This is a genomic window from Paenibacillus sp. Paensp38, from assembly GCF_059491915.1.
Window position 1 is genome coordinate 3,077,057 of sequence record NZ_CP168516.1, and the last position, 115,343, is coordinate 3,192,399.

Here is a 115,343-nt window from a genome sequence, read left to right on the forward strand (position 1 = left end):
GTTGTAGGCAGGAAAGGCATCACAGCAACGGTAATCTTAACGGGTAAATTTAAAATTTGCTCAGTCCCTTTCATATTGTTTCCCAGATCGTCAATAATGACAGCAACCATCCTTTGCGACTCGCCCTGTTTGTCTATTGCTTCTGCAACACCAGTACTACAGACCATGAATAACATGCATACCGAAATAGAGAGAACTACGGTTCTTCGTATTTTGGAGCTTGAATGGAATACAGGTACATAAGCTGGCTCTTTCCGACCGCGAGATGCCTTTAAAGCCTTTTTTATTATATTTCTCATGTGCAGCTTCCGTCGTGTACTCATTGCGGGTCAGCCTCCTTCTCTGTCCCTTCATTGTGTGAGTAACCTCGTCTAAATATGTATAAGGCAGACCATGGAATACTCCCTAATCTGCCTTATCGTGCGTGGAAACGTATGTTAAAGCCGCTTACCAGTTCTTATCAATAAATTCATCACGGCCCGATTGAGCCCGATCTTCCTTATAGTGCTTCACGTTTTTCTTGTGGTAATCCTGATGATAATCCTCTGCTGGATAAAAAATCGAAGCCGGAAGGATCTCCGTTGCAATTGGCTTATCAAAGCGTCCACTTTGTGCCAACTGCTCCTTGGACTGTTGCGCAAGCTCACGTTGCTGCTCTGTATGATAAAAAATTGCGGGTTTATACTGTGTGCCCCGGTCCTGAAATTGACCTTCCCCGTCGGTAGGGTCTGTTTGTGGCCAATATAATTCGAGCAGCTTTTCATAAGGAAACAGCTCAGGCTCAAACGTAATCTGCACCACCTCGTAGTGACCTGTAGTTCCTGTTTTAACCTGCTCATAGGTGGGATTGGGAATCGTTCCTCCAGTGTATCCTGACACAATGCCATGAATGCCCGGCTGCTCTTCAAACGGAGTCACCATACACCAGAAGCACCCACCTGCAAAAGTTGCTTTCTCCATCTTACATCCAACCTTTCAATAACTTCATCATAAAATTTTCTATCATATCTGGAAATCCATAGTTTGCGTGAAGACAAGAAACGTGTTCAGCTTAAACTATGAGCAAATCCCCAGAAATATAAGAAAAAGGTCTCTAAAACTGCTACGAGAGCAATTCTATAGACCTTTTCTAATGGATGCGGTCGAGAGGACTCGAACCTCCACGGGGGGTTAGCCCACACGGACCTGAACCGTGCGCGTCTGCCAATTCCGCCACGACCGCATATAAATTATCGTTTATCCTCGAAAGATCAATCTTTCTTAGCGACAAGATAGATCATACCATGCATATATCAAGATGTCAAACCTTTTATGTTCGTTAATTTCCTCTTGATAAAAAAGGAATAATAAACTAAAATAAGAACATAGGTTCTCGGGAATGAATGTTCCTTTTCTTCAATCGTTTATGAATTATCATCACATTTTCCTAAGGCGGTGAATGGTAATGACCCCTTTAGATACTACTCAGCATGAATGGTCTCTTGTGAAAAGTTATCTGCTCCTTACCTTTATTCAAAAAGTATTTGAGCGGGACAGCCTAATTCTTGAAGAAAGCGGTATGCTGAAAACCCCTGATCTTTATGTCGAAATGGTTAACGCAGGTGTAGATCGTACCGGAATCCTACTGTCTGAAGTAAAACATGAATTTAATAAATATCACATTCATGTTCTGGACATACAACAAAACCACTCCGGCGTTCACGCCACCTATATAAGTAAAGGCAATAAAGAGCAGTTCAGTATGGCAATGCCAGCATTCCGCAAAGAAATGTATGAGCGGATGCGAGCATATCTGGGGCTCTCAACCTCTATGCCCCATACAGCTGCCCTTCCTTTACTAGAGAAACATCGCCCCGAATTACCAAACAATTCAACTTCCAACCCCCTACGCATCGTTGATCGAAGTTTGGTTACATCCTCTTTGGCTTATAAGCGTAAAACGTCTCGCCCTGCTGCTGTTGCCGCAAGCAGAAGAGCATAATCCCCGCACAATAAACACGCAAAAAAAAAGCTTCCGCAGACACCAACTGTGCTCGGAAGCTCCTTTCCATATCCATCATATCTCCAAATCGATCTATAACCGCTAAGATGAAGCATAAGCATATCTATTAATGATTCGCTTTATTGCAACGCCTTCTGTACACGCGTAACCCCTTGACTTAGAGCATGTCCTCCACCTACCGCTGCGGCTACAGCAATGGTCTCCATAATTTCCTGATCACTAGCTCCTTTGGACCGCGCCTCGTCTACGTGATAAAACGTGCATACTTCATTGTTGGCAAATAAGCCAATGCCTAGTGCAATCAGTTGCTTGGTTTTCTCATCTAAGCTGCCGGCTTGAAAGCACTCTCCGGTAAAGCGATGATATGCATGAACTACCTCGGGCAACTGATCTTCCAAATGGCTGATTTGATCCTTATATGCATGTACTTTTTCGTCCATAACCGTCATTGACACAGCACGTCCTCTCTGTTGGATTTCCCTTCATTACTGTGTCCGATTTAGAGTTTCTGTATGCCTAATGAATCACCCAGTTATTTTTATCCAACACCCATTTGGAACCCATTCCTAATTCAGATCTATCGGATTGTGACGTGGCTCGCTGAACGGCTGATATGTATAGCTGCGATCCAATTTGACCACACGTCGATTCTGGCGCCGAATAAGCACCTGTTCATCATCCCATGCCAGTACAATGCCAACAACATCGTTGGTCTCCAATCCATCGCGTACGACACGCACCTTTTCACCGGAGAGTCGATAAGCATCCAATTCTTCGTCCATAATCATCCTTGTCCCCTCCTTATACACTTTTTTTAATAACACAGCGACCATGATTCTATGCATGAAAAAGTTTAAAAAGAGACCTAAATGAATCATTTAGGTCTCTTCTCACTTACTACTTATATGGATTGCCAACAGAGCGACAAATTATCCCGACTGATTTACACTGTGATCATGTTCTTTTGTATCGTTCTTCTCGTACCAGAAGTCCAGCACTTGTGCAGACAACACTCGCTGATCTACATACTCCACTTGGTGAGCAGTAAATTCTTCTTTCCAAGAGAAGGACAATTCTTCGCATAGGTTAACCAACGTCAACAACTCAGACCAGGCCACATAGCGTTTATACCAAAAAAACTGAGGATGTTCAATCATATAGGGATACAAATCGTCAAATTCCGTATGCTTACAATCCAAGGCACGCTCAAAGTGTACTTTAGCCGCTGCCAGTTTTTCCAGAAAAAACTGTTCGGTCAATTGTTCTTTCCCCATGTTGCTGCCTCCTCTCCAAAACCTTAACTATATTATAAGCGAAATTGAAGCTCATGCAAAGGTTATTATTAGAAATCAGGAACAGGAGTTTTGAATTGTTACTATTCAGCAAACTCAATCTTACCGTCCGCTAACGACGAAATTTTGACCAATGACTCTACACGAATACCCTGCTCACGGATGGTTCTCGCTCCGGCCTGAAAGCTTTTTTCCACCGCGACACCGAATCCAACCAACTCAGCTCCGGAGCGTTGAATGATTTTAACCATGCCTCGCGCCGCATCACCATTAGCGATAATATCATCAATGAAAAGAACACGATCATCTTCGTGAATAAATTGACGAGACAGCATAATATCCGTAACAATACCTTTAGTAAACGAAGGTACGCGTTCACACAGCGCGTCTGGATCAGCTAGTAGGGTCTTTTTACGACGAGCGAATACCAACGGGACACCCAATTCCAAAGCTGTCGCAAACCCGATGGCAATACCTGAGGATTCCACGGTCACTACTCTGGTAATCTTCTCTTCCCGGAAACGTGCTGCGAACTCTCGTCCCATTGCCATTGTCAATTCTGGATCAACTTGGTGATTAAGCAAACCATCCAGCTTCAGTACCTGATCTGATGCAATCACGCCTTCATTTATAATTCGTTCCTTTAATACTTCCATTACATGACCTCCCACGGCATTCCTATGCGGTAAAAGTACCATACTTCACCCGCCGCTTTCAAGCTATAGCTACTTTCCTTCAGGTCATGTGACATTTTTTTTACGCTTATTCCAGAACCATACGGTGATTCCTCCCACAACGATTAAAAGAATAACGACCAGCCCTACCCGATGCGTCACCTTCTCCATTAGCTTCGCCACCTGCTCCCAATGCATGCCCACCGCATGTCCAATCCCCAAAAATGTACCGCACCACAGCAAAGCTCCTGCTGATGCATAACAGATATAGCGAAAAACGCCTAGACGGGTTGTGCCTGCCAGATATGAGGATACATGTCTCAAGCCGGGGACAAAATATCCGAACAGAATTCCCCAGGTACCATAGCGCCCAAACCAATTTTCAGAAGAGGCAATCCTGGAAGGCGTAAGCCTCACCCATTTTCCGTATCGATGCAATAGTGGTTTGCCCAGCAGACGCCCCAGTGTGTAGCTAAGCATCATACCCGTCATACTACCGAAAAATGTGACTGCCAGTGCAGCAATGAAGTTGTAGTGCCCTTGAGACACGAGTCCGCCGAAGGCGATCATTAGCACTTCGTCGGGTATCGGCATACCCGCTACTCCAAGTGCAAGTAAGCCGAACATTGCCAAATATCCGTATTCTAGTATCCATGCAAGGATTTGACCCATAAATTACGCTCCCGTCAAGCTATTCATTAAATTCACTTTAATTATTTTCAGTCTCATCCAGTCATGTCCTATTTCAGTTGAACATAGTTTGTATTATATGCTCGCTGCAGCGTTATTCAAGCAGGCAAGGAGGGACTGGGGATGAAACGTAATATTCATGTTTTTCAGATTGCTTTTACATACATCGGCACAATCGTCGGTGCCGGATTTGCTACCGGACAAGAAATTCTGCAATTTTTTACGCAGTACGGTCGTTGGGCTACTCTCACTATTATGCTGTCCACAATCATATTTGTATGGTTGGGTACGAAAATGATGCTGATCGCTCATGATATTTCAGCCAAATCTTACGAGGACCTGAACAAACATCTTTTTGGCGCCAATGCCGGGAAATGGATTAGCTGGTTCACGCTCATCGTGCTGATTGGCGTAAACAGCGTCATGTTGGCAGGAGCCGGCTCTGTTTTTGTAGAGCACCTTCACCTGCATTACCAAACCGGACTGCTTATTACACTGATTGGTACTTATTTGCTGCTAAGTAAAGGCATTAAAGCCATCTTACACATGAACACCGTGGTTGTCCCTCTGATGATCATCATGTCTCTTCTGCTCGTTCACAGCACGCTCTCCATGCCCAATCCTCAGAGTTTTATTACGAATACGACAGATCACAGTACATTTCGAACCTTGCTCTCTCCACTGCTGTACACGTCCTTCAACCTAACTATGGCCCAAGCCGTGCTTGTACCACTTGGCAGCCAAACCTTTTCCCGAAGAACCATCCGCTGGGGCGGAGTTTTGGGCGGAGTTGGTGTCGGGTTTATGCTGATGGCTGCACACTTTGCCATGTCAGCACATATGCCGGGTATTCAGCAATTTGAAATCCCTATGGGAAGCATTGCTTATCGTCTGGGTGCCTTCGTCGAAATCATATACATTCTACTCATTTTCATGGAAATCTTCAGTACCTTTGTGGCCGACATTTACGGAGTCAGTCTGCAAATTCGTCAACATGTCCAAATTTCGCCCAAGCTCATCACACTATTCATTATGCTCACCTGTTTTTTAATCAGTCAGTTCGGCTTTAGCTCACTGTTATCTGTTCTTTATCCTATTTTCGGGATGCTCAGTCTGATGTGGGTTAGTAAACTGATCATGGCAGGACGCGGGAGACCTTTCCGTTCCTCACGTCCTCACTCCAGCCTTCGGCATTCTGATCCCAAATCAGGTGATACTCGTCATGGTTAGTGTGGAAATTTCAAATACATTTTCTTCAACTCGTTAACCGCTCGACTCAAAGAATAGCTTGATTTAGCCTTATCGCAGGCAGATCTAGCCAACTCATAACGATAGGCAGGATCAGCGATGACCTTTTCTAATGCGTCTGCTAGTGCCTTCGGATGGTCGGGTGGCACGAGCAGACCATTGACCCCATCCTCAATCTGCTCCGGTATTCCTCCCACTTCTGTGCCTACCAATGCCAGACAACTCAACGCTGCTTCCGCAAATACCGAACCAAAGGCCTCCGCTCGAGAAGGCAAAACAAATACATCAAAGAAAGGCATAAACTCTTCTGGATGAAGGGTATATCCATAAAAAATCGTCTCATGGTATATATCAAGCTCTCGCGCCATCTCTTCCAGCTCAGGGCGAACCGGGCCATCTCCAATAATATGAAGCACAAATTCCATATTTCTTTTTTTAAGTTCAGCACAGGCCCGCAATAAAATATCCAATCCTTTCGCCGGAACAAGGCGGCAAACGGTTATGAGCTGTGTCACTTCATTTTCGTGTGGAATGGGCTTGAAGCGCTTCTCATCATATCCATTCGGAATGACTGCAATGTCTTGCGGATTCTGAACGTAAGGAGTTAAATAATGCTGAAAAGAATGAGATACCGCTATCAGGCGATCCGCCTTCTGCTCCATTTCCCCGTACAGTGATACCAAGAATTGGTGTTCAGGCCCGTTCTCCTCTATTTTCCCGTTTAGGATTAACTCCTTCTCATAGGAAGAGTGAATCGTCTGTACAAGCGGGATGTCAGGAAAAACAGTTTTCATAGCAATCCCGGCAATGGGGTGATGAGCATGAATGAGGTCATAGGGCTTCTGAATACGAAGCCGGGTCCACCACAAATAGTCACGGTACGTCTGAATATATTTTTGAACGATTGGATATTGTTCATATCTCGTCCAGTCAAAGGTATCAAAAATTACTTCGTCCCTACCCTTGTTACGAATCCGTTTAGGGATTGAAAATAGCTCCATTTCCCAACGGGGGGATGTAAATCGCTCTTGCAGATATGGAATCATGGATGAAACACCTCCCGGTTGCTCGGGTGGGAAAAAGAGAGCCTGTAGCAATTTCATGACGTGCTTCCCCTTTCAAGCATTAGACTGCCCGGATCACAGATGTATGTATAGGTTTCCGGATTTTCTGAAAGATGATATATTGAGAATAAATGTTAGTCACAAAAGAAAATTATAACATTTTAAATGGGATAAATCCTGTCTATTGTATCGGAACGATATCATCCGTTCAATAGATTGACTATTTTTGCAAATGGAGTCGGTGATGTTGACGTTGTTGTCCTTATCGGGAACCTTGGGTTTCCCATCTCTGGCCGAGGCAGTAAGTGCAGCCTGCGGTTTGTATATTATACTCATGATGGCACTGATGTGCGTGATCATATATAGCAGACAACGAAAAAAAGCCTATATCCTTTTTTCAGTTGCCGCTATTATTATTATGACATATGAAGCCATGAATCTCTATTCAGCAGGCGGAGGCAAGATGCAACTCCAAGGAATCGTGTGGAAAAATGTACTGGAGGCGTCTGCCTTCGTACTCATCAATGCCGCCGTATTTCAACTATACCGGAAGCTAAAACGTGTGCAGACATGGACCTTGCTACTGCTGGGTGCGTTATTGATATTGCCGGTTACTGCCTGGACAGCAGGTTTGTTGCCCGCTTGGATCAGCGCAGCGAAACTGGTTGGGTTCACTCTATTTTATCGAGTACTGGTACTTATACTAAGCCTTGTGTTTATCACCCCACGAATCGGACAGCCAAAGAAGTATGTAGCGGGCTTATTCATGTATTTGCTCTGGCTCGGCTATTTGTGGCTGGGAAATGACATCCCTGAAGAAGCTGGCAGGTCAAACACAGTCCTATATATGTCATTTTTACCATTGCTGTACTACACTACGTTATTCCTCATCCTGTTTGAACGGATTGTGGAGCTGCTCCAAAGGATTTACCGTTCTTCCATCACCGATGGTCTGACCGGGCTATATAACCGTAAATATTTTTCAGGACGACTACGGCGATATATGGATCAAGGAATCCGCGTGTCGGTCATTTTTTGCGATATTGACAATTTCAAAAAGTTGAATGATACGCAGGGCCATGCTCGTGCGGATGAAGTACTCAAACAGGTGGCACAGATTATGGAGGATGAACTGGATGAAATCGGACTGACCGGACGATACGGTGGCGAGGAACTGGTCGCAATGGTTGTGGATCGACGTGCCAAGGTTGGACATGTCGCAGAACGTATCCGCGAGCGGGTCGCGGAGGAAAGCATTGTCACAATCAGTGTCGGACACAGTACAGTGAAGAAGGAAATGAACCCGGATGAACTGGTCAAACAGGCCGATCAAGCGATGTACATATCCAAAACGACAGGTAAAAACAAGGTTACAGCTTATAAAGCAGCCGAAGTGAAAAAAAGTCGGGCAGCACGCGCACAATAAATTGTAAACTGCGATTCGTTGTTAAAAGTTGAGTTTGAATAATTCTCTGTCTGGTTGTCTATACCACAAAATGACGCACAGGAATCTCATAAGAGCCTGTGCGTCATTTATATTTAATCTGCTCATCAAACTTCTGACGTTGCAGATGCTATATCCCGGCCGATCCATGTCAGCTCTTCACTAGTCAGCTCTCGATAGCTGCCCAGTGGAAGCTGTTCATCCAGCTTCAATGGTCCCATGGCCGTTCTTTTCAAATAGGTCACCTTTTTACCAACCGCCTCGAACATACGCTTCACTTGATGAAATTTACCCTCATGGATGACAAGCGAAATATAGGAAATGACTTCTCCATCTGCCTGGTACGGATGTTCGTGGCGAAGAATAGTCAACTGTGCGGGAAGGGTAACATACCCATCATCCAGTTCCACTCCTGCTGTAAATTGAAGAATATCCTCCTCCGTGACATGACCCGACACGGTAGCTTCATACGTTTTAGGAACATGCCGCCGTGGAGAAAGTAGCTCATGCGCTAGTTTACCGTCGTTGGTCAATAGCAATAATCCTTCTGTATCTTTATCTAAACGTCCTACTGGAAAAGGCTCAAAATGTCGTTCCTCCGCACTCAGCAAATCCAGTACCGTCCGCTCCCTTGTATCTTCAGTTGCAGAGATGACACCTGGTGGCTTGTGCAGCATGATATAAATATACTCCCGAAAAACAACACGTTCCCCGTTCACTTCAATCTGATCCTGGTATGGATGAACCTGTAAGCCGCTATCCTTGGTGGTCTTCCCGTTTACCGTGATTATCCCTTGCTTCACCTGTCGCTTGATATCACTACGGGTGCCATATCCCATATGGGTTAAAACTTTATCCAAACGTTGCGTTTGTCTCCCTTTTCCACTCATACCGATGTCCACCTCCAGCCTGTAGGGTATTCATTTTTGAGCATGCCATCCTGCCATTTGCCCCACCCAGCCGAATAACCATCAATGCACACGAGAGTATGGCCTTTGGGCTGGACTTCGTTCCGCAGTGCCATTCTCTCAACGGGGATGGACAAGGTCTCCCCTTTTAAATACCGGATGGCCTCAGCATCTGAACTGGAGAGATTGATGCTTCTAACCGCCTCTGAAGAGCGTAATGCCACCGCCAGCGGGTGTGAAGGCACAAAGCGACCATTCTTGTCAGTACCCATAAACCAGCCTGGTCGCACCACCTTAAGGCCGTCCAAACGATGTGATGCCAGTGGCGACTGATAAATGCGATCTCCATAAACCACCGTATAGCCTGTAAAAGACACTTCCAGTTGCTCCTTCACAAATTGGTGATAGGATTCCAGCACATCCTGTGGGGAGCGTACAGCGGATTTTACATTTTCTTTGCCAGATCGGGACTTAATGCCACCCAAGCCGCGCGCGGACCTTCCTTTACCGGACTTCCCGTCCATTCCTTTTCCACTTCGTTTAGGCTCACCAGTTCCATGTCTTCCTTGACGGCTTGGTGTCTGCGCTTCCCTGACGGATAAAAACGGCTTCTTCCGTGGATACGCTGCATCTATATTCAATGCCCTATCATCCTTGTCCTCAAATGGAGTCAAATCCTCCGATTCAGTGTGATCTTCTATCGCAGCGGCATGCCCCCCCTGATGCTGCAATACAGCGATATAATGGCCTTCTCCCTCTACGAGATGCGGCCAAAGGCGTGCTGTTCCCCGCAGCTCGGGGTATGCTGACGCGACCTCTTCACTCATCCATTCCGGGTGGCCTGGTGCAAAGCCTGCTTCTGACGAAACAGGGACTACGTCAAAATCGGGGTGAGCCTCCAGAAATTCTGCGATCATTCCTTCATTTTCTTCTGGCGCAAAGGTGCAGGTCGAATAGACAATTCTCCCTCCTGCGCTCAGCATTGAGGCCGCTACACGCAAAATGTCCCGTTGCATGACTATACATTTATCTACCGAATGCGTTTCCCATTGTTTTACCATGTCCTCATCCTTGCGGAACATACCTTCTCCCGAGCAAGGTGCGTCAATTAGTATCTTGTCAAAAAAATGTGGAAAGGCATCGGCGATTCGATCCGGGCTTTCATTCAGTACCACGGCATTACGCACACCGTACAATTCCACATTTTTAGCCAACGCTTTGGTTCGGTCCGCGCTAATATCATTTGTCACCAATACGCCGCTTCCTTGTAGTTTGGCAGCTATTTGGGTCGATTTCCCGCCCGGTGCAGCGCATAAGTCCAATACAGCTTCGTCCTGAGCTACATTGAGCAGCTCAACCGGAGACATTGCACTCGGTTCCTGTACATAGTACAGCCCCGCATGGTAGTAAGGGTGTAATCCCGGCTTTGTACCGTGCGGAATATAAAAACCCGTGGCACACCACGGAATCGGCCGCAGTTCGAACGGAGAACATTTCTTAAAGTCCTCTACCGGAATTTTTAATGTATTGACGCGAATCCCGGCATGGGGCGTGTGGTCATAGGCAGTCATAAATGCTTCAAATTCTTCGCCGAGCAATTGCTCCATGCGCTTTACAAATGCTGTGGGGAGCTGTACACCCATAATCGTAATCATCCTGTCCTTTTAAAATAAATTTTATTGTACCATATTCAACCTGTTATCCCGCAATATCCGTGTGATTTACAAACTTTCACTACAAGATGTAATGTTGTATAATAATAAGATTCATAGCTGCATATTTTGAATTTTGATAGGAGAGATTGCATTGAACGCACAAAATTCCAACAAAAAAAAGCTTATACCCGTCATCGGCTTTTTTGTTGTGCTGGTCATTTTGATTGGTGTGCTGCTCGCTTTAAATTCAGGCACTAAAAACAAGCTGTATGGCGTTTCCACAGCCTCGTTAAATCCTGCTACTCAAGAGCTGCTGAATGACCCGAACTATCAGCAAATTATTAAGCCGGAAGATTTACAGAGCAAAATTGACAAAAAGGAAAACTTTTTCGTCTATCATTTCGCCTCCGACTGTGTGCATTGCCGCGCCACTACTCCCAAGCTCTTGCCTTTGAGCAAGCAGGAGAACATCACGATGCACGAATTTAACCTGCGTGAGTATGAGGATGGCTGGGACAAGTATAAGATTGAGTATACCCCTACGCTCATTTATTACGAAAAAGGCGTGGAAAAGGAACGTATGGTAGGCGGGTTGAAGGAAAATCCTTCGGACAATGGATACACACTCGACGATTTCAAAGCCTTCTTTGAGAAATATAAAAAGAACGTAACCTCCTAAGCAAACCTTCACAGACCTGAAAACGATAAAGCAGCCCGATCCTCATGAAACGGATCGGGCTGCTTGCTTATCATGCGCTTCAAACTCAAGGTGCATCCTTCGTTTCCGCTGAGACAGAACCTGAGCCGCCAGCGGCCTGTCTTCGCCTAATAGAAGCTTCCAGCGCCTGCTGACGCTGCTCATGCTTTTCCCCACGCCGAGGACCTCTTTGCTGCGGAATGTTGACCGGAATAGACGACGATGCCTTCTCCACGGCCCGGCGCAACCCGGGCTCGACGATTTCAATCGTCATATCCCGATAAACCGGCGGTTCTTGCTGAAGCTCTTCCGTGCCGGTCATAACAGCTTCAGCAAGCTGACGAGCGCAAATGCGCGCCTCTTCCACCAGCTTCACCATATTAATGCCCAGCGCCTGCGAAGGAGCATGCTCCAACCGGTGGACCGCACTATCCAGCATCATATGTCCACCACGATAGTTACCATTCCGAAAATGATACAGCCCTACAGCAACTTGCAGCAAACCTTTATATACAGGGTCACGGTCCAGCTTAAGCCACAGCTCTTCCAGTACCTCATGACATTCAAAGTAATCCCGATCACGATTGAAGTATACCAAATAAGTCACGTATAGCGGTTCGTAGGAATGGTGTGCCATTTAATACTCATCCCTGTCTTCTTCCTTGGTAGAGGCTTCTAGCATCTCCTTGACCTCATCGTGAAGCAGCTTGATTCCTTCCATGTCGTGCCGTTCCCACAGTTCATTGAATCTGCGCTGCGCATCAATCGTTTCACTGATCTTATGGTAGAAATACAGCCGATGCATGCCTGTTAGCACTTTGGAAACGATATTGGCTTCATCCTCGAATTTTTTCTGCGCTTCCAATATTTCAAGACGCATGGAAGACATCTCATTATCCAATACAAAGGCTGCCTCAGCTGCCTTTTTCAACCGTGTACGCATATTATCAGGCAAGCTTTCACGATACTTATAGCTAAGAGAATGCTCTATGGTTGCCCAAAAATTCATAGCCAAAGTACGGATTTGAATTTCTGCCAGCACGATTTTCAGCCCGACTGCTGTCTGAACCGGATACTCCACAATCATATGAAAGCTGCGATAGCCACTGTCTTTATAATTGGTGATATAGTCCTTTTCATACAGTACGGTCAAATCCTTACGTCTTCTGATATATTCGGCCACCCGCCGAATATCCTCTACAAATTGACACATAATGCGAATACCTGCAATATCCTCGATTCCCGTCTCCAGCTGATCAGAAGGAACCTGTAATCTCTTCGCCTTATCGAGGATGCTTGATATTTTTTTAACCCGTCCGGTTACGAATTCGATAGGAGCGTATTCCTCGCGCTTTTTCAGCTCCGCACGCATTGTTTTGAACTTGACCTTAAGCTCTTCCACCGCCTGATCGTATGGCAGTAAAAATGTTCCCCAGTCTCTTCCGTCCATCCCCGTACCTCCTGTCTCTTCCGACAACACTTTTTTATCTGTGATCTGCACCAACAGCCTCGGTAATGTGTCTAAAGCCGTCCTTTCGAAGCAGCTCACGCAGGCCAGCATGTATAGCTCTATTTACTTCCGGCCCTTCGTAGATCAATGCTGTATAAATTTCAATCAGACTTGCGCCTGCTTTAATTTTGTCATAGGCATCACGGCTCGTGAATATACCGCCTGATCCGATAATAGGAAGCTTACCTTCCGTCTGGCGATACACCCGTCCGATGACCTCTGTGGAACGGTCACGCAGCGGCTTACCACTCAGCCCTCCTGTTTCACTCGCATTTCGGTGCGTTAAACCAGCTCTGGATATCGTTGTATTGGTCGCAATAATGCCGTCTACTCCACTGGCAGCAATCGCATCTGTCATATATTCCAATTCCTCATCCGATACATCTGGCGCAATTTTAACCAGTACAGACTTGGCATTGCCATACTTTTTCGCCTGGACTCCCATCTCTGCCCGAACCGCTTCCAATAACGACTTCAGTTCATCACCATGCTGGAGCTTTCGTAAATCCGGCGTATTCGGCGAGCTAATATTCACTACAAAGAAGTCCGCATACGGATACAGTGCGGAAATACACTTTTCATAGTCCTTATGAGCATCCTCATTGGGCGTGATTTTATTTTTGCCGATATTAACTGCGACCGGAACAGGTCGATGTTTGAGTGCAGCCAGACGCTTGGCCATGCTCTCAGCACCCAGATTGTTAAAGCCCATCCGATTGACTAATGCCTCATCGGGAGGCAGTCGGAACAAACGTGGCCGATCGTTACCGGGCTGTCCCACAGGTGTCACCGTTCCCACTTCCATAAATCCAAACCCGATGGAAGAAAAACCAGTAACCGCTTCTGCATTTTTATCCAGTCCTGCAGCCAGTCCAATCGGGTTGGGAAAATGAATGCCAAACAGATCAACGGCAAGATCCTCCGTTTCCTTGACTCCGTACATTCCTCGCAGTGTCGCTGCTCCACCAGGAAGTGAGCCCGCATGTTTTAAACCGTCAATGACTACATGATGGGCCGTCTCTGGACTCATTTTAAAAAAAACAGGTTTCGCAATCCTTCGATACAACACGATTCATCCACTCCGTTCTATGCCCTTGCACAATCCTAAAAAAACATCTCTACAAAATAGTTTAGCTTTTTCCATACCAAAAAGAAAGTAATTTGCGAGGTGCAACATCAGAACAATTCAGTTGTCATGGAGATGTCATTGAAAATGTATAATCAAACCATTTACAATGGACATAGTAAGACAAGACCTTAGCTCGTTAGAAAAGAGGGATTGCTGATATGAAGACCAAGCGCAAGCCGCCCAGTCTGCAAAAGAAAAAGGATGAGGTGAACAAGAAAGCGATTGTATGGACCGCCGTCAGCTTTGTTCTCCTCATCATTGTAATTATTCTGGTCATTGTTTTAGCACAAGCAGGAAATCGTTAAACACCAAGTAGCAATAGCATCAAAATTTTAATTTAGCCAGTGATAGGTTTTGCGGGGATTCGTCTGGTCATGCTGCGGCTCACTTGTAAATCGAGAACCAGGCACAAGCACTTGATCAGGCAATCCCCCGTTACCAATGACTACCTCCGTACCCGAAGGTACGAGTGCAAACAATTCCTCCACATCCTCTTTACCCATTCGGACGCAACCCAAAGACTCATTTTTGCCAATGCTGTCCGGCTCGTTCGTGCCATGAATGGCATAATTCGTTGCAGACAGTTGCATTCCACGGCTGCCAAACTCACCGTTGGATTTTCCGTTCGGATTTACTACTTTATCGGTAACCACAAATTTCCCTTCTGGTGTTCTTTCTCCACCCAAACCGATAGGATAATTTCGAATAAGTACATTGCCACTTACCAGGGCGAGCCTATGCTTAGATTTGTCCACCACAATTCGCAGCGGTTGCCCCAGAAAAGGCCTTCCGTGCAATGACGATGCCAGTAATGGACTGCTTCCGGCCAACGAGTCAGCGTCTAAATCTACTGCCTTCCCTGTTCCCTTTCCTGGTGAAGCAAGTAAATTACGCATAGGTGTAAAAGCCTTCTTCATCCCGTCTGTCGTACCATACATCGTGTTAGCGGGAAAGTCTCGAGTCAGTTCATCAAGACTCTGGGGAAGACGTTGATGCTGTGAGCGAAAAGCACGCATGGAGCTATTCAGCACAGCTAATTCCTCCTGTCCAGCAGCCCATTTTAGACCTGCTTTGCGAAGATTTTCACTGTCTGACGGCTTACAAGCACACGCAGCTGCGTCGTAAGACTGAACAGCTAATCCGCCGTTTCCTTTGTTCTGTACACTAAGTAATGGTTTCATGCCCTCTCTCCAGAGCAGCCACGAGCCCCCTTGCTCCATGCCCAACACCGTAGTCCTGGATGGCAGTCGGCTAGTCTTAGCCAACATATCAGTAAGCCCCGTTCCAGCTTCACTCCCTTTTCGAGCTTGAGCCGTAAACACACCACCAACCACACCGATCTGGGCCGTCTCCTTCGGATCAGCAGTGGCCACTTTCGTAACTTCAATATTATCAATTGCTGCCTGCTCAGTTCCAGATGGATCAAATGTATTCTCATTTGAAGGTCTCGGTGAATTAGCTGAAGGAACCCATATGAGCAGTAGTACCATTAACGCAGTTAACAGGTGACGTGTTCGAGCCGTTCTTCGCTCCTTCTCCTTGGACATCTGAACCAGTTTATCCTGATATTCCATCCATACGTCTGCCGGAATCTGTTTATGCTCGAAGGCTTCGAACACTTCTCCTGCGCGATTAAAGCAATAATTTGCTTTGCCCTCCTGACCGCTGCTCTCATACTCTTTGCCGAGTAAATACCAGGCCATTTTGTTATCAGGGTGTTTTTTCACATACGATTTAAGATGAGGCGAATGGTTCATCGGATCCTCCTGATCGTGTAATCTTGCATACTTCCTATTATGTATATCGGTAAAAATAGACTTGATGGACAGCACATAAGAAAAACGTCTATCGACGTACTTTCACAGAAGCCAGACCGCGCTTGGCAGAAGTTTTTCTTGCGGTTATAGAATGGTTCAGCCTCCGCTGAACCATTCTATAACCTAAAAAAACAGCACCAACAGCTTACTTTCACCGTTATACGGCGAAGGGAACTGTCGGTGCTGTGCCTATCAAAGAAGCCTACGCTTAACCTTCTTTATTGAACGGCTCGTCTGCTACTTTAATGGAATCCGTAGGGCAACCGTCACAAGCATCCTGCATATCATCAAACAGGTCTTCTGAGATCGCCTTGATGCCTTGGTTGGCATCCCCTTCAAAGATCACTTCAGCCAAACCTTCATCATCATAATCATAAATGTCTGGTGCTGTAGCGCCACAGGCTCCGCATGCAATGCATGTATCTTTTTCTACCCAAGTGTATTTAGCCATAACTTTTCTCTTCCTCCTATACAATCAAACAAACCAGCTTTTGCATTCTATTCACATATTAATACAAACCCAATATTATTACAAATTATTTTCCTTTATCCTTCATGCAAAAAATGCTTATAACGTAAGCTTCTGCTTGCACTAATCTATCCAAAAGTTCACTCCGGAGTTGGTAGATTGTCTTTTTGCAGCGAAGTTCCGCGCAACTTGGAGTTGCGAAGAAGTACCGAAGGATCATCTCCCAGCATCCCAGCGGTCAAAATTGCATTTTCACCAAACTTGTCGCGAAGTGCATCCATCGTCTTCAATAAGCTTTCTTTCTTGGGCTGATCCTGGTATTCAAATAGATCCATTTGAACGGCCGCTTCCTCCTTTGGAATAAGCTGCTGTAGCGTAATCCCCAGCAAGCGCACAGGCTTATCTTCTCCCCAATGGCGACGATATAACGCACAAGCTTCCTTATATATGTCCTCTGCACTTTCCGTAGGAGTGCTCCTGACTTGAGAACGCGTAAAGGTCTTCATATCCGGCGTCCGAATCGTCAATTGTATACCTCCTGCCAGCATACCGTGTCGTCGAAGCCGCCGGGCTACCTGATCACTAATGTTAAGAAGTACCCGTTGGGCTTCTTCCAGTTTGACCACATCCATAGGTAAGGTGGTCGTGTGGCCGATAGACTTGTTTGGCTCCCGCTCAGTGCTGACTGGAGAATGATTAATCCCGTTAGCAGCCAATTTTAACCACGAACCCGTCACACCAAATACCCCAACCAGCATATGTTCATCAGCCTTAGCCAGTTGCCCAATGGTGCGAATGTTCATTTGTAGAAGCTTATCTGCCGTTTTGCGGCCCACACCAAACAATTGACCACAAGGTAGGTTCCACAAAATGTTGGGTACATCACGCAAACGTAGAACAGAAATCCCGCGCGGTTTTTTCAGATCAGAGGCCATTTTGGCCAGCAACTTGTTGGGAGCAACTCCAATGGAACAGGGCAGGCCTAGTTCGTCTTCTACTCTGCGCTGGATTTCCTCAGCAATTTCCATAGGTGTTCCAAACTGTTTGGATCCAGAAATATCCAGATAACACTCATCAATTGAAGTTGCTTCCAGCATAGGCGTATACGAATATGCAATGCTCATAAACGCTTTGGAATAACGACGATACAAGTGAAAATCAGGCTGTATTACGATGAGCTGTGGACAGATCCGACGAGCCTGCTGAACGACCATTCCTGTTGAAATGCCCAATCGTCGGGCTTCATAAGAGCAGGTTACAATTACACCTTTGCGCAGCTCACTACTGCCTGCCACCGCGGTAGGTAGTCCCTCATATTTCTCCGGCTCCTCCGCGGCATGAACGGAACAATAAAATGCGTTCATATCCACATGCAGAATAACTCGCCCGCCAACCGGATAATAAGCACTGACATCTTTCATGCTCAACCCTTCTTTTAACTGTAAATTCACCCGTCATCGCGGGAATATGTGTTTTGATTTTACACTTGAGATACCCTTAAGTACCATTTCTATTTTACATAAAAAATAAAGGTTTTGCGGCTAAAAATGATAATTATATATTACAATTGAAGTCATAAGTTGATATAATCGACTAACATACGAACACGACAAACTAACGCTTTCCTGTTTTTAAGCGTTAAACAACTAAATTAATGTGCTTAAAAAAGCAGAATATCACCAATCTGAGCAATCCGCAAAGGAGGAGTCCCTCATGTCCACCGCTATTTCTATCTTTGACACAACGCTGCGAGACGGCACTCAAGGAGAAGGAATTAGCTTGTCTGCTGATGACAAATTGAAAATCGCCAAAAAACTCGATGATCTCGGTGTTCATTATATTGAAGGCGGGATTCCCGGAAGCAACAGCAAGGATATCGAATTTTTCAAACGGGTACAAGAACTGGGCCTTCAGGCAAAGATTGTCGCCTTCGGCAGCACGCGCCGCAAAGATAGCATCGCAGCACAGGATGTCAATCTGCAACGAATTCTGGAATCCGGCGCTCAGGCTGCTACACTTGTGGGTAAATCATGGGATTTTCATGTACACACTGCCTTACAGACGACACTGGAGGAAAATCTGTCTATGATTTATGACTCCATCGCCTTTTTAAAGCAAGGGGGCATGGAGGTTATTTTTGATGCCGAACATTTTTTTGACGGATATAAAAACAATCCCGAGTATGCAATGGCCGTTATGAAAAAAGCTGAAGAAGCAGGCGCGGATTGGCTCGTGATGTGCGATACAAACGGCGGTACCCTGCCGCATGAGATTCAGGAAATTGTCACTATGCTGCAAAGCCAGATAACGAGGTCACAGTTGGGTATTCATACACACAATGACTGCGAGTTGGCAGTAGCGAACTCTCTAAGTGCTGTACAAGCAGGCGCAAGGCAGGTTCAGGGTACTATTAACGGGTACGGTGAACGGTGTGGTAACGCTAACCTGTGCTCCGTCATTCCTAATTTGCAGCTCAAGCTGGGTTACGACTGTCTAGATACCGAGAAGTTAAGTCAACTCCACAATACAGCCCGCTTTGTGAGTGAAGTCGCCAACGTCAATATGCCTGTGAACCAGCCTTATGTTGGCAATGCAGCTTTTGCCCATAAGGGGGGCATTCATGTGTCAGCCATTCTGCGCGACTCGCGAACTTATGAGCACATCGCTCCTGAACTTGTGGGGAACAAGCAGCGGGTCTTGGTCTCCGAACTGGCCGGGCAAAGCAACGTGGTATCCAAAGCGCAAGAGCTGGGCATCACCCTTGACCCATCCAGTGATGAGGCACGTGGCGTAATTAGCCGCATCAAGGAACTGGAGCATCAGGGATACCAGTTTGAAGGCGCGGACGCTTCGCTGGAACTGCTCATTCGTGAAGCAGGTGGTGAAGTGAAGGAAATGTTCTCTTTTGAATCCTTCAAAGTGCTGGTAGAGAAAACAGCCGGCCGCCCGGTCGTATCCGAGGCATTCTTGAAACTGAATGTCGCAGGGACGAGTGTCTATACTGCAGCTGAAGGCAACGGTCCTGTCAACGCGCTCGATAACGCACTCCGCAAGGCTCTTTCTCAATATTTCCCTGCTTTGCGGGACATGCATTTGGCCGACTACAAGGTACGTGTGCTTGACGAAAAGGATGCCACCGCCGCCAAGGTACGTGTGCTCATTGAGTCTAAAAATTACGAGGACGTCTGGAGTAACGTAGGCGTATCCGAAAATGTAATTGAAGCCAGCTGGGAAGCTCTCTTGGACAGCTTCCGTTACGCATTGTTGGAAGCACCAACTCCAACAAACGATCAGTCAGAGCTTACTCATCATGGATTAGTTAATCATTAATCAGTTGCTCGCATGAGCTTATAAGGTGCCTTTGGCGGTCTACTCGGCTCCCAAAGACACCTTCTTTTTTTGAAGAGTTTCTATTTTGCGTTCCAACTCCTGCTCACTGAGCATGCCGATGATGATTTCGCTGACCTGTCCATGAGGATCAACCATTACATGAGTTGGAAAAGCCACCCCTCCAACTCGTTCAAACAATGCTCCTTGCTCATCAAGTAAAATGGGAAACTGGAGATCCAAAGAGCGGGAAAACTTCTGTACATCCTCCAATCGATCATAACGAGTTACATTGATACCATACACATCTACATCATCTTTGTACTTACTATACAACTCATTCAGCATAGGCGCTTCTAATCGGCACGGATCGCACCATGAAGCCCAAAAGCTAATAACCAAAGCCTTATTGCGCGGGGCCCCTACATCGTAGGTCTTGCCGTTTAACCCCTTTAAAATCATAGAAGGAAGCCGTTGACCAGGCTTTAGCTTTTTCAATACCTCTACCGCATGTGTTTCAGCCTCTACCTCTTTCTTAGCTTCAAGTTTTTCTCTACCATTCCCCTCTTTTAAGGGTGCATTTTTCATGGACAGGGTTGCTGCATAAGTTGTGTTTGCAATAACTCCCCATGAAGCCCCAACCACAACCAGTATAACCATCGCTCTGATGAAAAGAATTTTTTTCACAGTCTTATCACCTGTCTTTCGTCTAAATGACCCTTACCTTCTCCATAGGATGCCCATACTGTCCCCACCTCTAACCTTCTAAATCTGAATAGGACGCAAAAAAACAGCAAACCCACGAAATCGCGAACTTGCTGTTTTGATGTGTATATGAATGCTATGCCTTGTACTGAATCAGGCATGACTTAAATGCGCGTAGACATCTGCCAAATTGGTCACATTACGCTTCAACATTTCCTGAACATAAGCAACCCACAGCTTAGCCGTCATTTTCGCATCCTCTAACGCATGGTGCCGCCCTTCAATCGGAATGGATTGATAGGTCAACAATTCATCCAAACTGTAGGTTTGATGTTGCTGTGGCTCAAGCCATTTGGCAAGCATCATCGTATCCAGAACACGATGAGTCAATTGAACTTTAGATGTTTTCCATAACGCAGCATTCAAAAAGGCCTTATCATGAGCGCTAGCATGTGCTACAAGTACTCGCCCACCTACAAAGGACATAAAGTCGTGCAGTCCATTCATAAGTGGTGGAGCTTCATCCGTCATTTCCTGGGTAATCCCAGTTAGTTCGGTAATGTACTCAGGAATCACAGTCCGTGGATTAACAAGCGTATAAAACTGCTCTTTTTCCATAATCATGTCCCCGACAACCCGAATCGCCCCGAACGATAAAATCTCATCTCCATGCTGTGCTGAAAATCCCGTTGTCTCCAGATCAAAAACTACCGTCTCCAAACGATCCAGCGGGGTCCGCAATACTTCAGAACGCCGTTGCTCCCGGGTTAAGGAGCGAATAAACGCCATCTGTTGAGCCGTAGGAGCCCCCATTACAGATGCGATCGCAGACGGCACTCCTCCTCTGCGGAGAGCGCTCCAGAAGCCACTTCCCTGCGCTGGTTCCTTCATGACCTTCTCCCTTCCATAAATCGCAACTGCCTTTGCAACGCACGATGCAACCGTCGTACCGTCGAAAGCGCCTCGCGCAACTCATGCCAGCCTTTACCTTGTTTCAGCGGCTTTACAGCCAGGTAGCCATTGCTGACCAGCAATCCATCATTCTCCTTCACTGGTGTAGCCATTCGTAGCTGAAGCGCAATCCGAAAGGCACGCTCGCAAGCATCGAGTAAAGGCAACGGTGCCGCTTCCAGTGATGCGAGACGACTGAGCCTTTTGAAGGTGGAGGTTTCCTCTACACCATGTTGCAACGCCAAAAAACGGACTGCGTTCACCAGCGGAATGTACAACCCGTATTTCACATCAAAATCGCCCGCATGCTCACCGAAGCGCTCGGTAACAACCTGACCTAAAATGTTAAGTGTCGCTTTATGCCTCACCGTGTTCCTAAGTACCGCCGAGGGTAAATCAGGATGTATTCGGAACAACTCATAAAAACTTCGTTTCCAGTTTGCAGATAGTCGTTCATCTCCAGCGATATGCCTCATATCAGACGAGATAATCAGATAACGGATCGGCTCCCAAGCAAAATCGTCCGACCATTTTGTTAGCTGTTTTTGCCATTCAGATAATGTTTGACGCCACAACGGCTCCGAGCACATTACTTTCCCCTCACATTTGGGATATCCCAAATACTCTAACATCGCAGACACTTTGCGACCAAACTCTCTAAAATATAATTCTTTGTCGGCAGATATCGTGTCACTGATAATCATACCGTTATCCTGGTCACTCCACAGCGTTGATTCCGAGCGCCCCATGCTTCCGAAGGCTATAAATGCGTAAGGGACGGGAGGAGGGCCGAAGCCATCCTCAACCATCCCTTTTTCGCACATTTGTACAGCTCTGGCCGCGATGCGGTCATGCATTTCATTCGCCGTTTGTAACCAGTCTGATAACGGAGCGGAGGCTTGAGAAGCCAGCAACCATTTTTGAGAGTCGACCCTGGCCCGCCTTAGCGATTCAGGTGTATCTGCATGATCAATCGCTTCGGCGGAACTCACCCAAGGGGCCATATTTTGCAGTTCCATACTTCCATCTCCTCCGCTCATCCATACTGGTTCTTTATATTTTACATATTAGTTCACAATTCCAGAACGCTTTTCAGCCTCAGCAACCAACTTCATTTGCTCAGGATAGCCGTACGTACCGTGTTCACTGATATCCAATCCCATTGTTTCTTCCTCTTCTGTAACGCGAATACCCATAATCGCTTTCATCGCACCCAGAATAATGAAGGAAATGACAAACACGAAAGCCAAAGTGCCAATCAGTCCAAGCAGCTGTACTCCTAATTGGGTAAATCCACCACCATAGAACAGACCCGCTTGACCTACACCAGTTATTTTTACAAGCTCAGGAGTAGCGAAGAACCCTGTGGACACTGCGCCCCACATCCCTGCAACACCGTGCACGGAGAAAGCATATACCGGGTCGTCTACTCTTGCACGCTCGAACCATTGCGCTGTGAAGAAAGTAACGATCCCTGCAACTGCACCAATGACCAATGCCGCCCAAGGTGCTACAAAGGCACAAGAACCAGTAATAGCAACCAAAGCCGCCAGCACACCGTTTAGCATAGCAGGAATATCTGCTTTTCCATATACCATCCAGGATACGAGCAAAGCGAAAACCCCACCTGCCGCAGCAGCAATATTGGTAGTCAAGGCCACATATCCAAAGAATCCGTCGTTCATAGCTGATACAGCACTACCCGGGTTAAACCCAAACCAACCAAACCAGAGAATAATAACACCCAAGATAGAGTACACCTGGTTATGACCAGGGATAATGTTCGGCTTGCCATCTTTATTAAACTTGCCCAGACGCGGTTTGAGCAGCAGGGTAGCGACGAGTGCTGCCGTAGCGCCTGTCAAATGGACTACCGTCGAACCGGCATAATCCTGCATCCCCAACTTACCAAGCCATCCACCGCCCCACACCCAGTGAGCTACAACCGGATAAATCACGATGGAGAACAAAATACCGAAAATAATGTATACACTTAATTTTGCACGCTCTGCCATCCCCCCACATGCGATAGAAAGTGATACCGCAGCGAAAGCAAAGTGGAACAAAAACATAATTGTAATCGGAACATCCAGACCTGAGAGAGCATCAAACGATGCAGCCGCATCCGTACCACTCATGAAGAAACCCGTCAGTCCCATAAATCCGTTTCCGCCATCATTACCAAAGCCGAATCCAAATCCAAGTGCCCAGAAGGACAAAGCCGCAACACCCGTGGTGAGAATCGTTTTACCAGCGACATGACCCGCATTCTTCATTCGAGTCGAGCCTGCCTCCAGCAATGCAAATCCCGCTTGCATAAAAAATACAAGTATAAATGCCAAGAACGTAAAGGCCGTGTTTAGCCCGGCTTGAAGTTGAATATTTGTCGGACCGTCAGCAGCAAACGCACCTACCGGAAAAGCTAATACTGTCAGCATGGCCAATAATACAACTAACCACTTTTTTCTCATGAAGCCCACTCCCTCGAATGTTAAGTTTCTTTACATTTCGTGAAATTCTTATTGTCATTATAATCAGAATACATGAAAGTTGACAAGATTTTTTTTATTATGTTAAAAAAATATGGTTCCAAACACTACATGTCATATTTACTAACTATAAAAGTAGCTTGTTTCTGTTCAAAAAAAGCATAACGTTTGACTGTATGGTTGGGAATCATGTAAAATATTCTTTATAAACACTCCGTTTGCAAATGCTAATATTGAAGGTTGAACGAAGAGCGCGAGGTGAAGACAGATGGGGATATGAAGCTGTATCGAATTGGTGAGCTAGCCAAGACGGCTGGTGTCAGCGAACGAACTATTGATTATTACACAAAGCTTGGTTTGATCACACCTGAAGAACGATCATTGAAAAATTATCGGCTCTATAATGATGAAACCTTAAACAGGCTTGAACGTATTAACCAAATGAAACAAGAGAAGTATAGCCTAGAGGAAATCAGACAGACACTGATTAAATGGAACTCGGTTGCGGGGGAAGAGCACGTCACTGACAAACTAACGAGTCTGGAGATGCACATGCAGCGTCTAGAACGCGAAGTCAATGAACTACAGCCTCTCTTGGGGCAGCTCAAGCCCGTTCAAGCGCGCAAGTTGCTTACTGGTCTACTACCACAAAGCGCCGCTTGTATCGAAGCTCTGAAGTATCTGCTGGAGCATAGTTCTATGATGTAGATACCCTGGCTAGTATGATGAACAATATTGGAGGGTTGCTTTATGATGGGTATGTATATATTGATTATTCTTGCGTTCGGATTATCCTTATGGGCGCAATTCCGTGTAAAAGGTACTTTTAATAAATGGTCTGATGTCCCAAATGAAAATGGGTTGACCGGTTATGATGCAGCTCGGCATATGCTAGATCGCAATGGTTTGCATGATGTGCCTATTGAACCAGTACCTGGTGCGTTATCTGACCATTATGATCCAATGCAAAGAGTCGTACGGCTGTCCGAGCCCGTTTATTATGAAAAATCCATTTCAGCAGTTGCCGTAGCTTGTCACGAGGTTGGTCATGCCATTCAGCATAAAGAGCATTATCCCATGCTGGCACTCCGTCACCGGATCTTTCCGATCGTAAACTTCGCTTCCGGGATTGCACCGTTTCTGCTGATTGCCGGTTTCTTATTCAGCTACACGAACCTGATTGGCTTGGGTATTATCTTTTTCTCGGCTACTGTTGCTTTTCAATTAATTACATTACCGGTTGAATTTAATGCTTCCAACCGGGCCCGAGAAATTATGGTTTCCGAAGGGTTTATCCGTAGTGATGAAGAACGGGGTATAGCCAAAGTATTAAATGCTGCTGCATTAACTTATGTGGCTGCAGCTCTTGTCTCCTTGTTGGAACTAATCCGCTTAATCGGTATCTTCAACAGCCGGGATTAATTGCTTGTGTTGCAAAAAAGGTTGTTCCTCTACCAAGTTAACGGTAGAGAACAACCTTTTTCTTTATCTAAACTATACTCACTGTCCTAAATCCGCTTTTGCACTTCCGTTCGGAGTAGCAACACTACCTTTAAGACCAAAATATTGCAACAAAAAAGTTCGGAATGACTTTGCAACTAATGGCAGTTTATCATCTCTACGATGAATCAAGCCAATAGTTCGCGTGACTTCTGGATCAACAATTGACACTCTTGCAGGTTGAAGCGGGTTGGTCTGAAACAACGCCATTTCAGGCAAAAGGCTAACGCCCATACCAGCCGCAACTAATCCGCGTATCGTATCTGTCTCTTCACCTTCAAAAGCAATATCTGGGGTAAATCCTGCCTCCAGACAAGCCTGCCAGACAATCGGGCGTAACGAATATCCATCTCTGAACAGAATAAATTTTTCTCCCTTAAGCTGACTCAGCGTGATATGTTCGGCCGTGGCTAAAGGATGATTGGGCGGGAGAACAGCAAACAACTCCTCGGTCAGCACCACATCCCCCTCCACATGATCATGACGATCGGGAAAAGGAGATACAAAAGCCAAGTCCACCTCACCCGCTAACACATCACGAATTAAACTCGGATACATCCCCTGTTTAAATCTAAATTTAACATTGGGATACCGCTTTCGGAATTCAGCCACTACCGTAGGAATAAGATGAATCCCCAAACTGTGCGGAAAACCGATGCGGATTTCGCCCCCCTCAGGATCCAAAAACTCATGAACCTCCAAAACAGCTCGCTCTAGATCTTTTATTATCGTCTCAACCCGTTTGCAAAATAGCTGTCCCACTGGCGTAAGCTGCAAATTGCGACCCTTTTGCATAAAAAGATTAACTCCCAGCTCCTCTTCAAGCTGATGAATTTGCCGACTTACCGCAGATTGCGCCACATGTAGCTCCTCGGCTGCCTGAGTGACATGTTCTTTTTGCGCTACCTTCATGAAGTATTGTAACTGTCGTAATTCCACTCCGATATTCGCTCCAATCTGTTTTTCAACATCCGGAAGAAGACGTCAATCGAACATCATCCTCTTTCTTCCCTGCTAACTTACGGTAAAACTGTCTTTAGTGGCGTTTGCGCTGGCCAGTCAATCTAATCAATAATCCATACATGAAAAATCCACTGAGTAATCCCCCAAAGTGAGCGGTCCAATTAATGTTCGCTACAGCAAAAGAAAACAGAATGCCAAACCCAAGCAGCGTGTACAGCGTTTTGCGCGAAGCATCATCCATCAAGGAACGTTGGAACAAGGCAACGTACAGAAACGCCCCATAGATGCCATAAATCGCTCCTGAGGCCCCTACAGAGACTGTCGTTTCCGCCACCATGTTGTAATGGGCAATGGACAGTATGTTCCCTACAATACCCGTGACCAGATACAATAACACATAGCGGAAGGACCCCAGCAAACGCTCCAGCGGAGGAGCGAAGACGAGTATGGCAAAGGAATTGAACAGAAGATGATCAAACCCTGCATGTAAAAACATGGCTGATACATATCGCCACAGTTGATCGGTGAATGGCGCCTCATTAATCAAAGCTCCATATCGGATCAGCGTCAAACTATTTTCCGATCCACCCTGTACGGTGAGTACAATAAACATCACAATATTGATGAGCAAAATCAGACAGGTTACTGGGTAAAACCGCAAATAACTTTTCCAGTTCTCATAACGTAAAAAAATCAAGGCAATCCTTCCTTCATGGGTGTCTCCACCTTATTCAAATTGGACAATGTCTTTTATAAAAGATTATAATAGATTTCGGCAACGATAACCAATGCTAAAAACCAAGGAGGCTATTACATATGGCACAAGAACGTACAGGAGCTGCTACTTTTAAAGGCAATGCTTTGACACTCTTAGGTCCTGAACTGAAGGTTGGAGATCAGGCACCTGATTTCAAATTACAGAAAAACCTGTTAGAAGCAGCTACGCTCCAAGACTTTGCAGGCAAAGTCAAACTGATCAGTGTTGTTCCTTCTTTGGATACAGGTGTGTGTGACGCACAGACTCGACGTTTTAACCAGGAAGCTGATTCCCTTGGGGATCAAGTCGTGGTGCTAACTGTCAGCGTCGATCTGCCTTTCGCTCAAGCTCGTTGGTGCGGTGCTGCCGGTATTGACCGCGTATTGACACTGTCCGACTATAAGGATCATTCCTTTGGCGAAGCTTATGGTGTGTTCATCAAGGAATTCCATTTGGATCATAGAGCTATTTTTGTGATTGATCAAAATGACAAAATTGCTTACGTAGAATACTTGAGCGAAATGTCCGAACACCCTGACTATGACCAAGCGATTGCAGCAGTGAAAAAACTCGTCTAAATCAAGACTGCATATTAAAAAAGCGAGTGAAGGGTTGCCTTCCTCGCTTTTTTTGACGTTTGTCTGCCACATCACTGCTCACACATCTACAATCACTGCACAACCTTATGAGCAGACAGCTTCTTGTCAATCACAGCGAACAGTTGCAAAATGATGCGGTAATTCGCGCCCAAGTCCCCTAGCGATCCGCGTGAAGCAGAATAAATATCCACCGCACTCCGAACTGGTGAGACAGACAATATGGAAACGGTAATGTCGACGGTTCTACCGAACGCCGTTCGCTTCTCTAACGTAATTTCACCTACGGATGCTACCTCATGAAGAACCTTGTAGCCAGGAATTTTTTTTAGAATAGATGATACTTCTTCCCAAGCCTTGTCTCTCGATAAGTTATAATAGCGTGTCTTCATTTGGGGGTCCTTGACCCGGTCGCTTGTACCTTCTTGGCTGCGCACAATCCCTACCAGAGTCCTCTTCAACGACAAGACATTTCCTCCTTCACGATAATCGTTGCCATAATGCAGCACATCGGTTTTTTTGCTGCAAGCGCTTTATAAAACGTTAAACAACAAAAAGTTAACCGACCATACCTGTGGTATGCGACCTTAGTACCTCATGTCTTAGTTTAACATTGTTGCATACAAAAAACACCCTGTTTCTGCAAGAAGCATAAACAGAGTGTATTCATTATCTTTGGAGTACCCGCCGATGCCGTCCGACCATAGCGTCTTCTGAACCTGCTTTAGCAGGTGGGTGACCGCAGAATAAACTTTTGAAGTCCCCTTGTCAGGAATTGACAGGGCTTTTCAGCTATTCATCCGTATAGGTCTCCCTAGACATTGTCATTGGTTCAAAACAACAAATGACCGTAACGTGCATCGCAGGATATGACCTTATTATAGCGCTTCTCACTCAGAAAGTAAATGCTAGGAGAAATATGTTTTATTTTTAGAGGTTATCACTTTTCTTGTCTTCAATGCTTGCCGTATCTTCATCTTTCTGCTTCATCTTTTCCATTTGATCCTGCATTTTAAGGAATGTTCCATAAAAATTAAAGAAAGCGAACCAGGCAACTACACTACCGATGAAGAATAAGAAAAGCACAGGATATTTGACTCCGATAAATATAACAACGGCGCTACCGAGCATGGTAGAAAATACACGGAATGGTCGAATCAGCGTCAGTAAAACCGCATTTTTGATAATTTGTCCGGTAGACATATGATAATGAGCCACCATCGAAAAGAAGTTAAACATAGACACAAGCAAAATAATGATAAGAATGAGCATAATTACGCCCACGATTTGCAAGTTGCTGAGTTGTGTCATATATACGGTATAATCCACATACATGATGACAAACAGTAACGTGTAAAAGATACCCCCGATCAGACTCTGCTTATAGTTCTCTTTGTACCCTTTAAAAAAGGTACGAAACACGCCTGTATCGGTATCCCCCATTACCCATTTGCGAACCACTGTGAACATAGCCGATGTGGCTGGAAATAAAGTAAGCGGTGCCAAAACAGCCATCGCCCAATTCATTTGTAAAGATTCATTAGCCAAATTCTGATTCATTACAAGTAGTTTCAGTATGAGGCAGAACACAAAAGGCGACGAACATAACACCCATAACAAATTTGTAGCCGCCAGTCGGGTAATCCACTCGGTCAGGCGGTAAATACCACCCATAGCTCCTTTAAACTCCAATGTCAGTCTCTCCCTCCGCAAGCCTTGGCAGTTCCAAGACTCATGTTGCTATGCCTATAAATTCCGGCTCTTGGCTATATCATACCGTATTTCAGCCCTAATGCGCCAGTGAAATCAATAAGTGCCTCATTAAAGCAGATTGCTAAAAGGTTCATACATACTGATTCAATCATAACAAAAAAGCCGAAGCTTCATCTGCTTCGACTTTTCATTATTTCATCTCTTATTCGGAAGAGGAATCTTCACGTCTTGCAGGACGACGAGTTTCCCCATTGCTGCTCGGGCGTGGTTTGCGATCTCCACTGTAACGGCTTCCGGAATCACGGTTGTAGCCACCGCCTTCTTTGCCACGGTTGTAACCGCCATATCCACCTTTGCTGCCACTACCGCCGCTACCACCGGAACGGTTGGAATTGTAACCACCGTTGCTGCGACCGCTGTAGTTGGAAGGCTTGCGACCGCCAGAACGCACGTCAGGTTTACGACGTTTTGCACGGATCGGATCTTCTGGAGTCAGCTCAATCGATGCTTCTCTCTTCTCACCAGTCATTAGTTTCAGAGCTGCGGAGAGAAGTTGTACAGAATCATATTGCTCCAGCATTTGAATAGCCAAACCTTTGTACTCGTTCAGCTCACCGCTTTCTACAGCCTCTAGGAGACGTTCAGCAATGATACGTTGTTTGCCTTCCAGAGCTTCAGCCAACGTTGGAAGCGGCTTGCGTGGAATGCGATGACGAGTTACACGTTCGATAAAGTGCAAATGGTCAATTTCACGAGGCGTTACGAAAGACCAAGCTTCCCCTTCTTTACCTGCACGTCCAGTACGTCCAATACGGTGAACATAGCTTTCTGGATCTTGCGGAAGGTCAAAGTTCACAACGTGAGTTACACCGGAAACGTCCAAGCCACGGGCAGCTACATCAGTCGCTACGAGCACATCGATGCTTCCGTCACGGAATTTACGCATTACAGCATCACGTTGGTTTTGAGACAAGTCACCATGCAAACCGTCTGCAGAATATCCGCGTTTTTGCAGAGCTTCAGCCAACTCGTCTACCCGACGCTTGGTACGGCCAAATACGATAGCAAGTTCTGGGGATTCCATGTCGATCAAACGGCTCAATGCTTCGAATTTTTGACGCTCAGGAACTTCGATATAGGCCTGATCAATCAGTGGAGCACTAACTTGTTTAGGAATAACTGAAACATGCTCAGGATTTTTGAGGAATTGTTCAGCCAATCTTTTAATATTAGGAGGCATTGTAGCCGAGAAAAGCATCGTTTGACGCTCGTCTGGAACTTGCTTCAGAATGGATTGAATATCTTCCATAAAACCCATATCCAACATTTCATCTGCTTCATCCAAAACAACTGTGTTTACATCTTCCAGCTTGATGGTTTTACGATTAATATGGTCAAGCAAGCGTCCTGGCGTACCAATAATAATTTGAGGTTTCTTTTTCAAAGCGCGAATCTGGCGTACGATATCTTGTCCACCATAGATTGGCAAAGTACGAAGACCTTTGAAACGGGAGAGTTTTTCGATTTCTTCAGCTACCTGGATAGCAAGCTCACGTGTTGGTGCCATGATCAGAGCTCTGATTTTTTCGTCGCTTCTAGAAATTTTGTTGATCAGCGGAATACCAAACGCAGCAGTTTTACCAGTACCTGTTTGAGCTTGGCCAATCATGTCTCTGCCTTGTAGTGCAATCGGGATGGATTGCGATTGAATTGGTGTTGCTTCTTCAAAACCCAGTTCTGTAATCGCCTGAATTACTTTCGGTTCAAGATCAAATTCTGCAAATGTCGTCAAATTTATTCAAACTCCTTCTTAATGGTGGATGTGGTGGACAATCCACAATGTTGTCTGTATTCTTAAGTAGCGATATTATTGTATAAGTTTTCCCCAATACAGTGACAGTTTATTTAGACCTATAACTGCAACTTTCTGTAATGAATTTGGGGAACCTATCCGATACATCTTAAACGAATTTATCCTTTTTAAAACAGTTTAAATTTTAAGTGTTTCTCTGGACATAGGTCCCTACTCAAGAATATCCACATCGCATTATAGCACAGAACAATTCATGAATACCAGCAAGTTGCTTCCCGTATAATTTAAATGAGGTGAAAATAAGTTGTTAAAAATGGTGTTAAACTGCTTAACTGTCATTCTTGGAGCCGCTGCCATTGCATGCGGTTTTAATCTGTTTCTCGTGCCACACCACTTGCTGAGCGGAGGAGTAGCTGGGCTTTCCATGTTAATCGGCTACTTCACAAAATTTGATATCAGCGCGATGTATTTTATTATCAATATCCCGATGCTTATTACAGGCTGGTTTATTTTAGGCAAGCGTTTTATTAGCCTGAGCATTTTATCCGTTGTCGTTACAACATGGATTTTGGCCTTGGTGCCGGTGCGATCTGTCGTGTCGGACCCCCTGCTAGCCTCCGTTTTTGGAGGAGTGATGATCGGCGTTGGAGCAGGAATTTCCTTTCGGGTAGGGGGGTCTACGGGCGGTTTTGACATTATCGGTTCCATCGTCACTCGTTATCGTGACTTCCCCGTAGGAACTGTACTTGTTGGCATGAATGGACTGGTCATTCTTGCAGCAGGATATTTGAACGATGATTGGAATATTGCACTTGCGTCGATGCTATCTATTTTTGTGACTGGCAAAGTGTTAGATCAAATCTATGTCAGTCACACGAAGATTACCGTCTACATTATTACAGAACACACCGACAAGCTACTGGAGCGGATGTTAACCACACCACGCGGTGTTAGCAAAATAAAAATTGAAGGCGCATTTTCACATACTGAAAAAGACATGCTGATGACTGTCACGACACGCTACGAGCTAGTTGAATTAAAACGGATCATTAAAGAAGTGGACCCTTCTGCTTTTGTCAATATTGTGGAAACGGTTGGGGTGATGGGTTCATTTCGCCGAAGATAAGCACAAACCCAAGTGTCAAAATACAGTTTCTGTGGTACACTATATGTGCGCTGTTCCCATAGTATATAAAGACCAGCTTTACCTGCTATTTCACAGGCACTTTGCTTTTCCGAATCGTATTGAATGATTCTTTTGGAATGATTCCGAGCAGGAAAGGGTGATTTTTGTGGAAATGGAAACGGTAAAACTGTCCGACATTGTCTTAAGATGGTATCCGGAAATGCTCCCTTCTCTCAAAAAGGATGAGCTGAACTCGATGATTGTGCTTCGGGACGGGATGTCCATACTCAAGCCAACGGATGCGCTAGAAATTATTCAGTACAGTATTTGCGAGCATCAAGACAATAATTATCTTCAATAAATTTCTTTACCAAGTGCCGCTTCTTCCGGTTGCATCTACAACTGCGAAGAGAGCGGCATTATTTATGCATTTTTATGGATTCAATGAACATAAGTTGGGTTAATCATGTAAGACTGTGCCTGATGATTCCAGTATAGGTTACAAGCGTGTTGTTTTTCGATACATAACTTTACGTATAATCAGGTAAGCGACATCCATAAGGGAGAGAGTTAGGAAATGAATATGATTTGGGCAATTATGCTATTGGCGATGGGGATAGGCGGAAACGGGGACCAGTCAGCCAATGCTCCAAATGTAAAAGATACGGTGGCAACAACAATTAGCAGCGCCATGATTCAGGCTCAGCACAATAAGATGAAGGTGGATGCCTCCAATCCTCCGGCTAAAATTGACCCACAACCGACGACTCCTGCTATCAAGGGCATCTATGTCACAGCTTATAGCGCAGGCGGTTCGCGTATGACCCAGCTGCTTGAACTGCTTGATAAGACAGAGCTCAATTCCATGGTTATTGATATTAAAGACGATGCAGGTTATATCACTTATCCAACGACCAATCCCGAGCTGCTCAAATTGGGCAAGCCGCAAAAATTCATTCGGGATATTTCCGGTTTGATGGACCGATTGAAAAAGCATAATGTTTACCCGATTGCTCGTATTGTCGTATTTAAAGATACGGTACTGGCCAACAAAAATCCCGAGATGTCTTTCCGTAATCCTGACGGCTCTGTCTGGAAAAACGGCAAGGGAGACGGGTTCGTCAATCCCTATAATAAAGAAGTATGGGATTATAATATAGCCATCGCTAAGGAAGCAGCCAAACTTGGTTTTAGGGAAATTCAATTTGACTATGTACGTTTCCCCGAAGGCTTTGAGAAAAGAGCAGACAAGCTGAAATATACCAAATCAGATCAATCCCGCTCGGATGCAGTCGCTGAATTCGTACAATATGCCCGCAGAGAGCTTGCTCCATTAGGTGTACGAGTATCCGTAGATATTTTTGGATATGCCGCATCCGTTCCTGCTGCGGAGGGAATCGGACAGGATTTCACTAAAATTTCCGAAAATGTGGATGTCATTTCACCCATGGTTTATCCAAGTCACTACACCACAGGCTGGTTCGGTGTAAAAGACCCTGATAAGAATCCCTACCAGACGATTAAAGGCTCCATGGCCGATACACACAAAAAGCTAGATCCGACAGGCAAGCTAAAGCCAATTATTCGTCCTTGGATCCAGGATTTTACTGCAAGTTGGTTAGGAAACGGACATTATGCTAAGTATGGAAAAACTCAAGTAGAGGACCAAATTCGAGCGCTTAAGGATATGAAAGTGGATGAATATTTACTCTGGAATGCCACAAACCGCTATTCAAGCGGAGTAACTTACAAATAATTTATCCCTCCGGACTTCTCGTTATCTAATACGAAATTTAGAAATTATATAATTTTTTTCGAAGGCTGTCCCGTTGTTTGGCGAACGGGTGCAGTCTTTTTTATTACTGTTCAAATGTGGCGGTATCCCTTACAATAAATACTTACATGTTATGATACATACGAATATTCAATCCCTAGTAAATGAGGAAAACAAAAATGCAATTGACTTCAACAACGGGGCAGAAATGGAAGCAGCTTTTATACATTTTGCTCCCTATCCTGATTACCCAGCTTGCACTATCTGCCATGACTTTTTTCGATACGAATATGTCGGGACACTTTTCCCCTGCCGATCTGGCTGGAGTAGCCATCGGAGTAAGTCTGTGGATTCCTGTACAAACAGGCCTTAACGGAATACTTATGGCTATCACACCTATTGTATCTCAATTAGTGGGAGCACAGCGCAAAGATAAAGTCTCCTACTATGTCATTCAAGCACTTTGGCTCTCTCTTGCCCTATCCATGGTCGTTTTGATTGCTGGCATCATTTTGGTCAAGCCTATTCTAAATGGTATGAATCTGGAATTGAGAGTTCATAATGTGGCACTGTACTATCTTTGTGCGATGGCCTTCGGTATTGTTCCTCTATTTGCCTACACGGTGCTCCGAAGCTTTATGGATGCATTGGGACAAACCCGCTTTACGATGTTAATCACGCTCATGTCGTTACCCATCAATGTCTTGTTGAACTATCTACTTATTTATGGGAACTGGGGTTTTCCGCGTCTGGGAGGTGTAGGCTCCGGGGTGGCAACGGCAACCACCTACTGGATCATTATGCTGGTCGCTGGTATCACTGCGCATCGGGGAAAAATATTTGCCGAATACCGAATCTTCAGCAAAATATACGGGATTGCTGCTAGTGCTTTGAAAGAGCTCATCAAGATTGGAGTACCGATTGGATTTGCAATATTTTTTGAGACTGCCGTCTTTTCAGCTGTCACTCTCTTCATGAGTAGCTATAATACAGCTACCATAGCCGCACATCAGGCCGCGATGAACTTTGCATCTACGTTATATATGATTCCACTCAGCATTTGTATGGCACTTACGATTCTGGTTGGCTATGAAACAGGAGCTACTCGCCCGCAGGATGCCAAAGCTTATAGTGTAATGGGCATCAGCAGCGCAGTAGGTCTATCACTGATTACAGCTATTGTACTGCTTATCTGGAGTGAACAGGTCGCTCGACTTTACTCCACCGATCTGCAGGTCATTCAGTTGGCACAGCATTTTCTAATCTATGCGATTTTCTTTCAGATATCTGATGCTGTCGCTACACCTACACAAGGAGCGCTACGCGGGTATAAAGACGTCAATCCAGCCTTTTTGCTCACATTCCTCTCCTATTGGGTCATTGGGCTTCCTGTAGGATATATACTGGCACGCTGGACTTCATTGGGGCCCTACGGCTACTGGATCGGTTTGATTACAGGGTTGGCAGTAGGCGCTATTTTACTTCTCTGGCGTCTGGTGAAAGTACAACGTCGTTTCTCCGAAAAAAAACAACACGCAGAGGTTATTTAGCCTTTGCGTGTCTCGATTACATATGCTGCGCCTAAAGTTATTCGTTTTTTCTCCACAATAGCCACTTCGTTCAGCTTGGGAGGATATAGAAAGTGTCTCTCCACATGTTGTTCAATCTCTTCAAATGCCTGTTCTTCATTTTCAGCAGCGAGAATGACAGTCAGCGCTCCTTCCGAACTATCCACTTCGATTTTGAATAGGTACATGTATGACTACCTCCTGATAGGACTCAAAGCTAAAAAATAGCGGATGACTCGGGTCATCCGCATAATTTTGATCTTTTCCAATATCAGAACCGATCTACTGTACGTAGAAGGCTCTTATTATTGGGACAAACGCAAAGCAAGTTCATAAAGCTCCATGTTGAAATCTTTTTTAGTATTTACAACCTTGTCAATATCTGTGGCTACCAACTTACCGTCGATCGTTCCGCAAGCCTTATCAGATATGCCCTCGATCAATTGGCGAACAGCAAAGTCACCCAAACGGCTCGCCAGGTTGCGGTCAAACGCGGTTGGTGTGCCTCCACGTTGGATGTGTCCAAGCACTGTAACACGAGGCTCATAATCCGGACAGTTTTCTTGGATTACCTTTGCTACATCTTCACCTTTGCCTACGCCTTCCGCAACGATAATAATACTGTGGCGCTTGCCATGCTTGAAATTTTGTTTCATACGATCAGATACTTCGTTCAGGTCAAATTCTACCTCAGGCACCAAAATTGTTTCTGCGCCAGAAGCCAGACCCGCATGCAAAGCAATATCACCACAATGACGTCCCATAACTTCAACAATGGAAGAACGTTCATGAGATGACATTGTATCACGCAGCTTGTTGATTGCGTCCACTACGATACTAACCGCTGTATCAAAACCAATCGTGTAGTCCGTGAAGGAAATGTCATTGTCAATCGTACCCGGAAGACACATGGTTTTAATGCCTTGCTTGGTCAGTTTGTTAGCTCCTTGGTAGGAACCGTCTCCACCAATCACGACTACGCCGTCAATCCCACGGTCACGCAAAATTTGCGCGCCTTTTTTCTGCCCTTCTTCAGTCGTAAATTCCAGGCATCTTGCAGATTGAAGTACAGTACCCCCACGTTGGATAATATCTCCGACGCTTCTCAGATCCATTGGAAAAATATCGTCGTTCAAAAGGCCTTGATAACCACGTTGAATCCCGAATACTTCCAGTCCGAAATACAATCCGCTACGTACGACGGCGCGAACTGCCGCGTTCATCCCTTGTGAATCTCCACCACTTGTTAATACTGCAATTTTCTTAACTGCTGTCATGGTTTATGACCTCCTCAAAATAATCATATAAGCCTTCTTATCCATCGACTGTTTAATAAGAAAAACAAACGCATGAGCGGACTATTTTTCATTAAACGTCTCGAAACAGCGCGAACGTCTTGCTGCTCGCTAACTTTAGGGTCGGATAAATATAAAGCCAGCAATCCCTCGATAATCATCCGGTGAAAGGAGCTGGCAGGGACATCTGCAATATCAGCCCGCGCCCGATTCACAACGTAGGCGATCCGGTTTAGCATCATGTCGGTATCTTCATAATAATTGCAAAAGTTAAGATCTCCGCCCTTCCGGTCTTCGTCTTGATCGATTAGATAATCCAGCAAAATATGAAGACTGCACACATGTGGAAAATACGATGCATGTATTGAGGCAGCCCCCGCATCTGTCAGATGCTGGTCGCTGGCAGCAAGAAACAGCATAAAGACCCCCAGAGTTGAACCGGTAGCCGCAGCAAACTCATTCCAGCGCAACTCTGGTGTACGGTCTTTATGAAGCGACCACCAGTCCAAAAGCGCTTGTTCCCGCAGCTCGGGTTTAATATGCTTGTATACTTGCAAATCCGTGTATAATCGCGCCAAATCCTGAACGTAAGGCATTGCCGCCTCATAGCCCGGAAGCCTGCTTACACAAGACTGACAGGTTGTCACCAGCCCAGTCAAATAACCGCCATCCTCCTGCTCACGACGCAACTCATAATAATTCACTGGCCTAGCCGTCGGATTAATCGCATCCAGCATAGCCTGATGCAACAGCCTGAAATCATCCGGGTCCATGGACGTACTGCGATCACACAGGTTGTCCAGATAATCACTAATGGTCTGATACGCTACGATCAGCGGAATTAACGTCTGCCGGGCAGACATATTAGCTGCGGCATAAACCGCTCCACCCACGCAGTGAAATGTCTTATCCGCTATGCTCGCAAGCGCCTGGCTTCGCAGTTCAGGGTCCGGAATTTGTTCGGCCTTGCTCTTCCAGTTACTCAATTCTTGTTTCGTTTCAGGGAGAATGTGCTTGTACATTCGGCTCATTAGACCTATGGGGCCTCTCGGTACTTGATAACGTCCTTGCTCAACATAACTCAAATGACGGTGCCTCCACATTGTTGTCTACGTAATTATACCTATCCAAACCATATCCATTATAATATGATCGTCCTTTTAGCACAAATGAACAACCTCACTTTTTTCTTTAAAATTCAAGAAAAATGAGCTGTTCTCATTAAAAGACTTTATACCTGTAATGTTTTATTAGCCGAAAATAGTATAAAGGGCCTACCTATCCTTGTCCTCTGCTGGCTTCACGCCTTGGATTCCCTCTCCCATACTTGCCTGCTTCCATTTCCCGAAAGCATAATAGAAAATGACTGCTACGGCAGAGATAGCAAAACCAACAGGAAAGCTCCACCATACAGCATCTAGACCATACTCATCAACAAATGCATAGGCCAAAGGTATACGAATGCCCCATAATGAAATAATGGTAATTAAAAGCGGTATCATTACGGAACCCGTTGATCGAACAACCCCTGTAATGACATTGGTAACACCGAATATAACAAAAGACCACAAGGTGATCATATTAATCCGCATTCCCAATTCCAATGCACCCCCTGTAGAAGGAAGAAACATGAGCAAGGCCTGACGGTTAAACACGTAAATTAATACCACAGCTCCACCAGTCAATACAAAATTATACACAATCCCAATCCAGGTTGTCGTGCGCACTCGATCCCAACGTCCGGCTCCGATATTTTGAGCGGCAAAGGAAGATACAGCTGCACCTAACGCCATTGCCGGCATCTGTACATAGCTGGACAAATTATTAGCTGCTGTATAAGCTGCAGCTGCAACTGTCCCGTAGCCGTTAATCAGATTCATTAAAGCAATCGCGCTGGTAGAGACAGCAATCATTTGCAACCCCATCGGCACTCCCTTACGGACTAGGGTCCAAATAATCTTCCAATCAAATCTAAGTAAGTGAAGCTCTGAAGATGTAATGCGCAAAAAATATTTTACACGATATAGATAAATGAGAATCAACACAAAGCTGATCCCTTGAGCAATCAGGGTAGCAGTAGCGGAACCTCCAATGCCCATAGCAGGAATCGGTCCCCATCCGAATATGAACAGCGGGTTGAGTAGTACATCCAGTACGACGGAAACAATCAGAAAATAAAATGGTGTTTTGGAATCTCCAGCCCCTCTCATTACAGTCATGATGTAATTATAGCCGTACAAAAAGGGCATGCCTGCGAAAATAATACGCGTATACGTGATAGCCATATCTACCGATTCAGCAGGGGTATTGAGTACATGAAGTATCCAAGGCGCACTCAAAAATCCGATAATACCTATAGCAAAAGCGAGCACCAGAAAAAAGACTGCACTTGTACCTACTACACGCTTGGTTTCAGCTACGTCTCCTGCTCCGATATTTTGTCCAATCATAATAGTAGCAGCCATAGTGACACCAAAAATGGAACTGATAAGAAAAAACATTATAATATTTCCGTTGGAAGCGGCAGTCAAGGCGGCCTCTCCCAGAAATTTCCCAACCCAGATCGAATTAATCGTGCCATTTAGGGATTGCAGAATGTTGCCGAACAGCATCGGCAAAGAGAACATAAACAGCGTTTTAGCAATAGGACCTTCAATCAAGGAAGGCTTACGACTAGCCTCTGCTGCACTCATTTTCTCAACTCCTTCAATCTATAATGTCTTCTGCCTAGTTTTATTACGTATAATACCCTATTCCTGCTCAATCTTCTCATATCATAAACGTATTTACGCAAAAAAGCGCAGTCCCTTAAAATAAAGGAACTGCGCTCTCAATTCATAGTTTAACCGTAATATATAAGACATCCGTAGAAACGGAACCATTCTTACAATTCAGTTACACTTACAGTTTGATTACGTTAGCTGCTTGGGGTCCACGGTTACCTTCAGTAATTTCGAATTCAACCGCTTGACCTTCTTCCAAAGTTTTAAAGCCGTCGCCTTGGATTGCGGAGAAATGTACGAATACGTCCTCGCCACCATCCATTTGAATGAAGCCATAACCTTTTTCTGCGTTAAACCATTTAACTGTACCTTTCAAGTGAACAACCTCCTAAAAATACCGCCATCTATGGCGAATATCCATATTATACTTCATGCTTTTTCACAATGCAATTGATGTTTTTCCGGGTTTTTTGGGCTGGAATGATTTGCTTTTGCGGCGGAAACTGCGGTATCATGAACCAAAACATCTATAAAATCGGAGACATGCATATGATGAAAAAACACGAAATATACAAAAAAGACAATTGGAACATGATGACTGTCGAGGTGCAGGGCCGTTACATCGTTCTACGGGAAATATCCGATGATTGGGGCGAGGAAGCCCACACGTTTTTAAGCCGCCCGGCGCTGATGCATTGGGCTCAAAATCGGTTTCCCAAGCAGTCCTTTCAAGATAATGAGGAAGAATGGCAGCGGATCATGAACGCTTTCAAACAGGTCTAGCCTATTCATGGTGTCCAACAGCTATCTCATCTTCATTATTCTGGCCTTCACGCTGGGCGGAGTGCTGATCATGAAGCGTGATACGATACCGACTCCTCTCAAAAAGTGGATGGCCCTCACTGCTGTAATCATGGTTTGCTTTGCCTTTTATCTCATTGTATACAGCTTATTAAATATAGGTTCCAACCCACAGTAAGGAAAATTATACTTTCGGGCGTAAGAGGTCATACTATGGCATAACAAGCCATGGTATAAGGAGGATCTGCCGTTACATGCATCCTGTAAAACCTCTTGCCCTGCTGCTTACGGTAAGCGTGGCGGTTTCTTCGTTTTGGCATCCGTCCCTTACTGCCGCAGCCCTACCCCACATTACGTTCGATCAGAGGAGGCTCTCCATGAGTGAAATTGTAAAACGCGCTGATGCGCCAGTGGAAAATACATGGAAATTGGAAGATCTGTTTCCCAACCGCAAAGCATGGGATCAAGAATACGAAGAAGTCAAACAACTAGCCAAAAAGGCTGAACAATTCCAAGGCAAGCTCAATTCAGCAGAATCGATTGGCAACTGCTTTAAATTGGAAGATGAATTGTCGCTGAAAACCGAGCGTGTATATGTGTACGCACATCTGCATCATGATGAGGATACAGCTGAACCTACATACCAGGGTCTTTCGCAAAAAGCCAAAAAATTAGGCGTTGAGGTTAGCGAGTCTCTTTCTTTTGTGACACCTGAAATTTTGGCACTGCCAGATCATCAGCTCGATGCCTTCATTGAAGATCCGAAGCTTGCAGATTATCGGTTCACCCTTCAAGAAATGAAGCGGGAAAAAGCACATATTTTGGGCAAGACAGAAGAAGCGCTGCTCGCTCAGGTTGGCAATCTGGCTCAAGCCCCGCAAACGATTTTCGGCATGCTCAACAATGCTGATCTGAAGTTTCCAAAAATTAAGGATGAGAACGGCAAAGAGGTTGAGCTGACTCATGGCAGCTACATTCAATTCCTCGAAAGTCCACACCGCGAAGTACGCGAACGTGCTTTTAAAGCGGTGTATGACACGTATGCCAAAAATAAAAATACAATTGCTTCTACACTAAGTGCCAATGTGAACAAAAATATTTTTTATTCTCGTGTTCGCAAATACCCTTCTGTACTGGAAATGTCACTATACGGTGACAATATTCCGAAGGAAGTGTATACGAATCTCATTGACACCATTCATGAAAGCTTGCCCCTGCTCCATCGTTACATGAAGTTGCGTAAGAAGTTGTTAGGTGTGGATGAGCTCCATATGTATGATTTGTTCGCTCCACTTGTGGACGAATACAAGATGGACATTACGTATGAAGACGCCAAAAAGCAAACAAAGGAAGGCCTTAAGCCACTGGGCGCGGACTATCTGGCTTCGTTGCAAAAAGGCTATGATGAGCGCTGGATCGACGTATACGAGAATGAAAACAAACGTACGGGTGCATACAGTTGGGGAGCTTATGGTACCCACCCCTATGTGTTGCTGAATCATAAAAATAACCTGAACAGCATGTTCACACTTGCTCATGAAATGGGGCATGCGTTGCATTCGTACTATTCAGACAACGCATTGAAGTATAGAGATGCACAGTACACCATTTTCCTGGCTGAAGTGGCATCCACAACCAATGAAGCGTTGCTAATGGACTACCTGCTGAACAAATCAACCGATCCAAAAGAGAAAATGTACCTTCTCACCTATTATGCAGATCAATTCCGCACAACGGTATTCCGTCAAACCATGTTTGCGGAATTTGAGAAAATTGTACATGAACGCGCTGAACAGGGGGAATCCCTCACACCGCAGCTTTTATCAGAGATTTACTATGATCTGAATGTGAAATACCACGGACCAGGCATGAAGGTAGATAAAGACATTGAAATGGAATGGGCACGAATCCCCCATTTTTATAACAGTTTTTATGTCTACAAATATGCTACTGGCTTCTCGGCAGCAACCAGTTTCTCGAAACAGATTCTGGAAGAAGGCCAGCCAGCCGTTGACCGTTACTTGGGCTTCTTGAAGAGTGGCGGCAGTGATTATTCAATCAATATTTTGAAAAAAGCTGGCGTTGACATGTCCTCTCCGCAGCCGATTCGCGAAGCGATGAGCGTATTCGAAGAAGTCATTACAGAAATGGAAAAGCTAACTGAAGGAAAGTAAAACCGTGCGCACTTAAAATCCAGCATTGAAATGATGCACGGATAAATCCCTTGTCCATGGCGGGCAAGGGATTTTATAATGTAACGGGAGGAGGTGGCATTTTGAAAACACAATGGTCTTTGATCGCAGCTCTTGTTATTGCTTTGTTAACAGCTGTATTTGCTGTTATTAATGTGAATTCGGTTCAAGTGAACCTTCTATTCAGTATGGTCAGCATTCCTTTGATTCTGCTTATTCTCGGTTGCACTCTTCTAGGTGGACTTATTGTCGGTTCTTTCGGTATTTTCCGCCAATATAGGCTTCAGAGGGAGATTAAACGTCTGACGACTCAGCTTCATACACTACAAGAAGAGCACACATCCACGGTAGAAGCAAACGCGGATGTGACCTATGACACGACTGGTTCTTCCAGCACAGGGTCTACATCCGACCAAGATATAGAGCAACCGTCCTCTAACTCTGATCGGTTGTCCAAATGAGGAGGAGCAACAAATGACGATTCAATTAAATGAGAATTATATGATGAACTTTTTAAATCAGCTACTGAACACACCCAGTCCCAGTGGATATACACACCATGTGATGGAGCTGATTCGTCAAGAAGCGGAAAGCCTCGGGGTACAAATCGAATGGAATGCAAAAGGCGGTGCCATCTTGACTCTGGAAGGTCAGGAAACGGACCATACGGTGGCGCTGAGCGCACATGTGGATACATTGGGCGCAATGGTGCGTTCCATTACAGCACAAGGCACCCTACGTCTGACATCCGTCGGCGGCTTCATGATGAACAGTATTGAGAATGAATACTGCCTTATTCATACCAGAAGCGGACAAACGTATACAGGCACTATTCTGTCCAGCCATCCATCTGTGCACGTCTATGATGATGCACGGAGCTTTGAGCGCAAGGAGAGCCATATGGAGGTACGGATTGACGAGCTTGTCGAGTCAAAAGAAGACGTGCTTCAGCTCGGTATTGCAGTGGGCGATTTTATTTCGTTCGATGCGCGTCCAGTCGTAACACCAAGTGGATTTATCAAGTCACGGCATCTGGATGATAAAGCTAGTGTAGCTGCGCTGTTTGGTTTACTGGAATCTGCTGTACATGGAAACTGGAAGCCTCGACATACCGTTAAATTGCTCATTTCTAACTACGAGGAAGTGGGGCACGGAGCGGCTTACATACCTGAAGGAATCAGTGAGATGATAGCTGTCGATATGGGCTGCATGGGTGAAGATCTGAGCTGCAAGGAAACGGATGTTTCTATCTGTGCCAAAGATTCCTCCGGGCCTTACGACTATACTATGACAACCCGTCTAATTAAGCTGGCCAAAGAGCTGAATATTCCGCATGCGGTAGATATTTATCCACACTACGGTTCGGACGCTTCGGCTGCACTACGAGCAGGTAATAACATCCGTGCTGCGTTGATCGGCCCTGGCGTACACGCCTCCCATGCTATGGAGCGCACGCACAAGCAGGCCGTGGTGAACACTGCCCATCTGCTTGCAGCTTATGTGACAGTTTAATTCGAATAACGACAATCAGCCTGTTACATCGTCGAATAGATCAGTAAATAAAAAAGCAAGTCTTCCGGTTTTTCGGATACTTGCTTTTTTAGTCTGAGCAACATGAAGAAATAGCTCTGGCAGAATGCTATTAATGTGGCTTTATCATTGCTTAAGATTTACTTTGTTCAATCTGCTCGGCCAGCTCATTAAGGTAGGTCCAGCGTTCCATTTGGTGCTCCAAATGCTGTTCTGCCTTCGCTTGCTCAGCCATGAGCTCCTGTAGTCGTGCTGAATCACTAAAAGACTCTTCCATCTGCCGCTGAATGTCGGCCAACTTCTGTTCGGCTTGTTCAATCAGCTCATCAATTTGCTCATATTCCCGCTGTTCCTTAAAGGTGAATTTAAGCTTGGTTTTACTTGTCTCCTTGACTGACTCGGAAGGACCCGCAGACTTAGGCGTGGAAGAGCGATTCGAGGAATCCGTACTCGTCGAGACAGACGTATTCACAGAAGATTGAGCATTTTTACTAATCCATTCTGCATACTCGCTATAGTCGCCCACATGTACACGTACCTGTCCATCCCCTTCAAACGCCAGTATTTTGTCCACTGTTCGATCCAGGAAATAGCGATCATGAGAAACAATAAACACCACGCCCGGGAATTCATCCAGATAGTCTTCCAAAACGGAAAGGGTTTGAATATCCAGATCATTTGTTGGTTCATCCAGCAATAGCACATTCGGTGCCGACATCAGAACACGAAGCAGATACAAGCGCCGTTTTTCACCCCCGGACAGCCTGGAAATAACCGTCCATTGCGCGCTTGGTGCGAACAGGAAACGCTCCAGCATTTGTGCAGCTGTAATCGTCGAACCGTCTGCTGTACGAATCACTTCGGCTTCTTCCTTAATATATTCAATAACACGTAAAGATTCGTTCATTTCCTGATGTTCCTGAGTAAAATAGCCAAGCTTCACCGTCGGTCCCAGCACAACGTTGCCGGAGTCCGGTTCTATATGCTGGGCAATCATTTGGAGCAAAGTGGATTTCCCACTACCGTTAGGACCTAGGATACCAACACGATCACCAGGAACCGCAATGTAGCTCAAATCCTGTATTAGCTTACGAGAATCTACCGATTTGGAAAGATGCTCGATCTCCAATATTTTTTTACCCAGACGTGTGGAGGCGACGGACATATCTACAGATCCAGAACGAGCTTCCGGTTGCTGATCCCTAAGCTGCTCATATCGGTCAATACGCGCTTTCTGCTTGGTGGAACGAGCCTTTGCTCCACGGCGGATCCAAGCCAGCTCATTACGCAGCAGGTTCTTCCTTTTTTGTTCCGTAGACGCTTCCCGCTCCTCGCGTTCTGCCTTCAGCTCCAGAAAACGGGTATAGTTAGCCTCATAACGGAAAAGGCGACCATGATCGAGCTCCAGCATGACATTTGCAACTCTATCCAGAAAATAGCGATCATGCGTGATCATTAACAACGCACCACGTCTTTTTTGCAAATACTGCTCCAACCATTCAACGGACTCATTATCAATATGGTTTGTGGGCTCGTCCAGAATGAGCAGCTCGCAGGGTTGGATCAAAGCCGCCGCCAAAGCCACCCGCTTACGTTGCCCACCGGATAGAACGCCCATACGAGACTCAAACTGGGTGATCCCCAGTCGGGTAAGTATATTTTTGGCCTCACTCTCCAGCTGCCATGCCTGGAACGTATCCATTTGCTGACTTGCTCGCAATAGACGTTTTTGAAGCTCCTCGCTACCCGGGTTTAATTCCAACAACTCCATGGTTTCTGTGTATTCACGGACCGCTTTCATCTCAGGCTGACTGCCATGAAAAATATGCTGGAGTACCTTCATTTCAGGATCAAACTCCGGATTTTGTGCTAGATACTGAATTCGCACATCGTTGTTCACTGCAATATTGCCATCATCCGGCGGCTCTAAGCCGGAAATCACGCGTAAAAATGTTGATTTACCGGTGCCATTTACACCAACGACTCCTATTTTGTCACGTTCATCCATACCAAAGGAAGCATCCTCAAACAACATTTTCTCGCCATAGCTTTTCGTTATATGTTCAACGGTCATAATATTCATACGGATTCCCTACTCTTCCCCAATTTTGTGATGCATCCTGTTTATTTTAACACAGACACAGCCAATGATTAAAAAAACCGTTATCTGAATGAATTCAGTACGGTTTCTTAGCAATAAGATGTCAGGATTTTTGTATTCCGGCTTTACAGCCATGCATAAATAAGTTCGCTGCTAGTTCAGCCGTCTGATCCACGTCACATTCTCGGAAATCTTTATTTAATAAAATATCCATTTTTAGGCGCTCCAACATCCCAATGAATGCCTTCGCATGAAACTCGGACTGCTGTACACCCTCTGACGCCAGTTTATTTTTGACCAAATCAGTATAGTCCTGAATAAATCCCCGCATAAACTCCATTAGATCGGGGTCACTGTTGGGGGTCATAAAAAATAATTTCGTATGCTGCTTGCGCTTGAAATAGTAGTGCAGATGCAAATTTGCCATCCGCAGCAGACCTTCTCCCAAAGTACGATTGATTAATGCGCCTTGCATTTCGGCTAGGTATTGCTCGCAATCTCTACGTGTGACTGCTGTAAATAGCTGCTCTTTGCTTTTAAAGTACAAGTATACTGTGCCTTTGGCAACTCCCGCTTGTTCTGCAATCTCGGAAATTTTGCTTTCATAAAAGCCTTTGGTGCCAAAGACTGTGTAAGCGGCGTCCAAAATGGCTTCATATTTATCTCCGTGTATATCGCCCATCTTAGCACCTCCTTATACAAGGATCGAAACACCGTCAATTCTTATAATAATTATTCCCTTGTAACGATCCCCAGCTCCGTGTTCAGAGTATAAGAAAAATACCTGCAAGAGCGACCAATCCTCCGAAAATAGAACTAATGCTATTCACCCGATCATTACTCATCCAACGCCAGCCTCGTACATAGACCGTCGTTTGTCCACAATGTGAGTCTACTTCTACTTCCCGTCCACAAACCGTGCAGGAACGCATCATTTGCACCGTAGCACCAAGATAGGAATCAGCAAAGGCTCCAGCACTACCGGATATACCTCCAACCAGTGCCCACAGCCATAACGGCAAACTCTGCGTTCCTATGGCGTGTCCAAAGCCCCATGCACCTATGCCAATCAGTAGACCCCCAGCCAAGGCCGCAGCCGTTCCCAATACAGATACTCCTCCTGAGGTTCCAGGTGCCAGCACCTTCCCGTTAAGCACTGAACGGGGTGGCTTACGACTCAGACTGCCAAATTCCGTTGCCCACGTATCGGAAGTGACCGTAGCCATGACACCGACAAAAGCCAGCTGCCACGTAACATGGGGCCATATCGCATAACCCAGGCATAACAGCATACCTAATCCCCCATTAGCCCATACTTGGCCTGCATCCCGGTTGCCGGTTTTGGCATACGACTTTTCCAGCTCAGCCTTGCGCTCCTTTTTGAACCTCGACAGGAGGGTTGACGTGATAAAGAACAAGAGCAATGTGCCGAACCAGAACAGGTTACCCGCCCCATAATATACGGTTCCCATCAGTACAGCCGCAGCAAAGCCAGATAAGGTTAAGGATTTTTTATAAAATGCAGCTCCCGCCACCACAGCAGCACAAAGCAATCCGATGATCCAGTCCATGATATACCCCCGCTTTTGAAATGAATCTCCGTTTTTCTTTATTCGTTCTGTATATTATTGTACAACGCTCCACGCTTATATAAAAGCCGTGTCCCATGCTTTGGCACAGGACACGGCCTTCAAAACATTCCCTTTTTTAATCCTCTTCTGTGGATTCCGTTCACAAATTTATGCGATGGTGAAGCTTCCCTGACGCTCACTCCCCCAGAAAAGCTCAAAGCGATCCCCGCTTGCTGTAGGCCCTACTCCTGCTGGAGTACCTGTAAAAATAATATCTCCCTCGCCCAGTCCATAATGAGTAGCTATATATTCAACGATGTGCTGGATAGAAAAAATCATATTTTTGACATGTCCACGCTGCACTTCCTGTCCATTTTTGAGCAAGGAAAAATCCTGCAGCTCCAGCATGTCCAATTGTTCTAAAGGCAGGAATGGTGTCACGGGAGCAGACGATTTAAAGCCTTTGGCGGCGGTCCATGGATGGCCTTTTTTCTTGAGAACACTTTGTACATCACGCAGGGTAAAATCGATGCCGAATGCAAATGCGTTCAGACACGTATCTGCGGACATGCCCGGTTCGTATTTACGTCCTACAGCTACAACCAGCTCAGTCTCAAAATGAATATCTCCCTGCCCCTGCGGAAGCTCCAGCGTGGCGCCATCCAGCGGCACAACCGCATGAGACGGCTTCAAAAAAATCATTGGTTCTGCGGGAACCTCATTACCCAGCTCCTCCGCATGCAGTTTATAATTGCGCCCAACACAATAAACATTACGAATTTCCACGTTCATTACGACCCTTCACCCTTCCCGCGTATGTAGTCCAATTATTAACGTATAAGTTTACGTATATAGTGCCACATCCGATGCTTGGAAAGCAAAAAAACCCGTTCCCAGCGATCCGGCCAATTGGTGCAAATCATCAATTCAGGATGCAATGAGGCCAATTTCCGCATTATACGGCGGTCATCCACCGTCCACGCCATGACAGTAATACCGCGTCCAGTGAGATCTTTCATCAAGTTTCGATCCAAACGCGGATAGCCTATAGATAAAAAAGTGCATTGTAGCTGTTCCAGTTGCTTTGCCAAGTCATCTGGACGCGCGTCAATAATCAATCCGGTACGGATCTCAGGACACAGCTCCTTAGCCCGGCGTAATGCAGCACGCTCAAAAGAGGTTAATACCACCTCTCCCTCCATCCCTCTCATCGCAATTTCACGGAGTACGGCTTTCTCCAGTCCTGGATACATATCTCCCGCTGTTTTAAGCTCAATATTGAGCGATACGCGGCCACGACATAAATCCAGCACCTGTGCGAGGGAGGGGATTATTTCTCCACGGTATTCTGCACTTTTCCAGCTACCAGCATCAAGTTGTTGCAATGCTTTCCAGTCCGAATCCTTTACTCTCCCTGTACCATTCGTCGTTCGCTCCAGTGTAAAATCATGAATTACCACCGGAACACCGTCCTTTGACAGCTGTACATCCAGCTCAATCCAGTGTACAAATGGTTGCTCCAACGCAAGCTGAAAGGCTGCCATCGTGTTCTCAGGAGCAATCCCCGAAAAACCGCGGTGAGCCACACACAAATTATTCATCTTGTTATGACCTCCATCCACAAAGGAGTCCCTCATACGCTCATTCCGTCAATTCCTATATTAACAATTTCTTTCGAAATTCTATTGAGCACTTACTGTACCATCCGTCCCAATCGAGACATTTCCCGGTGACAGTGCCGCCACTCTCTGCAAAATTTTGCTGGCCTCCGTATCCTTCAATGGGATCGGCTGACCCAGCTCCGCCCGATAAGGAGTCAGCTTCATCTCGCAAGCCCCTTTACGGGTACATGTTGCCTGAAATATCGCTGTATCCCAAGTGGCTGGCACCGTTGATTTAGAAAAAATAAAATTGCCTGTGCTGTATGCAATCCATTTACCTTTATATTGCTCCATCCCTTGAAGCACATGTGGATGACCGCCAATGACAAGATCAGCTCCAGCATCAATAAAAGCGTGCGATAACTCGGTTTGATGGGGCTCAAGTGCAGTTGCGCGCTCCTTCCCCCAATGGGTAATGACAATCACCAGATCGGCCTGCATTCGTGCCTCACGGATAGACTTTACGATAGCGGTCGAATCATAGGCTCCTGCTACACCGGGCTGTTTGGCGCCCGCATTCCAGTTGGCTTCAGGCATAACACGTGTAGTCCCCAACAAGGCAATTTTGATCCCTTTACGTTCAAAATAATGCGGTGCATATGCTTCTTTTGCATTACGTCCGGCTCCAGCATGGGCTATACCCTTTTCATCCAGGTATTTCAGTGTATCCAGTAATCCGCCTGTGCCCTGATCCAAAATGTGATTGTTGGCCAAATTGACAGCGTCTATCCCTGCCGCAGCCAACGCAGTTAACGCTTTGGGCGAAGATTTATACACATACGTTTTATTTAACGCACCCACACCATTCGTTGTCACGGGCGTTTCCAGATTGGCAATCGTCAAATCGTCTTTATGAAACAAGTTTCCGAGATATTGATACGGAAAATCAAACCCATTCTGCTCCAAACGCTGCTCAACTTTACCGGAAAACTGCACATCCCCTACAAAGTGAAGCGTGACTGTCGGAGAGTCTGCACCGTCTGTTTTGGATTTCTTTATATCCTCCGTTCCTCCCTTATCGGTGGATGGATTACCGTCGTATATATCCTTATTGGACGTATCGTTCTGTGCTTGCCCGTCTTTCCCCGAGGACAATTTTGCTCCTGTGGAACTGCCTTCGGGAGCATTTGTGTCAGACGTTGTCGCGGGACGATTGCTTGTGTCTGAAGCAGCAGATTGCTTTGTTTCATCGTCGACAAATTTATTTTCTGCATGGGGGCCTTCATCCAGCTGTTTATTTGACAAGGCTGTAACATTTTCACTGACCGAGGAAGTAGACCGATCTGCACTAGCAGATCCTGTTTGGATTTTCTTCTCCGTTTGCGAATACCCGGCATTTTCCGCAAGAGAGCCACTGTTGTCGTGTTCAAATATGTAATAATAACCGAAAAGACCTACAATCATAAGCAGTAGGACCAGATTTGTAATGATCCAAGCCTTGCCTATTTTTGGTTTTCTTGCTTTTTTGCGACCTTCATTTCGCTGTGATCTGGGAGGGTACATTCTTCACTCCTTCTATGCTATTGCATTTGCATAACTTCTTTATTAGCTGGCGAACTTTACACCTTCTCCATTATATATCAAATTTCAATATAAATAGAACCCCTCGCCTGGATCGCGAAGGGTTCATTATCGAACATTTACACCTGTACCTTGACTGCTTCCTGTTGTGTCGTTTGGACGGCATTGGAGGCCCATTCCTTAGCCTGACGGATGCAATCCGGTAAGCCAATTGCATCATAGCCAGCGCCCAACACATACACTCCCGGCATCTCAGTGCGTAACTCTTCACGCAAATCAGCTATAGCCTGCGGGTGCCCTACCGGATATTGCGGCATGGAATTGCGAAGACGTGTAATTTCCGTGAACAACGGAGTCGCTGTAACTCCCATCATCTCTTTCAGATCCTTACGTACCAGTCCAATCAACTCATCATCCGGTAACTCTACAGTGTCTTCAGCTCCTGCTCGCCCTACATAACAGCGCAACAGCACCTTATCATCTGGGCTGGTATGAAGCCACTTGGCAGACGTCCATGTACAAGCGGTCACGCTGCGTCCTTCTTTACGAGGAACCAGAAAACCAGAACCGTCAAAGACGTTCTCAATATCTGTTTTATCGAAGGCTAGGACCACGTTTGCTACGGAGACGTAATTAACAGCTTCCAGTGCAGCCACATTGACATGATCTCGCAATAGCGGCGCAGCAGCAAAGTTGGGAGTCGTTACAAAAATATCATCCGCCTCCAGCATCTCTCCATTGTCCAGCATAACGCGATATGGGCTGCCTTCACTTGGCGGTGTCTTTGTGAATTTTGTAACAGCAATACCGGTGCGTAAATCACAGTCATACAAATCATTCAGTAACGCATGCACCAAACTTTGCAAGCCTTGACGGAAGGTCAAAAAGGCGCTTTTTTTCGTACCCGTATGTGTTTCAGCTGGTTTTCGACCTGTCATCATTCCGTGAATGAGACTTCCGTATTGCTTCTCTACCTCAGCAAATTGTGGGAAGGTCGCTTGCAAACTTAGTGTCTTCATGTTGGCAGCATAAATCCCTGCCAGTAGTGGTTCGGTTACATTTTCTAGCACTTCTTTGCCAAGTCGGCGTTCAATAAAATCACCCAACGCCTCATCTCCCGGTACACGGCGAGGCGGAATGACAAAATCCATCATAGCCCGCATTTTCCCGCCTAAAGAGATCAAGCCGCTGCGCAAAAAGGGTTTCAGCTCCGTTGGAATCCCCAGCACCAGTCCAGGGGGCATCGGATGAAGCTGTCCTTCATGCAAAATGTATGTCTTTTTAGCCTCAGGATTCGTGCTCACCAGTTCATGATCCAACTCCAGCTCTTTTGCCAGGTCTATCATGGCCGTTTTACGGGCCAGAAAGGAATCTGGCCCCTTTTCAATCACAAAACCATCTTTATGCAGTGTTTCAATTTTTCCGCCCAGCACGGATGCTTTCTCCACCAGCGTAATTCGAGGTGTGTAGCCAGCTTCTTTGTACATTTTTCGTGTATAAAAAGCAGTGCTAAGCCCGGTCAAGCCTCCGCCTACAATTACAATATTACGTAACCTTTGCTCCATTATGTCCTCATCCCTTTTTCCATTGGTCTATGATGACATCACTAAGCGTCTCCATATACAGTGGATCACTGTTGAGTGAATCAATACGCTGAAAACGCATATCCAATTCCTTCGCCAAAGCCTGTGCTTCAATATCCAGATCGTATAACACCTCTAAGTGATCAGAAACAAAGCCAACTGGTGCAGCCAGCACATACTCCACTTGCTCCTCTTTAAGACTGTGCATGGTATCCAAAATGTCTGGCCCCAGCCATGGTTCTGCTGTACGACCGGCGCTTTGCCACGTAAACTGCCAGTTGGTAATCCCCGCCTTGTCCGCAACAGCCTGCGAAGTAGCCATTAATTGCTCTACATAAGGATCACCCATAGCCAAAATCCGCTCAGGCAAGCTGTGCGCACTAAATAGAACACGAACCTCATCCCGCTTGGCTCCAGCTTCTTCAAAAAGCGCCAGCTTGGCGTTCACACGCTCAGTTAGCGTCTTAATCAACTTTGGATGAAGATAATAGCTCTCCACAAATGATATGGCCAGATCCAGTTCCTGTGCCTTAGCCTGTGCGCGCTTAATATAAGTGCCTACACTCATAACGGAATAATGCGGAGCCAGCACGACACCCACCGCAGCACGAATGCCATCTTGCACCATGGCTTCCACACCGTCCTCAATAAACGGTTTCGCATGTTTGAGTCCCTGATAACAGGCAAATTCAATGTCCGGGTTGCGATTTTCCCGATTTAGGGTTTCCTGCAGGTTTTGAACCTGCCGATCCGTATTCTGACGCAGCGGAAACACACCGCCCACAATAGCTTCATAACGATCCTTTAATTCCTTTAGCTGCTCCGGCGAGGGAGCATTACCGCGACGGATATGTGTATAGTAGGCTTCCACCTGATCCAGACTTTCTGGCGTCCCGTAGGACATAACCAGTACACCCACTTTGGTTTTCATTAGCAGATCACCTCTTAACATTTCTAATGGTTTAATTCTTTGACAAAATCGAGTGGGAATACTCATGTACATAATCAGTAAGCTCTCTTAGCTTATCTAGCGAGGCTTCAGGAAATAAACCGTGACCGAGATTGAAAATGTAACCCGGCTCCAAGATACCTTCATCTACAATGGTTTTCGCATACTGCTTGATAACATCGATTGGCGCAGTAAGCACATAAGGATCCAGATTTCCCTGTACACCAAAACCGTTGCCCAAGCGACGACGTCCTTCAGGTATACTTACCCGCCAGTCCAGTCCAATCACATCGGCTTTTAACCCATTCAAGTGTGGGAGCAATTCACCAGAGCTTACGCCCGGAAAATAAATTTTAGGTACATCCAGATCAGATAATTCATGAAAAATACGTGTGATAGTCGGCAGCACAAAAGTTTGAAAATCATAGGGCGAGAGCGCACCTACCCAACTATCAAACAATTGAAAAGCCTTACCGCCATTAGCGATATGAGCTCGCACGTATGTAATAACCATGTCCCCTAGCTTATCCATCAGGCGATGCCACAACTCAGGCTCTCCATACATCATCGCTTTGGTGCGAATATATCCTTTGGAGGGTCTTCCTTCTATTAAATAGCTTGCAATGGTAAAAGGCGCTCCAGCGAACGTAATCAATGGCACGTTCAGTTCACGGTCCAAAATGCGGATCGTTTCCAAAATATGACCCAAATCGCGTTCCACATCAATTGGACGCAACTTGTCTACGTCTGCAGCTGACCGGATCGGATTATCAATAACCGGTCCAATATTTTTGACAATATCAAAATCAACCCCTAGCGAGGCCACCGGATTCATAATATCAGAATATAAAATTGCAGCGTCCACCCCGAGCTTGCGCACGGGCATTAAAGTCACTTCTGCGGCCAACTCGGGCTGGCGGCATATCTCAAGCAACGTGTATTTTTCTTTAATTTTGCGATACTCAGGGTCATACCTTCCGGCCTGCCGCATGTACCATACGGGAATATGATCCACAGCTTGCTTGCGGCAAGCGCGGATAAAAGTATCATTGTAGGTCATGACTTCAGCCTCCAGTTCGAATCATAAATACTATATTTTAATTATGCCCTTTTTCAAGAGTCGTAACAACCGTAGCTCTCGAACAAACCATGACAAACCCATGACATTTGGATAAAGTTTCAATGAAGTGTGCTATACTAGAGAAATGGCTTTTTTTAAAGCTCCGGAGAAGTTATGCGTTGATACGTAGGATTTACAACAGGATGAGAATGGGCAGAAAGGAAGTGAAAGCACATTGAAAACGTGGGAGACGTGGAAAATCAATCTCATTGTGCTTTGGTTCGGTCAGTTTCTGGTCAATGCGGGTATTACGATGATTACTCCGTTCCTCGCTCTGTATCTGGCTCAGGACCTTCATGTGAAGGGAGAGCACGATATTGGTCTATGGGCTGGAGTTATTTTTGCCGCTAACTTTTTGACCTCATTTATGTTCCAGCCTTTGTGGGGCAAGCTGGCTGACCGATATGGACGTAAAGTCATGCTGCTTCGCTCAGGCTTTGGTATGGCTTTGGTCATCGGATGTATGGGTTTGGTCACCCATCCGTGGCAACTGCTGGCGCTTCGCCTGCTGAACGGTACGATTTCGGGTTTCAATCCGGCATCGATTTCCCTAGTATCGGGCACCACTCCCAAAGAGCGAACCGGATTCGCTATGGGGATTATGCAATCCGGTCAGATGGCCGGCACGATTCTCGGTCCTCTGCTAGGCGGATTTTTGGCTGATTGGGTCGGATTCAGACCGATTTTTTATATTACAGGCGCTCTGATTTTTATAGCCTCACTCATTGCAATGTTTCTGGTTAAAGAAAATTTCAGTAAAGCGGAAGCCGCACGCACACCGCAAATTTCGGTTCTTGCCGGATTAAAGGAGCTAAGCCATACGCCCCAGCTTCCGGCTTTGTTCACCGTAACGTTTCTGCTCCAATTTGCCATGATCAGTACGGTATCTCTGCTGCCGTTATATGTGCAAAAACTGTATGGGTCGGCAGAAGGAATTGCGCTGATTGCCGGGTTCGTTACAGCTATAACAGGCGTATCCAATATGATTGCTGCACCGCTCCTTGGAAGATTGAGTGACAAGATAGGAGCGCACAAGATCTTGACCATTGCACTGCTCGGAACGGCGGTTATGCTCATTCCGCAGGCTTTTGTCAATGAAGTGTGGCAACTTGTCATTATCCGTTTTTTCATGGGTGTATTTATGGGCGGTCTGCTACCAAGCGTAAATGCGCTGATTCGCACGTATACACCGGAAGGAATGGAAAGTCGTTCTTTCGGCTTCAATACCAGCTCGCTCGCGCTTGGGAATATGCTGGGTGCTGTCATTGGCGGGGTGCTATCCGGGTTTATCGGCATCGAAGGACTGTTTATCATGTCAGGTGTCCTGTTAATCGTCAACATATTCTGGGTACGCATGAAGCTTTTTGATCGTAAGGCTACGCCTGATTTCAGGTAAGAAACCTTCAGGTAAGACAAGCCCACCTTAACAGACAAGAACCTCCTTGCCCACGCTATAGTGGACAAGGAGGTTCTTTTTTGTATAGATAGCTATACATGGGGAATGAACGCTATTTAACTCGAGCTAGCGCCAATCCATCGTAAGCTGGCAAAAGCGTGCTGACCAGCCGCGGATCTGTTGCTATCGTTTCGTTAAAACGTCTCACGGCCTGAACGGCAGGGCCGTTCTTATCCGTATTCAGCGTCCGTCCGCGAAGGAAACAGTTGTCTCCCGCAATAATGGCACCTGGATTCGCCAGAGCAATCGCATATTCCAGATATACTGGGTAATTTTCCTTATCTGCATCAATGAAGAAAAAATCGAAAGTTCTTCCCTCTTCCTGAAGTTCTTTCAAGCTGTCCGCTGCGGGTCCAATACGATATTCGACACGGTCACCGTATCCATTGTTTTCCATATGTCGATGTGCCAGCGCTGCGTACGCTTCTTTCAGCTCCAGTGACACAATACGGCCCTTTTCTCCCAGCCCACGGGCCAGACATAATCCACTGTAGCCGCCTAATACGCCGATTTCCAGTACATGCTGTGCGCCAGATACTTCAATTAGAAAGGTCAACAGTTTTCCATAAGGATGGGCAACGGATACTTCCGGCATACCTTCTTTAACGATAGCCTCCCTAATACTGCGAAGTGCTTCATCCTCTTGTACCAGCTGGTCTACATATTGTTCAGGCGTCATATTGGGTGTAATTTCCACGGTTCATCTCTCCTTATTACTTAATCATAACGCAGGTAGGACGTGGTGTCCTTCGTAAATTTTTTACCTTAATGATTTGTCTCTTCGAGTACAATGACCTATACTATAGGGATTGAACCAAGCTTACATGATTATGGGGACGGAGTGAATACGTTTAATGACTCAACTGCAACTAATTGCGACTGCGCCAATGGGACTTGAGGCCGTCGTGGCCCGAGAACTCAGAGAACTCGGGTACGAAGATCTAACCGTCGAAAACGGCCGCGTCGTTTTTACCGGAGATTATATGGATATATGCCGGTGTAACCTGTGGCTTCGCACATCAGACCGCGTACTTATTAAAATGGGTGAATTTGCTGCAACAACCTTCGATGAGCTGTTCGAGGGTACCAAAGCATTACCCTGGCAGGATTGGATTCCTGTAGATGGTGAATTCCCCGTAGAGGGACGTTCGCACAAATCACAGCTTAGTAGCGTACCAGCCAGTCAAGGAATCGTCAAGAAGGCGATTGTAGAGAAGCTCAAGGAAACCTACCACACAGATTGGTTTGCTGAAGATGGCCCTCGTTACGTCATTGAGGTCATTCTATTGAATGATCGTGCGTTGCTGACGCTTGATACAACCGGTCCAGGACTGCACAAACGCGGCTACCGTAAGCTCGTTACAGAGGCGCCCCTCAAAGAAACGATGGCTTCTGCTCTTATTCAGCTTAGTCGCTGGAGCCCGGACCGCCCCTTCTATGACCCATGCTGCGGTTCCGGTACTTTATTGGTCGAAGCTGCCATGCAAGCCTGGAATATTGCGCCAGGACTGAGACGTACCTTTAACTCGGAAGACTGGCCTGTCATTGGCAGAGAATTATGGGATCAGGCTCGCGACGAGGCGATGGATTTGACCCGCGATGACATTCCTTTTGAAATTGCAGGTAGCGATATCGATCCAAATGCCATACAAGTTGCTGAGGCAGCTGTAAAAGCAGCAGGCTTTGCTAAAGACATCCCTCTTAAGGTGATGCCTGTAACTAAAGTCAGACTCGAAGGACAATATGGTGTGATGATTACAAACCCACCTTATGGCGAGAGACTGAGCGAACAATCCGAGGTGGAAAAGCTGATCCGTTCACTCGCACGCACGGCAGCCGAAATGAAGACCTGGTCCTTCTTTGCCATCAGCTCCACCAAGCAATTTGAGCATTATTGGGGCCGTAAAGCAGACAAGCGCCGGAAGTTGTTTAACGGCCGGATCGAATGCCAATACTATCAGTATCTAGGCCCTCTGCCTCCGCGCCGCAAAGATACTTCGCCGTTGCAGCCTTAAATAAGATGAAGCCTAGGCCAGGAAACGAACTCTCCGTTCGTTGTTCTGGCCTGATTTGTGCTGTATTTTCTTTACTTAATCATTGAAATGCGCGAGATGAGCGCTATAATAATTAAAGGCATTTCGGTTTTAACATTACGTTAATATGTAATTTATACTAGCCGAACATTTCTGCCAGAGGGGGTAAAGTGTTGGTTATTCGCACGTCCAGTGCAAGTCGCACTGGTAACACGTTCAGCAGAATGCTGCTGTCTCGATATTTTGGACTAGGTCTGTTTTTTGTGCTTATGATCGGCAAGCTCGTACTGATTCACTATAACTTGCATGCCCAAAATATTGACATGAATCCGCTGGATTATGTCATCGCTATTGGTTCGCTTTTACTTGTGAGCTTCTGGACCTTATGGCTGCCACGTCGCGGACGTTTGATTGCTCTTGTGGTGCTCGATATGTTGCTCACCGCGCTCATTTATTCCGACATGGTTTATTATCGGTATTTCCAGGATTTCATTACGATTCCCGTCTTACTTCAAGCTGGACAAGTTGATTCTCTAGGCGGAAGTATCGCATCCCTTATGTACTGGGGGGACATTCTCTTTTTTGCAGACTGGATTCTATTCATTCCGTATGTCATATTTGTGGCTTCCTTACGACGTCGATTTACCACGAATGATACTTATTTAAAAGCATCCCGAAGCTCCTACACAAAGAGGTTCCTGCTTCGCTTCTCTAAAGGAGCATTGGCCTTCCTGATTGGCTATGTATTAACATTTGGGCCGATCAAATATTATACCTCCACGTGGGCAACTGGCATATTTGTCGGCAACTGGTGGTCGATGGCCTTGTACAATGTAACAGGGTTGATCGGATTTCATGGATATGACATCTACCGCTATGGTCAGGATCACCTTGGTCCTCAGCCTACATTGGCTCAAGCGGAATCCGATAAGGATAAGGAATGGTTTAATCAGCACCAAAAGTTGCTTCAGGTAAAAAATGATCTATCTGGCAAGTATAAGGGCAAAAACGTGATGGTCATTCAAGCTGAAGCGTTCATGAACTTTTTTATCGGCAAACAGATCAACGGTCAAGCGATTACGCCTAACTTTGACAAACTGACGAAGGAAAGCATGTATTTCAACAATTATTTTCACCAGACTGCGCAGGGCCGTACTTCGGACGCGGACTTCTCTACACATGCTTCGCTGCATCCGCTCCCTACAGGCTCCGTATTTATCCGTTATGCGGACCATAAATTCGATACGCTACCTTCCATTTTGAAGGATACTGGATATAGTCCCAATGCGTTTCACGTGTATGACAGCAGCTTCTGGAACCGCTACACTATGTATAAGGCAATGAACTATGACAAGTTCTACAGTAAAAAAGATTTTAAAATTGATGAGCCATTGGGCTGGTCCCTGGGAGACAAATCCTTTTTCCGTCAAACGCTCAATGATCTCACTACCGAAGTTAAGCAGCCGTTCTATGCCTATATGGTCGGTATCTCGAGCCATCATCCGTACAACCTGTCACCTGACGCGGTAGATTTAGACGTTGGCGAGTTTGAAGGTACCATGTTCGGAGACTATCTAAAATCTGTCCATTATGTAGATGAAGCACTAGGCGAATTGGTAGATCAGATGAAGAAAGACGGACTGTGGGATGATACGATCCTGATGTTTTATGGGGATCATGATAATTCTATTAAAGACAAAGCACTGTATGAGAAATTTTTAGGCAAGCCACTTACGGATCTGGACATGCAGAAAATCATGAATCAGGTGCCATTGCTTGTGCATCTTCCTGACGGAAGTCAGGCGGGCACGTATACAGAACCGGCAGGTCAGTTGGATCTGACTCCTTCCGTAATGCACCTGCTTGGGATTTCTACAAAACCATATCATTTTATGGGAAACGATCTGTTTAGCGGGAAGCCTCGTATGGTTGTGCTACGTACTGGTGCTTTCACGGATGGACGAGTGTACTACATTCCATCTGAGGACGGTACATTCTCCAAAGGGACCTGTTACAACCTGAGTACAGGCCAGCCTACAGACGTAAACGCCTGCGGACCGGGATATACCGAAGCTCTCAATCGGTTGAACATATCCGATCAGGTTATCACATACGATCTTATTCGCGAATGGGAACCACAAACAAAGAAGTAACTCCTTCTGTATCTGTATCTAATAGACTTTATGTGGGAGGTTGCTGATATAGCATCTTCCCAAACCCCTTTAACGATGTCGCCGCATAACTACTCTGTATATAACAAAAAAGCACGATCCATCGGCTTGTAAGTGCTGTGGATCGTGCTTTTTTATGGATTGTCACTCGACTGCGCTCGTTGTTACCAGTCACAAATGCTTAGGAACGCAACGTTTTTTTGGCCTGTTCAAGCCGTTGTACCTCTTCACCAAGCATATCCTCCGCAACTTCTACTGAGTCGTCACCAAGGCTATCCTTCGCCTGCTGTATGGCATGTTCAGCATGAGTGCGAGACTGCTCCGCCTGTTCAATCAGTTGCTCAGCTGGATGTGACAATGCCTGAGAGACGGCATTGTGGAGCCTGTCCACCGAGTTTTGTGTTTGAGCCTCAACACTGTGATTGTCGAGATTGGAATCATATTGGGCCATGAGTCACTCCTCCTTCTGGGCAGTGGTCTACATCCATTAGCATGGATCAGAAGAAGGGGAACTATTCAAAAATTGCGAATGCTGCGTACTGGAACTATTTGATAAAGCGCGCAGCCTTCTCCAATACTTCATCCTCCGTAGCCGCACTCACATAACGTCCGTTCACATACACAAACGCCCGTTTCCCACAAGGACCGCAATACGATTTGCAGCCGATTTTGATCTCGGCATCTGGTGCCATCTTTTGCAACTTGGGCAAGATTGTTTTCAAGCGAATATGATTGCATTCATCACATACGCGAATATCGTTGGCCATCTGTCATCCCTCCGAGCTCCGGCTTAGTGGTCGCCGTGATTACCTTGGGAAGGGTTAGTAATGACAAATCCTTCTTCGGGGAAGTACAAGTAATCAATTTTCACACCATCCAGCAGCGGCTGGCCGCTTTCCAAAATTACGTCAATGCCTTTATCTGTAGATACGACAGTATCTGTTTCTTTAGGCGTGTCCAAATCCAGCCCGTAATGAGCATGATCTCCATGAGCATGAGTAATAACAACGCGCAGGCTCTTCCCTTGGTTCTCTTCCTTATCCAGTTCAAGTTTCAATACTTTAGCTGCGTTACGAGTAATTTTGCAGTTCATCAAACTTCATCTCCTTCATATTCATTAAATGAAATGTGGTTTATTGGATAAATCACAATTATGTTTAGCATAGCAAAAGGCAATATTCCCATTGTAAAGAAAATCGCGAAAAATCGCAATCACGAAATTCATAAGCTTATCTACCGAACACGTACATGTTGCTTTTCAAGCACATCTGGATATTTTCGTTCGGCACGGGTGACAAACCAATTCATAAGCAATAGCGTAACACCAATATCGTCGATGGGCATAAATGGCATGACATCAGGTAATACCCAATAGAGCAACACAGGCACCGCAAAGAGTAATTTTTCTCCCAGCGGAATCCTTGATGAAGTAATCAATCGGGGCATACGACGAAATACATGTGACCATTGACGGAGAGTTAGTAATCTTTTCCACTTCATAGGTTGTTCACTCCATTTCCAATGCTCCTAAGTATATATACCCCATTGAAGGGACATGTAAAGAGGAACACTTATAAAAAACGTGTTCCTCCTAATACGTGCAAATGATTCGATACGTTTCAGTAGGCCGAATTTTTTACCATGACAGCACTGTTGCCATTAACATGCCCACTTCTGCTGCAATATCATCGTAATCACGCATGGGCAGCGGATTTACGCCTAGACCGACTTCAACGGTAAACCCCGGTTTACCAAATCGCTGTATAAACCAATCCTTGTACCCTGCATCGCTCCCACCCAGCTTTACCGCCCGGTAACCTGTTGCGGCAGCTAGCCGTAAGGCCCAATCTCGGCTCTCCTTAGGCTCTAGATCCCGATAATTCCAATAGATCTCCTGTCCCTGACTGTGTATGGATAACACCATGTCGAACTGTTCGCGCTCCGTTAGATCGGCAAGCGCCTTAGACTCGGGTTCAGACAAAGGTGCAGGCCCTGCATAGTCTCGTCGAGACGGACCTGTTTTACCGCGTCTGCGCACCTCTTCTTCCCAATATGCCGGAAATTGATCGTTGAGGTCGACACCACGAATATTGGCCTTCCAACCGCGATAATCAGCACGTCCTTCATTCCACTTTTTGAGGTCATGATACAACGGATGAGTTGGGAGTATACCTTGTTGCACCAGCTCTACCCCATCCGGGTTGACCATCGGAACCACCCATAAGGATGTATGCTCCAGCAAATCCCGCGGAGAACCTCCATACACCCATTGAGTGGCCACTACATGTTCTTCAGTCCCACCGATCCCTTGTGCATATTGCTCTATAAAACGCAGCAAACAAGGCGTCGTCAGCCATTCATTAGCATGAACTGAAGCATTGGCGTGAATTTTACGCGTTCCCTGCCCAATACGTACATAAGGAATATCCTTCCCCATGACACTGGTTCCAATGCTGCCAACTTCAATAAACGGATATCTGCGGGCTAAGGCCGCTAGGTCTTCCTTTAAATCTTCATATCCATACTCTCCACGTAATCGTACAATCTGATCCTGATGGTCTTCAGGAATAACAATAGTTTTTCCTTCCATAAAATCATGCTCCGCAAGTCCGGGGTTGGCTAGCCGTAACTCATTAAGCTCCACACCAAACTGCTTGGCAATCTGTCTTGCATACTCACCAGGCTGAATAACGTATTTACGATCCGTAGACGGACGAATATATAACACTTGACCACTAATCAGATAGGGTTGCGTGGCGGCCCACGGATTATCTACGATCAAAGTATCCGCCGATAGTTTAAAAGCCGAGGCGACCCGGTGCAATGTATCTCCTTTTTGAACGATATATTCCCTCATCTTCTACGCCCCTTCCATCTGCCTTACTGCATGTTATGCAAACGCGGCGTGTCTTGATGTAGCGAAAAGCAAAACAGCCGACTTCTTTTGTCCAAGGACAAAAAGTCGGCTGTCTCGTTAATCCAAATTGGTGACTTGCCAGACGACAGGCGTTTGGCGAATTTGCTCCCCGAGCCACTGTGCGGCAATGCGCTGGAACAATTCAGGATCGCCGGAACAAAAAAGCTGATGTACCGGCGTTTCGTCCCCAGCTTCCAACTTGTCTTTGTTATACAAAATGGTACTCGTCTCACGCGCCGTTTCATCTGCCGAGCTAATGAGCTTAACTGCAGGCCCCATGACTTCTTGAATCGTTTCCTTCAAAAAAGGATAATGCGTACAACCAAGAATCAAACAATCAATCGGATACGTTTGAATAGGCCTCAATGTCTCCTCCACAACCTGCGATGTCGTCTTGGAGCGGAATAATCCTTGTTCCACCAATGGAACAAGCGCAGGACAAGCATGGCTCACCACGTCTACATAAGGAGACAATTGCTTGAGCGCAGCTGTATACGCTCCGCTTCGAATCGTACCGACAGTCCCAATCACCCCGACATGCCCGGTAGCAGTCGCGCTAATCGCAGCACGAGCCCCGGGGTGAATAACTCCGATCACCGGAATGGATACCTTTTGGCTTATATAGTCCAATGCCGCGGCAGTAGCCGTGTTACAAGCAATAATAATGACTTTCGGATCAAATTGAATCAGAAAGTCAACCATTTGCTCTGTAAATTTTTTAACCTCTTCCGATGGTCGGGGGCCATACGGAGTGCGCGCAGTGTCTCCAAAATAAATGATTTTTTCCCGTGGAAGCTGACGCATGACTTCTTTAACAACCGTCAAACCTCCTACACCGGAATCCAATATTGCAATCGCTTGCTGCACGTACACACCGCTTCCTTTTTTGTTCAAATATGAGTTATTTCATCTCGGAAAGCTATCCGTTGCTACATACCTTATGTCGTATCAGTGTAAAAGGTACCCCAAAAGATTACCCTAAAACGAGGAAGTGATCAATAAAAAGGCTCCATCCCAACGGGAGAAGCCACGAATTCAAACTGTATTCAGTGTTTCACCTATTTTTTACAGACCGTTACAGCGCATCTTTTTCCGTATCTTCTTGAGCAGTCGCTGATGAAATACTAACCTCAGGAATCATTTCACTCTTTTTACGCCATTGCCCAATTTCATGAATGACGGCTGAGGCTGTCTCCTTAATTTTGTCAGTATACTCAATTGAAGTGTCTGAAATTTTCCCCACTAGCTCCTGTCCCTTATCACTTACGTTGCGCGCCTGATCTGTAATATTCTGACGCAGCTCACGACCTGACTTAGGGGCAAATAATAAAGCAGCAACCGAACCAACAATGCTGCCTGCCAACGCGCCTCGGATAAAACTTTTGCAGTTCTCCTTCATCATCATCTCTCCCTTGTGCCCGGGCGAATGCCCATCTGTTAGTGCATTATAAGCATGGGGAGCTTGTCATGACACAGAAAACAAGCCTGAAAAGTTTCACTTTTTTTTAGAGCGGATACGATACAGGCAACAACGGCCCCCATCTGCCAAACAATCCTCACGAACAACCTCGGCATCAAGTAGCTCCTCAAACATTTGCTGCTCGCATTCACAAGCCTTGCGGTAACGGCCTGCAATTTGAGAGATAGGACAATTGTATTCCACAATAGAGTAGCTACCATCCTCTTCCTCGCGCCACTCTGCCATATATCCGGAAGCATTCTGGATGCCCGAAAGCTTTTCCACACGTGAAGCCAGTGTAGTCTCCCCCTCTATATGAGGGGCGTATCGCTTCATCATTTTACGTTTTCTACCATCAAACAGCGAGTAAACAGCTTCCATTCCCTGTTCTTCATCGAGTTCCTCTAACAGTTCCAGTAACAAATGATCATAATTACGTGGAAACTGCTCGCTTCCCTGCTCGCTCAGGCTGTACAAAAACGTCGGGCGTCCCATAGCCTGTCTCACGATTGTAGCCACGATCAGGCCATCCTGCTCCATCAATTTGAGATGCCTACGCACTCCCATTTCGGTAATGCCTAATTGAGCTGCCAAGCTTCCGACGCCCACAGGTCCCTGGGTTTTCAATAGTGTCATGATCATGCGCCTAGTGGGCATTTCGGGTACGATATACTTATCCGTCACTTTTGCCTTTACACTCCCTCGGGCTGGGGACCCAATTCCTTATTTAAATAATCATGCACGTTAGATGCAAAAAGCTCCAGCAACCCAGGCAGCTTTGTTGTAAGCGGGTGAAGGCTTGTCCGGTCCCAATGGAAATACTCCTGCACTAAGGGTTTACGTAAGCCTACCAGCTCTACTAGCGAATGAAATACGGTATCATCCAGTACACCTTCCTCATGAATGATACCGATAATATCCTCATAGCTACTGGCGTCACGCATAATAAATCCGTCGATGATATAGCTTCCTACGTCCGTTACCGTCTCAATGGCCAGATGAAGACAGCGCTCCTGCACTAGCCCCTGCAACAGATCGCCGTTCCAGGAAGCAGAAGTCTGGCGAAGTCCGGCGACAATGTCGGGAACAGCCCCTAGTCGAAGCTCAATTTGTTCCCGGTTGACATAATACAAGGTCCTGCACCTCCAGTACCGCTTTAGATTTCATAATCAACTGCGATAGATACATCCTTCACTTCATTCATGTGTACAATAATTTCCTGGTGCACAGGGTGTACCTGATACGTTTGCAAATCCTCCAGTGTTTCGACAACAGCGGTAAGGGAAATATCATAAGAACGTTCCGAACGAATCACATCCGTACCTACTTCGAGTGACAGCAGCTCTTTGATTTTGCCGTTCATGCTGCGCAAAATGGATGCTGTGTGCTCAATGCTTTCGGGGGAGCGGTCTTTCAATTTGAACAAAACAATATGTTTAATCATGCGTATAGGCTCCTTATCTTAAAATGTTCTCTTGAAAATTTTATCATAACGCCCCACATACGGAAAGAAACTTTGTAATTCTAGCGATCTTTTCCACCATTTTTACCATCAGACTCCTTGTCCTTTAATAGGGCAAAAAAATTCTTGAGCTTCGGTGGGAGCGGTAGACCCATTCGTGAACAGTTTTCCGTAATAGAGATCAATTCATTGGATAAATAAAAATACGTTGCCGCCCCTTTCATGATTTCGGTACCCATCAGGAGGTCCACATGATGCGCCAAAGAAATTACCATTAGCATTAAAGCCTTTCTCGCCAACCCCCAAAAGCCGGCTTTACTGCTTAAACCTTGCCCAGTCTTAATTGCTGCGGCGACTCCAGTCACATAATCGACAGCCATTGCAACCGTGAATAGCACCATTAGCTGATTCCAGCCGCCAAATGCAAACGTAATAAAGGCTCCTGCGGTAGCGCAAATCATACTAAACATACTCGGATTAATATTCATACCTGCTCCTCCTCTCGAGGCGGTTACTGTAATATATGCAGCGACGTGGTAACCCGTAAAGTCGTATGACCTGTGCATAGACATGAATTCATAGATTCATATAAACCATGCTGCAAACTTCACATTTTTGAGCAAATACAACAAAAAGACACCTTCCAAACCACTATATAAATGGTTGAAAAGGTGTCTTTTTTCTTTCATGCTATTCAATTAACGATGATCATTCCAAAAATTAAGCGGAGTCATGTTATCATTCAACGGCTCGAACGAATAGCCTTCTTTCTGCAAAGCAGCCATGATTTGTGGAAGCACCTTGATCGTAGATGGTTTATCATGCATAAGAACGACTGGTGTTCTGCCTTGCTTTTTCAATCTCTTTATATCACTTAGGACAGTCTGTACAAAATGCTGTGGATTTTTAGTATAACGCCAATCATTGGAATCGATGTTCCAGTCCCAAATATGATAGCCTGCACCCGTCAGTTGATCGCGGTATGCTTTCTTCAAATACGGTTTGCTGCCATAAGGTGTACGAATCAAAGAAGTGCGTTTCCCTGTGGCCTTAAATAAAATGTCGTTATCCTGATTCATCTCTGCCAATGCTGCTGCCGGAGATGCATAGATTTTCTTCACCTGATGCGTCATCCCATGCAAGCCCAAACCATGCCCTGCGTCTACCATTCTCTTCATCACTGTGCTATGTTGGCGAATTTCAGGTCCCAGCATGAAGAACGTAGCCTTGGCATTATATTTGTCCAAAATATCCAGCAGCTGCGACGTATGCGCTGTAGGACCATCATCGAAGCTCAAATAAATCGTACGGCTGGATGATGAGGCAGTTCCCTTGTTGCCTGTATTGCTAGCTTTGCCTAGCTTAACAGCCGCGTACTGTTTAATTTTTGCCGCGAATGTATTCAAGAACTGAGCATCAGACAAACTAGCATTTGCGTTCTGAATTCGATACAGATTACTTGTTGGAAGTGTAATAGTGAAGCCGAACGCATCTGTCAAAGTGCGAATTGGCACCATTGTACGTCCTTCATGCTCGAACACATCCCCCTTGTTCAAATCCAGCGTAAAGCTGCGATTATGTCCAGTCAGTACCAATGTATTTCCGTTGGCCGAAGTAGAAATCCCCATCTTTTGCCCTAACGTAACGATAGGAACATACAACTTATCATTTTCCATTACAGGTTTAATCGTATTCGAATCTAGTAACACATCATTGACCCCCAGCAAAGGAGCCTTCGCTTGTGCACTCGCCGTATTCGTATGTATACCCAGCAAACCCAAACAACAGATTGCCATCAAGCATACAGCCATCCATTTTACTTTTAAAAGCTTCATTCATTACACCATCCTGTGCTGTATTTTATAATGTGCGGGAGCTATCTCTAGCTTGTCTATGAAGTTATACAGACATGACGATATAGACATGGCAATATAGACATTCACTCAACATATAGAACATAAACGCATATAAACCGACTGAACCGGACGTCTTTTCGTTCCCCCTATATATACTAATAGATTACCAGACTATAGTAGGTAAATATAGTAAAACAATTTGAAAACAATCTCGCAATCCATCTTACCAAATAAGTTACAAAGTTGTGAATAAATTTTGATAGAACTAGAGACTACCTGAAGAAATATGAAGGTAAGGTACTTGGGGATAGAACTCTGGTATCTGACTAAATATTCTAGGTATCTAATAAACTATGGAATGTCATAGAGGAGTATCATTTAACCCGTTTACAAGGTACTAGGTATTGATAGATATAAAGAAAGACCCTGAGGATTGCCGCCCTCAAGGTCTCAAACTTATTGAATAACTACATAAAACAAGAAAGCTTTTTTGCTATCAGTTGAAGAGAGCAGGTAGTATACGAATGAATCTTTTTTATCTTCCCTCACATAGAATGTCGATTTATACTCTATAAATCGTACTAATGAGGCGAATATGGTTTTTGCCGCATTTAAGTTAAACTCTTTTAGTTTAATCACAATATTATACTGACCATCATCATATTTAACAGAAAAATCTGCGATATTATCCTGTCTTTCAAAGAAGTCCGTTGTCTCTGACCAAATCCCTATCTCATATTCAGTATTTAGATTCTTTGATAATTCTAATAATACATCCTTATTCATCTCTTCTTATCAACTCCAACTATAATTATTAAGGTTTAGGAATATAAACGCCCCCCGAAGCAGGAGAATGGACAGAAATAATTCCTCCACTTTCGTTGGTTACAACCTTATTGCCCCGAGCATCTGTATATTCCCATGTTTTCCGCCCTAGGTCATCAACCTTACTTTTCCTATTCTTTTTATTGTTGTTTATTATGTTGTCAATCGTTTGAGATGAAAACCCTCTCTCATTTGCACGTTCTGCACCATGTTCACTAAATGAATGACCTCCAGGTGTCTTGTCACCTGTTTTAATAATACAATCACCCGTATTAGTATTGTGTACCCAAATTCCTAAATCGGTTACATAATACGTATGGTAGTCAGCAACGGCAAAATTATAAACTGTAACAAGTTCATCTTGTTCGACAAACTCTACCTTGTCAATCGTTAGATTGCTTCCGTCAGCTTTTTGGAGTTTATCGCCCACTCGAAGTTCATCTGCAAGTACCCAACCTTTTCCTTCAACATAGAATGGATGATTATTGGTCGTCTCAATGACTTGCTCTCCAACATTCAATTTAATAATATCATCACGTTGGTTGCGGAATAAAGCTGTTACTTCCTTGTAAGCCAACTCCCCATCAGGATTATTCTCATCTTTGGCGAGAACCTTATCTCCGACCTCAATGTCTTCGATATTCTTCTCCCCTTCGTCTGTTTGAACCTTCGTACCCGCTGTAAAACAATTACATTTCCCTGATTTTATTTTACCGCTATACTTCCCTCTACCAACAGACTTTCCGCCAAAATCACCGATCATCCCCATCGCAGCTATGCCAAGGACTTCGGCATCTGTCCACTTTTGGTATGCACTTAACAACTGATCTTTAGCCCAATCAGACTTGCCAGAACTATTCTTATAATCACTGGTTCCCGTTAATAGATCGTATAAGTAATTGTACTGGTTTGCTCCTCCAAAAATGGACACAAAATCATATCTTTTTCGTATGAAATCCTTGTATACCTGATAATCCCGATTTTTGCTGGAACTCGATTTAAGCCTAGCTTCATTTAGTAATATTCTAAGCTCTTGATAATCAATGGTCTCAAAATAATGTCCGCTTGGGTCCACATAGATTAGTGGATTATTGGCTACATACGTATACCAGTTCAAGCTTTGAGGATTGCTGATCTCTCCCTGATACGTATCCTCGCCCATAAAACGGGCTGTGCCTGGATCATACCAGCGAGCCCGCAGGTACTGTAGCCCGGTCGTATCGTCCCAATACTCACCAGCATAACGCAACACGTTCGGAACGGTCTCTTTGACCTTCTCCGGTCCACCCCAAATATCGTAGCTGTAGCTATTCAGTTCCTTGCCCGAACTATCACTTAGACCTACCACATCACCGTGACCGTTGAGCTGATAATATTGCAACTGCCCGCTTGCCTTGTCCTGTCTGGCCCACAGTTGACCGGACAAGTCATACACGTAAGCGTAAGTGATCTTGGCTGTTTCACCTTGGACCTCGGCTTCTGCAATCAGCTTCGCTTCTTCGTCATAGTAATACCGAGTCGTTTTGCCGCCCTCTGTACGCTCGTACAGTAGACCGTCTCCGTTATAGCTGTACCCTACCTCTTTGCCTTCACCGGTCACCTTTGTCAGACGGCTGGCAGAATCATACGTATATTCAGCATTTTTCATGCCGAACACTTTGCCACTGCCTTCAGCACTTCGGTTTCCATTCGGATCGTAGACATAGGTCTTATTCTTTTCACCAGCGGCTTCGCTGGCAATACGGTTTGACGGGTCATATCCAAACTGGTCTGTTGTTCCGTTTTGTGTACGTCCGATGATGTTTTTATTCCCATCCCGTTCATACCCAAATTGATGTAGCGACGTACCACCGTGCTCCACCGTAACCCCGGATAAATCCAGTCCGTTGTAGCTGAATCGCGTACTCAGCCCTCTGCTCGAAGACTGGCTTTTCAGCAAACCATTAGGGGCATAATCAAACGTCATACGATCCAATGATCCGCCCGCAGCAGCACTCGCTTCTCCCAAACTCTGTACATTTGCCGCACCGGCCCCAGCACTAATGTCCATTTGGGTAACTCGGCCCACACTGTCCAGCTTGGATTGAACGTGCATAGACGTGCCAGCAGCATCTGTTAGCACATAGCCTGTACGAGACTGCTTGTTGTATTCATAGCTGATGTGCGTACCATCAGGGTACTTCAGCCCAGTCAAGGCTCCATCTGATGGATCATAGGCATAGGAGGTCGTTCCCTGACCGTCAGTCATGCTTTTTCTTCGTCCTGCGCTGTCATTAGGTATAATTTGTTTGTTTTTAAAACTGGTTCCGCTGCTTTGGTAACCAACCCGTCTACAATATGCTGAAAGAGTGATCGTTCTGATTTATTTCAAAATTATAGATGAGTTACAATAAAAGCCACAATACAAAACTATATCGCATTGTGGCTAAATGTTTAAATCTTGTATAGAGAAGGAAAGAACTTGCAGGCGACACTCTTAGGAATTTACCCTTTCCCTTTTTAGGCCTTTCACATTTAGGTTTGTATCAATTTATTAAGAGAGTGATACGTATCTTCAGTCATAAATACTCCAGTTATCCTTTCATTAACAAAGCGAACTATATCGAGTGGATCATAATCAACATTCGAATCTATATAAATTAATTCAACGTTTGATAACCCCTTACGAATCAAATCTTCCCCTAATTTTTTATCTCCCTTTCCTAGATAATGCATCCCCAAATTTGTAAAGTTAGTAACATGTTTCGGACACTCTTGTATAGACTCATTTAAAAATGAATCAAATTTACAAATGTCCATACTCTTATAATGCCAAGCAAGAATATAGGACAACATGGAGGAGACTTCACAATTCACTGTACTTTTTAGTTCAAGTGCTTTCCCTATCAGCTTTTCATCTAAGCCACCTAAATACCACTCGGAAAAGAACAATATTAAAACAAAAAACAACAAATTATCTTTGTGAAAGGATAAAGCATCGTTGAGATACCTAGTAGCTCGTTCATAATCTTCAATCGGAGAAAGTGTCTCCAAAATGACCAATCTAGCCCAGCCATCAACATCATCCGGATGTACTTTCAAATAATCTAGCATCAACCTTTCTGCTTCCTCAAGAAAATCACGATTAGCAACTAATTTAGATATAGTATCTTGCAATTTTATATCTTTCATTTTGTCACTCCAATTTATTTAATGAGGTTCCCGATTACCCTATCAGCAGTTCCCGTAAAGGTATTCACGTTAATTACTGTACCATTTTCATTAACGTAAAACCTTATCGTTACATCATATCCGTTAATTTTAGTATGCATTTGGTTCGAACCTTGTTTAAACTTAGAGGAATCTACTGAACCAATTTTTTCAGTTATACTGCTGAATATTGATTGTCTATCTTTCCCTAATTTCATTATCCCATCTTTAATATGATCGGCTGAGAATACATGGCTCTCATATCGCTTAAACAAATCTGTCTTAAAGCTGATTTTTGTAAAGCCTACCGTTCTTACTCGGCCAGCAGACTTTCCGCCAGAATTACCAATCATACCCATCGCGGCCATACCAAGGACTTCGGCATCTGTCCACTTTTGGTATGCACTTAACAACTGATCTTTAGCCCAATCAGATTTGCCAGAACTATTCTTATATGCACTGGTTCCCGTTAACAGATCGTATAAGTAATTGTACTGGTTTGCTCCTCCATAAATGGACACAAAATCGTAGCGTTTTCGTATGAAATCCTTGTATACCTGATAATTCTGATTCTTCTTGCTGGAACTCGATTTAAGTCTGGCTTCATTTAGTAATATTCTAAGCTCTTGATAATCTCTGGTTTCAAAAAAATGTCCACTCGGATCCACATAGAATAGCGGATTATTAGCTGCATACGCATACCAGTTCAAGCTTTGAGGATTGCTGATCTCTCCCTGATACGTATCCTCGCCCATAAAACGGGCTGTGCCTGGATCGTACCAGCGAGCCCGCAGGTACTGTAGCCCGGTCGTATCGTCCCAATACTCACCAGCATAACGCAACACGTTCGGAACGGTCTCTTTGACCTTCTCCGGTCCACCCCAAATATCGTAGCTGTAGCTATTCAGTTCCTTGCCCGAACTATCACTTAGACCTACCACATCACCGTGACCGTTGAGCTGATAATATTGCAACTGCCCGCTTGCCTTGTCCTGTCTGGCCCACAGTTGACCGGACAAGTCATACACGTAAGCGTAAGTGATCTTGGCTGTTTCACCTTGGACCTCGGCTTCTGCAATCAGCTTCGCTTCTTCGTCATAGTAATACCGAGTCGTTTTGCCGCCCTCTGTACGCTCGTACAGTAGACCGTCTCCGTTATAGCTGTACCCTACCTCTTTGCCTTCACCGGTCACCTTTGTCAGACGGCTGGCAGAATCATACGTATATTCAGCATTTTTCATGCCGAACACTTTGCCACTGCCTTCAGCACTTCGGTTTCCATTCGGATCGTAGACATAGGTCTTATTCTTTTCACCAGCGGCTTCGCTGGCAATACGGTTTGACGGGTCATATCCAAACTGGTCTGTTGTTCCGTTTTGTGTACGTCCGATGATGTTTTTATTCCCATCCCGTTCATACCCAAATTGATGTAGCGACGTACCACCGTGCTCCACCGTAACCCCGGATAAATCCAGTCCGTTGTAGCTGAATCGCGTACTCAGCCCTCTGCTCGAAGACTGGCTTTTCAGCAAACCATTAGGAGCATAATCGAACGTCATTCGATCCAATGATCCGCCCGCAGCAGCACTCGCTTCTCCCAAACTCTGTACATTTGCCGCACCGGCCCCAGCGCTAATGTCCATTTGAGTAACTCGGCCCACACTGTCCAGCTTGGATTGAACGTGCATAGACGTGCCAGCAGCATCTGTTAGCACATAGCCTGTACGAGACTGCTTGTTGTATTCATAGCTGATGTGCGTACCATCAGGGTACTTCAGCCCAGTCAAGGCTCCATCTGATGGATCATAGGCATAGGAGGTCGTTCCCTGACCATCAGTCATGCTTTTTCTTCGTCCTGCGCTGTCATAGGTGTAATTGGTTTTAAAATCGGGACCCGCCGCTTCGGTAACTAATCCGTCAGCGTTATATTGAAAGGTAATGGCCTCCGATTTTCCTGTCAACATACGGGTGATGTTTCCATCTGTATCGTAAATATTTAACGTAGTTCCTCCGCTTGATTTCTCAAGTAACGTACGTCTACCCAGCTCATCGTATGAATACACATTCTTTTGCCCATCAGGAAACTGAACGGTCTTCAAATTTCCGGCTAGATCATACACATAGCTGACCTGCTGTCCGGATGGATCAGTGACCGAGGTCATTTGTCCCAAAGCATCGTAATCATAGAGCGTGCGTTGACCATTACCGTCTGTACGGCTAGTGACCATACCCGCATAATTATAAGCTAACGATTCCAGCGGCTGAAATGATCCATTTTTAGCTTCTTGTGTGGAAGTCACACGACCTAAAGCATCTGATACTTCACGCACACGATAACCGGACGCATCCGTCTGAGTAACAGTACGATCCACTGCGTTATAAGTCACGGTATCTGTGGTTCCATCCGCATAGGTCGTCTTCACAGGTCGTCCAAAGGCATCATAGGCATAGCGAGTGGTTGCTTGTTCAGCATCCGTGCTTTCTACCATATCTCCATGATCATCATAACCATATCCGTAAATCGCATCACCCACCTGCTGCTGGAGCATCTGTCCGAATGGATTATACATTCTTTCAGCACTTACTCCATCTGGTCCGGTGACGGTGACATCGTTCGTATCATCCTTATACACCACAACCGTCTGAGTTCCATCCGGATAAGTAACCTTCGTTACACGTCCCAAAGCGTCATATACGTAGGACTCTGTTTTGCGCTTGGCATCTGTTTGGGACTTGATTTCCCCAGTCGGATAATAATCATACGTATACTCAACACCTTTAGGCAAAAGCTGTCTTGTTGGGAGCTGAGAACCATAGGGAGATTTATAATCAATCGAAACATCCGTATAGTTTCTGTCATCAATAAGAACTTTCTGACCACTTACATTCCCTTTTGCATTGTAAAAAGTATAGGTATCTGATAAAAGCTTCCCTTGCTCTGTACCTTCATAGTTTTTCAGTTCATACAATGTACCCTCTGCTTTATAAGTTCGAACTGTCGTTCCAGTTTTTCCTTCACTTATTTTAGTAACCGTCTGGGTAGGTTGAATCCAGAAAAAAGGCTCACTAGAGGTTTTATACGTATGAACAGTCTCCAATCCAGTACTTTGGGATACTTTTAGTGGAAGACCATATTCATTGTAGTCATAGGAGGTGGTTACAGGTTCTGACGAAGAACCTCCCTCCGTATACGACTCTTGCATTTGCACAGGCAAATTCCAGTCCATGGCATCATTATATATGTAGTTTATATGATAGCCGGTAGAATCACCCTCTTGATCATAGCGGTTAAGAACAAGCTTGTCTGGTGTATTATCACCTCTAAAGACTTTACCAAAATGGAAGGTTTCTGTTGTACGCGTCCCTTTAGCAACCACCGTCCACTCAGCATTTTTGCCATAACTTGCTAGATCTTCTCCGGAATACGCGAAATCAAGTTTATTTAAAAAACGATCGCCGGCAGTTGTACTGTACATATCAGCGCGTGAAGCCACCTTAAACACGCCTTGTGTACCGTATACGCCTATCTGCTTGTTATAGGCTTCATACCGAATGTCTGTAATCGATGAAGTAGGTCGTACAATTCGTGTAAGGAGCGCGGTTTCATTGGATTGTAGAGCTCCAGTCTTTCCTTCACCATTTACGACTACATTAAAAGGAGCATCCATAAATGTGTACGCATAGCTTGTGCTTCGGGAAAGAGAATCCAATACTTCTGACAGCACCTTGCTGCTTCCCTCGCCACTTTGGCGATAGGTGTACTGATGGTCCGTGCCCTGCTCTTTAACAACAATTTGCCCGGCATTGTAAGTGAAGTCAAGCTCTTTGCCATCACTGTTTCGAATCGATCGAATAAGCTTTACTCCACCAGAACTTGTATAATCAAACTCCACCCGATTCTTATACGCATCCTGGATTAAAATCAAATAACCGTCCTGATCGATATAATAGTCATTTCCATTCAGCACTGCTATTTTGTATGCACTGCTTACTCCCTGCACACTTGCGCTTTGATCTGTACTGATCTTCAGATCTTTGTACGCATATCCTTCTAGCTGCAAATCATCTCTCAGTTCATAGGAGCCTGTTCCCGGAATATACAAATACCGTTTACCATCCTGTTTCTGCATATGAGGAAGATCCCATTTCCAGCCTCTCCCCAGACCAGAAGCTGCTTCTTCCTCGCGGATGGCACTTGTGTTTGTATACAACCCTTCATTTTGCTGCACACCAATCTGATTATTTGCCAATGAACTGTTATACACACGAGTCAATGCAAAGGGCAATGACCCGGGCAGTACCAAATCCGTATTTTGAACAACGAGCTGTCCTGAAGCGGTGGACACACTGTTGTCACCATAGTCCATTCCATAACGAGACGTATCATCACTCAACCTGCTTTGTGCAAGCGCCGCCTGATCAAAAGGAGCATACACATCTGTTGTAGCTGATACCTGCAACAAACTTTGTTTAAATAAATCCTGCCCGATCAGTCCGCTTTCTCCTGGAGTCGGAGCATATACGGAATCATTTACTCGGGGTATAGATGGGATAACCATCTCAGTCGTGTCTGGAGCCGGCTCTTTACCCTCTTCCTTATCAAGTGGATGTTGAGTTGCCTTTTCATCCTGGGTAGCCTGAGCGGGCTTTTCACCCTCCTTCAGCGCAGCCGACTCATCGGAAGGCTCCACCTTTGCATTTATGCCCAATGTCAGTTCATTCTGCTGTACCCACAAGCTTGGACTTTGTTCTGGTAATGAATTTTCTCCACCATCTTTTTGCCATGCTTTATAAATATCATATAAGGTATAGCCTTTGGATAACTGTGCATTGACCCAAGCCTGATCCTTACCTGTTTGCTGTGCAAGCCATGCTCTGGTAATAATCTGCGGAGTAGAAGACGAAGAAGATTGAGAAGCTGCTGCCTCTCCGTGTCCTTCTTCTCCATATGCCCATGTGCTCCATGGACCCAGCAACATCAGCACACATAGTAGACTACAAATATAACGTTTAAACACTCGCTCACCCCTATTAATAATGCCTATACATCTAATGATCTGTTATATTTTTCCGAAGCCAAGACATCCTTTTAATCTGTAAAAGGAAATACCTTTTTTGTCCGTTTAATGACGTTTCCGTTTAAATCATAATCCAATTGAATTTGATCACCGGTGAATAAAATAACTTTATTCAGTCGGTTTCCTTTGCCGTATTCGTATGAAGTATCTTTGCCAAGCGCCATATGGGCTGCCTTAATTACAGTTTGTAATGCACCGCTATTAATTTCTGACAGCTTCACATAAACCGTTTGACCTGCCTTCATCTCATACTCTAAGACCGTGTAATCCCAACCATATATTTGTGCTTGCTCAGTTGAGGAGACAAGCTGACTACTAAAATCAGGGTCCGTAAACAAGGCTAGAATTGGCTGCTGCGCAGCAAAGTTGGATTTCTCCTTCACCGCAAAACGGTAAATCCCGTCTTCTTTGGGTGTAAACCGATATTTCCCTTGTTGGCCTACCGTAAAGTCAGCTTCCTTATCTATAAGCTCAATTAGCTCGTCCAGCTTGCTGTCATCGTTATTTTTTACAGCAAACACACGATAAGGCGCTCCAAAGTTAACAGCAGGAGTAGTTGCAGCTACGGAAAGATGAATATTTGCGTTAGCTGGCACTTGCTGTTGAGTATCTGTCGCCTCTTTATGTTCTCTAATCACTTTTCCAGCACGATCTGCAACAGTGAACTGATATGTTCCACCCGTTGCTTTCGCATTCGTCAAAACAGGTGCTTCCTGGCTCCCGCGATTGATCCATACTTCCTGCTTGCCGCCAGACAAAGACGTTTTTAATAATGCTGGTTCTGTGCTTGGATCTGCTTTAATGTCATTGTTGAAATGAATGGTTACAGCTTGCGGCGAAGTGACGGTTACAACAAGCGTACCTCCTGCTCCAAGTGAGATTTCAGGTAGAGAAGCATCCATACCTGCCCTATCCACCTTGGAATTCACACCGCTACCTTCTCCATACATGGCATAGTCATAGAGACGGCTTTCGTTTGAAGCATCTGTGGTTAATGAGGAAGCCTGTGAGCCAACATTATGGAATACATAGCTTTCTCCCTGCTTGATGGTAACCTGATTGCCTGTCGGCACCTGAGCATCCTCAACGTCGAATATTCCTAACACAGCTCCATAAGTCACGGGTACATCCGAGACCGTCGTTACAATGGCATAACCTCCAGCCTGTACCAACGGCAATTGAGTCGTATCACTGGCCTGACTGTATACCGTCCCGTCTGCCTTGTAATTCATGTAATTCCACTTCATACCGCTGACTGAAATGACGTCTAGGGCCTTGTCCAAAGTGCTTACATTTATAAATTTCCGGCCTTCACCGCGTTTTAGTGTAATTCGATGGAAGGCAGCCTGCCCGCTAAGCAAAGCCTCCACCTTATTGCTATAGGTAAAGGTAATTGGCCGATCGGATACATTGGTGACAATGGCTTTACCGCCAGCGACAATCTCTGGGTCCACTGTATTGTTGAAATGATCTGATGTCAGTAATCGAAGCACTTTATAACTTGCAGCATCAAAGTGTGCATTGCCACTGCTTTTGTCATGCCGCAATGAATTCGATTGACTATCATGATTACGAAACTCATACGAATCTCCCGGCTCCAGCGTCGTTTGCCCGATACCATTATCATCTTCGCTGGCCTTAAAGCTCCGATAGATACCCCCAAACGTGATTGGCGTGTCACTGGTTACCGTCACACTAGCCTTTTTACCTGCACCAACCAAAAAGGTTGAGTTCCCGGTATTGCGCCTGGATTGCTCTGTATCATCTGCTTTATACAGGACCACATCAAATTTTCCTTTAACAGTTTTGGCTGTGCTGTGCAGATTCCTCAAATGATCACTAATATTGGTAAAAGCATAACTTTCACCTTTCGAAAGTGTTACCCGCAAGAAAGCAGGATGGCTACTCGTTTCCCAGGAAAAATCATCTGTATAATCAAAGATAATAGGATTCGGACCGATCACAGTCACAATGGCATATCCCGAAGGCGGGATCATGGGACCAGACTGGCTGTTAAAACCAGAGGAATTTACCGTTCCATCCGGCTTGTAAATAGCATAGTCGAACAAGCTTCCTACCTTTTTGGAGTTATTGTAGATCGGATTCACCAGCGTACCATTGTTGTGGAAAATGTAGCTCTTGCCTACCTCAAGCTCCACACGGCTGATTGCATCTCCACCCACTGGACGGGCAATAAAATTGCGATATGGAGCCCCATATGTCACCGGGTTTGCAGTGACCTGGGTAATTACCGCGTATCTGTCCACAGCAATCTGCGGCTTCGCCGTAGTGCCACTGCCGCGTGAAGCCTCTGTTCCGTTTGCCAGATAAACAACATAGTCAAGTTTATCTTTAGATGTACCGTCACTTTCCACCGTATCCAATCGGGTTCCCACATTGATAAATTGGTAGCTTTCTCCCTGATTTAGGGTAACCCGCGCATAAGCCGGCTCGCCGGTGCTTTCTATACTGTATTTACCGTATGGAAATCCGAAGGTAACCGCATTGGCAGTGGAACCTGTAATAATCAGTTCCTCGCCATCACCCAAAGAGGGATGAGCAATGCTATTAAGATCAGATGCGGATAAAGTTCCGTCTGCCTTGTATTTTGCGTAATCAAAACGGCGATTGTCTGCATTTGACCCATCATGCTGAATCGAACGGGCAGTCCATCCTTCATTCACAATCCGATAGCTTTCATTTTTAGAGACCGTAACTCGCTCTAGTGCCGGGTCCTCCGATGTACTGTAGGTGAAGACGTCCGTTACTTTTACGGTTAATGCTGCTGTTCCTGTATTCGTAATAAACGCTGTGCCTCCCCCAGGAACACCAATGGGGCTTATGCCATAGTCCATATGGACAGTGCTGATGTCTCCGTCCTCTTTGTAACTTACACTATCGTACAAAATGCCTTTTGATTGAGAAGCGTTGCTATATATGGACTTACTGATCGTATCTGTATTCTCGAATTCATAGGTTTCCCCAGGTTCGATAACAATTGACGTATACTCCACCGCTGCCAAACTCATCATGAGTGCGTTATAAACGCTGTTTGTTGCAGAGGTAGGCGGATTGAAAGAAACTGTTTCATCAGAAAGCTCCTGCTCCTCCTGTACCAAACCTGCCTGATCCAGTTGTACTCCGTCCCTTAAATCTTGTTTTTCCGCTCCTGCCACACTAGGCAAGCACAGCAAAGTGTTTGTTGCTAAAAGTGCCGTCAGAAACCATACCATTACCTTTTTACAAATCATCTAGCTGTATAACCTCCTTTTTTCTCGTCAAAAAAATCCATGTCGGGCTGCAAGGACCCACTTTTATCTCTGTACATCCTTACAATTGTAAGAGAAGAACATGTTACCTCCATTTCCATTAAAAATGTCACATTTTAATATGTCGGCACCTTAAACTTCCATTTTTATAGGCCAAATGGACCTTATTTTCCATAAACCGGTTAAGCCCATGGGATTAAAAGAAAATCAGGAGAGGAGCCACTTGCAAACCCCCCTTCGGGTATAGTAGTATGTGTTTAAAAAAATCGGAGGGTATATGCCTAAACAACAAGATAAACATTCCATTCAGGCGTGGTCTCTGATCAATCGCAAATATTTGGGAAAAGGCGTGCGTGTCAAACGTTTTCGTAAACCAACACGCTGTCAAGTACGCAATCGCGTTTTGCTTGCCGTTTTGATGGCTAATGACATTAAACTGTCCCAACTTGCCGAGGAGCTTTCCATTTCCTCCCGTAGTGTCAGTGCGTGGGTATATGAAGGTCGCATTCCCGGCAACACTAATCTGGAAAAGACATGTAATACACTTGGTTATCCGCACCATATCCTATTTAATGAAGAGGTTGTCCGGCGTTCACCACTCATCTGTCAACCAGCGCCGTCCCGTTTTATGAAACGGACTGTGACTCGTTCTCCGGTTAAAAATCGGATTTTGGCGGGTCTATGCATGGTACATGATATTTCGGTGACCGATGTGAGTCATTGGATTGGAGTTCACCCCGGTACATTTCGGAAATGGTTGCATCAGGGTACCGTTCCTTCGCAAACTTTCCAGGATCAGGCGGAACAGTTTTTCCGTATTCCAAAATCCATTTTGTTTGCTGATGCCATGCTGAAAAAGTAAAAATGTCCGTAAAAGAGAAATGATTGTAATTTTCATGAAAGTCTTTGAAAGGAACGCATTACCATCTTTCATTCGCTGAGACTTTCACATCATGTAATTTCACAGAATATAAAATGCAAAAAGCACAGTCTACCGATTCCTCGGTGTACTGTGCTTTTTAGATAACAGAGCATTTAAATATTTCTTGCTTATATTTTATCAGTATCTTAAGAATGAATGCTTACCGCTTCAGTTGAACGTCCAGCTTCTTCCTTAATGGACTTTAGCTTTTTCATCACCGGGTTGCCTCCACGTCCAAAGTAGTCGTGAAGACGGCAGTATTCCTCGTACAGCTTATCATACACGGCCGCGTTCTCAGGGATCGGTTTGAAGTTCTCGTCCCGTACACGGCCATATGACGCGCTGCTTCGACGATATCATTGTAACCTCCAGTTTAAGCTCCCGCAGCCACTGCTGCGAACATGGCCGCACCCAGCGCAGGAGTTTGGGTGGAAGCTGCAACCTTAAATAAATTCCCGTCCGGTTACGTCAGCAACGTATACCCGACAATAAGCCCTGTCAGGTTAGTGTCGACCAACAGAGAACGGTTACAGACCGATTGCATTGACCCTTTATTCTTGGTTCTGCTTTCATTATATACTTGTACGTACAACTTAGCTAACCTTTTTATGTTTTTTCGATAGATTTATGTACTTATTTTCAGAAAAGATATAACAATAACAGTCTATTTCTGCAATCCAGAAAACAGACTGTTCGGTATGGCGAGAACCATGCCCATCAAATATGAAGCGTTACAGCTGTATACTTACTAACCTGTCCTTACATGTTAAGTAATAAAAGTGACTGATCTCCCAGCCTAGTGTTCTCCAGGCATGACCTGGACAGGCCCTGTAGATTCACGAACGATGAGCTCAGGCGGTAGAATTAACTGACGATCTTCTTCATGGTACCCCTTCTCTTCAATCATCGACAGCATGGTATCGGCAGCACGTAGCCCCAATTCTTCCTTTGGATGCCGAATTGTCGTTAGCTTGATTTCTGTTGCTGTCGCCAAAAACGAATCATCAAACCCAACCAGCGATAGATCATTGGGTATATTCAGACCCGCCGAACGTACAATGTCCAGGAGTCGAACAGCCAACTCATCATTATAGGTCACCCATCCAGTAGGACGCTCTCCCGCCTCCATCGCCAGCAGCCTCGACGCACGTTGTAGCGGAATCTCATTTTTTTCTTCTGTCCGGTAAGTTGTTACTGCGTTCGGGTGTAATGTCACTCCGTATTTGCGGTGAGCGGCCACAAATCCCTTCATACGAAGAATCCCCTGCATATCATCGGTTTTGAAAAATCCAGCCAAGCGTCGATGTCCCAGCTTAATCAGATGCTCGGCCGCCAAAAAACCACCCTTTTCATCATCTACTCGCAGACATGGCGCATCCATTTCCTCATAACGCGCATTGATCATCAAATAAGGGATTTGGCGATTTTCCACGGTTAAATAATAGTTCAGATTGGGGTTACGCTCTCCACTTTTGGTCGGTTCAATAATAATTCCGCTCAGCGGTTGACTTAACAGCATTTCCAGGCACTGACTTTCTTGCTCAGGGTCATTACCTGTACTTGACAGCAGCATCTTGTAGCCCTGGCGACTCAATTTGGATTCAATTCCCTGTACAATGGATGGGAAAATATAATCCGAAATATAGGTTGTAATGACTCCAATAATCTTTGGATCTTCGGGCTGTTTACTGTCACGTGTCGCGACAAAGGTTCCCTTGCCCTGCATTCGAAACAGCCATCCTTCCTGCACCAGTTCACCCAGCGCCTGACGCACCGTTTGCCGACTAACGGCAAAACGTTCAGACATTTCATGCTCAGATGGAAGCTGACTTTGCGGCTCAAGTCTGGATGAATGAATCCAGGACAAAATTTCCTGTTTAACTTGTATATATTTTGGCGCCATAATTTCCTCCGTACTCGCAATATCGTGTACCTGTTTATATTCCACGATTATAGCATACCGTTCATTTGTACATACAAATGTCACAGGAGCAGGATATCCTCGTATTGCTGCCGGAGGTGTAAACCCATTCGCTTATCCCTTCCTTGCCACACAAGATTGGCTGAATATCTAAGGACAATTTACGTAGATGTTGCACATTACGAACGAAGCAATTGATGTTCGTTCATATACTTGAGCCCAGTATAGCGATCACGCAAGGTATGAGCCGTGCGCAATGCACGAGCGAGCTGTTCCTCCGTAACTCCTAGCTCGGCAATGGTAGATGGGCCTCCGACCTGAGCCAGCCATGCACGCATCTGCTCCGACGTAGGCAAAGCCTGATACACCTTAAAAGCCTCTACATCTTGACTGGATGCTAAATCCCTGTACAGGTCAGACAGCAATGCGGATGCTACGCCTACTTTAGCACCATGCAAAACTTGCTTGCGTCCCTCTGCAATAAAATCCATTTCAATTCGATGGGAAATATGGTGCTCTCCCCCTGACGCTGGACGGGAATGATCTATCATCAGCATCGAAATACCGGATGCAATCAGCGCATTCATCAATACCTCGACACCAGCCTTGCTGCCTGCCGCAATCTCATCGACATGCTCTACACAGGCACGCAAAGCCTCCTCGGTAATGCGATTAGCCACAGGCGAATACGGCTCGTTTCCCAAATCTCTGGAAACATGCCAGTCCGCTAGTGAGGTGAACTTACCAAGCATATCGCCAAAACCTGCGGCAGTCATCGTCTGTGGCGCATTTGCCAGCACGGACAAATCAGCAAAGATCGCCTCTGGCGGAACTGCTTGGAATGTCTGCTTGCTACCGTCCACAATCAGTGGTGCGCCTGCGGAGGTAAAACCATCCACCGAAGCAGCCGTCGGTACTGACAAGAAGGGACGATTCATTTTATAACATACGAAGCGAACCAGATCATGAATCGTGCCAGAACCTACAGCAAGTACAGCCTGACTCTTATCCGCCACACCCAGCAGCACCTTCATAATGTAGGTTTCATCAGCGATGACATCCCCTACAGCATTCGGAGGTAAACGGACTACATCAACTGTCAAACCTGCCTCACGGATCAGCTCAGCCACTCTTTTTCCTGCCGCAACCGAAGTATGCTCATCTTCTACCAGAGTTACATGACGATAATCCTGTTGGTTCAAATAAGGAACAACAGCCTCCAATGCTCCATCTCGTACCTCGATAAACAATTCAACCTTTCGGTGAGGATGATCAGCGTTACTAGCCTGCGCCTCTTCATTCCACAGCTTGATCTGTTCATTCATATTCATTTCATCAGCCTCCTGAAAAAGGAATAATTTGCACAAGAATGATACATAATGATTAATAGATTCCGTTTGAAAACGATTACTATTTAATTGTACGCACAAGTGTGTGTCTAAGTCCAGAGAAAAAGTACAAGTTATTTTTTAATTTATACATTTGAAAGGAACATGTTTATGAAATTTGGAACGGATATTGCCTGCGCACTTGGGTTACTGGCAGGTACAACGTTTGGCAGTGGTATTACATTTTTGTTCGGCTGGCAAGCTTACCGGGCCCTGACTTCTGTTGCAATCTTTGGCATTGCGGGGATTATCATTACCATTGCCGTTTTTCGCTTGCTGCACCGTAAGTCGCTTTCCACGTCTAATTCTCGATAAATGCTGTTAGTGAAACGAGTGCAACTTGTATTTTGCTAGAATACATAAAAAAACGGGCCTCTTAAGCCAATTGCATCGCTTGAGAGTACCCGTTTTTATTTTACACATATTCACTTATGAAGTCGTGTCTACCTCTGGGTTAACATCTAATTCATAATCAATTTCATCAAACCCGAATCCAAATAATTGGAGGAAATCCAGACGGTATTGTTCGAGATCGCCCAATTCAGATACATTTTCTGTAGTAATTTCGGACCAAGCTGCTTTGACAGCCTGCTGTACATCGTCTCTCATTTCCCAGTTATCCAGACGGATGCGTCCTTCTTCATCCGTTTCCACCGTGGACCCACTGTATAGCGTCTCGAACAGACGTTGTGCCTGCTCAATACATCCCTCGTGCAGTCCCTTTTCCTTCATGACCTTAAACAGCAAAGAAATATACAATGGTACGACTGGAATAGCCGAACTGGATTGTGTAACCAAAGCTTTATTCACAGAAACGTAGGCTTTTCCATGATAACGTTCCAGTTGCTTTGTTAGAGTATGTGCTGTAGCTTCCAAATCATTTTTAGCTTGGCCAATGGTTCCTTTACGATAGATAGCCTCCGTAATTTCGGGACCAATATACGAGTAAGCCAGTGTGGTTACCCCTTCAGCCAGCAGATCAGCTTCTTCCAACGCTTTTAGCCACAAGGACCAATCTTCGCCACCCATTACCGTGATGGTGTTCTCAATTTCCTCCTGCGTAGCCGGTTCCAGCGTAATTTCTGATACGACACCTGTATTCGTATTCACTGTTTTATTAGAAAAAGACTGTCCGATAGGCTTGAGAACGGAATTAAAAGTTTCACCCGTATCGGGATGTGTCCGTCGCGGTGAAGCGACACTATACACAATCAGGTCTACCTTGCCCAGCTTTTCCTTTACCAGCTTCAATGTCTCCTGCTTAATTTCATGAGAAAAAGCATCTCCATTAATGCTTTCTGCTATGTAGCCAGCTGCTCTGGCCGCTCTTTCAAAGGCTACTGTATTATACCAGCCTGCTGAAGCCGTGCGCCCCTCTGATGCGGGACGTTCATAGGATACCCCTACGGTATCCGCTCCCAGCCCAAAGCTCGCAGCAATACGAGAAGCCAGCCCATATCCAGTAGATGCTCCGATCACAAGTACCTTTTTAGCTCCTTGTATTGATGTACTGTCTTTGATGTAGTTGATCTGACGATTAACATGAGCCGCACATCCTGCAGGATGTGCAGTCGTACATATGAAACCACGAATTTTCGGTTTAATAATCATTGTAAATGGTCCCCCTACTTTGGCATTCATTTAATATGGATGGAATGGTTGTCCAGTCATTACTATATAGCAAATCAGCTTGTGGCTCAACATATAACATAGCACTTGAAGGCAGCCGAAGAAAACCGCCGCAAACATCGTAGTCTATAACGCTTTTTTACTCCACTATTCATTTTGAATCATATTCTAACAACATCACATCTTCTCCTTGCTGTTGTCTTATTTTGATATTAGCTCTTCCCCAAGAACACATTAAATCAATTATTTCATTTGCTGTTATACCATATTCCGTTATATAATACTCCACTTTTGGAGGCATCTGATTATACACATGTCTGCCAATGATGCCATCCTTCTCAAGTTCACGGAGCTGCTGTATAAGAACCTTTTGAGAAACGCCTGGAATACTGCGCTGTAATTCACTTGTCCTCTTTCTACCAGACATTAGTAAGCATATGATTAAGGATTTCCACTTACCTCCGATGATCTCAAGTGTTGCTTCTATGCCTAAATTATATTGTTTCATACGACCACCTCTTCAACGCTAAAATAACTAAGTTGATCTGATTAATTCTATAATCCCATATATTTACTCTAAGTACCATGCACACTTTCTAGTAACTATATTACTTTATTGTGTGTATTTACTTTTTTTATAGCGTACAGAATAATAAGACGTACCAACAAAAAACAAATGATGCTATGTAAGAAAGGTGATTTATGATGAAAACTCTCGTGATTTTAGCACATCCGAATATTGAAGATTCCAGAGTAAATCAAAGATGGAAACAAGAATTACTTCAGTATACCAATGAAATTACTATTCATGAGATTTATAAAGAGTATCCAAACTGGAGCATTGATGTTTTGAGAGAGCAAAAGTTACTTGAAACACATAGTAATATCATATTTCAATTCCCTTTATATTGGTATAGTTACCCACCTTTATTAAAAAAGTGGTTCGATGATGTTTTTACTCACGGATGGGCTTATGGTTCACAAGGTGATAAGTTAAAAGGAAAGAAGCTAGGGATAGCCATGTCCATTGGCGATAAAAAAGAAAATTACTTACCTACTGGTTCCGTTTCTTTCACTGTTGATGAAGTTATAGCACCTTTTAAAGCAAGCGCAGTACATGTTGGCGCCATAACATTACCCTATTTCGCTGTCTTTGGAGCCTCGTTTCAAGCAAGTGACGAAGACATTAATCAGAGTGCAAAGGATTATATCAAATATATATTTCAGTATAAATAAAATAGTTATAATAGTACACGCATCTTACCCATATAAAAACAGGCTCTTGGTGGCATCCAGCCAATCCAAGAACCTGTAAATGTTAGGCATGATGCGGTCGAGAGGACTCGAACCTCCACGGGGGGTTAGCCCACACGGACCTGAACCGTGCGCGTCTGCCAATTCCGCCACGACCGCATATTATGTATTCACACCGATGTTTTTCAATCACGGTAATTTAGATTATATCTTCCATAGAACATAAAATCAAGCTATTTTTATCTTATATTTTCTATGAATCATTCCCGTAAATATAAGAAAATCACTGGATATCACAAACCAGATATGGTAAAATGGGTTCATCAGGAAAGGAGGTGCGTCAACATCAATAATCACATGTTGAACGTATCCCTTACCCGGTCCGTTATTCTCTAATTTACAGAGTTAACGGAGGCGCGGGATACGGATCAAAGCTTTAATTAAGCGCCACGGGTAGAAAGACCGTCCTCGGACGGTCTTTTTTATTTCAACAACATCTTTCTCATACTTGACTATCGGAATAGGATTACATACTGTGAAAAGAGGCGTTACGATGTCGATTAGACCCGCGAATGTAGAAGAGTTCAAGGAACTGGCAGCCATCTGGCTGGATGCTTCCGTAGAAGCCCACCATTTTATTGCTCCGCAGTATTGGGCATCACAAGCTACTGAGATGGAGAACAGGTACCTTCCCCTCGCTCAAAACTACGTTATCATACAAGATGATCATAGCATCGGCGGCTTCGTTTCCATGTTGGATGGATACTTGGCGGCTCTATTTATACGTGTTGATTCTCAAAGAAAGGGCTACGGCAAGTTACTATTAGATTGGGTTAAGGAGCAACATGATGAGATTCAATTAAAGGTGTACCAGTCAAACACGAAAGCATTTAACTTTTACACTAAAAATGGATTTACCATTCAAGAGGAATCTGTAGATACCGAAACTGACGAGAAAGAATTCGTGATGAAATGGACACAACATTAACAATAATGAAGCACCAACAGCTTTATAGCACAAAGGCTCTGCTCCCGTAGAAATACGGCTTAAGCAGAGCCTTTTGCTTTTATTTAATACAACTGACTATGTAGTCTCTTATTTAAGCCCATAAACCTCGGTATATAAAATCTTTTTAAACGGAGCAAAATCCTGTTCAGCCAGCGCACCTGGATAGCTCATAATTTGAAGCCGCAGATCAGCCTGTCCTTCTCTTAATGGGGGTTGTACATAGTCAAAATGGTTTAGATGAAACCCCAAACGTTCGTAAAAACCAATCCTTCTCCGTGTCCATTCATCCCCTGGTGGCTCAACCTCCAGTACTACCGGTTTATCAGACTGTGAGATAAAACTACTCATGAGTTTTTTGCCTAATCCGCCACCTCGTATACGGGAATCTACCGCAATGTGCTCTACAAACCGAAAATGCGCGAATTCCCAGCCTGCCAAAAAAGCCACTGCCTTGCCCTGCTCATTCTTTTCAGTGATAATACGATAGCTTGGATGCTTCAGTAAAGCCTTTTGAGCCTCAAACGTCCTGCATTCTGATGCTGGAAAAGAAGACTCCATAATCGCATATATTTCAGAAAAATCGTGTTCATTTATCATATATTCCTAGCTCCTTTACCTCTAAATCCCCCAAATGACAGGCTGTCTTTATTAAGAGGAAGAGGGATGTTTAGACCTTGTTTAATTCCATAAGTGTCAGCAACATATGTTCCAATAACTCTGGAATATCCTCCATCTGATCTTCATTAATTTGTCTGGAAAATCGGAGTTCAATCCTATTTTGGTATGTAGGTGTCTTCTCTCCGTAAATCTGACTAAGCGTTTGTACCGATCGAAGATCGGGCTTCCAAATTTCGGTCAGTATATTTTCAATCCGCCTGCATTGTGACTCAATATCACGAATTTCCATGTAAAAACTCAGCAACAAGACACATCCCGGAATTTGATCTTTGATTTCCAAAATTTCCGCAGCCAAGTTGTTTAAATCCATCTTTAGTTGAAGTTCTGCCATCACATCCGGCTGTTCCCTCAGTCTGAACTGTACGCCAAATTCACGCGACATCACAGACATTTCCAATCTATCGATCCGCTGAGTAATGTCAATACGTGAATCCAAATTATCCAGATCGTAAACCGCATTTTCCATAGCCACTTTTAAATTATCAAAAACCGTCGGGTCGAACATTTTTCCACCTCCAATTATTGAGTATAACATAGCTTCTGTTACCTCTAAAATAGAATGCCCCTTTTCATGAAAGCATATTAAGATGGAACTTTATAGTATACAGCAAGTTGGTCAATTTATATGTCGAAGTTCGGTGAATAAATTTGTAAAAACACATAATTGTGACAAAAAAATATATATTTTCGTTTATTATTCCAATTTATTGTAATACACTATATAATACTGGATGGGATTAGTAATATATCATATATATCCCACAAAACAAAAGAAGGGAAGAGATTATTAAATGAAAAAGGCAGTTTTTTCCACACTAGGTCTTGCACTTCTATTAAGCACATCCTCCGCTGTTGCATCTGCTCAAGAAGCTCAAGAAGGAGCACCCGCTTTACAAAAGGAATCTATCCAGCTCTTTGGAAATGGGACTGACAGAGAGCCTAATAACTGGTTCGATGAAGCTAGTGAAATACTGGCAGGAGACGACATCTATGGGGAAATAGGCAAACACATTGATGGAGGTTATGACAATACCGATTATTATAAGTTTAAAGCCTTTCAGTCTGGTTGGTATCAATTTAATATTCAAGGGGACATATACCCTAATACATGGCTGAGACTTGGTTTGGCTGACAGTAACGGACACTTCATTAGATATGCAAATGATCGTGAATACTCTTTAGGTAAAAATCTTGAAGCTGGCAAATGGTACTACCTGGTCGTAGAAACACCCGGTGCTGAGTTAGGACAATTATTCGACTATAAAATTACTTCTACGATCAAGTAGATCAAAGGATAAATTGAAGTTAACAAAAAAACACGATCCTTTTTCAGGACCACATTTTTACCACTTTTAACAACTCCTGTCTTACCACAAACGCAGCTATCCTCGTAGGAGAACTACGGATGAACGCTAACACCTTCTCCGTGCTTATGGCTGGTATAAGCTTCTGCATCATGGAAAATCACCATCTTATAACAAGAATTCTATTATACTCACGTATTGTTATTTCTTTTTTGTATATGATTATTTAGTGAATGATATAGAATAACAACCTAAAATTAATATGTATACTTAATGAATATAAACCAAAAAAGTGAGGGCTCTTATTCATGAAAAAAACATTATTAGCTTCATTAGGTCTTACACTTATGTTGAGTACTACTGCCAGTGTCGCTTTAGCTGCAGAAGCAGATTCTGTACCAGTTGCAAAGGAAACCAACCAACTCTTCGGTAATGGAACTGACAGGGAGCCTAACAATTGGTATGATAAGGCCAGCGAAGTTTGGCTAGGTAGTGATATATACGGAACCATAGGGGAACTCATTGAAGGAAGAGACTATGATACTTACGATATGTATAAATTTAAAGCTTTTCAGACCAAGTGGGTTGATTTTAAAATTGAAGGGGATAAGTATCCTAATGCATGGTTAAATTTGACTCTAACAGATAGCGATGGTCATATGATTAAAACAACAGAAGAAGGACAGAATACTTTAGGTAAAAAACTTGAGGCTGGCAAAGAGTACTACTTAGAAGTGGGAGTGCCAGGCTACGAAATCGGTCAATTGTTCTGGTACAAGATTTCCGCCAAAATTGAGGAATAAAGATACTAATTCAGTTTCCTATACAAAAAAGCCTCGCCCCTATCTCAAGGGGCGAGGCTTTTGTAGTTCATTCATTCTTCGGTACAGTCATTTAATCACATCTATTTCTTACGACAAACGAGAACTAAAGTCCTCGTAGGAAAACTGACGGATTACCTTAATGCCTTCTTCGTCGTTGTAGCTGGCGATGGCTGGCAGGTTGACTCCGTTGAACATGTGGTTTTTGACCATGGTGTAATGGGCCATGTCGCAGAATACAAGCTTGTCTCCCGGCTTCAATGGCTCTTTAAAGGAATAGTCACCAATTACATCTCCGGCCAAGCACGTAAGCCCACCAAGTCTATAAGTATGTGCATACTCACCAGGTTTGCCTGCATCAATGATATTCGGGCGGTAAGGCATAGCCAGCACATCAGGCATATGACATTCAGCCGAAGTATCCAGAATGGCAATATCCATTCCGTTCTTCATCGTATCCAATACAGTAGCCACCAGATATCCAGTATTCAAAGCAATAGCTTCGCCCGGCTCCAGATAAACCTGAACACCATATTTATCCTGAAAATATTGAATACAGCGTACCAGCGTGTCCAGATCATAGTCTTCTCTGGTAATATGGTGACCGCCGCCGAAATTGAGCCATTTCATGTTCTTAATGTATGGCCCGAATTTCTCATCCACGACTTTAATGGTGCGCTCTAGCGTATCTGAATTCTGTTCACACATCGTATGAAAATGAATACCGTCCACGCCATCCAGATCCTCAGGTCTAAAGTTAGCCAGAGTCACACCCATTCTGGAGTTGTTGTAGCAAGGATCATACAACGGCGTTTCGATTTCCGAATATTCCGGATTCACCCGAATGCCGATGTCGATTTTTTTGGAAGTTACGCCTTGCACTCTGCTTTTGTAGCGTTTCAGTTGATCAAAGGAGTTGAAAACAATATGGTCAACATACTCCAATAGCTCATCAAATTCACTGTCAACATAAGCAGGTGCGTATACGTGAACTTCCTTGTCCATTTTTTCGCGACCAAGTCTAGCCTCAAACAACGAACTGGAGGTTACCCCTTTTAAGTATTTGCCAACCAGAGGAAAGGTCGAAAACATCGAAAATCCCTTAAGAGCGAGCAAAATACTGCAGCCTGTCCGTTCTTGAACGGAATTTAAAACCTCAAGGTTTTTGACAAGAAGTCTTTCGTCAACAAGATAACAAGGTGATGGAAGTCCTGTAATATCAATATTCATCGCAGACCTCAATCAAGCAACGTTGGCGTAAAGTTCTCTTGCCATGGCAATCCGTGTTTATTTAGGGCTTCCATAAATGGATCTGGATCAAATTCCTCAACGTTGTAAACGCCTGGCTTTTTCCAGAGACCTTTGATGATAAGCATGGCGCCGATCATGGCAGGAACACCAGTTGTGTAAGAAATGGCTTGGGAGCCAACCTCTGCATAACATTCCTCATGATCACAAACATTGTAAACATAATACGTTTTTGGTTTTCCATCTTTCACACCTTGGATGATGCAACCAATGTTTGTTTTGCCTTTTGTTCTTGGACCCAGAGAAGCCGGATCTGGCAAAATAGCCTTCAGGAATTGCAGTGGAATGATTTGTTGTCCTTCGTAATCAATAGGCTCGATCGAAGTCATGCCTACGTTTTGAAGTACATTCAAATGATTCAGATAATTGTCCGAGAACGTCATCCAGAAGCGGATTTTTTTCACGCCTTTAATATTCACTGCAAGAGATTCCAGTTCTTCATGGTACAAAAGATATATATTTTTCGGTCCAATTTCAGGAAGGTCGTATACCTTTTTCTCAGAAAGTGGCTCAGTTTCAATCCATTCTCCGTTTTCAAAGTAACGGCCCTTCGCCGTAATTTCACGAATATTGATTTCCGGATTAAAATTAGTTGCAAAAGGATATCCGTGGTCCCCTGCATTCGCATCCACAATATCAATCGTATGAATTTCATCAAAGTAGTGCTTTTGAGCATAAGCCGTAAATACTCCAGTCACGCCTGGATCAAAACCGCTGCCCAGCAGAGCTGTAATTCCTGCTTTTTCGAATCTTTCTTTGTAGGCCCATTGCCAGCTGTATTCAAACTTCGGCGTATCCGGCGGTTCATAGTTCGCCGTATCAACGTAATGAACACCTGTCTCAAGGCAAGCATCCATTATCGTCAAATCCTGATAAGGGAGAGCCACATTGATAACTACATCCGGTTGAAAGCTTCGAATCAAGTCAATGACCATGTCGGTGTTGTCAGCATCAAGCTGAGCCGTTTGAATCTTCGTACGACCTCCACCCAGCTTCTCTTTAAGCGCATCGCATTTCTCAACAGTTCTGCTTGCGATACAAATTTCTTCAAATACATCTGGGTTTTGGCAACATTTATGCACCACAACGCTGGCCACGCCACCGGCGCCAATAATCAATGCTTTTCCCAAAATAAATAACCTCCTTATTCCATACGCTAATCGCTAATCATTCTTGCAAACAAAATGATTATAAAGACATCCCACCAAATAATCAAGAAAAACGATAATTTGCTGTGTCAAAATTCACAGGAGCATGTCACAAAAACTTTACAAAACCCAAAATTAGGCATAAAACTCCGTAAAGTGAACAGAAAACAACTATTACCCCATACACCCCAGGGAAGTCAGCACACGTTTAACGGAAGTTTTTTTGAATATAATGCGCATAGCCCTAAAGAATTAATACTATCTTATTTCTAAACAAAAGACCACCCCTCCACATCCTATGGAGAAGATTCATGGGGTGGTAAAATGATGGGCTGATAGCGTAATGCCTCATCTACGATCTCTGCCGCACTCAAATCACGATCATCCCAGTAGATCAAATTACTGATCCCCGGATGGGGCGTATTTTGCTTCACTATGGTCAGCATACTGTCGATTTCCTCTTCTGTTCCCTCATCTCTGATGATTTTTTCCACTAACTCTATAAGCTCACTTCGTTCTAAACGGTCTAAATTTTGGAGTTCCTGGTTGGCTTGATCCAGACTCATATAATTGCCCTCCTTTGTATTGAGTATGATCGGCAATGTGTGGGCCCATCCCTTCTTCTGTAAGCGCTATATGGTCTATCATGAAGCTTTAGGAAACGTTTATGATAAATAAAGCCGCTCCCAGTACGGGAACGGCTCTATATAGTAATAAAGCTTGTTAAACCATGATTTTGCAAATATCGTTCGTGAATTCAACTGGATCTTGCAGTGGCAAGCCTTCGATCAGCAAAGCCTGATTATACAGTAATGCCGTATAGAGGTTTACTTTCTCCTTATCCTCGGCAAAAGCTTCTTTCAAAGAATTGAACACGGCATGGTTTATGTTGATTTCCAGCACTTTATTCGCTTTGACATCAGCGTTATTAGGCATGGCGTTCAAGATTTTTTCCATCTCAATCGTCACCTCGCCGTCTGCGGACAGACATACCGGATGTGTCTTCAAGCGCTTAGAGGCTTTAACACTGGATACCTTGCCTTCCAGCAAGCCCTTCATGTACTCGAACAGCTCTTTGTTGTCGTTTTGTTCTGCTTCTGTTTCTTTCTCAGTTTCGTCAGGCTCAATGCCCAGATCGCCGCTTGATACAGATTTGAATTCTTTCTCTTTGTAGCTTAAGAGCATTTTAATAGCGAACTCATCAATATCATCAGTGAAGTACAGAATTTCGTAGCCTTTGTCAGCCACCATTTCGGTTTGCGGCAGTTTTTCAATACGCTCGTTGGACTCGCCGGAAGCATAATAGATATACTTTTGATCTTCTGGCATACGTGATACGTATTCGTCCAAAGTAACCTGCTTTTTCTCTGTAGAAGAGTAGAACATGAGCAGATCCTGCAGAGTTTCTTTATGTCTGCCGTAATCGTTGTAGACACCAAATTTCAATTGTCTGCCAAATGATTTGTAGAATTGATCATATTTCTCCCGGTCATTTTTGAGCAAGGTCAGCAATTGGCCTTTGATTTTGCTTTCGATATTTTTGGCAATCAGCTTCAGCTGACGGTCATGCTGCAGCATTTCTCTGGAAATGTTGAGTGACAAGCTTTCGGAGTCAACCATACCTTTGACAAAGCTAAAATAATCCGGCAGCAGATCAGGGGATTTTTCCATAATCAGCACACCGTTGGCATACAACTCCAGCCCTTTTTCATATTCCTTGGAGTAGAAATCAAACGGGATATTCTCAGGAATAAACAGAATAGCTTGGTACACTACCGCGCCGTCCGCGCTGACATGGATATGCTGGAGCGGCTTGTCGTAGCCATAGCGTTTTTCCGCATAGAAATTTTGATAATCCTCGTCGGTCAGCTCGCTTTTGTTTTTTCTCCAGATCGGAACCATGCTGTTGATACGCTGTTCTTCCTCGTAATCCTCAAACTCGTTGTCGCTTCCCTCTTTCAACCGCTTGCCTGTAATATCCATTTTAATCGGATAGCGGATAAAGTCGGAGTATTTTTTAATCAGTGCTTTTAAACGATACTCGTCCAAATATTCGTCGTAGGACTCATCTTCGGTGTTTGCTTTGATTTTCAGAACAATCTCGGTTCCGACCTCGTCCTTCTCAGCTGCCTCAATGGTATACCCGTCCGCACCTGTGGATTCCCATTTATATGCAGTATCGCTTCCCAAAGCCTTGGTAGTCACTGTAACCACATCTGCTACCATGAAAGCTGAATAGAAGCCGACGCCGAATTGACCGATGATGTCATGACCATCCTTGGATTCATTTTCATTTTTGAATGCCAGTGAGCCGCTTTTAGCAATAACACCCAGGTTATTTTCTAGTTCTTCCTTAGTCATACCAATCCCGGTATCACGCAGGGTTAGCGTTCTATTATCCTTATTGGCAGTTACTTTGATATAATAATTTTCTTTGTCAAAGACCAGTTGATCATCCGTCAATGCTTTATAATAAATTTTGTCAATCGCATCACTTGCATTGGAGATCAGCTCTCTTAGAAAAATTTCCTTTTGCGTGTAAATCGAGTTAATCATCATTTCGAGCAGACGCTTGGACTCAGCCTGAAACTGTTTTTTCTCCATTCGGATATCTCCTTTCAGATGTAAACCTATGTAAGGCCAGCAGATATGAGCTATGCAAACGATTCTACTTTGTTAGCACTCCCATCTTTCGAGTGCTAGCCTACCTTTTTTATAACATTCCTCATTTTTTATGTCAATATCTCGGTTGGCTGAGCAGTAAAATTACATTTTAGGAAATCGCTAGTGTCTAATGTGTTTAAACATCACGTTAAACATTTCGACAGAGGAGGGAAACAGCCCTTGTACATGGGGAAGCAGATTACTCCTGATCCGCAGCTCATCCTCATCCAAATGCTGTAGGTCCTCATGAAAGAACCAAACAATAGGATAATCGCCGTCCTTATGTCTGCTACCTACATTTAAACAAACGGGACCTTGGTCGTCCTCTGCTATTGCAAAAGGAATGTAGCCTGCTGACAGCAGAGGTGACCATTGATCGATCAAATCATAAAATGCCTTTAAGCCTTGACCTACAGGCAGACGCGGGAACTCAACAAACGTACAATCGCTCCAGTATACTCCCGGAATGGATTCATTATCGAATTGTAAAGATACATAATGGTAGGACATGATAAAACTCCTTAGCAGGGGCGGCAGCTCAAAATGGTATTTTTCCTCCATCTCCCGAATTTCCTGTTCAGTAATCTGTGAAGGGAGAGGCTTCCACTTGATCCATCCCTCCTCGTCGACATTCCCATCACGCATTTCAATCGGTACATTTTCTTCCACATCCATAAAAAAGGCTTCATCCATCTGTGCAAATAGTTCCTTCATAGATGTACGAATATCCGCTTTCTTGTCCATGTCCTCACACCTCTTTCCTCTCTATTCGCATTTTGCATCATGGGTTTATGCCAAATGCTCTCTATATGAAAATAGCATTGTATTCATGTGTTACTGCACTTTTAAGTTCAGCTTATCAGAACTTGCTTTTATCACCATTTGCGGAATATTAGTATTACCAGCGCAACGGCTCATAGTTACGCCAGATCATCCAACGTTCTGTCTCGTGAATTAGAGCGGTGCCAATGCTATATTCGTCCTTCGTGCTGCTCTGCAAATCAATCAAATGAAGCATACCACCATACGTTCCAACCGCCAACATGCCTTCATCGGGTGTAACTGCCAGCCCGGATATCGTACTGCCGACAAAATAGCGCCAAAGTTCACGCCCCTCCCTGTCAATCAGACGGAGATAACCGTAGGCATCACCCAAAATAGATCCTTGCGTCAGTGCTGTTGCAGCGTATACTCGCATTTCTTCATTTATCATCGGCCACTCTTCCTTATTCTGAGCAAGACCCTGATCCACCTCAGCAATCGACACTTGAATGGTGGCGCCGTTGTAGAAATGACAGGCATTGTACCAGACATTCAAATCATCTTTGGAAAATACAGCATAATGCGGATAACTAGAATTTGGCTCCAATGTATGCACCGTCTTATCGGACAGATCCATAAGCATATGCTCACTCATCTGGCTACCGTAAGCGATCCAGCGTCCATCCCTCGACACAGCTCCATGGGCCATATCCACAATCGTGTCTTCCAGCTCTAGTTCTCTTCGTTCAGACGTCTTGGGATGGATCAAATCCACCTGATCACCAGCCAACAAATAAACGCCGTAACCGCATACCAGCAGAACTCGCTGTCCATCGCCAAACGGAATCACTTCATCTAATATATCCTCTGGATGCTCTTCATCTCCCAAGCACTCCAAATCAGGAATGGATGCTTTTAAGCGTCCTTGTATATCCTTCCACTGAAAATGTGCTGTCTCTTCTCCTTGCAGATTTAAGTCCGGTTGACGAACAATACGAATCCCCTGTCCATCCACCAACGCAAAATAAGTCCCGTCTGGCGAACAGCCTACTCGATGCAGTCCGGGGATTTGCAAGATTCTATCTTTTCCCGCCACATAGATCATTCCACATTCCCGAGGATTGCCCGCATGTAGAATGACTTCATTGCCTCCATTCATAAAAGCTATCGGCCTAACGGCTTGCAAAGCCTCCTCAAACGCTGCTGTAAGCGGCCAGGATGCAGCCGGAATTTCCCGACGTAACTGCTCTGTTTCCTCTGCCTGATTTGCGTCCTGAATCATACGAAAAATATCTTCAGCCAGTTTGGAGCGTTCGTCTTGCTTTGGCTCTGGCTGCTCCTGCTGCCACTGGCTTTCCATACCGATTCTGACAAATTCATTCACATCTGCAGCATACCTTTTTCCTTCCTGTCGCCACTTTGCTGCCATTTCATGATCCAACCAACTCATTCGCTTCCCCCATCCAGTGTATGTATGCCCCGTTTGATCTACAGGCTTGTTCATTCTGCTAGGTGGTTTCTCACCTTTGTCAGCACAGACCACAGGTCTGTCACTGCCTTCACCTCTTCATAGTCCAGATAGGCATCGTGCTTGTCATAGTATTTTACCGCTATAATCACCATCTGAAGCGTCACTGGCTGTCCAGCAGCCTTAAGGACTTCCACAATACTTTCGAAGGTCGCCAACTCAAACCAGGTTTGAACCTGACGATCTGGCACCCACTTGGGAATAGACTCGTCATGTTCGTTGGTTACGGCTGTACCCTCCTCTGCACATTCCTCTAGCCAATGCTCATCCCAATAATAAATCGGTGTGTGAACAGGGTCCTGATCCCATTGATCTACATTCACATATAACCAGTTATTATGCAGTTGCCCCACGCTATGCACCAATTCCTGCAATCCTTCAAACACACGATAAGACGGGCGCTCTCTGCGACGGTAATCCTCAAGTCTCGTCTCATACCTGCTCATCCCCAGCCACCCCGCTTCCTATATCAGTTAAACACTCAACATTCGTATAACATACATTTACAACTCACAAAATCCGATATAACTACAAGCACCTCGTAAAGTGTCAAGACTACATAAGGAGATTGATCTATTCATGAAAAGAATCACCGCACTTGTTATCCTGTCCTTGCTATTACTTGTAACCCCGATCTACGCTGCTGCCCCAGCACCTATGCTGGTCTATGTGGATCAAAGTAACCACTCCTTCATCCCGCTCCGTCTCCTGAACAGCTATGAAGGGATCACACTCAACATGACTGCCGCGGACAAAAAAATAGAAATCGCGCAAGGCAATACCCGGATCACATTATTCACCGGACAATCTACCGCCAAAGTGAATGATCAGACGGTCCGTTTGCAAAATGCTCCTTTTACCGATAATGGTTCGACCTATGTACCCTTGCAGTTCATCAGCCAATATCTAAACCTGCAAGTCTCATGGCAAAAGGAAACCTCAGCTGTAAGCATTAAGCAGGGTACAACGTCCGTCACGCTTCCGATACTTACTGGTAAGCTACCCGGAAATACTCCCCCCATTACAACGGCTCATAAAAGCTTCAAGGTCGGGTCTCGTACCTTTTCCGCTAAGGTGGTCACCGTCTCTATGCTCCATCCCAAGGTAAGCCTAGACGTGGCTCTAGCAGGCGATACCATTGGTAAAGTGGAAGACTTAAGCAGTCTCGCCAAACGTAATCAAGCGGTTGTAGCCATAAACGGTACATTCTTTGATGCCTATACCAAAAGCTCCTACAAAACGCCTTACGGCTACCTGGTCAGCCATGGAAAGATGTTGAAAAAGAGCTCCGGCGACCAACGGACGGTCTTCACCTACGATGCTAACCATTTATCCGAGCTGGTGTCAGGTTCTGCCTTTGAACAACGCTTAAGTCAAGGCAGCGTCGAAGGTGCTCTTCAAGCTGGACCTCGTCTGGTTACGAACGGTCAGGTTTCCCTAAATGTCAAAGCCGAAGGCTTCAAGGACCCTAAAATATTAACAGGCGGCGGCGCCCGCAGCGCACTCGGAATGAGTCGGGATCATAAGCTGATCCTCCTGACCACCAACGGAGCGACTATACCGCAGCTCGCCCAAATGATGAAGCAGGCCGGCGCTTATCAGGCCATGAATCTGGATGGCGGTGCTTCCAGCGGGCTGTATTACAACGGCTCCTACCTCACCACACCCGGCCGCCAAATCAGCAATGCCATTATTGTAAAGTATCAATAGCCAATAGAATGATAAAGGGCTGTCTTCACGGATCTGTAAGCTGTGGGGATAGCCTTTTTCCATTTCCCCTGGCTTCGGTTGTTCCTGCTTCCACCTGTTCAGGCGGCATGTATGACCGTCACGTATTGATCCTGCAATCTACAATCGAATCAGACCTGTAAAGCTATTGCTGCCTTCGCTTCCTTTTTTTATAGAAAGGTAAATACGGTTGTCTTCTCTGCTTGCCATGCATTCATAAAGTCCCGGTTGCAAAGAAAGGAACATCCCTCCCCATACACACTCAGGCTCCAGCCCACCACTTGTGGCTTCCTCCCCTGCTCCAATAAATAGGTTGCCTGAGGGAACCTTCAAAAACAGCCGCACAGCAGGCTTGTCGATATGATCTGTCATCACAACCTCATACGTTCCGTCCGCTCCCAGATTCAAAAAAGCTACATTTCCTTTGTTCAACTCGCCCAGCTCGTCCTCTTCAATGGACCACCAATCCGGCTCATCGTTCAAGCGATGCTTCAGAGCTTGCGTATCAAATAGGCAAAGAGTCGCCGTGTCTGTCGTAAATTGAAATGGACTGATTGCCATGTTCATCATACAATCCTCCTGATAATAGTCAGCGAATTTCCGTTTTCCCACGTCTTCCGCTATCCGTATTGCTATAGATTTGAGGGAAATTATCCCTGTATGTAAAGTATAACAATGCTTGCAGGGCCAGACAACATGTTGGACTAACACCCATTCTGCATAAAAAGCCCTCCCTCACGATGTCGTGAAAGAAGGCCGATTTGTGATTTAAGCGATGCTAACCTGCTGTTAGATCAGAAAAGACTTAGTAATAATTACCAACAAAATGAACAATACCAAAATCGCTCCTGTGGATGTCCATGCTCCACCGTAACCTACTTCACCCATGTCTGAATCCCTCCTTGCATTAAAGCTTACTCTTATCGTATGTAGAAAAGTGGATAACGACAGGGCGAATCGGCAAGTTTATTGCCATAGAAGGGCTACTCAAAAAATGGACTGATACGTTTGAGATAGATCGCTAATGACTCTGGATGACAACTGGCAGAGAATATCGTTAGTTCTGCGCAACAGCCTGCTCACATCCTTGTGCCTCATCATTTGAAGGAGCGGGGTTTCTAACTGGGATGAAAGAAATTGAGTGGTACCTATAAATACGACAACATCTAATCCAGGGTGGTTTCGGTATGTAATAAGTGCAGCAGGTCAGTCATAGACAGGAATCCGGGAGGAAAAAGGCTGTTGTTTTCTTTCATATATAGAGCTTTTAACATGGAAGTTAACGCCCAGTCACATAGGATAATGCAGCATTGGACTTGATTGTGCTTGTACAGGATTTGGGCTAGTTTCATGTGGTATTGAGATAGAGTGTGGAAATCGGTTATTGAATTATGTAGGTGTTGTGAGGGTCTGGACGGTTGAGGGGGACTTGGAATACAGGTAGAAGGGCTTCTTTCATATCTATTCCTCCAGAGAATTTCAATATTAGTCTTATTATACTCCAAAATAATACTTATAGATATTATTATTATTTATTATATTCATTATTCAATGTTTTCGTTTGGATATCTTGTCTACACTTTTAGAATAGTGAGGTGTAGACGATGGAAGATAAAGAAGTTCTTAAATTAGTGGGTGCCAGAATACGTGCTTTGCGAAAAGAAAAAGGATTGTCTCAGGAGTCGCTTGGGGAAAAAGGTGGATTCCATTTTTCATACATAGAGCAGATTGAGCGTGGAGAAAAAAACGTATCTTTAATAAATATAGCTAAAATTGCTAATGCACTGGATGTTAATTTGATTCAGCTTTTTGCTTATGTAAATGAGGATATTAAGGTTACAAAACATGAAACTGATATACAAGAAATCGTAAAAATACTCCAAAAATCGAGTCCAGAGAAAGTACGCTTGGCGAGGAATGTGATACGGGAGATTACAAAATAAAAGGATTTTTTAGCAAAAATAAAGGAGCCACCTTTAGTTAACAAGGCAGTTCCTATTGCACTATTGTTTTACGTAAGTTCAATACCCTATCGAACATTAAAATAACATATATATATCCAGTATTATCTTAATTTCAAGTTTCTTATATAAAAGCGCGAACCGAATCGAATACGAAATTGCAAAGGATTTCCCGCCATTATGAAATTATTGGCTTCTAGGTAGTTTCTTGCGGTCATTCAATTTTAATTTTCTTTTTACCCTTTTTTGTGGGCAATACCATACGAACATTTTTTAGCTTCGCTTTTCTTTGAGCACTATTTGTAATAAGGTTGACTGTGAAGTTCACGAAACCGCGTTGGATGTTAAGTGTTTTAAAACCAACTCTTCTGCAATTATTGCATAGATTACCATTAATATTCCAGATCCAACATCCACTGAAGTTATAATTAGGAACATGTATGGGGAAACTACCTGACCACACAAGATTTCTTGATACGCTCTCAGCGTAATAATATATTGTTCTATCCCCTACGTTGCCAGTAACAACTTCCCTCGTTTGACCAGGCGCCAAACGGTACCAGGTAGACAATATACCAGTTTGTCCCACAAAGACAAACCCACACCTACTCGCGTGATAGAAAATGGCTACCTGTACGGTAGAATTGGTGCTGTTTCGAAAATAAAGACTCATTTTTTTGTCACTCCCTCTTAATACCATTCTACAATCCATTGTATGCAAGAGTTGTAAATAGGAAGTGGACAAACATAAAAGAGTCTTAGCCTTTTTTAGGATACTCAGAGATTATGCTTTTTTAGAGTTTCCCGCCATCAGTTTGGCGAAACCATATGACCATGTTGTTAATGTTATAGAATTCAATCAAAAGAAAACCCCCACCTAATCTTGTAAAGATCAAAAAACACGTCCATATATGACGTGTTTTTCAATAAAATATCTTTAACTAATAGAACCTTTTAAATATCCTAAACCAAACCTTACTTCCAAATCTCGTCCGCAATCTCTTTAATGAAAGCAAGCTTTTTCCACTGCTGCTCTTCTGTCAGAATATTGCCCTCTTCTGTCGAAGCAAAGCCGCATTGTGGGCTGAGGCAGATGTGGTTGATGTCGACGAATTGAGTCGCTTCCTTAATGCGATTAATGACCGTCTGCTTGTCTTCCAGTTCACCCGTTTTGGAGGAAACGAGACCCAGTACGACCTGCTTTTGATCTTTCAAATGCTTAAGCGGTGTGAAATCGCCTGCACGGTCGGTATCGAATTCGAGATAGTAGCCGTCGATGTTGTCGATGCCGAACAGGGTTTCGGCTACAGGCTCATAGCCGCCAGAAGATGCCCAGGTGGAATGGTAGTTACCACGGCATACATGGGTCGTAACGACCAAATCGGCTGGAAGATCCTTCACCGTTTCCTGATTCACACGGGCGAACAGCTTTTTGGTATCTTCCACATTTTCACCCGCATGCTGTCTAGCTTCCCAATAGTTTTTATCACAGAGCATACCCCATGTGCAATCATCCAGTTGCAAGCTGCGGCAACCCTCATTGTACAACGCTTGAATCACGGATTTGTAGGCTTTGGCGATATCCGTCACCAGTTCATCCAGATTGCTGTAATACGTATCGGTTGTTTCTTTATTCTCTCCGCGCAATAGCTCGGCCAGGAACTGTGCAGGTGCCGGGATCGTTTGGCGTGCGATCGCATCCTCACCTGCTACTTGCTTCAGGAATTTGAAATCTTCAATGAAAGGATGACGGGAATGTCCGATTTTACCGGACAAGCGTGCAGTTTCCGCTCTTGTTTCCACACCTTGGAATTGGTAGCCGTTCAAAAGCTGTACCTTTTCCACACCGTCCAGACCCCACATAAAATCAAGATGCCACCAGGAGCGTCTGAATTCACCGTCCGTCACGGCTTGAAGTCCTACGGATTTTTGCTTTTCCACTAGCTTGATAATTTCGTTATCTTCAATCTTTCTCAGCTCGTCCGCAGAGATTTCATTATTTTGAAATTGAATTCTGGCGTCTTTAATCGCTTGCGGGCGCAAAAAGCTGCCGACCATATCATGTCTAAAAGGGGTCACTTTACGTTGGGATGCATTATCAAGGATGCTGCTCATTAGGGTTATCTCCTTTTTCGCTTCTATAGTGAAGTTCTTGTAAGAAAGATAACATACATTTTCAGTTATAAGGTAACTCCAATAAACTATAGCTAGTTATAGCCTAGGGCTATACCCAACTTTTTATTCCCCTATCGCCTCATGCAGCGCTTCTACATAGACAGTGGCCAGCTTGGAGAGCGCAGCATTTTTATGGCAAATCCATCCCACATTAATAGACTCATCACATTCCAGAGGGACGGAAATAATGTCGTTACCGTTCAGATCGGCACTGATCACTCCGGTAGAAATGGTATAGCCGTTCAACCCAATGAGCAGATTAAAAAGGGTCGCCCGGTCATGGACGCGAATGCTTTTGGGATGCGATAACGTACTGAGAATCTCCTCGGAAAAGTGAAAGGAATTGTACTCCCCTTGCTCAAAGGACAAATACGGATACGGATAAAGCTGGTCAATGGTCACGATGGACTGTTGGGATAGCGGATTATTGGCACTGATAAAAATATGTGGCTTGGCCGTAAACAGGCTGTTGAATTGTAGATTCGCATCTTTTAGCAGCTTGTTAATGACCTTGGCGTTAAATTCGTTCAGATACAGGATTCCGATCTCACTGCGCAGGCTTTTGACATCCTGTATGATTTCATGGGTTTTGGTCTCTCGCAAAGCCAATTCATACTCTTCTTGACCATATTGATTCACCAGATTCACAAATGCATTTACGGCAAAAGCGTAATGCTGCGTGGACACAGCAAAATGCTGTGGTGTAGGCTTGGCATCCAGATAGCGACTTTCCAGCAGCTCCGCCTGCTCAACGACCTGACGTGCATAACCGAGGAATTCCACGCCTTCCTTGGACAAAGAAATCCCCTTATTGGTACGCTCAAAAATGGTGATATGAATTTCTTCCTCCAGATCACGAATCGCGTTCGACAGACTGGGCTGGGAAATGAACAACCGCTTTGCCGCCTCATTCATGGAACCGCGATTGGCAACCTCAATGACATATTTTAATTGTTGTAGGGTCAATGCATGATGTCCTTTCCGTTTGTGTTTCTTCTATTATATAATACATGCCCATGCTCCTGAAAAAGGGAATTAAAAAATACCCCCTCAAAATGGTAACATCCATTTCAAGGAGGTGCTTTTTCACGGCGGCTTTAATTAACGAATTTCACCGTTTGTGGAGATCAGCTTTTGATACCAATAAAAGCTTTGTTTACGAATACGACGCAGATCCTTGAGATCAAACTCCTCACGATCCACATAAATAAACCCGTAACGCTTGCTGGAGCCTTGATGGGTACTCACCAGATCAATTGCAGACCACGGACAGAAGCCGAACACTTCTACACCATCTGTAATAGCCAGTTGAATCTGCTCGATATGTTTGTTGAAAAAGTCAATGCGGTAAGGATCATTCACTACATCCCCTTCTTCAAGCTTGTCAAAAGCGCCCAAGCCATTCTCTGTCACAATCAAAGGCAAGTGGTAGCGAGAATAAATTTGGCGTAACGTGGATCTAAAACCGACCGGATCAATCTCCCAACCAAACTCCGTCGTTTGCAGGTTGGGGTTGACGGAACCTCGATATGCTCCGGGTTCACCCACAATTTCATGCTGATCTCCTGTATGTGAAAAATCATTCCCGTCATCTAAACTTTCTCCTACGGTTTGAGAGGTATAATAATTAAATGCGATAAAGTCCGGGTTCCCCTTCGCTAATATATCCATATCCCCTTCTTCAATGACAGGCTCATAGCCTTTCTCGACCAAATAGCTCCAGGCAATATGGTTGTATCGGCCAAACACAGCCATATCCAGATAGAGCCAGTTGCGAATGGCTGCATAGTTGTCCGCCGCCAGCGTATCTTCAGGCTTGGAACTGGCTGGATAGATAACCCCAATATTCGGTGCTGGTCCAATTTTCGCGTCAGGCAGCATCTCGTGGCACAATACCATCGCCTTCGCCTGTGCGACTAACATATGATGATTTTGTTGGTACAGTACCTTTTGCGGATTTTCCAGGCTTGTATCCAATGTGCCAATAGAACCGGGATGGAGAATCAGCATGTTCTGCTCATTAATGGTTAGCCAGTATTTAACCCTGTCCCCAAAGTTTTCGAACAATGTTTTGGCATACTGCTCGAAGGCATCAATCGTCTCCCTCTTCGACCAACCGCCTTGTTGTTCAAGAGCATAAGGCAGATCAAAATGATACATAGTAACAATCGGTTCAATCCCGTATTTAATTAGTTCGTCAATTAATGAGCTGTAAAACGCGATTCCCTTCTGATTCACTTCACCTGCGCCCAGGGGATAAATACGTGTCCAAGCAATCGAGAAACGATATGCTTTAAATCCCATTTCAGCCATCAGAGCTACGTCTTCTTTGAACATATGGTAATGATCACTGGTTACCTTAAAATCAGTGACTCCTTCGACGTGATTAGCCATGTCAATGACAGAGGGTCCTTTTCCATCTTCGTCCCATGCACCCTCTACTTGATAAGCGGAAGTGGAACCTCCCCAGAAAAAATTTTCAGGAAATGCCTTCAATTGATTATGTTTCATGATATAGTCCCTCCAGTTATAGTTATATCCTTCTGATGTTCGCAATTCATGTATGTGATGATGATGCTTGCCAGTATTACACAACCAAAGTTAACAATACTTCATTCTTTTGAATCTGCTCCTGATTTGTCTCAAATACGTCCACTTTATGCTTCGTGAGTGTGACGATGACAGGCGTTACGATTTCGTATCCTGCTTCAATAATCTGCTCCCTGTCAAATTGGATTAACAAATCGCCCTGTTTCACGCTGTCGCCCTCTTTAATCACTGGATTAAAATGCTTCCCTTTCAGCGCAACGGTGTTAATTCCGATATGAATTAATATCTCTGTACCTGCACTGGAAGTCAATCCTATGGCATGTCCTGTGGGGAACAGCGAGGTTACGACTCCATCTATTGGGGCTACAACCTCACCGACAGACGGTTCAATAGCTAATCCTTTTCCCATGGCCCCTGTAGAAAATGCAGAATCATTCACTTGGCTCAGTGGTGTAGTCTTACCTGTGATCGGGCTGTATATCGTTTCTTTCTTGATATCAATGGCCTTGGTTGCTGTAATAACAGGTTCTGGTTCTGCTGTTTTCACGGATTCAACTGTTTCTGGGGTCTCCTCCTTCACCTTGCTTTCATACCCAAAAATAAGGGTTAGTACGGTTGCTGCCGCGAATGAGCAGGCAATGGCAATCACGTAAACCAAGGTTGGCGTATACACTGGAATCGCAAAAATGTTGTGAAAAACATAAGCCGTCATTTTTACCCCAAAATGTCCATTGATGGCACCGCCTATAGCCCCTGCGATAATGACAATCGGAATGACACGTTTATAGCGAAGCACCAGACCATACACAATCGGCTCTGTCACACCCGCCAGCAATCCTGTAATACTCGTAGAACCGGCAAGAGTCCTAAGTGTTTTATCTTTTCTCGCCTTTAGGAAGATACCAAATGCTACCCCAATTTGAGCAAATACTGCTGCTGCAGCCATCGCCTCAATCGGATCCCCGCCAACACCGATATTTTGAATCGTGATGGGTGTAAAACCCCAGTGAAGTCCGAAGACGACCATAAAGGTCATAAAACCGCCAAGAACAATCCCTGACAAAATGCCACTTACACCGATTAACCATGTCACACCTGAAGAAATCCAATCTCCTACCCCTGTACCGAAAGGTCCGAAAGCCATCGCAGATAGCGGAACCATAATCATTAAAGCCAACATCGGAACTAAAAACAATTGTAAATCCTTAAGAATGATCTTCTTCAAAAACTTATCTACCAACGCATAGATGCTAATGGATATAAAAATCGGGAAAACACTGGCGGAGTAGTTCATCATGACCACCGGTATTCCTAAAAACGATACATCAGAGCCCTTGTCCATCAGCCCCGTAAAGTTGGGTTCCATGAGAGCCGCACCGATCACACCAGCTACATAAGGATTCGCCTTCAGCTTTATACCGAGCGTAATCCCTAGTAAAATCGGCAAAAAGTAAAATACAGCATTCCCAGCAGCAGACAGGATCAGATAGGTATCACTTGTTGCAGACATCCATCCCAGTAAGGTCAAAACCGTTAGGAGTGCTTTTATCATTCCCGAGCCCGCCATCGCTGGAATCAATGGGGAGAAACTACCGGAAATGACTTCAAAGATTGTAGTTATGACCGATGTTTTTTTTCCACTGGATTCACTGGCCGCAGGGGAGTTCGATCCAAAATCCCTGCTTTTCATGATCTCTGCATATACATAGGCAACATGGCTGCCAATAACAACTTGGAATTGTCCTCCGCTTTCAACAACTGTAATGATTCCCTCGTGCTTCTCAAGCGCTTCTCTTTCGGCTTTTCGTGAATCCTTCAGGTCAAATCGGAGTCGTGTAGCACAATGGACAAGCCCATTAATATTTTCTTCTCCTCCAACGAGACGTACGATGTCTTCGCCCATTTTCTTATGGTCCATGTTCATTCTCCTCTTGGGCAGATTGCCTGAAAACAAAAAAATACCTAAACGAAAGGCCTGTATGATCAAAGAAAATGATCACTGCCATTCATTTAGGTATCGCCTGCTTAACCAGTAACAATCCTTATATTTAAGTTGTGAGCCTACTATAAATCACTTAGAAATCGTTTGCAAGCTTTTTTTTCTAAGAACTAGCTATATCATTTCTGGAGGTTACACGCTGTATATGAATCGTCAAATACACTTTTTCGTCAATTGACATAGCACTTTCATGCTTTAACTCCAAATATTGATTGATTAATTGGGTGCATTGAAAAGCCCTCTCGTATTTATCTTTGACTTGGTCATACAAGAAATTATCCCCTGAAGCTAGTTGTTCTTGTTCATTGCTCAGCAATCGTTGGGCAAAGTACTGCAAATGAGTAATAAACCGGGAATAATTGAACGAAGTTTCATCCAGTGTAATCTCGTAGTAATCGGTTACAATGTTGAATATGTCATCAATAATCTCGGTAATCTCAACCGTTTGTTTCATTCCCTGACCGTCTTGTCTTGCATTTACAAAATGCATAGCAATAAAGCTTGCTTCATGCTCATCCATTTGGATGCCAAATTGAGCATGGATGATGTCCAATGCATTCATGCCGATCATAAATTCTTTTTTGTAAAACTTTTTAATTTGCCATAACAGTGAATTTTTAAGTCCTACGGATTTTCTGTATCGAGAGATGGCAAATTGAATATGGTCAATCAGAGAAATATAGATATTGTCACTAAAAATATCTCCCATTTCCTTTTTTGCGCTGCCTACAATTTCATCCGCCACCTTTAAATACTCTACAGATGTTTCCCCAATAAGATCTATTAATTTTTGTGGAATTTTATCGGACTTTAATACAAAGGTTTTTTCTATTTTGTCTTCATCGACCCTCTGGCCATTTTTCTTTTTAAAGCCTAGACCATTCCCTATGACAACAAATTCATGACCCACCTGATTTTCGACTCGGATAACATTGTTGTTAAAAATTTGCCGGATGATCATTTATCTGCTCACCTCATTGATGTAATGACAAAGTTTGTAATAACAAAAAAAACCAAATAACGACTAAATCAATTAGTCATTATTTGGGTATCGCCTGCTCACCAGTAACAATCCCGAAGGGCACTTCACCCCTCATTCAATTACTCTTACTATACCGCTTTCAATGCAGAATAACAATACAATCATGCCAAAAAACCGCCAAACACTCGGAATCCTTTGTGCTTAGCAGTTTTTTAGGTTCATGCTTAACTTTCTTGCTCTTTGCAAAACACCTCTTTGGCAACCTGAATGGCTGAGGCTGCCCGGGGCCATCCTACATAAAAGGCAAGCTGTGTAATGACTTCAACCAGTTCTTCCTCCGAAATCCCGTTTTCCTTGGCCAGGTTCAGATGATAAGGAAGTTGATTCACATGCTCACCCGCCACCAGAGCGGCAACTGTAATAAAACTCCGTTCCCTAAGAGACAACTCACTTCTTCTCCATACATCTCCAAAAAGAACATCCTCCGTATAGGTTACAAAAGCGGGTGCAAAATCACCTATCGTTTCCCGAACACTCGATTTGATTAATTTATGCTTCATACAATCATCTGGGCAAGTCCATTGCCAAAGGACCAATCCTCTAATTCAGTCTCTACCAGTGTCACAAAAACATCCTCCGGTCGGACTTTACATTCAATAGAGATGAGTTCGGCTAATCTTTGGTAAAAATCCTTTTTTTGTTCCGTAGTTCTACCCGATCCCATCGTAATTTGGATGTACAGCAGCTTGTCTGTTCTGGATACATTCAAATAATCGGGACTATAATAAAACTCGCTTTGCTTATGAGCATGAAAAACCTGAAAGTAATCCTTGGGCGGGACCTGAAAATGTTCGATCAAAGCATTCATGATACAGCGGCTAATGTCAGGCAGCTCTTGCTCTGTGTATTGTTGCTCCATGTAGCCAACTCGTACAAATGGCATGTTCATCTCTCCTATCCGTTGGGATAAGATGATTGTACTCCTCTACCCTTCATCTGTATAATTGAAAATAATCATAAATATATTCAATTTCATCGATGGAGATGAGCAAGCGTGGATCTGAAAGAATTAACTACATTTCGTACCATAATCGAAGAAGGAACGTTTTCAAAAGCTGCTGTTAAATTAAACTACGCTCAGTCTACAGTCACGAACCAAATCCAGAGGCTTGAAAAAGAGCTGGGATTTCAACTTTTTAAAAGGGGTTGGGATGCGGAGTTAACGTCCCCGGGCAAACTATATGCCGAGGAGATAGACGGACTTATTCAGCATTGGAATTTTGTAATGGACCAGGCGAAGTCGCTGAAAAAGGAGGAGATCGGCACGCTCCATATCGGTGTGCTTGAAACGGTAGCGGCTACCTTACTCCCCTTGGCTCTGCAGCAGTTTCGAGAGCATAAACCGAATATTACGTGTCATTTTACAGTTGGAAACACGGATGCACTCGCACATGCTTTGGTGGATGGTAAGCTGGATTTTGCTATCTCTGGGGAACCTCACTCCATTCCTTCCTTACACTTTGAATCCATATATCACGAACACATCGCCTTTATTGTGTCCCGTAATCATCCCTTCGCGGCAAAAAGTGAGCTTCAGCTCGAAGATCTGTACGCGTATCCGCTTATCGTTGGAGGTAAGAACTGCTTGTACCATATACGACTGGAGAAAGAGCTTTCACACTTCCCGTCGATGCCGTTTTTTTATACTGTCAGTCAAATCTCGTCGATCCCCACGTTCGTAAAAACGATTCCTTCAGTTGGAGTGGTTCTATCGTCAATGCCTTTGCCGGAGGAACTGGTCACCGTCCCCCTCCAGTTAACAGACCCTAATATTGCCGTTGGACTATTACAAAACAACCATCACCAGCAGTATATGTCTTCGGCCCGAAAGCTATTTATACAGCTGGTTAAGGAGCTTTGCAGGCTATAGCATCTATGCAAGACTACTAATAAGTTATATCATCTTTGCATAAAGAAAAAGCCGCTAAACACTCAGAAACCTGGTGTTTAGCGGCTTTACTATTTTGAAGGCCTAAGAAAATGTGGCCCTCTCTTTATTTTTATACTCTTGTTGTCATACCTGTTATTTCGCTTCAAGCGGTTTTTTCCACAGTCCCAGAATGAGCGCGGAAATTACGGAACCAATCACCACTGCAAGCAAGAACAGCAAAGCATGATTGGCAAGAGCTGCTACAAAAATTCCGCCATGTGGAGCTGGAAGATTGATTTGCCAGAACTGCGTCAGACCACCAGCAATCGCTGAACCTACAATACAAGAGGTTAAGACACGCAGAGGATCAGCAGCTGCGAATGGAATGGCTCCTTCCGTAATGAAGGACAATCCAAGTACATAGTTCGTCAAGCCAGACTTGCGCTCTTGCTCAGTAAACTTATTTTTGAAGAACGTCGAAGCTAATGCGATTGCCAGCGGAGGTACCATGCCGCCCGCCATAACAGCCGCCATCATAGCTCCGTTCGTGTTACCACTGGAAGTAAAGACACCGATCGAAAATGCGTAAGCTGCCTTGTTGAAAGGTCCACCCATGTCAATCGACATCATTCCGCCCAGGATCAGACCCAAAATAACTGCATTACCTGTTCCTAAATTGTTCAGAACGTTGACAAGCCACGTATTAATACCACCGAAAATTGGATCAAACAGGTAGAACATAATCGCGCCTGTAATTAGGAGTCCGAATACCGGGTATAACAAGATTGGTTTTAAACCATCCAGCGTTTTTGGTAGACCTGCAAAAGCTTTACGCAGGAAGATCACCACATAACCAGCCAGAAAACCTGCTGCCAGACCGCCAAGGAAACCTGCATTGGAGTTTACAGCCATCAGACCCCCAACCATACCTGGCATCAGTGCCGGGCGGTCTCCAATACTCATCGCGATAAATCCGGCCAGTATCGGAATCAGGAAGTGGAACGCACCTGTTCCGCCGCCAATCGTTTGTAACAGTTGGAAGAATACATTATCTTCTCCCGCTACCTGTTCAATCAAGAAGGAAATGGCTAGCAAGATCCCCCCGCCTACAACGAATGGTAGCATATGAGAAATACCGTTCATTAAATCCTTGTAGATTTTGCTGCCTACGCTGCTCTTCTCCGCTTTCGACTCTTCAGCGCTGCCTTTACCTTCACTACGATAAATTGGCGCATCGCCGTTCAGCGCTTTGCGGATCAGTTCCTCAGATTTACGAATACCGTCACTTACCGGTCTTTGTAATACAGGTTTACCGTCAAATCTGGCCATTTCAACCTTCTTGTCAGCTGCGACGATTACTCCTTTGGCACGACGAATTTCATCCGCTGTCAGTACGTTTTGTGCGCCTTCCGAGCCATTCGTCTCTACACGGATATTTACACCCATTTCTTTCGCTTTCTTAATAAGAGCATCTTCAGCCATAAACGTGTGTGCAATGCCTGTAGGACAAGCGGTCACTGCAACCACAAACTCGTCAGAATTCGGATTGCCAACGATAACGTCTGGCGTTTGCTGCGCTTTGGCTGCCTCTTTCTTAGCCTCTTTTGCTTTTTTGGCAGCTTCTTCTTCCGCCTGCTTGGTATCAAACAACACAGATACTTCATCCGGTGTTTGCGTTTTCATAAGGTTCCCGATAAAATCGGTATCAATTAAGAGCCGGGAAAGGGCTGCCAATGTGCGAAGATGCGTATTTGCTGCTCCCTCTGGAGCCGCAATCATAAAGAACACTTTTGCCGGCTCACCGTCCAACGATTCGAATTCTACGCCTTTACTGCTTTTGGCGAAAACGACAGTCGCTTCATTCACAGCTTTGGTCTTGGCATGCGGCATCGCAATGCCGCCGCCGATTCCAGTGCTGGACTCTGCTTCACGTTTGTAAATCATTTCTTTAAACAAGGCACGGTCATTAATACGTCCACTTGCTTCGAGACTAGCGATGAGCTCCTCAATCGCCTCGTCCTTTGTCGTCGCCTGCAGGTCCATGATCATCGTTTCTTTAATCATCAGGTCTGTTATTCTCATTTTTCACACTCTCCTAAGTTCGGTCAGCGTGTCGATACACGCATAATAAGCTCATGATGCAGCCGGATTACCGTTTTGAAATCGTGACTTGCGGCCGTAATTGTTCAATTTTCTCTCTAGTAGCCAGATCATCGGAAAACGCAGTTGCGCTTCCGGATGCCACTCCTGCACGGAATGCTTCGATCGGATCGCCATGAAGAGCCAGCGTACCCACGAATCCAGCAATCATTGAATCACCTGCGCCTACAGAATTTTTAACCGTTCCTGCTGGTACATTTGCGTGATACACTTCATCTGCCGTAATGAACAAAGCCCCTTCTCCTGCCATGGAAATCAGTACATTTTTTGCACCTGCTTCCAGCAGCTTACGACCGTAAGTGACGATCTCCTCCTTTGAGTGAATAGTTACGCCAAACAACTCAGCCAACTCGTGGTGATTTGGCTTGATGAGCAGCGGTTTATGAACCAGTGCCTTCATCAGCGCCTCACCTGTGGTGTCGATGACGAATTCAGCCCCAGTTTGCTGGCATACGCTAATCAGCCGATCATAGAAGTCTCCTCCAAGTGACGGCGGGATACTTCCCGACAAGACGACAATGTCATTTTTCTGGAGTGCGGCCAGCTTTTGCACCAACGCATCGGCCTCTTGCTCACGAATCACAGGTCCCAAACCGTTAATTTCCGTTTCATCGCCATGCTTGAGTTTAATGTTAATCCGTGTGTCATCTTCGATCATTACAAAATCAGTTTTAATGGATTCTTCCCGCAATGTATCGTCGATAAACCTGCCTGTGAATCCTCCTAGAAAGCCGATCGCCGTGCTATCTGCTCCCAGCTGGTTTAGTACACGTGATACATTAATTCCTTTACCACCTGGCAATTTCAAATCACGTTTCATCCGGTTCAAATCACCAAGCTTCAAATCGTCAACTTCCACGATATAATCAATGGAAGGGT

At 44.7% G+C, this 115,343-nt stretch carries 112 protein-coding genes, 2 tRNA genes, 1 other RNA gene and 1 pseudogene (2 of these 116 running past the window's edge); 30 read left to right on the top strand and 86 right to left on the bottom strand.

The genetic code is table 11. The features are described 5' to 3' along the window. The 3 genes from ACEN8J_RS13285 to ACEN8J_RS13295 form a co-directional block, all read right to left on the bottom strand. Positions 1 to 323: the beginning of a divergent polysaccharide deacetylase family protein gene (locus tag ACEN8J_RS13285; protein ID WP_459760217.1), read on the bottom strand. It extends 613 nt beyond the left edge of the window; the window shows 323 of its 936 coding nt (coding positions 1-323); the start codon lies at positions 321 to 323; its stop codon lies beyond the left edge, outside the window. A gap of 124 nt (positions 324 to 447) precedes the next feature. Further along, positions 448 to 960: a peptide-methionine (S)-S-oxide reductase MsrA gene (gene msrA, locus ACEN8J_RS13290; protein ID WP_039270036.1), complete on the bottom strand. Its 513-nt coding sequence runs from the start codon at positions 958 to 960 to the stop codon at positions 448 to 450. A 177-nt stretch (positions 961 to 1,137) separates the two neighbouring features. Then, positions 1,138 to 1,222 (bottom strand) — tRNA-Leu (locus tag ACEN8J_RS13295). A gap of 222 nt (positions 1,223 to 1,444) precedes the next feature. On the opposite strand from ACEN8J_RS13295, the gene ACEN8J_RS13300 reads away from it, so the two are divergent. Then, positions 1,445 to 1,981: a YhjD family protein gene (locus ACEN8J_RS13300; protein WP_165147773.1), complete on the top strand. Its 537-nt coding sequence runs from the start codon at positions 1,445 to 1,447 to the stop codon at positions 1,979 to 1,981. A gap of 140 nt (positions 1,982 to 2,121) precedes the next feature. Here ACEN8J_RS13300 and ACEN8J_RS13305 read toward each other — a convergent pair whose 3' ends face one another. The 5 genes from ACEN8J_RS13305 to ACEN8J_RS13325 form a co-directional block, all read right to left on the bottom strand. Beyond that, complete coding sequence (locus ACEN8J_RS13305; protein ID WP_013309744.1) at positions 2,122 to 2,451, bottom strand: carboxymuconolactone decarboxylase family protein; 330 nt, start codon at positions 2,449 to 2,451, stop codon at positions 2,122 to 2,124. Positions 2,452 to 2,568: 117 nt separating this feature from the next. Beyond that, the gene (locus ACEN8J_RS13310; RefSeq protein ID WP_165147776.1) at positions 2,569 to 2,790 is read right to left on the bottom strand and encodes a hypothetical protein; all 222 of its coding nucleotides are present in this window, start codon (positions 2,788 to 2,790) and stop codon (positions 2,569 to 2,571) included. Between the two features lie 141 nt (positions 2,791 to 2,931). Next, entirely contained in the window at positions 2,932 to 3,276 is a 345-nt protein-coding gene (locus tag ACEN8J_RS13315) for a hypothetical protein (protein ID WP_007429850.1), read from the bottom strand. A gap of 101 nt (positions 3,277 to 3,377) precedes the next feature. Then, positions 3,378 to 3,950, bottom strand: coding sequence for a xanthine phosphoribosyltransferase (locus ACEN8J_RS13320; RefSeq protein ID WP_039270032.1), 573 nt, complete (start codon positions 3,948 to 3,950; stop codon positions 3,378 to 3,380). A gap of 84 nt (positions 3,951 to 4,034) precedes the next feature. Then, entirely contained in the window at positions 4,035 to 4,640 is a 606-nt protein-coding gene (locus ACEN8J_RS13325) for a DedA family protein (protein ID WP_039270030.1), read from the bottom strand. A gap of 141 nt (positions 4,641 to 4,781) precedes the next feature. On the opposite strand from ACEN8J_RS13325, the gene ACEN8J_RS13330 reads away from it, so the two are divergent. Then, positions 4,782 to 5,888, top strand: a complete 1,107-nt coding sequence (locus tag ACEN8J_RS13330) for a YkvI family membrane protein (protein WP_165147779.1) — start codon at positions 4,782 to 4,784, stop codon at positions 5,886 to 5,888. Here ACEN8J_RS13330 and ACEN8J_RS13335 read toward each other — a convergent pair. Then, positions 5,885 to 7,009, bottom strand: coding sequence for a glycosyltransferase family 4 protein (locus tag ACEN8J_RS13335; RefSeq protein WP_029516727.1), 1,125 nt, complete (start codon positions 7,007 to 7,009; stop codon positions 5,885 to 5,887). The genes ACEN8J_RS13330 and ACEN8J_RS13335 overlap by 4 nt on opposite strands. A gap of 205 nt (positions 7,010 to 7,214) precedes the next feature. Here ACEN8J_RS13335 and ACEN8J_RS13340 point away from each other — a divergent pair, with 205 nt between their 5' ends. Beyond that, entirely contained in the window at positions 7,215 to 8,396 is a 1,182-nt protein-coding gene (locus ACEN8J_RS13340) for a GGDEF domain-containing protein (RefSeq protein WP_165147782.1), read from the top strand. A gap of 125 nt (positions 8,397 to 8,521) precedes the next feature. Here the strand turns inward: ACEN8J_RS13340 and ACEN8J_RS13345 are convergent, their stop codons facing one another. Together ACEN8J_RS13345 and ACEN8J_RS13350 are read right to left on the bottom strand one after the other, a co-directional pair. Next, complete coding sequence (locus ACEN8J_RS13345; RefSeq protein WP_029516725.1) at positions 8,522 to 9,304, bottom strand: pseudouridine synthase; 783 nt, start codon at positions 9,302 to 9,304, stop codon at positions 8,522 to 8,524. Next, positions 9,301 to 10,965 (bottom strand): RsmB/NOP family class I SAM-dependent RNA methyltransferase, encoded by a 1,665-nt coding sequence (locus ACEN8J_RS13350; RefSeq protein ID WP_495593568.1) that lies wholly within the window; start codon positions 10,963 to 10,965, stop codon positions 9,301 to 9,303. Before ACEN8J_RS13350 ends, ACEN8J_RS13345 begins: the two co-directional genes overlap by 4 nt. A gap of 163 nt (positions 10,966 to 11,128) precedes the next feature. Between ACEN8J_RS13350 and ACEN8J_RS13355 the strand changes: the two genes are divergently transcribed. After that, the gene (locus tag ACEN8J_RS13355) at positions 11,129 to 11,656 is read left to right on the top strand and encodes a thioredoxin family protein (RefSeq protein ID WP_029516723.1); all 528 of its coding nucleotides are present in this window, start codon (positions 11,129 to 11,131) and stop codon (positions 11,654 to 11,656) included. A gap of 85 nt (positions 11,657 to 11,741) precedes the next feature. On the opposite strand, the gene ACEN8J_RS13360 is transcribed toward ACEN8J_RS13355, so the two are convergent. The 3 genes from ACEN8J_RS13360 to ACEN8J_RS13370 are packed head-to-tail and all read right to left on the bottom strand — an operon-like array spanning position 11,742 to position 14,253. Then, positions 11,742 to 12,311 (bottom strand): DUF309 domain-containing protein, encoded by a 570-nt coding sequence (locus ACEN8J_RS13360; protein ID WP_318626729.1) that lies wholly within the window; start codon positions 12,309 to 12,311, stop codon positions 11,742 to 11,744. Then, positions 12,312 to 13,124 (bottom strand): GTP diphosphokinase, encoded by an 813-nt coding sequence (yjbM, locus tag ACEN8J_RS13365; RefSeq protein WP_023988035.1) that lies wholly within the window; start codon positions 13,122 to 13,124, stop codon positions 12,312 to 12,314. 34 nt (positions 13,125 to 13,158) lie between these two features. Further along, a complete protein-coding gene (locus tag ACEN8J_RS13370; RefSeq protein ID WP_029516721.1) occupies positions 13,159 to 14,253 on the bottom strand; it encodes a quinone-dependent dihydroorotate dehydrogenase in 1,095 nt (364 codons plus the stop codon). A gap of 218 nt (positions 14,254 to 14,471) precedes the next feature. On the opposite strand from ACEN8J_RS13370, the gene ACEN8J_RS13375 reads away from it, so the two are divergent. Further along, on the top strand, positions 14,472 to 14,618 hold the full coding sequence (locus tag ACEN8J_RS13375; protein WP_023988033.1) for a hypothetical protein: 147 nt from the start codon (positions 14,472 to 14,474) through the stop codon (positions 14,616 to 14,618). 27 nt (positions 14,619 to 14,645) lie between these two features. Here the strand turns inward: ACEN8J_RS13375 and ACEN8J_RS13380 are convergent, their stop codons facing one another. The 3 genes from ACEN8J_RS13380 to ACEN8J_RS13390 form a co-directional block, all read right to left on the bottom strand. Then, positions 14,646 to 16,070 (bottom strand): L,D-transpeptidase, encoded by a 1,425-nt coding sequence (locus ACEN8J_RS13380; RefSeq protein ID WP_069011087.1) that lies wholly within the window; start codon positions 16,068 to 16,070, stop codon positions 14,646 to 14,648. A gap of 268 nt (positions 16,071 to 16,338) precedes the next feature. Beyond that, positions 16,339 to 16,581, bottom strand: a complete 243-nt coding sequence (locus ACEN8J_RS13385; protein ID WP_013309730.1) for a ferredoxin — start codon at positions 16,579 to 16,581, stop codon at positions 16,339 to 16,341. Positions 16,582 to 16,739: 158 nt separating this feature from the next. Beyond that, entirely contained in the window at positions 16,740 to 18,020 is a 1,281-nt protein-coding gene (locus tag ACEN8J_RS13390; protein WP_029516719.1) for a DNA polymerase IV, read from the bottom strand. Between the two features lie 292 nt (positions 18,021 to 18,312). Here ACEN8J_RS13390 and cimA point away from each other — a divergent pair, with 292 nt between their 5' ends. After that, positions 18,313 to 19,929 carry a citramalate synthase gene (gene cimA / locus ACEN8J_RS13395; protein WP_495593569.1) on the top strand — a complete coding sequence of 539 codons (1,617 nt, stop codon included), beginning with the start codon at positions 18,313 to 18,315 and terminating at the stop codon, positions 19,927 to 19,929. A 39-nt stretch (positions 19,930 to 19,968) separates the two neighbouring features. Here cimA and ACEN8J_RS13400 read toward each other — a convergent pair whose 3' ends face one another. From ACEN8J_RS13400 to ACEN8J_RS13415, 4 genes are all read right to left on the bottom strand, one after another. Further along, complete coding sequence (locus ACEN8J_RS13400) at positions 19,969 to 20,613, bottom strand: TlpA family protein disulfide reductase (RefSeq protein WP_029516717.1); 645 nt, start codon at positions 20,611 to 20,613, stop codon at positions 19,969 to 19,971. Between the two features lie 171 nt (positions 20,614 to 20,784). Further along, the gene (locus tag ACEN8J_RS13405; RefSeq protein ID WP_495593570.1) at positions 20,785 to 21,522 is read right to left on the bottom strand and encodes an exonuclease domain-containing protein; all 738 of its coding nucleotides are present in this window, start codon (positions 21,520 to 21,522) and stop codon (positions 20,785 to 20,787) included. Then, entirely contained in the window at positions 21,519 to 22,601 is a 1,083-nt protein-coding gene (locus tag ACEN8J_RS13410; RefSeq protein ID WP_029516715.1) for a DUF294 nucleotidyltransferase-like domain-containing protein, read from the bottom strand. The genes ACEN8J_RS13405 and ACEN8J_RS13410 overlap by 4 nt, the downstream gene beginning before the upstream one ends. A gap of 48 nt (positions 22,602 to 22,649) precedes the next feature. Beyond that, the gene (locus ACEN8J_RS13415; RefSeq protein WP_029516714.1) at positions 22,650 to 24,053 is read right to left on the bottom strand and encodes an ammonium transporter; all 1,404 of its coding nucleotides are present in this window, start codon (positions 24,051 to 24,053) and stop codon (positions 22,650 to 22,652) included. A gap of 294 nt (positions 24,054 to 24,347) precedes the next feature. Between ACEN8J_RS13415 and ACEN8J_RS13420 the strand changes: the two genes are divergently transcribed. After that, positions 24,348 to 24,779 (top strand): MerR family transcriptional regulator, encoded by a 432-nt coding sequence (locus ACEN8J_RS13420; protein WP_049816952.1) that lies wholly within the window; start codon positions 24,348 to 24,350, stop codon positions 24,777 to 24,779. 42 nt (positions 24,780 to 24,821) lie between these two features. Next, the gene (locus tag ACEN8J_RS13425; RefSeq protein WP_023988023.1) at positions 24,822 to 25,493 is read left to right on the top strand and encodes a zinc metallopeptidase; all 672 of its coding nucleotides are present in this window, start codon (positions 24,822 to 24,824) and stop codon (positions 25,491 to 25,493) included. Between the two features lie 78 nt (positions 25,494 to 25,571). Here the strand turns inward: ACEN8J_RS13425 and gltC are convergent, their stop codons facing one another. Next, positions 25,572 to 26,510: a glutamate biosynthesis transcriptional regulator GltC gene (gene gltC / locus ACEN8J_RS13430; RefSeq protein ID WP_029516713.1), complete on the bottom strand. Its 939-nt coding sequence runs from the start codon at positions 26,508 to 26,510 to the stop codon at positions 25,572 to 25,574. A 97-nt stretch (positions 26,511 to 26,607) separates the two neighbouring features. After that, positions 26,608 to 27,231 carry a rhomboid family intramembrane serine protease gene (locus ACEN8J_RS13435; RefSeq protein WP_029516712.1) on the bottom strand — a complete coding sequence of 208 codons (624 nt, stop codon included), beginning with the start codon at positions 27,229 to 27,231 and terminating at the stop codon, positions 26,608 to 26,610. Positions 27,232 to 27,350: 119 nt separating this feature from the next. Between ACEN8J_RS13435 and tpx the strand changes: the two genes are divergently transcribed. Beyond that, on the top strand, positions 27,351 to 27,869 hold the full coding sequence (gene tpx, locus ACEN8J_RS13440; RefSeq protein WP_029516711.1) for a thiol peroxidase: 519 nt from the start codon (positions 27,351 to 27,353) through the stop codon (positions 27,867 to 27,869). 92 nt (positions 27,870 to 27,961) lie between these two features. On the opposite strand, the gene ACEN8J_RS13445 is transcribed toward tpx, so the two are convergent. From ACEN8J_RS13445 to cshA, 4 genes are all read right to left on the bottom strand, one after another. Beyond that, positions 27,962 to 28,354 (bottom strand): DUF1499 domain-containing protein, encoded by a 393-nt coding sequence (locus ACEN8J_RS13445; RefSeq protein WP_013309718.1) that lies wholly within the window; start codon positions 28,352 to 28,354, stop codon positions 27,962 to 27,964. 210 nt (positions 28,355 to 28,564) lie between these two features. Beyond that, positions 28,565 to 28,759, bottom strand: a non-coding RNA gene (ssrS, locus tag ACEN8J_RS13450) — 6S RNA. Positions 28,760 to 28,817: 58 nt separating this feature from the next. After that, complete coding sequence (locus ACEN8J_RS13455; protein WP_029516710.1) at positions 28,818 to 29,579, bottom strand: YesL family protein; 762 nt, start codon at positions 29,577 to 29,579, stop codon at positions 28,818 to 28,820. Positions 29,580 to 29,802: 223 nt separating this feature from the next. Continuing rightward, positions 29,803 to 31,392, bottom strand: a complete 1,590-nt coding sequence (gene cshA / locus ACEN8J_RS13460; protein ID WP_029516709.1) for a degradosome RNA helicase CshA — start codon at positions 31,390 to 31,392, stop codon at positions 29,803 to 29,805. Positions 31,393 to 31,717: 325 nt separating this feature from the next. On the opposite strand from cshA, the gene ACEN8J_RS13465 reads away from it, so the two are divergent. From ACEN8J_RS13465 to ACEN8J_RS13480, 4 genes are all read left to right on the top strand, one after another. After that, positions 31,718 to 32,539 carry a YitT family protein gene (locus ACEN8J_RS13465; protein ID WP_029516708.1) on the top strand — a complete coding sequence of 274 codons (822 nt, stop codon included), beginning with the start codon at positions 31,718 to 31,720 and terminating at the stop codon, positions 32,537 to 32,539. A 172-nt stretch (positions 32,540 to 32,711) separates the two neighbouring features. Next, on the top strand, positions 32,712 to 32,900 hold the full coding sequence (locus ACEN8J_RS13470) for a hypothetical protein (protein WP_080658605.1): 189 nt from the start codon (positions 32,712 to 32,714) through the stop codon (positions 32,898 to 32,900). A 216-nt stretch (positions 32,901 to 33,116) separates the two neighbouring features. Beyond that, the gene (locus ACEN8J_RS13475; protein ID WP_495593572.1) at positions 33,117 to 34,295 is read left to right on the top strand and encodes a putative glycoside hydrolase; all 1,179 of its coding nucleotides are present in this window, start codon (positions 33,117 to 33,119) and stop codon (positions 34,293 to 34,295) included. A 197-nt stretch (positions 34,296 to 34,492) separates the two neighbouring features. Next, the gene (locus tag ACEN8J_RS13480) at positions 34,493 to 35,863 is read left to right on the top strand and encodes an MATE family efflux transporter (protein WP_495593573.1); all 1,371 of its coding nucleotides are present in this window, start codon (positions 34,493 to 34,495) and stop codon (positions 35,861 to 35,863) included. Here ACEN8J_RS13480 and ACEN8J_RS13485 read toward each other — a convergent pair. The 5 genes from ACEN8J_RS13485 to ACEN8J_RS13505 all read right to left on the bottom strand — a co-directional run bounded on the left by ACEN8J_RS13485 (position 35,860) and on the right by ACEN8J_RS13505 (position 40,275). After that, the gene (locus tag ACEN8J_RS13485; RefSeq protein ID WP_013309710.1) at positions 35,860 to 36,069 is read right to left on the bottom strand and encodes a DUF3906 family protein; all 210 of its coding nucleotides are present in this window, start codon (positions 36,067 to 36,069) and stop codon (positions 35,860 to 35,862) included. The two genes, ACEN8J_RS13480 and ACEN8J_RS13485, sit on opposite strands and share 4 nt — an antisense overlap. Positions 36,070 to 36,186: 117 nt before the next feature. After that, positions 36,187 to 37,158, bottom strand: coding sequence for a 6-phosphofructokinase (gene pfkA / locus ACEN8J_RS13490; protein ID WP_039269999.1), 972 nt, complete (start codon positions 37,156 to 37,158; stop codon positions 36,187 to 36,189). A 23-nt stretch (positions 37,159 to 37,181) separates the two neighbouring features. Continuing rightward, positions 37,182 to 38,261, bottom strand: coding sequence for a tetraprenyl-beta-curcumene synthase family protein (locus ACEN8J_RS13495; RefSeq protein ID WP_039269998.1), 1,080 nt, complete (start codon positions 38,259 to 38,261; stop codon positions 37,182 to 37,184). A 189-nt stretch (positions 38,262 to 38,450) separates the two neighbouring features. Beyond that, complete coding sequence (locus tag ACEN8J_RS13500) at positions 38,451 to 39,869, bottom strand: MATE family efflux transporter (RefSeq protein ID WP_029516702.1); 1,419 nt, start codon at positions 39,867 to 39,869, stop codon at positions 38,451 to 38,453. Positions 39,870 to 40,077: 208 nt separating this feature from the next. Next, a complete protein-coding gene (locus ACEN8J_RS13505) occupies positions 40,078 to 40,275 on the bottom strand; it encodes a cold shock domain-containing protein (protein WP_013309706.1) in 198 nt (65 codons plus the stop codon). A 173-nt stretch (positions 40,276 to 40,448) separates the two neighbouring features. Here ACEN8J_RS13505 and ACEN8J_RS13510 point away from each other — a divergent pair, with 173 nt between their 5' ends. From ACEN8J_RS13510 to ACEN8J_RS13530, 5 genes are all read left to right on the top strand, one after another. After that, positions 40,449 to 40,682, top strand: a complete 234-nt coding sequence (locus ACEN8J_RS13510; RefSeq protein WP_013309704.1) for a hypothetical protein — start codon at positions 40,449 to 40,451, stop codon at positions 40,680 to 40,682. Between the two features lie 7 nt (positions 40,683 to 40,689). Continuing rightward, positions 40,690 to 40,878 carry a hypothetical protein gene (locus tag ACEN8J_RS13515; protein ID WP_029516701.1) on the top strand — a complete coding sequence of 63 codons (189 nt, stop codon included), beginning with the start codon at positions 40,690 to 40,692 and terminating at the stop codon, positions 40,876 to 40,878. Between the two features lie 199 nt (positions 40,879 to 41,077). Beyond that, positions 41,078 to 42,874 (top strand): oligoendopeptidase F, encoded by a 1,797-nt coding sequence (gene pepF, locus ACEN8J_RS13520; protein ID WP_029516700.1) that lies wholly within the window; start codon positions 41,078 to 41,080, stop codon positions 42,872 to 42,874. Between the two features lie 56 nt (positions 42,875 to 42,930). Continuing rightward, positions 42,931 to 43,353, top strand: coding sequence for a LapA family protein (locus ACEN8J_RS13525; protein WP_039269994.1), 423 nt, complete (start codon positions 42,931 to 42,933; stop codon positions 43,351 to 43,353). A 13-nt stretch (positions 43,354 to 43,366) separates the two neighbouring features. Continuing rightward, positions 43,367 to 44,404, top strand: a complete 1,038-nt coding sequence (locus ACEN8J_RS13530; protein ID WP_341039193.1) for a M42 family metallopeptidase — start codon at positions 43,367 to 43,369, stop codon at positions 44,402 to 44,404. A 151-nt stretch (positions 44,405 to 44,555) separates the two neighbouring features. On the opposite strand, the gene ACEN8J_RS13535 is transcribed toward ACEN8J_RS13530, so the two are convergent. The 9 genes from ACEN8J_RS13535 to hemE form a co-directional block, all read right to left on the bottom strand. Further along, entirely contained in the window at positions 44,556 to 46,505 is a 1,950-nt protein-coding gene (locus ACEN8J_RS13535) for an ABC-F family ATP-binding cassette domain-containing protein (protein ID WP_318626739.1), read from the bottom strand. Between the two features lie 121 nt (positions 46,506 to 46,626). Next, positions 46,627 to 47,205 carry a TetR/AcrR family transcriptional regulator gene (locus ACEN8J_RS13540; RefSeq protein WP_029516696.1) on the bottom strand — a complete coding sequence of 193 codons (579 nt, stop codon included), beginning with the start codon at positions 47,203 to 47,205 and terminating at the stop codon, positions 46,627 to 46,629. A gap of 82 nt (positions 47,206 to 47,287) precedes the next feature. Next, positions 47,288 to 48,094, bottom strand: coding sequence for a DUF92 domain-containing protein (locus tag ACEN8J_RS13545; RefSeq protein WP_069011076.1), 807 nt, complete (start codon positions 48,092 to 48,094; stop codon positions 47,288 to 47,290). 168 nt (positions 48,095 to 48,262) lie between these two features. Further along, positions 48,263 to 48,886: a fumarylacetoacetate hydrolase family protein gene (locus tag ACEN8J_RS13550; RefSeq protein ID WP_029516694.1), complete on the bottom strand. Its 624-nt coding sequence runs from the start codon at positions 48,884 to 48,886 to the stop codon at positions 48,263 to 48,265. A 38-nt stretch (positions 48,887 to 48,924) separates the two neighbouring features. After that, a complete protein-coding gene (locus ACEN8J_RS13555; protein WP_029516693.1) occupies positions 48,925 to 49,695 on the bottom strand; it encodes a glycerophosphodiester phosphodiesterase in 771 nt (256 codons plus the stop codon). Between the two features lie 81 nt (positions 49,696 to 49,776). Next, positions 49,777 to 51,258 (bottom strand): CapA family protein, encoded by a 1,482-nt coding sequence (locus ACEN8J_RS13560; protein ID WP_340884999.1) that lies wholly within the window; start codon positions 51,256 to 51,258, stop codon positions 49,777 to 49,779. A 137-nt stretch (positions 51,259 to 51,395) separates the two neighbouring features. Continuing rightward, complete coding sequence (gene hemG / locus ACEN8J_RS13565) at positions 51,396 to 52,841, bottom strand: protoporphyrinogen oxidase (protein WP_029516691.1); 1,446 nt, start codon at positions 52,839 to 52,841, stop codon at positions 51,396 to 51,398. 7 nt (positions 52,842 to 52,848) lie between these two features. After that, positions 52,849 to 53,790: a ferrochelatase gene (hemH, locus tag ACEN8J_RS13570; protein WP_029516690.1), complete on the bottom strand. Its 942-nt coding sequence runs from the start codon at positions 53,788 to 53,790 to the stop codon at positions 52,849 to 52,851. 31 nt (positions 53,791 to 53,821) lie between these two features. Further along, positions 53,822 to 54,868: a uroporphyrinogen decarboxylase gene (gene hemE, locus ACEN8J_RS13575; protein WP_029516689.1), complete on the bottom strand. Its 1,047-nt coding sequence runs from the start codon at positions 54,866 to 54,868 to the stop codon at positions 53,822 to 53,824. Positions 54,869 to 55,103: 235 nt separating this feature from the next. On the opposite strand from hemE, the gene ACEN8J_RS13580 reads away from it, so the two are divergent. Then, positions 55,104 to 56,324, top strand: a complete 1,221-nt coding sequence (locus tag ACEN8J_RS13580) for an MFS transporter (protein ID WP_029516688.1) — start codon at positions 55,104 to 55,106, stop codon at positions 56,322 to 56,324. A 112-nt stretch (positions 56,325 to 56,436) separates the two neighbouring features. Here the strand turns inward: ACEN8J_RS13580 and ACEN8J_RS13585 are convergent, their stop codons facing one another. Next, on the bottom strand, positions 56,437 to 57,081 hold the full coding sequence (locus ACEN8J_RS13585; RefSeq protein WP_340884995.1) for an O-methyltransferase: 645 nt from the start codon (positions 57,079 to 57,081) through the stop codon (positions 56,437 to 56,439). A 157-nt stretch (positions 57,082 to 57,238) separates the two neighbouring features. Between ACEN8J_RS13585 and ACEN8J_RS13590 the strand changes: the two genes are divergently transcribed. Beyond that, positions 57,239 to 58,399, top strand: coding sequence for a THUMP domain-containing class I SAM-dependent RNA methyltransferase (locus ACEN8J_RS13590; protein ID WP_023987994.1), 1,161 nt, complete (start codon positions 57,239 to 57,241; stop codon positions 58,397 to 58,399). 188 nt (positions 58,400 to 58,587) lie between these two features. Beyond that, positions 58,588 to 60,570 carry an LTA synthase family protein gene (locus ACEN8J_RS13595; RefSeq protein ID WP_029516686.1) on the top strand — a complete coding sequence of 661 codons (1,983 nt, stop codon included), beginning with the start codon at positions 58,588 to 58,590 and terminating at the stop codon, positions 60,568 to 60,570. A 199-nt stretch (positions 60,571 to 60,769) separates the two neighbouring features. Here ACEN8J_RS13595 and ACEN8J_RS13600 read toward each other — a convergent pair whose 3' ends face one another. The 17 genes from ACEN8J_RS13600 to ACEN8J_RS13680 form a co-directional block, all read right to left on the bottom strand. Continuing rightward, positions 60,770 to 61,039 carry a hypothetical protein gene (locus ACEN8J_RS13600; RefSeq protein WP_023987992.1) on the bottom strand — a complete coding sequence of 90 codons (270 nt, stop codon included), beginning with the start codon at positions 61,037 to 61,039 and terminating at the stop codon, positions 60,770 to 60,772. Between the two features lie 94 nt (positions 61,040 to 61,133). After that, positions 61,134 to 61,355, bottom strand: a complete 222-nt coding sequence (locus tag ACEN8J_RS13605; RefSeq protein WP_007429791.1) for a YuzB family protein — start codon at positions 61,353 to 61,355, stop codon at positions 61,134 to 61,136. A 23-nt stretch (positions 61,356 to 61,378) separates the two neighbouring features. After that, on the bottom strand, positions 61,379 to 61,681 hold the full coding sequence (locus tag ACEN8J_RS13610) for an iron-sulfur cluster assembly accessory protein (protein ID WP_013370462.1): 303 nt from the start codon (positions 61,679 to 61,681) through the stop codon (positions 61,379 to 61,381). Positions 61,682 to 61,821: 140 nt separating this feature from the next. Then, positions 61,822 to 62,088 (bottom strand): hypothetical protein, encoded by a 267-nt coding sequence (locus ACEN8J_RS13615; protein ID WP_069011069.1) that lies wholly within the window; start codon positions 62,086 to 62,088, stop codon positions 61,822 to 61,824. 136 nt (positions 62,089 to 62,224) lie between these two features. Next, a complete protein-coding gene (locus ACEN8J_RS13620) occupies positions 62,225 to 63,445 on the bottom strand; it encodes a M14 family zinc carboxypeptidase (RefSeq protein WP_495593577.1) in 1,221 nt (406 codons plus the stop codon). A gap of 117 nt (positions 63,446 to 63,562) precedes the next feature. Continuing rightward, positions 63,563 to 64,372 carry a glutamate racemase gene (racE, locus tag ACEN8J_RS13625; protein WP_069011068.1) on the bottom strand — a complete coding sequence of 270 codons (810 nt, stop codon included), beginning with the start codon at positions 64,370 to 64,372 and terminating at the stop codon, positions 63,563 to 63,565. Positions 64,373 to 64,580: 208 nt separating this feature from the next. Then, positions 64,581 to 64,904, bottom strand: a complete 324-nt coding sequence (locus ACEN8J_RS13630) for a YtxH domain-containing protein (RefSeq protein ID WP_495593578.1) — start codon at positions 64,902 to 64,904, stop codon at positions 64,581 to 64,583. Positions 64,905 to 65,000: 96 nt separating this feature from the next. Further along, positions 65,001 to 65,648 carry a helix-turn-helix transcriptional regulator gene (locus ACEN8J_RS13635; protein ID WP_029516682.1) on the bottom strand — a complete coding sequence of 216 codons (648 nt, stop codon included), beginning with the start codon at positions 65,646 to 65,648 and terminating at the stop codon, positions 65,001 to 65,003. An 8-nt stretch (positions 65,649 to 65,656) separates the two neighbouring features. After that, positions 65,657 to 66,097, bottom strand: a complete 441-nt coding sequence (locus ACEN8J_RS13640) for a DUF86 domain-containing protein (RefSeq protein ID WP_069011066.1) — start codon at positions 66,095 to 66,097, stop codon at positions 65,657 to 65,659. A gap of 23 nt (positions 66,098 to 66,120) precedes the next feature. Beyond that, positions 66,121 to 66,408 (bottom strand): Dabb family protein, encoded by a 288-nt coding sequence (locus ACEN8J_RS13645; RefSeq protein WP_013309679.1) that lies wholly within the window; start codon positions 66,406 to 66,408, stop codon positions 66,121 to 66,123. Positions 66,409 to 66,488: 80 nt separating this feature from the next. Next, positions 66,489 to 66,914 (bottom strand): phage holin family protein, encoded by a 426-nt coding sequence (locus tag ACEN8J_RS13650; protein WP_029516680.1) that lies wholly within the window; start codon positions 66,912 to 66,914, stop codon positions 66,489 to 66,491. 210 nt (positions 66,915 to 67,124) lie between these two features. Further along, a complete protein-coding gene (locus ACEN8J_RS13655; protein WP_495593580.1) occupies positions 67,125 to 68,261 on the bottom strand; it encodes a polysaccharide deacetylase family protein in 1,137 nt (378 codons plus the stop codon). A gap of 477 nt (positions 68,262 to 68,738) precedes the next feature. After that, positions 68,739 to 69,068, bottom strand: coding sequence for a hypothetical protein (locus ACEN8J_RS13660; RefSeq protein ID WP_318626743.1), 330 nt, complete (start codon positions 69,066 to 69,068; stop codon positions 68,739 to 68,741). Positions 69,069 to 69,096: 28 nt separating this feature from the next. After that, complete coding sequence (locus ACEN8J_RS13665) at positions 69,097 to 71,355, bottom strand: polymorphic toxin-type HINT domain-containing protein (protein ID WP_449291700.1); 2,259 nt, start codon at positions 71,353 to 71,355, stop codon at positions 69,097 to 69,099. Positions 71,356 to 71,621: 266 nt separating this feature from the next. Next, entirely contained in the window at positions 71,622 to 72,278 is a 657-nt protein-coding gene (locus ACEN8J_RS13670; RefSeq protein WP_495593581.1) for a hypothetical protein, read from the bottom strand. Between the two features lie 14 nt (positions 72,279 to 72,292). Next, on the bottom strand, positions 72,293 to 77,314 hold the full coding sequence (locus tag ACEN8J_RS13675) for an RHS repeat-associated core domain-containing protein (RefSeq protein ID WP_449291698.1): 5,022 nt from the start codon (positions 77,312 to 77,314) through the stop codon (positions 72,293 to 72,295). 71 nt (positions 77,315 to 77,385) lie between these two features. Next, positions 77,386 to 80,625: a hypothetical protein gene (locus ACEN8J_RS13680; RefSeq protein WP_449291697.1), complete on the bottom strand. Its 3,240-nt coding sequence runs from the start codon at positions 80,623 to 80,625 to the stop codon at positions 77,386 to 77,388. Between the two features lie 295 nt (positions 80,626 to 80,920). Here ACEN8J_RS13680 and ACEN8J_RS13685 point away from each other — a divergent pair, with 295 nt between their 5' ends. Beyond that, complete coding sequence (locus ACEN8J_RS13685) at positions 80,921 to 81,505, top strand: helix-turn-helix domain-containing protein (protein ID WP_007429779.1); 585 nt, start codon at positions 80,921 to 80,923, stop codon at positions 81,503 to 81,505. A gap of 206 nt (positions 81,506 to 81,711) precedes the next feature. Here the strand turns inward: ACEN8J_RS13685 and ACEN8J_RS13690 are convergent. The 3 genes and pseudogenes from ACEN8J_RS13690 to ACEN8J_RS13700 form a co-directional block, all read right to left on the bottom strand. Then, positions 81,712 to 82,094 (bottom strand): annotated as a pseudogene (locus tag ACEN8J_RS13690) (ribulokinase); the annotation flags it as partial. Between the two features lie 267 nt (positions 82,095 to 82,361). Further along, complete coding sequence (locus ACEN8J_RS13695; protein WP_029516675.1) at positions 82,362 to 83,468, bottom strand: GntR family transcriptional regulator; 1,107 nt, start codon at positions 83,466 to 83,468, stop codon at positions 82,362 to 82,364. A gap of 197 nt (positions 83,469 to 83,665) precedes the next feature. Continuing rightward, the gene (locus ACEN8J_RS13700) at positions 83,666 to 84,817 is read right to left on the bottom strand and encodes a sn-glycerol-1-phosphate dehydrogenase (RefSeq protein WP_341039188.1); all 1,152 of its coding nucleotides are present in this window, start codon (positions 84,815 to 84,817) and stop codon (positions 83,666 to 83,668) included. Between the two features lie 168 nt (positions 84,818 to 84,985). On the opposite strand from ACEN8J_RS13700, the gene ACEN8J_RS13705 reads away from it, so the two are divergent. Further along, positions 84,986 to 85,189 (top strand): hypothetical protein, encoded by a 204-nt coding sequence (locus ACEN8J_RS13705; protein ID WP_029516673.1) that lies wholly within the window; start codon positions 84,986 to 84,988, stop codon positions 85,187 to 85,189. Positions 85,190 to 85,303: 114 nt separating this feature from the next. Here the strand turns inward: ACEN8J_RS13705 and fabV are convergent, their stop codons facing one another. Continuing rightward, the gene (gene fabV / locus ACEN8J_RS13710; RefSeq protein WP_029516672.1) at positions 85,304 to 86,485 is read right to left on the bottom strand and encodes an enoyl-ACP reductase FabV; all 1,182 of its coding nucleotides are present in this window, start codon (positions 86,483 to 86,485) and stop codon (positions 85,304 to 85,306) included. A gap of 169 nt (positions 86,486 to 86,654) precedes the next feature. Then, positions 86,655 to 87,011, bottom strand: a complete 357-nt coding sequence (locus ACEN8J_RS13715) for a winged helix-turn-helix transcriptional regulator (protein ID WP_029516671.1) — start codon at positions 87,009 to 87,011, stop codon at positions 86,655 to 86,657. Between the two features lie 197 nt (positions 87,012 to 87,208). Here ACEN8J_RS13715 and ACEN8J_RS13720 point away from each other — a divergent pair, with 197 nt between their 5' ends. Beyond that, entirely contained in the window at positions 87,209 to 87,739 is a 531-nt protein-coding gene (locus tag ACEN8J_RS13720) for an NAD(P)H-dependent oxidoreductase (protein ID WP_029516670.1), read from the top strand. A 92-nt stretch (positions 87,740 to 87,831) separates the two neighbouring features. Here ACEN8J_RS13720 and ACEN8J_RS13725 read toward each other — a convergent pair. Further along, a tRNA-Leu gene (locus ACEN8J_RS13725) sits at positions 87,832 to 87,916 on the bottom strand. Between the two features lie 394 nt (positions 87,917 to 88,310). Here ACEN8J_RS13725 and ACEN8J_RS13730 point away from each other — a divergent pair. After that, on the top strand, positions 88,311 to 88,745 hold the full coding sequence (locus tag ACEN8J_RS13730; RefSeq protein WP_039269959.1) for an N-acetyltransferase: 435 nt from the start codon (positions 88,311 to 88,313) through the stop codon (positions 88,743 to 88,745). Between the two features lie 108 nt (positions 88,746 to 88,853). On the opposite strand, the gene ACEN8J_RS13735 is transcribed toward ACEN8J_RS13730, so the two are convergent. Together ACEN8J_RS13735 and ACEN8J_RS13740 are read right to left on the bottom strand one after the other, a co-directional pair. Continuing rightward, the gene (locus ACEN8J_RS13735) at positions 88,854 to 89,363 is read right to left on the bottom strand and encodes a GNAT family N-acetyltransferase (protein WP_039269957.1); all 510 of its coding nucleotides are present in this window, start codon (positions 89,361 to 89,363) and stop codon (positions 88,854 to 88,856) included. Between the two features lie 70 nt (positions 89,364 to 89,433). Continuing rightward, complete coding sequence (locus ACEN8J_RS13740) at positions 89,434 to 89,949, bottom strand: hypothetical protein (RefSeq protein WP_069012170.1); 516 nt, start codon at positions 89,947 to 89,949, stop codon at positions 89,434 to 89,436. Between the two features lie 286 nt (positions 89,950 to 90,235). Between ACEN8J_RS13740 and ACEN8J_RS13745 the strand changes: the two genes are divergently transcribed. Together ACEN8J_RS13745 and ACEN8J_RS13750 are read left to right on the top strand one after the other, a co-directional pair. Next, entirely contained in the window at positions 90,236 to 90,730 is a 495-nt protein-coding gene (locus tag ACEN8J_RS13745) for a hypothetical protein (protein WP_039269955.1), read from the top strand. A 326-nt stretch (positions 90,731 to 91,056) separates the two neighbouring features. After that, a complete protein-coding gene (locus ACEN8J_RS13750) occupies positions 91,057 to 91,551 on the top strand; it encodes a hypothetical protein (RefSeq protein ID WP_069012171.1) in 495 nt (164 codons plus the stop codon). Between the two features lie 108 nt (positions 91,552 to 91,659). Here the strand turns inward: ACEN8J_RS13750 and nspC are convergent, their stop codons facing one another. The 7 genes from nspC to ACEN8J_RS13785 all read right to left on the bottom strand — a co-directional run bounded on the left by nspC (position 91,660) and on the right by ACEN8J_RS13785 (position 99,425). Next, positions 91,660 to 92,799, bottom strand: a complete 1,140-nt coding sequence (gene nspC, locus ACEN8J_RS13755) for a carboxynorspermidine decarboxylase (RefSeq protein ID WP_029516665.1) — start codon at positions 92,797 to 92,799, stop codon at positions 91,660 to 91,662. A gap of 8 nt (positions 92,800 to 92,807) precedes the next feature. Further along, positions 92,808 to 94,007 carry a saccharopine dehydrogenase family protein gene (locus tag ACEN8J_RS13760; RefSeq protein ID WP_016819676.1) on the bottom strand — a complete coding sequence of 400 codons (1,200 nt, stop codon included), beginning with the start codon at positions 94,005 to 94,007 and terminating at the stop codon, positions 92,808 to 92,810. 314 nt (positions 94,008 to 94,321) lie between these two features. Then, positions 94,322 to 94,591: a bacteriocin immunity protein gene (locus tag ACEN8J_RS13765; RefSeq protein ID WP_069012172.1), complete on the bottom strand. Its 270-nt coding sequence runs from the start codon at positions 94,589 to 94,591 to the stop codon at positions 94,322 to 94,324. Positions 94,592 to 94,748: 157 nt separating this feature from the next. Beyond that, positions 94,749 to 96,629, bottom strand: a complete 1,881-nt coding sequence (gene htpG / locus ACEN8J_RS13770; RefSeq protein ID WP_069012173.1) for a molecular chaperone HtpG — start codon at positions 96,627 to 96,629, stop codon at positions 94,749 to 94,751. A gap of 180 nt (positions 96,630 to 96,809) precedes the next feature. Next, the gene (locus tag ACEN8J_RS13775) at positions 96,810 to 97,433 is read right to left on the bottom strand and encodes an SMI1/KNR4 family protein (protein ID WP_069012174.1); all 624 of its coding nucleotides are present in this window, start codon (positions 97,431 to 97,433) and stop codon (positions 96,810 to 96,812) included. Between the two features lie 154 nt (positions 97,434 to 97,587). Further along, a complete protein-coding gene (locus ACEN8J_RS13780) occupies positions 97,588 to 98,901 on the bottom strand; it encodes a WD40 repeat domain-containing protein (RefSeq protein ID WP_029516660.1) in 1,314 nt (437 codons plus the stop codon). A 50-nt stretch (positions 98,902 to 98,951) separates the two neighbouring features. Beyond that, complete coding sequence (locus ACEN8J_RS13785) at positions 98,952 to 99,425, bottom strand: DUF7716 domain-containing protein (protein WP_029516659.1); 474 nt, start codon at positions 99,423 to 99,425, stop codon at positions 98,952 to 98,954. Positions 99,426 to 99,558: 133 nt separating this feature from the next. Here ACEN8J_RS13785 and ACEN8J_RS13790 point away from each other — a divergent pair, with 133 nt between their 5' ends. Beyond that, positions 99,559 to 100,689, top strand: a complete 1,131-nt coding sequence (locus ACEN8J_RS13790; protein WP_318626750.1) for a phosphodiester glycosidase family protein — start codon at positions 99,559 to 99,561, stop codon at positions 100,687 to 100,689. A 138-nt stretch (positions 100,690 to 100,827) separates the two neighbouring features. Here the strand turns inward: ACEN8J_RS13790 and ACEN8J_RS13795 are convergent, their stop codons facing one another. Both ACEN8J_RS13795 and ACEN8J_RS13800 read right to left on the bottom strand, forming a co-directional pair. After that, positions 100,828 to 101,277, bottom strand: coding sequence for a DUF6386 family protein (locus tag ACEN8J_RS13795; RefSeq protein ID WP_029516657.1), 450 nt, complete (start codon positions 101,275 to 101,277; stop codon positions 100,828 to 100,830). A gap of 219 nt (positions 101,278 to 101,496) precedes the next feature. Then, complete coding sequence (locus ACEN8J_RS13800) at positions 101,497 to 101,595, bottom strand: hypothetical protein (RefSeq protein WP_014599622.1); 99 nt, start codon at positions 101,593 to 101,595, stop codon at positions 101,497 to 101,499. 716 nt (positions 101,596 to 102,311) lie between these two features. Between ACEN8J_RS13800 and ACEN8J_RS13805 the strand changes: the two genes are divergently transcribed. After that, entirely contained in the window at positions 102,312 to 102,650 is a 339-nt protein-coding gene (locus tag ACEN8J_RS13805; protein ID WP_449291692.1) for a helix-turn-helix domain-containing protein, read from the top strand. A 232-nt stretch (positions 102,651 to 102,882) separates the two neighbouring features. On the opposite strand, the gene ACEN8J_RS13810 is transcribed toward ACEN8J_RS13805, so the two are convergent. The 8 genes from ACEN8J_RS13810 to ACEN8J_RS13845 form a co-directional block, all read right to left on the bottom strand. Then, positions 102,883 to 103,380, bottom strand: coding sequence for a DUF1036 domain-containing protein (locus tag ACEN8J_RS13810; RefSeq protein ID WP_495594547.1), 498 nt, complete (start codon positions 103,378 to 103,380; stop codon positions 102,883 to 102,885). A gap of 263 nt (positions 103,381 to 103,643) precedes the next feature. Then, a complete protein-coding gene (locus ACEN8J_RS13815) occupies positions 103,644 to 104,783 on the bottom strand; it encodes a 5-methyltetrahydropteroyltriglutamate--homocysteine S-methyltransferase (RefSeq protein ID WP_029516654.1) in 1,140 nt (379 codons plus the stop codon). A gap of 123 nt (positions 104,784 to 104,906) precedes the next feature. Further along, complete coding sequence (locus tag ACEN8J_RS13820; RefSeq protein ID WP_029516653.1) at positions 104,907 to 105,809, bottom strand: LysR family transcriptional regulator; 903 nt, start codon at positions 105,807 to 105,809, stop codon at positions 104,907 to 104,909. 135 nt (positions 105,810 to 105,944) lie between these two features. Then, on the bottom strand, positions 105,945 to 107,354 hold the full coding sequence (locus tag ACEN8J_RS13825; protein ID WP_495593584.1) for a glycoside hydrolase family 1 protein: 1,410 nt from the start codon (positions 107,352 to 107,354) through the stop codon (positions 105,945 to 105,947). Between the two features lie 76 nt (positions 107,355 to 107,430). Next, positions 107,431 to 109,311, bottom strand: a complete 1,881-nt coding sequence (locus tag ACEN8J_RS13830; RefSeq protein WP_449291690.1) for a beta-glucoside-specific PTS transporter subunit IIABC — start codon at positions 109,309 to 109,311, stop codon at positions 107,431 to 107,433. 184 nt (positions 109,312 to 109,495) lie between these two features. After that, on the bottom strand, positions 109,496 to 110,353 hold the full coding sequence (gene licT, locus ACEN8J_RS13835) for a BglG family transcription antiterminator LicT (protein WP_307349353.1): 858 nt from the start codon (positions 110,351 to 110,353) through the stop codon (positions 109,496 to 109,498). A 245-nt stretch (positions 110,354 to 110,598) separates the two neighbouring features. Further along, positions 110,599 to 110,934: a carboxymuconolactone decarboxylase family protein gene (locus ACEN8J_RS13840; protein ID WP_069012182.1), complete on the bottom strand. Its 336-nt coding sequence runs from the start codon at positions 110,932 to 110,934 to the stop codon at positions 110,599 to 110,601. Next, positions 110,931 to 111,317, bottom strand: a complete 387-nt coding sequence (locus ACEN8J_RS13845) for a tautomerase family protein (protein ID WP_165145314.1) — start codon at positions 111,315 to 111,317, stop codon at positions 110,931 to 110,933. Before ACEN8J_RS13845 ends, ACEN8J_RS13840 begins: the two co-directional genes overlap by 4 nt. Positions 111,318 to 111,428: 111 nt before the next feature. Between ACEN8J_RS13845 and ACEN8J_RS13850 the strand changes: the two genes are divergently transcribed. After that, positions 111,429 to 112,304 carry a LysR family transcriptional regulator gene (locus tag ACEN8J_RS13850; protein ID WP_069012183.1) on the top strand — a complete coding sequence of 292 codons (876 nt, stop codon included), beginning with the start codon at positions 111,429 to 111,431 and terminating at the stop codon, positions 112,302 to 112,304. A gap of 153 nt (positions 112,305 to 112,457) precedes the next feature. Here the strand turns inward: ACEN8J_RS13850 and ACEN8J_RS13855 are convergent, their stop codons facing one another. After that, a complete protein-coding gene (locus ACEN8J_RS13855) occupies positions 112,458 to 114,386 on the bottom strand; it encodes a PTS fructose transporter subunit IIABC (RefSeq protein WP_029516646.1) in 1,929 nt (642 codons plus the stop codon). Between the two features lie 67 nt (positions 114,387 to 114,453). Next, positions 114,454 to 115,343, bottom strand: partial view of a 1-phosphofructokinase gene (pfkB, locus tag ACEN8J_RS13860; RefSeq protein ID WP_029516645.1) — the 3' portion only. It continues 22 nt past the right edge of the window; the window shows 890 of its 912 coding nt (coding positions 23-912); the start codon falls outside the window, past its right edge; it ends in the stop codon at positions 114,454 to 114,456.

What these genes read in the sequence shown, in the direction of transcription:
- msrA (WP_039270036.1), bottom strand. Translation starts at nt 960, where the DNA reads ATGGAGAAAGCAACTTTTGCAGGTGGGTGCTTCTGGTGTATGGTGACT.
- ACEN8J_RS13300 (WP_165147773.1), top strand. Translation starts at nt 1,445, where the DNA reads ATGACCCCTTTAGATACTACTCAGCATGAATGGTCTCTTGTGAAAAGT.
- ACEN8J_RS13305 (WP_013309744.1), bottom strand. Translation starts at nt 2,451, where the DNA reads ATGACGGTTATGGACGAAAAAGTACATGCATATAAGGATCAAATCAGC.
- ACEN8J_RS13310 (WP_165147776.1), bottom strand. Translation starts at nt 2,790, where the DNA reads ATGATTATGGACGAAGAATTGGATGCTTATCGACTCTCCGGTGAAAAG.
- ACEN8J_RS13315 (WP_007429850.1), bottom strand. Translation starts at nt 3,276, where the DNA reads ATGGGGAAAGAACAATTGACCGAACAGTTTTTTCTGGAAAAACTGGCA.
- ACEN8J_RS13320 (WP_039270032.1), bottom strand. Translation starts at nt 3,950, where the DNA reads ATGGAAGTATTAAAGGAACGAATTATAAATGAAGGCGTGATTGCATCA.
- ACEN8J_RS13325 (WP_039270030.1), bottom strand. Translation starts at nt 4,640, where the DNA reads ATGGGTCAAATCCTTGCATGGATACTAGAATACGGATATTTGGCAATG.
- ACEN8J_RS13330 (WP_165147779.1), top strand. Translation starts at nt 4,782, where the DNA reads ATGAAACGTAATATTCATGTTTTTCAGATTGCTTTTACATACATCGGC.
- ACEN8J_RS13335 (WP_029516727.1), bottom strand. Translation starts at nt 7,009, where the DNA reads ATGAAATTGCTACAGGCTCTCTTTTTCCCACCCGAGCAACCGGGAGGT.
- ACEN8J_RS13340 (WP_165147782.1), top strand. Translation starts at nt 7,215, where the DNA reads ATGTTGACGTTGTTGTCCTTATCGGGAACCTTGGGTTTCCCATCTCTG.
- ACEN8J_RS13345 (WP_029516725.1), bottom strand. Translation starts at nt 9,304, where the DNA reads ATGAGTGGAAAAGGGAGACAAACGCAACGTTTGGATAAAGTTTTAACC.
- ACEN8J_RS13350 (WP_495593568.1), bottom strand. Translation starts at nt 10,965, where the DNA reads ATGGGTGTACAGCTCCCCACAGCATTTGTAAAGCGCATGGAGCAATTG.
- ACEN8J_RS13360 (WP_318626729.1), bottom strand. Translation starts at nt 12,311, where the DNA reads ATGGCACACCATTCCTACGAACCGCTATACGTGACTTATTTGGTATAC.
- yjbM (WP_023988035.1), bottom strand. Translation starts at nt 13,124, where the DNA reads ATGGACGGAAGAGACTGGGGAACATTTTTACTGCCATACGATCAGGCG.
- ACEN8J_RS13375 (WP_023988033.1), top strand. Translation starts at nt 14,472, where the DNA reads ATGAAGACCAAGCGCAAGCCGCCCAGTCTGCAAAAGAAAAAGGATGAG.
- ACEN8J_RS13380 (WP_069011087.1), bottom strand. Translation starts at nt 16,070, where the DNA reads ATGAACCATTCGCCTCATCTTAAATCGTATGTGAAAAAACACCCTGAT.
- ACEN8J_RS13385 (WP_013309730.1), bottom strand. Translation starts at nt 16,581, where the DNA reads ATGGCTAAATACACTTGGGTAGAAAAAGATACATGCATTGCATGCGGA.
- ACEN8J_RS13390 (WP_029516719.1), bottom strand. Translation starts at nt 18,020, where the DNA reads ATGAAAGATGTCAGTGCTTATTATCCGGTTGGCGGGCGAGTTATTCTG.
- cimA (WP_495593569.1), top strand. Translation starts at nt 18,313, where the DNA reads ATGTCCACCGCTATTTCTATCTTTGACACAACGCTGCGAGACGGCACT.
- ACEN8J_RS13405 (WP_495593570.1), bottom strand. Translation starts at nt 21,522, where the DNA reads ATGAAGGAACCAGCGCAGGGAAGTGGCTTCTGGAGCGCTCTCCGCAGA.
- ACEN8J_RS13410 (WP_029516715.1), bottom strand. Translation starts at nt 22,601, where the DNA reads ATGGAACTGCAAAATATGGCCCCTTGGGTGAGTTCCGCCGAAGCGATT.
- ACEN8J_RS13415 (WP_029516714.1), bottom strand. Translation starts at nt 24,053, where the DNA reads ATGAGAAAAAAGTGGTTAGTTGTATTATTGGCCATGCTGACAGTATTA.
- ACEN8J_RS13420 (WP_049816952.1), top strand. Translation starts at nt 24,348, where the DNA reads ATGAAGCTGTATCGAATTGGTGAGCTAGCCAAGACGGCTGGTGTCAGC.
- ACEN8J_RS13425 (WP_023988023.1), top strand. Translation starts at nt 24,822, where the DNA reads ATGATGGGTATGTATATATTGATTATTCTTGCGTTCGGATTATCCTTA.
- tpx (WP_029516711.1), top strand. Translation starts at nt 27,351, where the DNA reads ATGGCACAAGAACGTACAGGAGCTGCTACTTTTAAAGGCAATGCTTTG.
- ACEN8J_RS13470 (WP_080658605.1), top strand. Translation starts at nt 32,712, where the DNA reads ATGGAAACGGTAAAACTGTCCGACATTGTCTTAAGATGGTATCCGGAA.
- ACEN8J_RS13475 (WP_495593572.1), top strand. Translation starts at nt 33,117, where the DNA reads ATGAATATGATTTGGGCAATTATGCTATTGGCGATGGGGATAGGCGGA.
- ACEN8J_RS13480 (WP_495593573.1), top strand. Translation starts at nt 34,493, where the DNA reads ATGCAATTGACTTCAACAACGGGGCAGAAATGGAAGCAGCTTTTATAC.
- ACEN8J_RS13485 (WP_013309710.1), bottom strand. Translation starts at nt 36,069, where the DNA reads ATGTACCTATTCAAAATCGAAGTGGATAGTTCGGAAGGAGCGCTGACT.
- pfkA (WP_039269999.1), bottom strand. Translation starts at nt 37,158, where the DNA reads ATGACAGCAGTTAAGAAAATTGCAGTATTAACAAGTGGTGGAGATTCA.
- ACEN8J_RS13500 (WP_029516702.1), bottom strand. Translation starts at nt 39,869, where the DNA reads ATGAGTGCAGCAGAGGCTAGTCGTAAGCCTTCCTTGATTGAAGGTCCT.
- ACEN8J_RS13510 (WP_013309704.1), top strand. Translation starts at nt 40,449, where the DNA reads ATGATGAAAAAACACGAAATATACAAAAAAGACAATTGGAACATGATG.
- ACEN8J_RS13515 (WP_029516701.1), top strand. Translation starts at nt 40,690, where the DNA reads ATGGTGTCCAACAGCTATCTCATCTTCATTATTCTGGCCTTCACGCTG.
- pepF (WP_029516700.1), top strand. Translation starts at nt 41,078, where the DNA reads ATGAGTGAAATTGTAAAACGCGCTGATGCGCCAGTGGAAAATACATGG.
- ACEN8J_RS13525 (WP_039269994.1), top strand. Translation starts at nt 42,931, where the DNA reads ATGGCGGGCAAGGGATTTTATAATGTAACGGGAGGAGGTGGCATTTTG.
- ACEN8J_RS13530 (WP_341039193.1), top strand. Translation starts at nt 43,367, where the DNA reads ATGACGATTCAATTAAATGAGAATTATATGATGAACTTTTTAAATCAG.
- ACEN8J_RS13535 (WP_318626739.1), bottom strand. Translation starts at nt 46,505, where the DNA reads ATGAATATTATGACCGTTGAACATATAACGAAAAGCTATGGCGAGAAA.
- ACEN8J_RS13540 (WP_029516696.1), bottom strand. Translation starts at nt 47,205, where the DNA reads ATGGGCGATATACACGGAGATAAATATGAAGCCATTTTGGACGCCGCT.
- ACEN8J_RS13545 (WP_069011076.1), bottom strand. Translation starts at nt 48,094, where the DNA reads ATGGACTGGATCATCGGATTGCTTTGTGCTGCTGTGGTGGCGGGAGCT.
- ACEN8J_RS13550 (WP_029516694.1), bottom strand. Translation starts at nt 48,886, where the DNA reads ATGAACGTGGAAATTCGTAATGTTTATTGTGTTGGGCGCAATTATAAA.
- ACEN8J_RS13555 (WP_029516693.1), bottom strand. Translation starts at nt 49,695, where the DNA reads ATGAATAATTTGTGTGTGGCTCACCGCGGTTTTTCGGGGATTGCTCCT.
- ACEN8J_RS13560 (WP_340884999.1), bottom strand. Translation starts at nt 51,258, where the DNA reads ATGTACCCTCCCAGATCACAGCGAAATGAAGGTCGCAAAAAAGCAAGA.
- hemG (WP_029516691.1), bottom strand. Translation starts at nt 52,841, where the DNA reads ATGGAGCAAAGGTTACGTAATATTGTAATTGTAGGCGGAGGCTTGACC.
- hemH (WP_029516690.1), bottom strand. Translation starts at nt 53,790, where the DNA reads ATGAAAACCAAAGTGGGTGTACTGGTTATGTCCTACGGGACGCCAGAA.
- hemE (WP_029516689.1), bottom strand. Translation starts at nt 54,868, where the DNA reads ATGACCTACAATGATACTTTTATCCGCGCTTGCCGCAAGCAAGCTGTG.
- ACEN8J_RS13590 (WP_023987994.1), top strand. Translation starts at nt 57,239, where the DNA reads ATGACTCAACTGCAACTAATTGCGACTGCGCCAATGGGACTTGAGGCC.
- ACEN8J_RS13600 (WP_023987992.1), bottom strand. Translation starts at nt 61,039, where the DNA reads ATGGCCCAATATGATTCCAATCTCGACAATCACAGTGTTGAGGCTCAA.
- ACEN8J_RS13605 (WP_007429791.1), bottom strand. Translation starts at nt 61,355, where the DNA reads ATGGCCAACGATATTCGCGTATGTGATGAATGCAATCATATTCGCTTG.
- ACEN8J_RS13610 (WP_013370462.1), bottom strand. Translation starts at nt 61,681, where the DNA reads ATGAACTGCAAAATTACTCGTAACGCAGCTAAAGTATTGAAACTTGAA.
- ACEN8J_RS13615 (WP_069011069.1), bottom strand. Translation starts at nt 62,088, where the DNA reads ATGAAGTGGAAAAGATTACTAACTCTCCGTCAATGGTCACATGTATTT.
- ACEN8J_RS13620 (WP_495593577.1), bottom strand. Translation starts at nt 63,445, where the DNA reads ATGAGGGAATATATCGTTCAAAAAGGAGATACATTGCACCGGGTCGCC.
- ACEN8J_RS13630 (WP_495593578.1), bottom strand. Translation starts at nt 64,904, where the DNA reads ATGAAGGAGAACTGCAAAAGTTTTATCCGAGGCGCGTTGGCAGGCAGC.
- ACEN8J_RS13645 (WP_013309679.1), bottom strand. Translation starts at nt 66,408, where the DNA reads ATGATTAAACATATTGTTTTGTTCAAATTGAAAGACCGCTCCCCCGAA.
- ACEN8J_RS13650 (WP_029516680.1), bottom strand. Translation starts at nt 66,914, where the DNA reads ATGAATATTAATCCGAGTATGTTTAGTATGATTTGCGCTACCGCAGGA.
- ACEN8J_RS13655 (WP_495593580.1), bottom strand. Translation starts at nt 68,261, where the DNA reads ATGAAGCTTTTAAAAGTAAAATGGATGGCTGTATGCTTGATGGCAATC.
- ACEN8J_RS13660 (WP_318626743.1), bottom strand. Translation starts at nt 69,068, where the DNA reads ATGAATAAGGATGTATTATTAGAATTATCAAAGAATCTAAATACTGAA.
- ACEN8J_RS13665 (WP_449291700.1), bottom strand. Translation starts at nt 71,355, where the DNA reads ATGACTGACGGTCAGGGAACGACCTCCTATGCCTATGATCCATCAGAT.
- ACEN8J_RS13670 (WP_495593581.1), bottom strand. Translation starts at nt 72,278, where the DNA reads ATGAAAGATATAAAATTGCAAGATACTATATCTAAATTAGTTGCTAAT.
- ACEN8J_RS13680 (WP_449291697.1), bottom strand. Translation starts at nt 80,625, where the DNA reads ATGATTTGTAAAAAGGTAATGGTATGGTTTCTGACGGCACTTTTAGCA.
- ACEN8J_RS13685 (WP_007429779.1), top strand. Translation starts at nt 80,921, where the DNA reads ATGCCTAAACAACAAGATAAACATTCCATTCAGGCGTGGTCTCTGATC.
- ACEN8J_RS13695 (WP_029516675.1), bottom strand. Translation starts at nt 83,468, where the DNA reads ATGGCGCCAAAATATATACAAGTTAAACAGGAAATTTTGTCCTGGATT.
- ACEN8J_RS13700 (WP_341039188.1), bottom strand. Translation starts at nt 84,817, where the DNA reads ATGAATATGAATGAACAGATCAAGCTGTGGAATGAAGAGGCGCAGGCT.
- ACEN8J_RS13705 (WP_029516673.1), top strand. Translation starts at nt 84,986, where the DNA reads ATGAAATTTGGAACGGATATTGCCTGCGCACTTGGGTTACTGGCAGGT.
- fabV (WP_029516672.1), bottom strand. Translation starts at nt 86,485, where the DNA reads ATGATTATTAAACCGAAAATTCGTGGTTTCATATGTACGACTGCACAT.
- ACEN8J_RS13715 (WP_029516671.1), bottom strand. Translation starts at nt 87,011, where the DNA reads ATGAAACAATATAATTTAGGCATAGAAGCAACACTTGAGATCATCGGA.
- ACEN8J_RS13720 (WP_029516670.1), top strand. Translation starts at nt 87,209, where the DNA reads ATGAAAACTCTCGTGATTTTAGCACATCCGAATATTGAAGATTCCAGA.
- ACEN8J_RS13730 (WP_039269959.1), top strand. Translation starts at nt 88,311, where the DNA reads ATGTCGATTAGACCCGCGAATGTAGAAGAGTTCAAGGAACTGGCAGCC.
- ACEN8J_RS13735 (WP_039269957.1), bottom strand. Translation starts at nt 89,363, where the DNA reads ATGATAAATGAACACGATTTTTCTGAAATATATGCGATTATGGAGTCT.
- ACEN8J_RS13740 (WP_069012170.1), bottom strand. Translation starts at nt 89,949, where the DNA reads ATGTTCGACCCGACGGTTTTTGATAATTTAAAAGTGGCTATGGAAAAT.
- ACEN8J_RS13745 (WP_039269955.1), top strand. Translation starts at nt 90,236, where the DNA reads ATGAAAAAGGCAGTTTTTTCCACACTAGGTCTTGCACTTCTATTAAGC.
- ACEN8J_RS13750 (WP_069012171.1), top strand. Translation starts at nt 91,057, where the DNA reads ATGAAAAAAACATTATTAGCTTCATTAGGTCTTACACTTATGTTGAGT.
- nspC (WP_029516665.1), bottom strand. Translation starts at nt 92,799, where the DNA reads ATGAATATTGATATTACAGGACTTCCATCACCTTGTTATCTTGTTGAC.
- ACEN8J_RS13765 (WP_069012172.1), bottom strand. Translation starts at nt 94,591, where the DNA reads ATGAGTCTGGATCAAGCCAACCAGGAACTCCAAAATTTAGACCGTTTA.
- htpG (WP_069012173.1), bottom strand. Translation starts at nt 96,629, where the DNA reads ATGGAGAAAAAACAGTTTCAGGCTGAGTCCAAGCGTCTGCTCGAAATG.
- ACEN8J_RS13775 (WP_069012174.1), bottom strand. Translation starts at nt 97,433, where the DNA reads ATGGACAAGAAAGCGGATATTCGTACATCTATGAAGGAACTATTTGCA.
- ACEN8J_RS13780 (WP_029516660.1), bottom strand. Translation starts at nt 98,901, where the DNA reads ATGAGTTGGTTGGATCATGAAATGGCAGCAAAGTGGCGACAGGAAGGA.
- ACEN8J_RS13785 (WP_029516659.1), bottom strand. Translation starts at nt 99,425, where the DNA reads ATGAGCAGGTATGAGACGAGACTTGAGGATTACCGTCGCAGAGAGCGC.
- ACEN8J_RS13790 (WP_318626750.1), top strand. Translation starts at nt 99,559, where the DNA reads ATGAAAAGAATCACCGCACTTGTTATCCTGTCCTTGCTATTACTTGTA.
- ACEN8J_RS13795 (WP_029516657.1), bottom strand. Translation starts at nt 101,277, where the DNA reads ATGATGAACATGGCAATCAGTCCATTTCAATTTACGACAGACACGGCG.
- ACEN8J_RS13800 (WP_014599622.1), bottom strand. Translation starts at nt 101,595, where the DNA reads ATGGGTGAAGTAGGTTACGGTGGAGCATGGACATCCACAGGAGCGATT.
- ACEN8J_RS13805 (WP_449291692.1), top strand. Translation starts at nt 102,312, where the DNA reads ATGGAAGATAAAGAAGTTCTTAAATTAGTGGGTGCCAGAATACGTGCT.
- ACEN8J_RS13810 (WP_495594547.1), bottom strand. Translation starts at nt 103,380, where the DNA reads ATGGATTGTAGAATGGTATTAAGAGGGAGTGACAAAAAAATGAGTCTT.
- ACEN8J_RS13815 (WP_029516654.1), bottom strand. Translation starts at nt 104,783, where the DNA reads ATGAGCAGCATCCTTGATAATGCATCCCAACGTAAAGTGACCCCTTTT.
- ACEN8J_RS13825 (WP_495593584.1), bottom strand. Translation starts at nt 107,354, where the DNA reads ATGAAACATAATCAATTGAAGGCATTTCCTGAAAATTTTTTCTGGGGA.
- ACEN8J_RS13830 (WP_449291690.1), bottom strand. Translation starts at nt 109,311, where the DNA reads ATGGACCATAAGAAAATGGGCGAAGACATCGTACGTCTCGTTGGAGGA.
- licT (WP_307349353.1), bottom strand. Translation starts at nt 110,353, where the DNA reads ATGATCATCCGGCAAATTTTTAACAACAATGTTATCCGAGTCGAAAAT.
- ACEN8J_RS13840 (WP_069012182.1), bottom strand. Translation starts at nt 110,934, where the DNA reads ATGAAGCATAAATTAATCAAATCGAGTGTTCGGGAAACGATAGGTGAT.
- ACEN8J_RS13845 (WP_165145314.1), bottom strand. Translation starts at nt 111,317, where the DNA reads ATGCCATTTGTACGAGTTGGCTACATGGAGCAACAATACACAGAGCAA.
- ACEN8J_RS13855 (WP_029516646.1), bottom strand. Translation starts at nt 114,386, where the DNA reads ATGAGAATAACAGACCTGATGATTAAAGAAACGATGATCATGGACCTG.